This window comes from Chromohalobacter nigrandesensis, from assembly GCF_023061285.1.
Classification (GTDB): domain Bacteria; phylum Pseudomonadota; class Gammaproteobacteria; order Pseudomonadales; family Halomonadaceae; genus Chromohalobacter; species Chromohalobacter nigrandesensis.
The window spans coordinates 1-111,018 of sequence record NZ_JAKGAM010000010.1 but is presented as its reverse complement, the minus strand read 5'-3'; the positions used below and the strand labels follow the sequence as shown (position 1 = coordinate 111,018).

At 60.3% G+C, this 111,018-nt stretch carries 119 protein-coding genes (1 of these 119 only partly in view); 64 read left to right on the top strand and 55 right to left on the bottom strand.

All coding sequences use genetic code 11. The annotated features are described in order from the left end of the window. Positions 1 to 977, bottom strand: the 5' portion of a protein-coding gene (locus L1073_RS12650; RefSeq protein ID WP_246899779.1) for an aldehyde dehydrogenase. Its footprint begins 475 nt before the window's first position; only the first 977 of its 1,452 coding nucleotides appear in the window; the start codon lies at positions 975 to 977; its stop codon lies off the left edge, out of view. A gap of 359 nt (positions 978 to 1,336) precedes the next feature. Between L1073_RS12650 and L1073_RS12645 the strand changes: the two genes are divergently transcribed. The 7 genes from L1073_RS12645 (at position 1,337) to L1073_RS12615 (ending at position 7,003) form a co-directional block, all read left to right on the top strand. Next, positions 1,337 to 1,525 (top strand): ferredoxin, encoded by a 189-nt coding sequence (locus L1073_RS12645; protein ID WP_246899777.1) that lies wholly within the window; start codon positions 1,337 to 1,339, stop codon positions 1,523 to 1,525. 61 nt (positions 1,526 to 1,586) lie between these two features. Continuing rightward, positions 1,587 to 1,745, top strand: a complete 159-nt coding sequence (locus tag L1073_RS12640) for a hypothetical protein (RefSeq protein WP_246899775.1) — start codon at positions 1,587 to 1,589, stop codon at positions 1,743 to 1,745. A gap of 119 nt (positions 1,746 to 1,864) precedes the next feature. Next, positions 1,865 to 3,208: a cytosine permease gene (locus L1073_RS12635; RefSeq protein WP_246899774.1), complete on the top strand. Its 1,344-nt coding sequence runs from the start codon at positions 1,865 to 1,867 to the stop codon at positions 3,206 to 3,208. A gap of 27 nt (positions 3,209 to 3,235) precedes the next feature. Beyond that, positions 3,236 to 4,612 (top strand): glutamine synthetase family protein, encoded by a 1,377-nt coding sequence (locus L1073_RS12630; protein ID WP_246899772.1) that lies wholly within the window; start codon positions 3,236 to 3,238, stop codon positions 4,610 to 4,612. After that, complete coding sequence (locus tag L1073_RS12625) at positions 4,609 to 5,334, top strand: substrate-binding periplasmic protein (protein ID WP_246899770.1); 726 nt, start codon at positions 4,609 to 4,611, stop codon at positions 5,332 to 5,334. Before L1073_RS12630 ends, L1073_RS12625 begins: the two co-directional genes overlap by 4 nt. A 131-nt stretch (positions 5,335 to 5,465) precedes the next feature. Continuing rightward, the gene (locus tag L1073_RS12620; RefSeq protein ID WP_246899769.1) at positions 5,466 to 6,236 is read left to right on the top strand and encodes a FadR/GntR family transcriptional regulator; all 771 of its coding nucleotides are present in this window, start codon (positions 5,466 to 5,468) and stop codon (positions 6,234 to 6,236) included. Continuing rightward, entirely contained in the window at positions 6,233 to 7,003 is a 771-nt protein-coding gene (locus L1073_RS12615; RefSeq protein ID WP_246899767.1) for a cache domain-containing protein, read from the top strand. The genes L1073_RS12620 and L1073_RS12615 overlap by 4 nt, the downstream gene beginning before the upstream one ends. Before the next feature lie 57 nt (positions 7,004 to 7,060). Here L1073_RS12615 and L1073_RS17360 read toward each other — a convergent pair whose 3' ends face one another. The 3 genes from L1073_RS17360 to L1073_RS12600 form a co-directional block, all read right to left on the bottom strand. After that, complete coding sequence (locus L1073_RS17360) at positions 7,061 to 7,261, bottom strand: hypothetical protein (protein ID WP_425531586.1); 201 nt, start codon at positions 7,259 to 7,261, stop codon at positions 7,061 to 7,063. A gap of 70 nt (positions 7,262 to 7,331) precedes the next feature. Next, positions 7,332 to 8,654 (bottom strand): APC family permease, encoded by a 1,323-nt coding sequence (locus L1073_RS12605; RefSeq protein ID WP_246899766.1) that lies wholly within the window; start codon positions 8,652 to 8,654, stop codon positions 7,332 to 7,334. A 57-nt stretch (positions 8,655 to 8,711) separates the two neighbouring features. Beyond that, a complete protein-coding gene (locus tag L1073_RS12600; RefSeq protein WP_246899764.1) occupies positions 8,712 to 9,521 on the bottom strand; it encodes a carbon-nitrogen hydrolase family protein in 810 nt (269 codons plus the stop codon). A 122-nt stretch (positions 9,522 to 9,643) separates the two neighbouring features. On the opposite strand from L1073_RS12600, the gene L1073_RS12595 reads away from it, so the two are divergent. Continuing rightward, complete coding sequence (locus L1073_RS12595; RefSeq protein WP_246899762.1) at positions 9,644 to 10,471, top strand: helix-turn-helix transcriptional regulator; 828 nt, start codon at positions 9,644 to 9,646, stop codon at positions 10,469 to 10,471. 32 nt (positions 10,472 to 10,503) lie between these two features. Here L1073_RS12595 and pyrB read toward each other — a convergent pair whose 3' ends face one another. Continuing rightward, positions 10,504 to 11,535, bottom strand: coding sequence for an aspartate carbamoyltransferase (gene pyrB, locus L1073_RS12590; RefSeq protein WP_246899760.1), 1,032 nt, complete (start codon positions 11,533 to 11,535; stop codon positions 10,504 to 10,506). Positions 11,536 to 11,700: 165 nt separating this feature from the next. On the opposite strand from pyrB, the gene L1073_RS12585 reads away from it, so the two are divergent. Continuing rightward, entirely contained in the window at positions 11,701 to 12,555 is an 855-nt protein-coding gene (locus L1073_RS12585) for an SDR family oxidoreductase (RefSeq protein ID WP_246899758.1), read from the top strand. 3 nt (positions 12,556 to 12,558) lie between these two features. Here the strand turns inward: L1073_RS12585 and L1073_RS12580 are convergent, their stop codons facing one another. Continuing rightward, entirely contained in the window at positions 12,559 to 13,389 is an 831-nt protein-coding gene (locus L1073_RS12580) for an IclR family transcriptional regulator (protein ID WP_246899756.1), read from the bottom strand. A gap of 110 nt (positions 13,390 to 13,499) precedes the next feature. Next, complete coding sequence (uraD, locus tag L1073_RS12575; RefSeq protein ID WP_246899755.1) at positions 13,500 to 14,024, bottom strand: 2-oxo-4-hydroxy-4-carboxy-5-ureidoimidazoline decarboxylase; 525 nt, start codon at positions 14,022 to 14,024, stop codon at positions 13,500 to 13,502. A 127-nt stretch (positions 14,025 to 14,151) separates the two neighbouring features. Between uraD and uraH the strand changes: the two genes are divergently transcribed. Further along, the gene (gene uraH, locus L1073_RS12570) at positions 14,152 to 14,508 is read left to right on the top strand and encodes a hydroxyisourate hydrolase (protein WP_246899754.1); all 357 of its coding nucleotides are present in this window, start codon (positions 14,152 to 14,154) and stop codon (positions 14,506 to 14,508) included. Positions 14,509 to 14,558: 50 nt separating this feature from the next. Continuing rightward, positions 14,559 to 15,302: a GntR family transcriptional regulator gene (locus L1073_RS12565; protein WP_246899753.1), complete on the top strand. Its 744-nt coding sequence runs from the start codon at positions 14,559 to 14,561 to the stop codon at positions 15,300 to 15,302. Between the two features lie 47 nt (positions 15,303 to 15,349). Here the strand turns inward: L1073_RS12565 and hepT are convergent, their stop codons facing one another. From hepT to L1073_RS12540, 5 genes are all read right to left on the bottom strand, one after another. Beyond that, positions 15,350 to 15,757, bottom strand: a complete 408-nt coding sequence (hepT, locus tag L1073_RS12560; RefSeq protein WP_246899751.1) for a type VII toxin-antitoxin system HepT family RNase toxin — start codon at positions 15,755 to 15,757, stop codon at positions 15,350 to 15,352. A 49-nt stretch (positions 15,758 to 15,806) separates the two neighbouring features. Further along, positions 15,807 to 16,208, bottom strand: a complete 402-nt coding sequence (gene mntA, locus L1073_RS12555; protein WP_246899749.1) for a type VII toxin-antitoxin system MntA family adenylyltransferase antitoxin — start codon at positions 16,206 to 16,208, stop codon at positions 15,807 to 15,809. 97 nt (positions 16,209 to 16,305) lie between these two features. Further along, positions 16,306 to 17,760: an NCS1 family nucleobase:cation symporter-1 gene (locus L1073_RS12550; RefSeq protein ID WP_246899747.1), complete on the bottom strand. Its 1,455-nt coding sequence runs from the start codon at positions 17,758 to 17,760 to the stop codon at positions 16,306 to 16,308. A gap of 42 nt (positions 17,761 to 17,802) precedes the next feature. Then, a complete protein-coding gene (locus L1073_RS12545; protein ID WP_246899746.1) occupies positions 17,803 to 19,173 on the bottom strand; it encodes an NCS1 family transporter in 1,371 nt (456 codons plus the stop codon). Positions 19,174 to 19,337: 164 nt separating this feature from the next. Next, positions 19,338 to 20,069, bottom strand: a complete 732-nt coding sequence (locus L1073_RS12540; RefSeq protein ID WP_246899744.1) for an aspartate/glutamate racemase family protein — start codon at positions 20,067 to 20,069, stop codon at positions 19,338 to 19,340. Between the two features lie 278 nt (positions 20,070 to 20,347). Between L1073_RS12540 and puuE the strand changes: the two genes are divergently transcribed. From puuE to chrA, 9 genes are all read left to right on the top strand, one after another. Beyond that, a complete protein-coding gene (gene puuE / locus L1073_RS12535) occupies positions 20,348 to 21,286 on the top strand; it encodes an allantoinase PuuE (RefSeq protein WP_425531585.1) in 939 nt (312 codons plus the stop codon). Positions 21,287 to 21,576: 290 nt separating this feature from the next. After that, positions 21,577 to 22,392, top strand: coding sequence for a transporter substrate-binding domain-containing protein (locus L1073_RS12530; RefSeq protein WP_246899741.1), 816 nt, complete (start codon positions 21,577 to 21,579; stop codon positions 22,390 to 22,392). Between the two features lie 14 nt (positions 22,393 to 22,406). Then, positions 22,407 to 23,078 carry an amino acid ABC transporter permease gene (locus L1073_RS12525; protein WP_246899739.1) on the top strand — a complete coding sequence of 224 codons (672 nt, stop codon included), beginning with the start codon at positions 22,407 to 22,409 and terminating at the stop codon, positions 23,076 to 23,078. Then, entirely contained in the window at positions 23,075 to 23,731 is a 657-nt protein-coding gene (locus L1073_RS12520; RefSeq protein ID WP_246899737.1) for an amino acid ABC transporter permease, read from the top strand. The genes L1073_RS12525 and L1073_RS12520 overlap by 4 nt, the downstream gene beginning before the upstream one ends. Continuing rightward, complete coding sequence (locus tag L1073_RS12515; protein ID WP_246899736.1) at positions 23,712 to 24,440, top strand: amino acid ABC transporter ATP-binding protein; 729 nt, start codon at positions 23,712 to 23,714, stop codon at positions 24,438 to 24,440. Before L1073_RS12520 ends, L1073_RS12515 begins: the two co-directional genes overlap by 20 nt. A 43-nt stretch (positions 24,441 to 24,483) precedes the next feature. Continuing rightward, positions 24,484 to 25,326, top strand: a complete 843-nt coding sequence (locus L1073_RS12510) for a MurR/RpiR family transcriptional regulator (protein ID WP_246899735.1) — start codon at positions 24,484 to 24,486, stop codon at positions 25,324 to 25,326. Between the two features lie 87 nt (positions 25,327 to 25,413). Further along, positions 25,414 to 26,259 carry a bifunctional allantoicase/(S)-ureidoglycine aminohydrolase gene (locus L1073_RS12505; RefSeq protein WP_246899733.1) on the top strand — a complete coding sequence of 282 codons (846 nt, stop codon included), beginning with the start codon at positions 25,414 to 25,416 and terminating at the stop codon, positions 26,257 to 26,259. Positions 26,260 to 26,280: 21 nt separating this feature from the next. After that, positions 26,281 to 26,766 carry an ureidoglycolate lyase gene (locus L1073_RS12500; RefSeq protein WP_246899732.1) on the top strand — a complete coding sequence of 162 codons (486 nt, stop codon included), beginning with the start codon at positions 26,281 to 26,283 and terminating at the stop codon, positions 26,764 to 26,766. A 91-nt stretch (positions 26,767 to 26,857) separates the two neighbouring features. After that, on the top strand, positions 26,858 to 28,072 hold the full coding sequence (gene chrA / locus L1073_RS12495; protein WP_246899730.1) for a chromate efflux transporter: 1,215 nt from the start codon (positions 26,858 to 26,860) through the stop codon (positions 28,070 to 28,072). A 20-nt stretch (positions 28,073 to 28,092) separates the two neighbouring features. On the opposite strand, the gene L1073_RS12490 is transcribed toward chrA, so the two are convergent. Both L1073_RS12490 and trhO read right to left on the bottom strand, forming a co-directional pair. Then, a complete protein-coding gene (locus tag L1073_RS12490; RefSeq protein ID WP_246899813.1) occupies positions 28,093 to 29,250 on the bottom strand; it encodes an ATP-binding protein in 1,158 nt (385 codons plus the stop codon). 62 nt (positions 29,251 to 29,312) lie between these two features. After that, positions 29,313 to 30,275: an oxygen-dependent tRNA uridine(34) hydroxylase TrhO gene (gene trhO, locus L1073_RS12485; RefSeq protein ID WP_246899728.1), complete on the bottom strand. Its 963-nt coding sequence runs from the start codon at positions 30,273 to 30,275 to the stop codon at positions 29,313 to 29,315. Positions 30,276 to 30,751: 476 nt separating this feature from the next. Between trhO and L1073_RS12480 the strand changes: the two genes are divergently transcribed. From L1073_RS12480 to L1073_RS12470, 3 genes are all read left to right on the top strand, one after another. After that, complete coding sequence (locus tag L1073_RS12480) at positions 30,752 to 31,378, top strand: YdcF family protein (protein ID WP_246899727.1); 627 nt, start codon at positions 30,752 to 30,754, stop codon at positions 31,376 to 31,378. A 221-nt stretch (positions 31,379 to 31,599) separates the two neighbouring features. Then, positions 31,600 to 33,648, top strand: a complete 2,049-nt coding sequence (locus tag L1073_RS12475) for a TonB-dependent receptor family protein (RefSeq protein WP_246899725.1) — start codon at positions 31,600 to 31,602, stop codon at positions 33,646 to 33,648. Between the two features lie 35 nt (positions 33,649 to 33,683). After that, complete coding sequence (locus L1073_RS12470; RefSeq protein WP_246899724.1) at positions 33,684 to 33,851, top strand: hypothetical protein; 168 nt, start codon at positions 33,684 to 33,686, stop codon at positions 33,849 to 33,851. Between the two features lie 99 nt (positions 33,852 to 33,950). On the opposite strand, the gene serA is transcribed toward L1073_RS12470, so the two are convergent. Next, entirely contained in the window at positions 33,951 to 35,201 is a 1,251-nt protein-coding gene (gene serA / locus L1073_RS12465; RefSeq protein WP_246899722.1) for a phosphoglycerate dehydrogenase, read from the bottom strand. A 316-nt stretch (positions 35,202 to 35,517) separates the two neighbouring features. Between serA and L1073_RS12460 the strand changes: the two genes are divergently transcribed. The 5 genes from L1073_RS12460 (at position 35,518) to L1073_RS12440 (ending at position 40,146) form a co-directional block, all read left to right on the top strand. Then, complete coding sequence (locus tag L1073_RS12460) at positions 35,518 to 35,823, top strand: exodeoxyribonuclease VII small subunit (protein WP_246899721.1); 306 nt, start codon at positions 35,518 to 35,520, stop codon at positions 35,821 to 35,823. Then, positions 35,810 to 36,703, top strand: coding sequence for a (2E,6E)-farnesyl diphosphate synthase (gene ispA / locus L1073_RS12455; RefSeq protein ID WP_246899719.1), 894 nt, complete (start codon positions 35,810 to 35,812; stop codon positions 36,701 to 36,703). Before L1073_RS12460 ends, ispA begins: the two co-directional genes overlap by 14 nt. A 19-nt stretch (positions 36,704 to 36,722) precedes the next feature. Then, positions 36,723 to 38,675, top strand: coding sequence for a 1-deoxy-D-xylulose-5-phosphate synthase (gene dxs / locus L1073_RS12450; RefSeq protein ID WP_246899718.1), 1,953 nt, complete (start codon positions 36,723 to 36,725; stop codon positions 38,673 to 38,675). Then, on the top strand, positions 38,669 to 39,445 hold the full coding sequence (gene djlA / locus L1073_RS12445; protein ID WP_246899716.1) for a co-chaperone DjlA: 777 nt from the start codon (positions 38,669 to 38,671) through the stop codon (positions 39,443 to 39,445). The genes dxs and djlA overlap by 7 nt, the downstream gene beginning before the upstream one ends. A 98-nt stretch (positions 39,446 to 39,543) precedes the next feature. Further along, the gene (locus L1073_RS12440) at positions 39,544 to 40,146 is read left to right on the top strand and encodes a class I SAM-dependent methyltransferase (protein WP_246899714.1); all 603 of its coding nucleotides are present in this window, start codon (positions 39,544 to 39,546) and stop codon (positions 40,144 to 40,146) included. 19 nt (positions 40,147 to 40,165) lie between these two features. Here the strand turns inward: L1073_RS12440 and L1073_RS12435 are convergent, their stop codons facing one another. After that, positions 40,166 to 40,777 carry a TetR/AcrR family transcriptional regulator gene (locus L1073_RS12435; protein ID WP_246899713.1) on the bottom strand — a complete coding sequence of 204 codons (612 nt, stop codon included), beginning with the start codon at positions 40,775 to 40,777 and terminating at the stop codon, positions 40,166 to 40,168. Between the two features lie 135 nt (positions 40,778 to 40,912). Between L1073_RS12435 and L1073_RS12430 the strand changes: the two genes are divergently transcribed. From L1073_RS12430 to L1073_RS12420, 3 genes are all read left to right on the top strand, one after another. Then, positions 40,913 to 41,287: a DMT family transporter gene (locus L1073_RS12430; RefSeq protein WP_246899712.1), complete on the top strand. Its 375-nt coding sequence runs from the start codon at positions 40,913 to 40,915 to the stop codon at positions 41,285 to 41,287. Beyond that, a complete protein-coding gene (locus L1073_RS12425) occupies positions 41,284 to 41,604 on the top strand; it encodes a DMT family transporter (RefSeq protein ID WP_246899710.1) in 321 nt (106 codons plus the stop codon). The genes L1073_RS12430 and L1073_RS12425 overlap by 4 nt, the downstream gene beginning before the upstream one ends. Positions 41,605 to 41,753: 149 nt before the next feature. Next, the gene (locus L1073_RS12420; RefSeq protein ID WP_246899709.1) at positions 41,754 to 42,083 is read left to right on the top strand and encodes a hypothetical protein; all 330 of its coding nucleotides are present in this window, start codon (positions 41,754 to 41,756) and stop codon (positions 42,081 to 42,083) included. A 114-nt stretch (positions 42,084 to 42,197) separates the two neighbouring features. Here L1073_RS12420 and L1073_RS12415 read toward each other — a convergent pair whose 3' ends face one another. The 4 genes from L1073_RS12415 to ribA form a co-directional block, all read right to left on the bottom strand. Continuing rightward, a complete protein-coding gene (locus tag L1073_RS12415; RefSeq protein ID WP_246899707.1) occupies positions 42,198 to 43,052 on the bottom strand; it encodes an outer membrane protein OmpK in 855 nt (284 codons plus the stop codon). A 112-nt stretch (positions 43,053 to 43,164) separates the two neighbouring features. After that, the gene (locus tag L1073_RS12410; protein WP_246899706.1) at positions 43,165 to 44,427 is read right to left on the bottom strand and encodes a NupC/NupG family nucleoside CNT transporter; all 1,263 of its coding nucleotides are present in this window, start codon (positions 44,425 to 44,427) and stop codon (positions 43,165 to 43,167) included. Positions 44,428 to 44,683: 256 nt separating this feature from the next. Next, positions 44,684 to 45,367, bottom strand: coding sequence for a PAQR family membrane homeostasis protein TrhA (gene trhA / locus L1073_RS12405; RefSeq protein WP_246899704.1), 684 nt, complete (start codon positions 45,365 to 45,367; stop codon positions 44,684 to 44,686). Between the two features lie 77 nt (positions 45,368 to 45,444). Then, entirely contained in the window at positions 45,445 to 46,074 is a 630-nt protein-coding gene (gene ribA / locus L1073_RS12400) for a GTP cyclohydrolase II (RefSeq protein WP_246899703.1), read from the bottom strand. A gap of 225 nt (positions 46,075 to 46,299) precedes the next feature. Between ribA and hemE the strand changes: the two genes are divergently transcribed. The 7 genes from hemE (at position 46,300) to L1073_RS12365 (ending at position 52,736) form a co-directional block, all read left to right on the top strand. Continuing rightward, complete coding sequence (hemE, locus tag L1073_RS12395) at positions 46,300 to 47,361, top strand: uroporphyrinogen decarboxylase (RefSeq protein WP_246899702.1); 1,062 nt, start codon at positions 46,300 to 46,302, stop codon at positions 47,359 to 47,361. Next, positions 47,333 to 47,860, top strand: coding sequence for a thiol-disulfide oxidoreductase DCC family protein (locus L1073_RS12390; protein ID WP_246899700.1), 528 nt, complete (start codon positions 47,333 to 47,335; stop codon positions 47,858 to 47,860). The genes hemE and L1073_RS12390 overlap by 29 nt, the downstream gene beginning before the upstream one ends. Positions 47,861 to 47,863: 3 nt before the next feature. Next, positions 47,864 to 48,232, top strand: a complete 369-nt coding sequence (locus L1073_RS12385) for a VanZ family protein (protein WP_246899699.1) — start codon at positions 47,864 to 47,866, stop codon at positions 48,230 to 48,232. A 276-nt stretch (positions 48,233 to 48,508) separates the two neighbouring features. Beyond that, entirely contained in the window at positions 48,509 to 49,537 is a 1,029-nt protein-coding gene (locus L1073_RS12380) for an amino acid ABC transporter substrate-binding protein (protein ID WP_246899697.1), read from the top strand. A gap of 81 nt (positions 49,538 to 49,618) precedes the next feature. After that, positions 49,619 to 50,797 carry an amino acid ABC transporter permease gene (locus L1073_RS12375; RefSeq protein ID WP_246899696.1) on the top strand — a complete coding sequence of 393 codons (1,179 nt, stop codon included), beginning with the start codon at positions 49,619 to 49,621 and terminating at the stop codon, positions 50,795 to 50,797. Between the two features lies 1 nt (position 50,798). Next, positions 50,799 to 51,908, top strand: a complete 1,110-nt coding sequence (locus tag L1073_RS12370) for an amino acid ABC transporter permease (protein ID WP_246899695.1) — start codon at positions 50,799 to 50,801, stop codon at positions 51,906 to 51,908. Between the two features lie 99 nt (positions 51,909 to 52,007). Then, positions 52,008 to 52,736 carry an amino acid ABC transporter ATP-binding protein gene (locus L1073_RS12365; protein WP_246899812.1) on the top strand — a complete coding sequence of 243 codons (729 nt, stop codon included), beginning with the start codon at positions 52,008 to 52,010 and terminating at the stop codon, positions 52,734 to 52,736. Between the two features lie 17 nt (positions 52,737 to 52,753). Here the strand turns inward: L1073_RS12365 and L1073_RS12360 are convergent, their stop codons facing one another. Beyond that, positions 52,754 to 53,218 carry a hypothetical protein gene (locus L1073_RS12360; protein WP_246899693.1) on the bottom strand — a complete coding sequence of 155 codons (465 nt, stop codon included), beginning with the start codon at positions 53,216 to 53,218 and terminating at the stop codon, positions 52,754 to 52,756. 227 nt (positions 53,219 to 53,445) lie between these two features. On the opposite strand from L1073_RS12360, the gene L1073_RS12355 reads away from it, so the two are divergent. Further along, positions 53,446 to 55,287, top strand: coding sequence for a methyl-accepting chemotaxis protein (locus L1073_RS12355; protein WP_246899692.1), 1,842 nt, complete (start codon positions 53,446 to 53,448; stop codon positions 55,285 to 55,287). A gap of 80 nt (positions 55,288 to 55,367) precedes the next feature. Here L1073_RS12355 and L1073_RS12350 read toward each other — a convergent pair whose 3' ends face one another. Then, the gene (locus L1073_RS12350; protein ID WP_246899690.1) at positions 55,368 to 56,294 is read right to left on the bottom strand and encodes a LysR family transcriptional regulator; all 927 of its coding nucleotides are present in this window, start codon (positions 56,292 to 56,294) and stop codon (positions 55,368 to 55,370) included. Positions 56,295 to 56,453: 159 nt separating this feature from the next. Here L1073_RS12350 and L1073_RS12345 point away from each other — a divergent pair, with 159 nt between their 5' ends. Continuing rightward, on the top strand, positions 56,454 to 57,230 hold the full coding sequence (locus L1073_RS12345; RefSeq protein ID WP_246899688.1) for a ferredoxin--NADP reductase: 777 nt from the start codon (positions 56,454 to 56,456) through the stop codon (positions 57,228 to 57,230). Positions 57,231 to 57,301: 71 nt separating this feature from the next. Here the strand turns inward: L1073_RS12345 and L1073_RS12340 are convergent, their stop codons facing one another. Then, positions 57,302 to 57,700, bottom strand: a complete 399-nt coding sequence (locus L1073_RS12340) for a YkvA family protein (RefSeq protein ID WP_246899687.1) — start codon at positions 57,698 to 57,700, stop codon at positions 57,302 to 57,304. Positions 57,701 to 58,150: 450 nt separating this feature from the next. On the opposite strand from L1073_RS12340, the gene L1073_RS12335 reads away from it, so the two are divergent. Both L1073_RS12335 and L1073_RS12330 read left to right on the top strand, forming a co-directional pair. Then, a complete protein-coding gene (locus L1073_RS12335; protein ID WP_246899685.1) occupies positions 58,151 to 59,410 on the top strand; it encodes a D-alanyl-D-alanine carboxypeptidase family protein in 1,260 nt (419 codons plus the stop codon). Positions 59,411 to 59,491: 81 nt separating this feature from the next. Then, complete coding sequence (locus L1073_RS12330; RefSeq protein ID WP_246899683.1) at positions 59,492 to 59,761, top strand: amidase family protein; 270 nt, start codon at positions 59,492 to 59,494, stop codon at positions 59,759 to 59,761. Between the two features lie 31 nt (positions 59,762 to 59,792). On the opposite strand, the gene L1073_RS12325 is transcribed toward L1073_RS12330, so the two are convergent. The 7 genes from L1073_RS12325 to L1073_RS12295 all read right to left on the bottom strand — a co-directional run bounded on the left by L1073_RS12325 (position 59,793) and on the right by L1073_RS12295 (position 67,033). Beyond that, positions 59,793 to 60,581 (bottom strand): amino acid ABC transporter ATP-binding protein, encoded by a 789-nt coding sequence (locus L1073_RS12325; RefSeq protein ID WP_246899682.1) that lies wholly within the window; start codon positions 60,579 to 60,581, stop codon positions 59,793 to 59,795. Further along, positions 60,574 to 61,239, bottom strand: a complete 666-nt coding sequence (locus L1073_RS12320) for an amino acid ABC transporter permease (protein WP_246899681.1) — start codon at positions 61,237 to 61,239, stop codon at positions 60,574 to 60,576. The genes L1073_RS12325 and L1073_RS12320 overlap by 8 nt, the downstream gene beginning before the upstream one ends. Positions 61,240 to 61,263: 24 nt before the next feature. Further along, complete coding sequence (locus L1073_RS12315; protein WP_246899679.1) at positions 61,264 to 61,905, bottom strand: amino acid ABC transporter permease; 642 nt, start codon at positions 61,903 to 61,905, stop codon at positions 61,264 to 61,266. A gap of 80 nt (positions 61,906 to 61,985) precedes the next feature. After that, positions 61,986 to 62,909, bottom strand: a complete 924-nt coding sequence (locus L1073_RS12310; RefSeq protein ID WP_246899677.1) for a transporter substrate-binding domain-containing protein — start codon at positions 62,907 to 62,909, stop codon at positions 61,986 to 61,988. 185 nt (positions 62,910 to 63,094) lie between these two features. After that, positions 63,095 to 64,012, bottom strand: coding sequence for a CobW family GTP-binding protein (locus L1073_RS12305; RefSeq protein WP_246899676.1), 918 nt, complete (start codon positions 64,010 to 64,012; stop codon positions 63,095 to 63,097). Next, positions 64,005 to 65,633 (bottom strand): amidohydrolase, encoded by a 1,629-nt coding sequence (locus L1073_RS12300; RefSeq protein ID WP_246899674.1) that lies wholly within the window; start codon positions 65,631 to 65,633, stop codon positions 64,005 to 64,007. Before L1073_RS12300 ends, L1073_RS12305 begins: the two co-directional genes overlap by 8 nt. After that, positions 65,630 to 67,033, bottom strand: a complete 1,404-nt coding sequence (locus L1073_RS12295) for a sodium/glutamate symporter (RefSeq protein WP_246899673.1) — start codon at positions 67,031 to 67,033, stop codon at positions 65,630 to 65,632. Before L1073_RS12295 ends, L1073_RS12300 begins: the two co-directional genes overlap by 4 nt. Before the next feature lie 192 nt (positions 67,034 to 67,225). Between L1073_RS12295 and pdxR the strand changes: the two genes are divergently transcribed. Next, a complete protein-coding gene (pdxR, locus tag L1073_RS12290) occupies positions 67,226 to 68,686 on the top strand; it encodes a MocR-like pyridoxine biosynthesis transcription factor PdxR (protein ID WP_246899671.1) in 1,461 nt (486 codons plus the stop codon). Between the two features lie 83 nt (positions 68,687 to 68,769). Here the strand turns inward: pdxR and L1073_RS12285 are convergent, their stop codons facing one another. Continuing rightward, entirely contained in the window at positions 68,770 to 70,086 is a 1,317-nt protein-coding gene (locus L1073_RS12285; protein WP_246899670.1) for an aspartate aminotransferase family protein, read from the bottom strand. A 318-nt stretch (positions 70,087 to 70,404) separates the two neighbouring features. On the opposite strand from L1073_RS12285, the gene katG reads away from it, so the two are divergent. The 3 genes from katG (at position 70,405) to L1073_RS12270 (ending at position 74,448) form a co-directional block, all read left to right on the top strand. After that, complete coding sequence (gene katG, locus L1073_RS12280) at positions 70,405 to 72,558, top strand: catalase/peroxidase HPI (protein WP_246899669.1); 2,154 nt, start codon at positions 70,405 to 70,407, stop codon at positions 72,556 to 72,558. Between the two features lie 336 nt (positions 72,559 to 72,894). Continuing rightward, the gene (locus tag L1073_RS12275) at positions 72,895 to 73,647 is read left to right on the top strand and encodes a sulfite exporter TauE/SafE family protein (RefSeq protein WP_246899667.1); all 753 of its coding nucleotides are present in this window, start codon (positions 72,895 to 72,897) and stop codon (positions 73,645 to 73,647) included. Positions 73,648 to 73,686: 39 nt separating this feature from the next. After that, positions 73,687 to 74,448, top strand: coding sequence for an SDR family NAD(P)-dependent oxidoreductase (locus L1073_RS12270; RefSeq protein ID WP_246899666.1), 762 nt, complete (start codon positions 73,687 to 73,689; stop codon positions 74,446 to 74,448). A 117-nt stretch (positions 74,449 to 74,565) separates the two neighbouring features. Here the strand turns inward: L1073_RS12270 and L1073_RS12265 are convergent, their stop codons facing one another. Then, positions 74,566 to 75,648 carry a methyltransferase domain-containing protein gene (locus L1073_RS12265; protein WP_246899664.1) on the bottom strand — a complete coding sequence of 361 codons (1,083 nt, stop codon included), beginning with the start codon at positions 75,646 to 75,648 and terminating at the stop codon, positions 74,566 to 74,568. A 98-nt stretch (positions 75,649 to 75,746) separates the two neighbouring features. After that, positions 75,747 to 76,751, bottom strand: a complete 1,005-nt coding sequence (locus tag L1073_RS12260; RefSeq protein WP_246899662.1) for a permease — start codon at positions 76,749 to 76,751, stop codon at positions 75,747 to 75,749. 114 nt (positions 76,752 to 76,865) lie between these two features. Between L1073_RS12260 and L1073_RS12255 the strand changes: the two genes are divergently transcribed. Both L1073_RS12255 and L1073_RS12250 read left to right on the top strand, forming a co-directional pair. Further along, on the top strand, positions 76,866 to 77,180 hold the full coding sequence (locus tag L1073_RS12255) for an ArsR/SmtB family transcription factor (protein ID WP_246899660.1): 315 nt from the start codon (positions 76,866 to 76,868) through the stop codon (positions 77,178 to 77,180). 131 nt (positions 77,181 to 77,311) lie between these two features. Beyond that, the gene (locus tag L1073_RS12250; RefSeq protein ID WP_425531584.1) at positions 77,312 to 77,500 is read left to right on the top strand and encodes a Rossmann-fold NAD(P)-binding domain-containing protein; all 189 of its coding nucleotides are present in this window, start codon (positions 77,312 to 77,314) and stop codon (positions 77,498 to 77,500) included. A 52-nt stretch (positions 77,501 to 77,552) separates the two neighbouring features. Here the strand turns inward: L1073_RS12250 and L1073_RS12245 are convergent, their stop codons facing one another. The 6 genes from L1073_RS12245 to L1073_RS12220 all read right to left on the bottom strand — a co-directional run bounded on the left by L1073_RS12245 (position 77,553) and on the right by L1073_RS12220 (position 81,165). After that, positions 77,553 to 77,816, bottom strand: coding sequence for a Txe/YoeB family addiction module toxin (locus L1073_RS12245; RefSeq protein WP_343322509.1), 264 nt, complete (start codon positions 77,814 to 77,816; stop codon positions 77,553 to 77,555). Then, entirely contained in the window at positions 77,809 to 78,069 is a 261-nt protein-coding gene (locus tag L1073_RS12240) for a type II toxin-antitoxin system Phd/YefM family antitoxin (RefSeq protein WP_246899657.1), read from the bottom strand. Before L1073_RS12240 ends, L1073_RS12245 begins: the two co-directional genes overlap by 8 nt. 298 nt (positions 78,070 to 78,367) lie before the next feature. Continuing rightward, positions 78,368 to 79,369, bottom strand: coding sequence for a DUF2235 domain-containing protein (locus L1073_RS12235; protein WP_246899655.1), 1,002 nt, complete (start codon positions 79,367 to 79,369; stop codon positions 78,368 to 78,370). Positions 79,370 to 79,600: 231 nt separating this feature from the next. After that, positions 79,601 to 80,134 carry a 2,4'-dihydroxyacetophenone dioxygenase family protein gene (locus L1073_RS12230; protein ID WP_246899654.1) on the bottom strand — a complete coding sequence of 178 codons (534 nt, stop codon included), beginning with the start codon at positions 80,132 to 80,134 and terminating at the stop codon, positions 79,601 to 79,603. Between the two features lie 124 nt (positions 80,135 to 80,258). Further along, positions 80,259 to 80,945, bottom strand: a complete 687-nt coding sequence (locus L1073_RS12225) for a LysR substrate-binding domain-containing protein (RefSeq protein ID WP_246899653.1) — start codon at positions 80,943 to 80,945, stop codon at positions 80,259 to 80,261. Then, complete coding sequence (locus L1073_RS12220; protein ID WP_246899651.1) at positions 80,929 to 81,165, bottom strand: helix-turn-helix domain-containing protein; 237 nt, start codon at positions 81,163 to 81,165, stop codon at positions 80,929 to 80,931. The genes L1073_RS12225 and L1073_RS12220 overlap by 17 nt, the downstream gene beginning before the upstream one ends. Before the next feature lie 166 nt (positions 81,166 to 81,331). Between L1073_RS12220 and L1073_RS12215 the strand changes: the two genes are divergently transcribed. Then, positions 81,332 to 81,832, top strand: coding sequence for a hypothetical protein (locus L1073_RS12215; RefSeq protein WP_246899650.1), 501 nt, complete (start codon positions 81,332 to 81,334; stop codon positions 81,830 to 81,832). A gap of 107 nt (positions 81,833 to 81,939) precedes the next feature. Here L1073_RS12215 and L1073_RS12210 read toward each other — a convergent pair whose 3' ends face one another. Continuing rightward, complete coding sequence (locus L1073_RS12210; protein ID WP_246899649.1) at positions 81,940 to 82,437, bottom strand: TspO/MBR family protein; 498 nt, start codon at positions 82,435 to 82,437, stop codon at positions 81,940 to 81,942. Positions 82,438 to 82,779: 342 nt separating this feature from the next. Here L1073_RS12210 and L1073_RS12205 point away from each other — a divergent pair, with 342 nt between their 5' ends. Continuing rightward, the gene (locus L1073_RS12205) at positions 82,780 to 83,370 is read left to right on the top strand and encodes a manganese efflux pump MntP (protein ID WP_246899647.1); all 591 of its coding nucleotides are present in this window, start codon (positions 82,780 to 82,782) and stop codon (positions 83,368 to 83,370) included. A 150-nt stretch (positions 83,371 to 83,520) separates the two neighbouring features. On the opposite strand, the gene L1073_RS12200 is transcribed toward L1073_RS12205, so the two are convergent. Both L1073_RS12200 and L1073_RS12195 read right to left on the bottom strand, forming a co-directional pair. Further along, the gene (locus L1073_RS12200) at positions 83,521 to 85,548 is read right to left on the bottom strand and encodes a pyrroloquinoline quinone-dependent dehydrogenase (protein ID WP_246899646.1); all 2,028 of its coding nucleotides are present in this window, start codon (positions 85,546 to 85,548) and stop codon (positions 83,521 to 83,523) included. 11 nt (positions 85,549 to 85,559) lie between these two features. Continuing rightward, complete coding sequence (locus tag L1073_RS12195; RefSeq protein WP_246899644.1) at positions 85,560 to 85,925, bottom strand: hypothetical protein; 366 nt, start codon at positions 85,923 to 85,925, stop codon at positions 85,560 to 85,562. A 339-nt stretch (positions 85,926 to 86,264) separates the two neighbouring features. On the opposite strand from L1073_RS12195, the gene L1073_RS12190 reads away from it, so the two are divergent. Then, on the top strand, positions 86,265 to 86,438 hold the full coding sequence (locus L1073_RS12190) for a hypothetical protein (protein ID WP_246899643.1): 174 nt from the start codon (positions 86,265 to 86,267) through the stop codon (positions 86,436 to 86,438). 92 nt (positions 86,439 to 86,530) lie between these two features. Then, the gene (gene arfB / locus L1073_RS12185) at positions 86,531 to 86,944 is read left to right on the top strand and encodes an alternative ribosome rescue aminoacyl-tRNA hydrolase ArfB (protein WP_246899641.1); all 414 of its coding nucleotides are present in this window, start codon (positions 86,531 to 86,533) and stop codon (positions 86,942 to 86,944) included. A 25-nt stretch (positions 86,945 to 86,969) separates the two neighbouring features. Here arfB and L1073_RS12180 read toward each other — a convergent pair whose 3' ends face one another. Then, a complete protein-coding gene (locus L1073_RS12180) occupies positions 86,970 to 87,554 on the bottom strand; it encodes a gamma-glutamylcyclotransferase (RefSeq protein WP_246899639.1) in 585 nt (194 codons plus the stop codon). Between the two features lie 211 nt (positions 87,555 to 87,765). Here L1073_RS12180 and L1073_RS12175 point away from each other — a divergent pair, with 211 nt between their 5' ends. The 5 genes from L1073_RS12175 (at position 87,766) to mmuM (ending at position 93,738) form a co-directional block, all read left to right on the top strand. Further along, on the top strand, positions 87,766 to 88,641 hold the full coding sequence (locus L1073_RS12175) for a DMT family transporter (protein WP_246899638.1): 876 nt from the start codon (positions 87,766 to 87,768) through the stop codon (positions 88,639 to 88,641). Between the two features lie 110 nt (positions 88,642 to 88,751). Beyond that, positions 88,752 to 90,047, top strand: a complete 1,296-nt coding sequence (locus L1073_RS12170) for a methyl-accepting chemotaxis protein (RefSeq protein ID WP_246899636.1) — start codon at positions 88,752 to 88,754, stop codon at positions 90,045 to 90,047. Positions 90,048 to 90,132: 85 nt separating this feature from the next. Then, a complete protein-coding gene (locus L1073_RS12165) occupies positions 90,133 to 91,155 on the top strand; it encodes a histone deacetylase family protein (protein ID WP_246899634.1) in 1,023 nt (340 codons plus the stop codon). Between the two features lie 160 nt (positions 91,156 to 91,315). Further along, a complete protein-coding gene (locus L1073_RS12160; protein WP_246899632.1) occupies positions 91,316 to 92,758 on the top strand; it encodes an amino acid permease in 1,443 nt (480 codons plus the stop codon). Next, positions 92,755 to 93,738, top strand: a complete 984-nt coding sequence (mmuM, locus tag L1073_RS12155) for a homocysteine S-methyltransferase (RefSeq protein WP_246899630.1) — start codon at positions 92,755 to 92,757, stop codon at positions 93,736 to 93,738. Before L1073_RS12160 ends, mmuM begins: the two co-directional genes overlap by 4 nt. A gap of 490 nt (positions 93,739 to 94,228) precedes the next feature. Here mmuM and L1073_RS12150 read toward each other — a convergent pair whose 3' ends face one another. The 3 genes from L1073_RS12150 to L1073_RS12140 form a co-directional block, all read right to left on the bottom strand. Continuing rightward, entirely contained in the window at positions 94,229 to 94,861 is a 633-nt protein-coding gene (locus tag L1073_RS12150) for a peroxiredoxin (RefSeq protein ID WP_246899628.1), read from the bottom strand. A gap of 197 nt (positions 94,862 to 95,058) precedes the next feature. Then, positions 95,059 to 95,589: an NlpC/P60 family protein gene (locus L1073_RS12145; RefSeq protein ID WP_246899626.1), complete on the bottom strand. Its 531-nt coding sequence runs from the start codon at positions 95,587 to 95,589 to the stop codon at positions 95,059 to 95,061. 81 nt (positions 95,590 to 95,670) lie between these two features. Next, complete coding sequence (locus L1073_RS12140) at positions 95,671 to 96,567, bottom strand: LysR substrate-binding domain-containing protein (RefSeq protein ID WP_246899624.1); 897 nt, start codon at positions 96,565 to 96,567, stop codon at positions 95,671 to 95,673. A gap of 121 nt (positions 96,568 to 96,688) precedes the next feature. Here L1073_RS12140 and L1073_RS12135 point away from each other — a divergent pair, with 121 nt between their 5' ends. After that, the gene (locus L1073_RS12135) at positions 96,689 to 97,567 is read left to right on the top strand and encodes a DMT family transporter (RefSeq protein WP_246899622.1); all 879 of its coding nucleotides are present in this window, start codon (positions 96,689 to 96,691) and stop codon (positions 97,565 to 97,567) included. Positions 97,568 to 97,633: 66 nt separating this feature from the next. On the opposite strand, the gene L1073_RS12130 is transcribed toward L1073_RS12135, so the two are convergent. Both L1073_RS12130 and L1073_RS12125 read right to left on the bottom strand, forming a co-directional pair. After that, positions 97,634 to 98,338, bottom strand: coding sequence for a ZinT family metal-binding protein (locus L1073_RS12130; protein WP_246899620.1), 705 nt, complete (start codon positions 98,336 to 98,338; stop codon positions 97,634 to 97,636). 111 nt (positions 98,339 to 98,449) lie between these two features. After that, positions 98,450 to 99,439: a zinc ABC transporter substrate-binding protein gene (locus L1073_RS12125; RefSeq protein ID WP_246899619.1), complete on the bottom strand. Its 990-nt coding sequence runs from the start codon at positions 99,437 to 99,439 to the stop codon at positions 98,450 to 98,452. A gap of 146 nt (positions 99,440 to 99,585) precedes the next feature. Between L1073_RS12125 and L1073_RS12120 the strand changes: the two genes are divergently transcribed. Together L1073_RS12120 and L1073_RS12115 are read left to right on the top strand one after the other, a co-directional pair. After that, entirely contained in the window at positions 99,586 to 100,308 is a 723-nt protein-coding gene (locus L1073_RS12120) for a metal ABC transporter ATP-binding protein (RefSeq protein WP_246899618.1), read from the top strand. Then, on the top strand, positions 100,305 to 101,138 hold the full coding sequence (locus tag L1073_RS12115) for a metal ABC transporter permease (protein ID WP_246899616.1): 834 nt from the start codon (positions 100,305 to 100,307) through the stop codon (positions 101,136 to 101,138). The genes L1073_RS12120 and L1073_RS12115 overlap by 4 nt, the downstream gene beginning before the upstream one ends. 68 nt (positions 101,139 to 101,206) lie before the next feature. Here L1073_RS12115 and folE2 read toward each other — a convergent pair whose 3' ends face one another. Then, a complete protein-coding gene (gene folE2 / locus L1073_RS12110) occupies positions 101,207 to 102,115 on the bottom strand; it encodes a GTP cyclohydrolase FolE2 (protein ID WP_425531583.1) in 909 nt (302 codons plus the stop codon). A 3-nt stretch (positions 102,116 to 102,118) separates the two neighbouring features. Next, the gene (gene zigA, locus L1073_RS12105; RefSeq protein WP_246899615.1) at positions 102,119 to 103,351 is read right to left on the bottom strand and encodes a zinc metallochaperone GTPase ZigA; all 1,233 of its coding nucleotides are present in this window, start codon (positions 103,349 to 103,351) and stop codon (positions 102,119 to 102,121) included. A gap of 219 nt (positions 103,352 to 103,570) precedes the next feature. On the opposite strand from zigA, the gene ampC reads away from it, so the two are divergent. Further along, positions 103,571 to 104,737, top strand: a complete 1,167-nt coding sequence (gene ampC / locus L1073_RS12100) for a class C beta-lactamase (protein ID WP_246899613.1) — start codon at positions 103,571 to 103,573, stop codon at positions 104,735 to 104,737. Positions 104,738 to 104,788: 51 nt separating this feature from the next. On the opposite strand, the gene rhtA is transcribed toward ampC, so the two are convergent. The 3 genes from rhtA to L1073_RS12085 form a co-directional block, all read right to left on the bottom strand. Further along, the gene (rhtA, locus tag L1073_RS12095) at positions 104,789 to 105,682 is read right to left on the bottom strand and encodes a threonine/homoserine exporter RhtA (RefSeq protein WP_246899612.1); all 894 of its coding nucleotides are present in this window, start codon (positions 105,680 to 105,682) and stop codon (positions 104,789 to 104,791) included. Positions 105,683 to 105,777: 95 nt separating this feature from the next. Next, positions 105,778 to 106,128, bottom strand: coding sequence for a DUF427 domain-containing protein (locus tag L1073_RS12090; RefSeq protein WP_246899610.1), 351 nt, complete (start codon positions 106,126 to 106,128; stop codon positions 105,778 to 105,780). A gap of 13 nt (positions 106,129 to 106,141) precedes the next feature. Then, positions 106,142 to 106,861, bottom strand: coding sequence for an aspartate/glutamate racemase family protein (locus tag L1073_RS12085; RefSeq protein ID WP_246899609.1), 720 nt, complete (start codon positions 106,859 to 106,861; stop codon positions 106,142 to 106,144). A gap of 256 nt (positions 106,862 to 107,117) precedes the next feature. Between L1073_RS12085 and L1073_RS12080 the strand changes: the two genes are divergently transcribed. Together L1073_RS12080 and L1073_RS12075 are read left to right on the top strand one after the other, a co-directional pair. Further along, positions 107,118 to 107,510 (top strand): DUF2946 domain-containing protein, encoded by a 393-nt coding sequence (locus tag L1073_RS12080; protein WP_246899608.1) that lies wholly within the window; start codon positions 107,118 to 107,120, stop codon positions 107,508 to 107,510. Positions 107,511 to 107,621: 111 nt separating this feature from the next. Beyond that, positions 107,622 to 108,965 carry a PepSY-associated TM helix domain-containing protein gene (locus L1073_RS12075; protein WP_246899606.1) on the top strand — a complete coding sequence of 448 codons (1,344 nt, stop codon included), beginning with the start codon at positions 107,622 to 107,624 and terminating at the stop codon, positions 108,963 to 108,965. A 33-nt stretch (positions 108,966 to 108,998) separates the two neighbouring features. Here L1073_RS12075 and L1073_RS12070 read toward each other — a convergent pair whose 3' ends face one another. Continuing rightward, positions 108,999 to 109,301, bottom strand: a complete 303-nt coding sequence (locus tag L1073_RS12070; RefSeq protein ID WP_246899605.1) for a CopG family antitoxin — start codon at positions 109,299 to 109,301, stop codon at positions 108,999 to 109,001. Continuing rightward, positions 109,294 to 109,578: a BrnT family toxin gene (locus L1073_RS12065; RefSeq protein WP_246899604.1), complete on the bottom strand. Its 285-nt coding sequence runs from the start codon at positions 109,576 to 109,578 to the stop codon at positions 109,294 to 109,296. The genes L1073_RS12070 and L1073_RS12065 overlap by 8 nt, the downstream gene beginning before the upstream one ends. 681 nt (positions 109,579 to 110,259) lie before the next feature. Between L1073_RS12065 and L1073_RS12060 the strand changes: the two genes are divergently transcribed. Beyond that, positions 110,260 to 111,018: type VI secretion system Vgr family protein (locus L1073_RS12060; protein WP_246899602.1), on the top strand; the 759-nt coding region annotated here is incomplete at its 3' end.

Genomic DNA, 111,018 nt, shown 5'->3' with positions numbered 1-111,018 from the left:
GTCGAATCGTCCATCGGGTCGCCGAGCTGCCAGCGGTCGACATGGGCCAGGACCCGCTGCATGAAATCATCCGCGATCGAGCGCTGTAACAGCAGGCGGGAGCCGGCGCTGCAGACCTGCCCCTGGTTGTAACAGATTCCCTGGGCGACGGCCGCCGCGACCTCGTCGAGATTCTCGGCGTCGTCGAACACGATCTGCGGGCTCTTGCCCCCGCACTCCACAAAGACAGCCTTCATGTTGGAGTCGGAGGCATAGCGTTGAAACAGGCGGCCGACGCCCCCCGAGCCCGTGAAACTGATGGCATCGACATCGGGATGCAGACCCAGCGCCGCGCCGGCGGTTTCGCCATAACCGGGCACCACATTCAGGACGCCATCCGGCAGGCCGGCCTCGGTGGCCAGTTCCGCCAGCCGTATGGCCGTCAACGGGGATTGTTCCGCCGGTTTGAGAACGACCGTATTGCCGACGGCCAGGGCAGGGGCCAGTTTCCAGCAGGCAATCATCAACGGGAAGTTCCACGGCACGACGGCACCGACCACGCCCAGTGGTTCGCGACGAATCGTGGCCAGCACATCGGACGCCGTAGGGGCGATCTGGTCATAACACTTGTCGATGGCCTCGGCGTAAAAGCGCACGCAGCGAATGGCGAGCGGAATATCATCACGGCGCGCATGGGTGATCGGCTTGCCGGTATCGCGACTCTCCAGTTGGGCGAGTTCCTCGTGGTGGGACTCCATGAGGTCGACCAGGCGCAACAAGTGTTGCCGGCGCTCCTGAGGGCTACGGCGTGACCAGTTGTCCGCTGCGGCTCGTGCGGCAGTGACGGCGAGATCGATATCGGCCTTTTCGCCTGCAGCTATCGTGGCGAGGAGAGTGCCATCACGTGGCGAGAGACACTCGAATTGTCGTCCCGAACTCGCTTGGCAGGCGCGGCCGTTGATCCACAGATGATTGCTTAACGCATTGTTATTAAACATGTTTTTAAATCCTGGATGTGGTTGTCCTTGTGATTCAGGAAAGGCCGGTCCGGGTGGGCCGGATCTGTCAATGAACCATATGATTTAAAACATTCTATGTCAAATGTATGATTGAACAGCTCGAAAAAGTAATATAAATATATTGATTTAAATATATTTTATTTTTGAATCTTGGGTGGTTTTCAGATGAGCCATACGGTCATTGTCGATGGTGGCCGCGATTGTAGTGGCTAGTGGTGGGTTTTTTCAGGAATGTTTGACAGTAAAAATATGGTGACATATGTTTCAAGCGACACCGGGGCCGATGTTTCTGACACACGAGGCTCCGGTCCATGCCCCAAGCCGTAAGGAGAATGGCGATGAAAGTCTGCGTGGATAGAGGCAAGTGCCAGGATCACGGGCAGTGCGTCATTGCGGCGCCCGAAATCTTTCGCTTCGACGACAACGGCACGCTGCAGTATGAGGAACTTCCCGACGACAGTTTACGCGATGTCGCGGAAGAAGCGGCCGACGTGTGTCCCGAGCAGGCGATCACGATTGTCGAATAACGCCGTGACACCACGGTACTGCCGCAACAAAAACGATTAACAACAACCGCAGGTGTGTGACATGAATACCAACCTAGATGACAAGACCCAACAAGACCTGATGAACCGCATTTCCCGCATTGAAGGTGGGGAGCGACCTGAAGAAATGACAACAGGAGACTGGCTCATGCCGATCGGCGCCTGTGCGTTGATAACCGTGCTGTTACTGCTAAGTCTGTAGCTCTTAGTCTCCGGACCTTTTCCACAACAACAAATGTTTAGAGGTCAACAATGAACACGAGTCCCAAGACCCAACCCTCCCAAGACGAGGCGGCGTCCCATTTCGGGATATTGCCGGCAATGTCCAATGAACGCCCCTTTGGATTGACGGATTACGTCATGATGATGGTGGGGTTCGGTATCGCGGCATGGAGTTTCCTGATCGGTGGCTATACTGGCAGTGTCCTGCCGGCCAGTCAGGCGATTCCCGTCATTCTCTTCGGTAATGCGATGCCGGTTCTGATGTTGCTTGGATTGGCCAAATTCTTCTGTCGATATGGGGTAGATACCTTTATCGGTGCACGTGCTGTTCTCGGTTGGCTGGGCAGCAATATATTTATGTTTATATTTATAGTCATAAACTTAGGGTTTATGACAATGGCAACATTTATGCTCGGCGAATCCTTCACAACGCTGTTCGCTGAGTTCAACATGCCTGCCTGGATGACTGATCGCTCGATTGGGGCGCCGATCTTTGCGATAAGTGCTTTTGTGGTTGCTTGGATGATCGCTTACAAAGGTCCCATAGCCATTAAAATTTTCAATCGCGTCGGTGTGCCAACGATTTTTGCGATTATCGCCGGACTGATTTTCTACATTCTGTGGGTAGAAGGATTGGATAAAGCCTTTAATGCCGTGCCTGCCTCTCCCTATGATGACCCACAGCGTGGCCTAATGTCGGCAATCGAATGGAACGTTGGTTTGGGATTCTCTTGGGCAGCCTATTTTGGCCAGTGGTGTCGGCTAGCTAAAACCGAGAAGATAGCTGTATGGGGTAGCTTCATTGGTTGGGGTGTTCTGCTTAATATCGCGGCTATACTGGGAGCACTTACAGCACTACTGGTCGGCGTGTATGATCCGGCTAAGTGGATGATCTCCGCTGGTGGTCCCATCTTCGGTATATTGGGTCTGATACTGCTGATCCTGGCGAACCTGACTTCGGCGACAATTTTGGTCTACTCGCAGGGAATCAGTATTAAGACGATGTTCCCTCAGTGGCCATGGGCTAGGGCGATTGCCACGACGTTGCCTGCCATACTACTGATGCTGACACCTACATTCTACGACGGCTACACCACTTTCCTCTCGTATATCTCGTTCATCATGGCTGCTTTTGGGGCAGTGCTGGTTACCGAGCTTGTTATCATCCGACGTTACAAGATTGATATGGTTGGTATGTATGACCAGTCGTCACTGATTTATCGGTATCAGAGTGGCATCAATTATGCGGCTTGTGTTGCCATAATTCTAGGCGGAATTTTTTACTTTTGGTCCTACAACCCCGTAGCCGATTCACCAGGTCCGCTGTTTCTATATATCAGTGCAGGCCTGCCCACCTTCTTAGTGACTGCACTTTTCTATTGGATCGTACGACTTTGGCAGATCGGTAGCAAAAAGCATCCCGGCGCGTCCGAAGCGTCATAACATCAACAACAGTATAGGAAGTTACACATGACCGCCCTGAATTCGCATATCGAAAAGAACATGGATGACGTGAAGATCCAGGAGATCCGTGCACGCATCCAGGAAGCTGGGGTCAAGTATATCTATTACCAGGTTGTCACCCTGGGAGGGAAACTGCTGGCCAAGGTCGTACCGGCGACTCAGTTGGAGAGGAATCTGGCCAAGGGCATTCAGTTCCATCGTACCGCCATCAGCAATATGCAATGTAACCGCTATGGTGAGTTGCTGGGTGGTGGTACGCAGGCGGCTGAATTTACCGCTATGCCGGATCTGGATACGTTCCGAGTCCTGCCCTGGGATCGCTCCGTCGGGGCGTTTCTTTGCCGGGTCTACGAGCCTGGTCATCGACTTGAGGTTGGCGGGCAGCCCCTATCGACCGATCCGCGTGGTCTGCTGATCCGTGCCCATGAAGGGTTCACGGAGCGCCAGGGCATGCAGCTCAAATCCGGATGCGAACCGGAAATGTCCTGGTTGGGTGATTCCATGAAGATCCATCCGCGACCGGATGCCAGCCCGGCTTACCAGCTCAGCAACCTGGAGCTCATGCGTCCCATCTACCAGAAGGTCATCGACTACGCGACCGAGATGGGTTTCGACATGATCGAAGGGGACTACGAGGACCCGTATCAGCTCGAACTCAACTGGATGTTCGATACCTGTGAACTGACGGCGGATCGCCTGGTGCTGTATCGCCAGATCTGCCGTCAGGTCGCCAAGGAGTTCGGCGTCACGGCCAGCTTCATGCCCAAACCCTATACCGGCGGCATGGGCAACGGCTGTCACCACAACCTCAGCCTGTGGCGGGGCGATACCAACGCCTTCCAGGAAGAGGGGCGTACTGAACTGCATCTGAGCGATGTCGCTCGCTACTCGCTGGGCGGCATGCTGAAACATACTCCGGCGTCCATGCTGATCATGGCCTCGACCGTCAACTCCTACAAGCGCTTTTGGGATGTCGGCCAGTTCGCCCCCGCTCAGGTGAACTGGGGCATGGACAACAAGACCTGCAGCGTCAGGCTCTCGGCGGTCGGCCGTCTGGAATACAAGATGCCGGATGCTAGCGTGAACCCTTACTTGTCGCATACCGCGCTGTTGGCAGCGATCGAGCACGGGTTGGAAAACCAGCTCGATCCCGGCCAGAGCAGCGACGCCAGCAGTTATGGGCGCGATATCGATGCCAGCGTCCGTATCCCGCTCACCTTGGGTGAAGCGGTCGAGGCGTTCGACAAGGACCCGGTCATCAAGGGCGCGTTCCCGGAGACCCTGGCCACACTCTACGCTGAACTGAAACACGACGAGTGGGCACGCTACTGCGCCGCCGTCACCGAGTGGGAGCTCGATATGTACAAGGAGTATCTACCATGACGGCGTCTCACACGCTTAAGGTTATCTGTGCCGATCTGCCGGCACCGCCGCTGTTCGAACGCGATGAACGGGGCGAGCGGCATGGCTACGAAGCCGATGTCGCCCGCCTGATCGCCGAACGACTGGATCGGCAAGTCGAATGGGTCTACCGGCAATGGAGCGATTTCTATCCGGCACTCGACGCTGGGGAGGGCGACCTCCTCCTGTGTGGGCAAGGGATTTCCGACTATCGCAAGACGCTGGGTGATTTCACCCAGCCCTATGCCATCTTCGACGAGTCGGTGATGGTCAGGTCGGGTAGCGGGATCACTTCGTCTCAGCATCTGGAAGGTCGTCGTGTCGGGGCGATCGCCAACAGCCTCAACATGGCGCTGGCCGAGACCTTCAGCGGCGCGGTACCGGTGCCCTTTGACGGGGCCAGTGACGATGTCTTCGGCGACATGGTCGCCGCCTTGCGTTCAGGTGATATCGATGCCTTGGTAGATGATGATGTCGCGCTCGTACCGCTGGAAGCCGATGACTTGACGATTGCCTTCACCGTGCCGACGCGCAATGTCTGGGGCGCGGTGGTAGCGAAAAATCAGTCCGACTGGCTGGTCAGGGTAAACTGGGCGCTCGACGAAATTATTGCAAATGGCTCACTGGAATCTGCCTGGGAGCGATGGATGCCGACACTAGCTTATCCGTTTGATGATCAGTGCCAATTGCTTGATCGTCACTGATACTTTTAGGGGCTCCGGCAATGTACGTACACCACTGTATGTTGCTGGACATTTTTTATAGTGGTGATGATGGTCATAGCATGGTGTATTCTCTCACGTAGTAAAATGGAATTTACCATCGGACTGTCTAGATGAATCACCTATCTTCCCAACAAGATGTCTCTTTTCTCCGCATTCCCTCCACGGGTAAGGCCGAAGAGGTGGTGCGTCGGTTGATTGAAGCCATTGACCTGGGTATTTTCAGCGAGGGGGGCCAGCTACCCAGTGAAGCCGGTCTGGCCTCCCAGTTCGGTGTTGCGACGGTCACGGTCAGAGAAGCATTGTCACTGCTACGGGCACAAGGCTTCGTCGAAACCCGTCGGGGCCGCAAAGGCGGCAGTTTCGTCACAGCGAACTTCAATATCGCTCATGCCAGGTTGCTGCAAGAATTTCGCCGCTACAGTGTCTTCGATCTGCGAGACTATGGCGATGAGCGTGCAGCCATCAGTGGACATGCCGCTCGATTGGCAGCAGAACGAGCCACTGCCGATGATCTCGATCAAATCGCTAAGCAAATCCGCATTATGGAAAAAGCCATGGATCGCTCCGACCAGCGTCGTGCCGATATGCGTTTTCATGTCAATGTTGCCATGGTCTCCCAGTCTGTACGGTTAACGCAGGCCGAGATGCAGCTCCAGTCGGAACTCGGTATGTTCCTGTGGATCGACCCACTGGATGCCAAGGCTCTCAATGCTTACGTGGATAGGCTTAAGGCAATTGAGGATGCCATCGCTAGAGGCGACGGAATATTGTCCAGTGCATTATCGACTGATTTGTGTAAAAAGAATATGGAACGCGTGATTGATGCTCGTCTGAGGCTGGAAACATCCGACGATGCGATGGGGACGGGAGACAGCTCATGACTCGGAACGATTTTTTTTATAGCGGGGTGGAAGATCGTAACGATAAAGTTCGTGCTTGTGCTAAGAATATCGAAGAGTCAGTATACGTTATTGTCAATACGGCCGAGAAGGTTCGGGATGATATCATCCGCCTATGGGGGTTGGCTGAACGGCAACGTCAACAGGTACTGAAGAAAGACCTCGCCGAATTGCAAGGTACCGTCAAACGGTTGCTTTCTGAGACGAACGTGCAGATTAATGGCGCCGGTTTCGTCGTTGCGCCGAATGTTCTAGCGGATACTCGTTTGCATCTCGAATGGTGGCGGGATGGAGTCAAGCCTGGTCACGTTATACCATTGAGAGTCAATCTTGATGAAGGTGGCGATACCTTCTACGATTACCCTAATATGCCTTGGTTCTATAAGCCGAGGTGTGAAGGAGTAGGGCATGTTATCGGCCCCTACGTCGACATGATGGGGGTCGATATGTATATCTGTACCTTCTCGTTACCAATCGTATATGATGGTCAATTTCTCGGAATTGCCGGTGCGGATGTACCCCTTAATAACCTCGAAGCTGTCGTAACACCTCACTTGGTCGAGCAGAACCAGCCACTCATTCTTGTCAACGACGACTTACGCGTCATCGCTTCGAACTCATCACGTTACCTAGTGGGCGAGTTCTTCAAACCTTTCTCCCACTCAAGCTCCCAATCATATTACTACATTACACTTGGGCACTCCGTAGAAAGCTGGCGTTTAGTTTGCTTAAATCACTATATTTCCTGAGGTTAATTTGTTATTGCCCAGCATCAGTGCTAGCAAGCTAGCCGGTTATTATATGTCTCAGTCTTTATGAGATCTGTGACCAGTGCTAAATACCAGTAGGTAGCCGTCATCACAACATGGTGCTGCCTTGTCAGGCGCGCCGCCAAGCGCATCGCCCGCGATGCCGGTCACCGTGGCAACTACCGTGACGATGGCGTGGATGGCATCGCCGCGCAGTTGATCTTGTAAAGCTTCTTCGCCGACGACACCTTCCTGCAACGCATGCCGTAAACGCCCGCGACCGGCCTGGGCGGGTCGCGGGGTGCGCTTAGCTATTAACCCTGAATGATCAACTCTCCAGGTTCAGCTCCGGTGTCGGCCGGCTGAAGCCACGCGTCAGCCAGGTCAACCACGCCAGGCCGCACAACAGCCACGCACTGCCCAGCATGATCGCCAGGTGGTCCAGGCTCATCATCAGCCACAGGATCGCGCCCAGGCCGATCAACGGGCAGATCAGGAACCACAGCGTATCCAGCCCGCTGCGGCGGCGCTCCTTCAGGTAGTAGTGGAAGATCACTGAGAGATTGACCAGGGCGAAGGCCAGGAAGGCGCCGAAGTTGATGAAGGACGCCGCCGAGAGCACGTCCATGGTCAGCGCCAGCAAGGCGACCAAACCGCTGAATACTAGCCCGCCCAGCGGCGTGCCGAAGCGGCTCAATTTGCCCAGCCAGCGCTTTGGCAGCACATCGTCGCGGCCCATGGCGTAGAGCAGGCGCGCGCCGCTGGCCTGCGCGGCGATGCCCGAGGCGAACTGGCCAACTACCAACCCGATCAGGAATATCGAGACGAAGATATCGCCGCCAATGTTGCGCGCGATCTCATAAGCCGCGGCATCGGGATTGGCGAAGTCATGCCCCGGTGCGGCGAGTTGTACGAAATACGACACCACAACGAAGATCAGCCCGCCGATCAGGGTGATCAAGAGGATGGCACGCGGCAGAGTGCGTTGTGGGTCCTTGGTTTCTTCGGTCAGCGTGGTGACGGCATCGAACCCCAAGAAGGAGTAGCACGCCACGGCGGCACCCGCCATCAGTACCGGCAGGATCGCGGCGGAGTCGGCTCCCAGGAACGGTGTCAGACTCCAGAAGGGTTGGGTGGGATCGCCTAGTACGTAATGCATGCTCAGGCCGACGAAGGCGATCAACACCAGGAGCTGCACCAGCATCATCACGCTATTGATCGCGCTCGCCAGTTTGAGGCCGAGGATGTTGATCGTGGTAGTGACGGCAATGAAGGCCAGAAGCCATAACGGCGTGGGAATCGCCGGGAAGGCCGAGTTCAGATAGGCGGCACCGATCAGCCAGATCACCATGGGCAGGAACAGATAATCGAGCAGGATCGCCCAGCCAGCGATGAAACCCAGGCGGTCGTCGATGGCGTGGCGCACATAGGCATAGGCCGAGCCGGCCACCGGGTAAGCGCTGGCCATGCGCCCGTAGCTGTGCGCCGTGAACAGCATGGCGATCAGCGCCGCCAGGTAAGCACCCGAGACGGCGCCCTGCGTGGTAACGGCGAGCACGCCGAAGGTGCCCAGCACGATGATGGGCGTCATGTAGGCCAAGCCGAACAGCACGACCTGGCTCAGTGAGAGGGTCTTCTTCATTTGGTTCATCGTCGCCTCCTGTTGTGGTTGTTGCGACTGTTTAGTGGTTGTTGCGAGTGCTTGAAATCAGAAGTGCCAGTAGCGGCCTCCCTCGGTGTCCTCGCGCTGGCCTTGCAGGCCGATACGGCAGTCTTTGAGGTAGTCGTAATCGCGCCGCGCGTCCGGCAAGCGCTGGGGATCGAGTTGCAGCGTGGTGACGCTTTCCTCGCGGCCGGCGCGGAACAGCGCCTCGCCGTCCGGGGCGACCAGTGAGCTCTCGCCGGCGAAGGTCAGTCCCGCACCTTCACCCGCGCGATTGGTCATGGCGACGAAGTAATGATTGTCCTGGGCACGCGTTTGGGCGGCGCGGGCATGCATGGGGCCATAGGGGTCCATGTTGCCGTTGGTGACCAGCAGCAGATCGCAGCCGAGTTGCCCCAACGCGCGTGCGGGCTCAGGGAATTCCAGGTCGTAGCAGATCAACAAGCCAACCTGCAGGCCGCGCCATTCGACGCAACCCACGCGATCGCCGGGGGCGACGAGGTCGCGCTCATCGGGCCATAGATGCGCCTTGCGGTAGCGCAGCGCGATGCCATCCTCCGGCGTGATCAAGACGGTGGTGTTGAAAACGCGCTCGCCATCGCGCTCGAGAAGGCCCAGGGCGAGCGCGGTGTCGTGCTCGCGGCTGGTGGCAATAAGCGTGGCGAGTTCGTCGCCGTCGAGGGTCAGCGTGCGGTCGTCGACGTGGCCGGGTTCGGCAAAGCCGGTGAGGTGAGTTTCGGGAAAGACGATCAGCGACGTCTCGGGGGCGGCGTCGCGTAGACAGGCCAGGGTGCGCGAGAGATTGTAGGCGATGTCGCCCTCGCGGCCGGCCAGTTGTGCCAAAGCTATCTGCATGAAAGACTCCGAAGCGTCATTGTGGCTGTGCGGTCATTCGGATGCCCTTCAGTATCCGCGATCACACGGGCATGACCATTCCCCGGTGGGGTTACCCCATCAGGGTGAGCGAGGAGAGCGAGATGACGAGCGATGCAGACGATAGCGGGCAGGCGCCGGCACCCAGCGCCCTGGAAAGCGTGGCCTGGCATCGTGCCTTCGGGACCCTGGCGGACAAGCTGGATGGCGCCAATTTCTGGCTGGCTACGGTGCGTACCCTGGGGCGTCACGTCGGCTTCGATACCTGGGTGGTGCTGATCTTCCATCATCGCCAGCCGCCGCACATCCTCGCGGAAAGCGACGAGGACGATGGTGCCGATGAGGCGTTGTTCCAGGATTATCAGCGCGGTCTGTATCTGCTCGACCCGTTCTATATCGATGCCCGAGACCGCGCGCGTGCCGGGTTGTACACGTTGGCTGACGTGGCGCCGCAGTGCTTCCAGCATACCGAGTACTATCAGCGTTACTTCCAGCGCAACATCGTCGCCGATGAGATCCAATTCAACTGCCCGCTCGATGCCGAGCGCACGCTATGCCTGTCGCTGGGCTCGACCCGTGCATACTCGCCCGAGGCGCTCGGCCTGCTGAGCCTGGTGCAGCCATGGATGCTGGCGCTGATGCGCCAGCGCATGCATTTCGAATTCGAGCACGAAGATGGCACGCCGCCGGGGCCGCATCCATGGCATCCCTCTCCCCAGGCGCCGCGTGAGCTGGAATCCCACCAGACGCTGACCGAACGCGAGCGCGAAGTCAGCCAGCTCATGCTTGGCGGCAGCTCGACCAAGGAGATCGCCCGGCGCATGGCGATCTCGGTGGAAACCGTGCGCGCCCACAAGAAGCATCTTTACGCCAAGCTGGGCATCAACTCGCAGTCGGAGCTATTTGCGTTGTTCTGGCAGGCGCGCCGCTGAGCTGCGCACGCTACGGGCAGACGCTCCCAGTCTTATAGCGTGCGGTCGTCCACCCCATAGGTCGGCGGCACGAACCAGCGCACGTCTTGAGCATCACGATCGATATAGTCCTCGACTTGCAGCAGGTTGGCGAAGATCGCCATGCGCACCGGAATGCCATTGTCGGCCTGGCGGAAGATGGCCAGGCGCGGGTCGCCGTTGAGATCGACATTGAGGTCGTTGGCGCCGGGGCGGCTGTCACGCGGCAGAGGATGCATGACGATGGTGGTCGGCGAGCAGCGCTGATCGAGGAAGGCGCGGTCGACGATGAAGTCCTGGGACATCCCCGCGAAGGCTTCCGACATCTCCTCGGTGAAGCGTTCCTTCTGGATGCGCGTGGTGTAAATCACGTCGAGATCGCTGAAGTCGTTGGCCAGGCTTTCGCGTTGCTCGACGCGATGTCCGCGCGAGGTGACCAGGTCGATCAAATGACGCGGCATCTCAAGGCCCGGCGGCGAGACCAGCGTGATGCGCAGCGGCCTGAAAAGCGATAGCAGCTTGATCAACGAGTGCACGGTGCGGCCGTGCTTGAGATCGCCGGTGAGCAGGAAGTGCGCGCCTTCCAGGCGTTTGCCCAGACGCGCGAATTCCTTCTCGATGGTGTACAGATCGAGCAGCGCCTGACTGGGATGCTCGCCGGGACCGTCGCCGCCGTTGATCACCGGCACGCGGGTGGCTTCGGCGAATTCTGCCACCGCGCCCTGGTCGGGATGGCGCAGCACGATGGCATCGACATAGCCGCCCATCACGCGGCTGGTGTCGTAGAGGGATTCACCCTTGGCCATCGAGGAGAAGGTGAAGCCGGTGGTGTCGCAGACGCTGCCGCCGAGACGCGAGAACGCCGCGTGAAAGCTGATGCGGGTACGCGTACTGGCTTCGAAGAATAGATTGCCGAGTACCGCGCCTTCGAGCACGCGGGTCACCTTGCGCCGCTGGGCGAAGGGCTCCATGCGGCCGGCGAGCTGCATCAGGTGCTCGACGTAATCGCGGGACAGGGAATCGACGGAAAGCAGGTGGGAACTCATCGGTAAGCCTCGCAAGTGGCGCAGGGGGTCGCTGTGCGTAGTGTACGCATACGCGTCGCTGGCTTCATCCGCTGCTTGCGTCGATCGGTGCGCTTCGCTTGGCCTGGGTGGGAACGACTTCTATGGTAATGAATGCCATATCCCACCATTCAAGGAGCGAATGTCATGGGCGAGCAACATTTCCCCGCACAGGAACAGTCCGACCAACCCGGCGACGAGCACGCCATGCGTCCCGAGCCCGAGTATATCCGTGATAGCTATCGCGGCACCGGCAAGCTCGACGGCAAGGTAGCCATCATCACCGGGGGCGACAGCGGTATCGGCCGCGCCGTAGCGGTGCATTACGCCCGCGAGGGCGCCGATTGCGTCGTCGTCTATCTCAATGAAACGCGTGATGCCGAAGACACCCGCGCACTGGTCGAAGCCGAGGGACGAGAGTGCGTCCTGATACAAGGCGATGTCGGTGATCCGATGCTGTGTCGTCACGTGGTCGATACGACGCTGGCGACCTTCGGCAAGCTCAATATCCTGATCAATAACGCAGCCGAGCAGCATGACTGGGAAGACGTCACGCAGATTCCCGACGACCAGTTGCAGCGGACCTTCCAGACCAACGTGTTCAGCCATTTCTACATGGCCAAGCACGCGCTGCCGCACATGCACGAAGGCGATACCATTATCGCCACCTCGTCGATCAATGCCTTCAAGGGCAACGACACGCTGATCGATTACACGGCGACCAAGGGCGCCATTCAGGGCCTGGTGCGCTCGCTGGCGATGTCACTGGTGGAGCGTGGCATTCGTGTTAACGCCGTGGCTCCCGGCCCGGTGTGGACGCCGCTGATTCCCGCCAGTTTCGACGCGGACAAAGTCTCCGGCTTCGGCGGCCAGGTGCCCATGAACCGCGCCGGGCAGCCCAGCGAAATGGGCCCCGCCTACGTCTACCTAGCCAGCGAAGAATCCTCCTACATGAACGGTCAGACGCTGCATCTCAACGGTGGCGTGATCCTCAATACCTGAGTTTCAGGCGAGCTCCTGCGGTAGCCGCCCGCCCAGTTGCGCCGTGATCTTGCGGGCGGCGCGGCTGACCAGGCCGCCGAGTTCGGCGAGGCGTGCCTCGGGAATCCGCGCGGCGGGGCCGGAGACCGAGATGGCGGCGAGCGGCAGGCCGTTTTCGTCGTGCAGCGTCGCTGCCACGCAGTTGAGGCCGATGGCGTGTTCCTCGCGGTCGCAGGCGTAGCCCTGACGGCGGATCTCGCCCAGGGCGTCGCGCAGGCGGGCCGGGGTGTCGAGGGTGTTGGGCGTGACCTTGTCGAGCCCGCGCGTGTGGAGAATGCGCTCGACCTCGTTACGCGGCAGCCAGGCGAGTAGCGCCTTGCCGACGCCCGAGGCATGCAGCGGGGCGCGTGATCCCAGCCGCGTGATCATGCGCATCATCTGCGGTGACTCGCTCTGCGCGAGGAATACCGCCATGCCGTGATCGCGAATGCCCAGGTTGGCGGTTTCCTCGGTCTCTGCCGTCAATTGATGCAGGAAAGGCCGGGCGGTGGCGACAAAATCGCGCGCCTCGAGGAAGGCGTTACCCACGCGGAACGTCTTGGCGTCGATGTGCCACACGCCCATCTCTGCATCCTGAGCGATGAAGCCCTGTTGATGCAGCGCCTGCAGCAGGCGGTGCGTGGTTGACGGCGCCAGGCCCACGACTTGGGCGATATCGGAAAGGGCGAGCCCGCCGGGCGCGGCGGCGAGGCCTTCGAGAATACTCAAACCCCGCACCAACGATTGACTGTGGCCGCTGGTGGCTTTGCCATTACCGGCGGGGCGTCCGACCGACTTGCGTTTGCTTTCCGTCACGCCAGGCTCTCTCTCATGGAATATTCATGGAAAATTCTTCCATGAATTCCAAGGCCTCGCTAGCCCACCAAAGGCGCACGCCTAGACTCACCACAGACGTATGCCTGAACTCAGGCGGTATGGGCGTCCAGACGTAGCAGGGCGATACGGTGGATCTGCGCGATGGCGATGCGGCGTTCCTCGTCGGGCGTATGCGCGAGCCGGGCCTCGAAGGCATCGAGAATCTCGCGGCGATGATAGCCTTTGACGGCCATGACGAAGGGAAAACCGAAACGTGCCTTGTAGGCGGCGTTCAAACGCTCGAAGCGGGTGAGTTCTTCCGGTGAGCACTGATCGAGCCCCGCGCCGGCCTGCTCGTTAGTCGAAGCATCGGTCAGACCGCCATCCAACGCGACCTTGCCGGCCAGGTCGGGATGCGCGCGAATAACCCCGAGTTGGTCCTCGGGCGCTGCCGCGTCGAGCATCGCCGCCATGGCCTCGGCAAGGCCCTCGGGAGTGTCGTGATGGGTCGCGAGGCCGCTATCCCATACCGCCTCGGCGATCCACGGTGAATGTTCGTAAATACCGCCGTATGCTTCCACGAAAGCCGCGCGGTCGAGCGTCGTGGGGCGCGGCGAGAGCAAGGGTTGGCGCATGCGCGTCTCCTGATGCTATGTTGTTCGCAGTTGTTGTATACAAAATCAGGGTAAGGGGTAACGGCGCATGCGTCCATCTTGCCGCGTTGCCCGCCCCTTGGAGTCATGTCGACCGCAAGGAGACATCATGGGCTATCTCACCACGCACGTACTGGATACCGCGCGGGGCTGTCCCGCCAATGGCCTGCGCCTGACGCTGTACCGGCTCGATGCCGATGCCCGCCAGACGCTAGGCGAGTTCGTGACCAATGACGATGGCCGCTGCGAGGGTCCGCTTCTCGAAGGCGAGGCATTTCGTGTCGGCGAGTACGAGCTGGTCTTCGAGGCTGGTGCGTATCTCGATCGCCAGGAGGGCGCTGCCGCCTCCGGTCCGCGTTTCCTGGATAGTATCCCGATACGTTTCGGCATCGACGATGCGGATGCTCACTACCATGTGCCGCTGTTGTTATCACCGTTTGGCTATTCCACCTACCGTGGTAGCTGAGCCGTGGCCGGCAATGCGATGATCGGCGCAAACGTATTCGGGAGCCGTGAATGAGCGAGTTACCTCGGGCGCATCCTGCCAAGCAAACGCGTCGCAACGAGGGCAAGGCCGGCGATGGGGCGCAGCGTCATGACGCCATCTACCGCGCGATCAGCGATGCCATCATCGAGCACCGCCTGCAGCCCGGTGCGCGGCTGCGCGAGGATGCCTTGTCGGAGGTGTTTGGCGTGAGCCGCACCGGCATCCGCAAGATCCTGCAGCGCCTGGCGCTGGAGCACCTCGTCACTTTGACGCCACGGCGTGGCGCGAGTGTCTCCCGGCCCACCGCCGAGGAGGCACGCGATGTCTTCGCGGCCCGCCAATTGGTGGAATGCGAACTGATGGCGCAAATCGCTTCACGCGTCACCGAGAGCGACCTCAAGGCACTGCGGGACTGCGCCAACCGCGAGCGTCAGGCGCTCAAGGCTGGCAAGCAGAGCGAGGCGATCAAGCTTTCGGCGGCTTTTCACAACCAACTGGCCGCGCTGGCGGGCAACGCCACGCTCAGCGAATTCGTCGGCCGCCTGTGTTCGCGCTCGTCGCTGATCCTCGCCGTCTACGGCAACACCGGCCATCTCGGCTGCGAATCCCACGATCACGACGAACTGATCCGGCATCTGGAAAGCGGCAACGCCGAGCGCGCCCGCGCCTTCATGCAGCGCCACCTCAAGGCCATCGAAGCCTCGCTCTCCATCGCCGAAGCCCCCGAAGAAACGCCGGATTTGTACGCTATCTTTGGCGCCACTCCAGCGTAAGCCCTCGCAGGGTTTAATCTTGCAGCTCCCATCGTGCGCCGGCACCTTTACGGTGCCGAGAGCTGTGTCTCGGCGAAGTCGAGCAGGTTCCGGTAGTCACGCTGACGAATGATGTGCTCGACGATTCCGGCGTCCAGGTTCAGATAGTTGTGCACCAGCGCGTTACGCAGGCCAATCACCTTTCTCCAGGGCGTGCCGCTATCGTCATGTCCCAGGCTGTGTAGCTTGGTGAAGGTCTGTCGCGCATCGCTGGGCACCACGATACCGAGTGACTTCAAACGTTGCTTGGCGATGCCGATGCAGGCTTCGGTAAGCAACTGGAGGTTGCGCTCAGTAGCGCGATAGAGAAGCGCGCTCAAGCCTTCGGGCGTTGTTGCGGCCTGATGCAGCTGCTCCAACTCCTCGGCGAGAGTGGCGAGATGCTCGCGCATGGCGTCGATGTATTCGATTTCCACGTAATGATTCCCGTCGATTCAAGCCGTCGATTCAAGCCAAGTCATCGGTTCAAGCGTAGTGCTGCTGATGATACTGATGATCGATCTCCCACATCGAAGTGATGCGATTCTCCTCGCGGATCAGTCGCAAGCGATCGTTGGCTTGCAAGACCTGGCCAGTGCGGATCACGGCGTGGGCGAGGGGCAGCGGCGCCAGGTTGATATCGACGATGGAGAGCTGATCATTGGTCAGCGCCACTGCCTCCTGCCAGGCTTGTGCCAATAGCTCGGGGCGCAGGCGCCGCTCCAGGGCGTCTTCTTCGAAGTTGCGAAAGGCCACGGCAAGATCGTAATCGCTCTCCTCGGTTGCCGTGCCCTTGGCGCGTGAGCCATAGAGCCACAGCACGGCGATGTCATCGTCATGGGCTGCCAGCTCGGCGAGGCGCGGCAGAATGGCTGTCTGGTCGGGCATTTCGGCTCTCTTGTAAAGCGGCGGTGGATGCCAGCGATAGTGTAGCACCGGCAGTGGTTTGCCGAGGAACTGGCGCCGTCGCGTCAGGGGTATGTGCTCAGTGCGCTACCTCGGCGGGCGTCGAGACCTGCCCGCGCATCAGCACGTAGTAGCACGCTCCGCCCAGGCCGGCGCCGAGTAGCCATGCGAAGCCTTCCAGCGCGGCGAGGGCCGGCACCCATACCGAGGCCAGCGAGAACAGCGCGCCGATGGCGAAGGCTGCCAGGCCGCGACGGTTCCAGCCGTTGGTGTAGTAATAGGGACTGCCGGGTGCAGCCGAGAAAAGCGCCTGCACGTCCAGTTGGCCACGGCGAACGACATAGTAGTCGATCACGATAATGCCGTAGAACGGGGCGATGATGGCGCCGATGGCGTTGACGAAGCCGGGAATGCCGATCTGGCTGATCACGCTGACCCATAACGCGCCGATGAAGAAGGCGATGATCGCCGTGATCAGCCCGCCGAGGCGGAAGCTGATACGACGCGGAAACAGGTTGGCGAGGTCATAAGCGGGTGGAATGAAGTTGGCCACCAGGTTGATGCCCACCGTCGCGGCGAAGAAGGTCAGCGCGGCGACGATCGTCAGTGGCAGGCTATCGACGCGTTCGACGATGTCCGAGGGGTTGGTCAGTGCCTCGCCGAACAGCGCCAGCGTGCCAGCGGTGATGATCAACGCGATGAACGAGAACACCGCCACGTTGAGCGGTAACCCGAGCCAGTTGCCAAGCCGCATGGCGCGTTCGTTCTTCACGAAGCGCGCGAAGTCGCCGAAGTTGATCACCACGGCGGCGAAGTACGCGATCATGGTGCCGAGCACGGTGAAGAAGGCGCCGACGGCGCTGCTCGTTGCCTCGCTGCTGCCGCTGAAGATGTCATCCACCGCAGGCAGTAGCGAGGCCCCGGCCTGCCACCAGACCACGCCCATCAGCACGATCATCACCGCGTAGACCAGCGGTCCCGCCCAGTTGAGGAAGCGCTTGATGCGCTCGATGCCCGCCCAGAACATGGCCAGTTGAAAGACCCAGACGATGACGAAGGCCAGCCAGGCTACGCTCGATAGCCCCAGGAACTGGCCGCTCTCCGGTACGCCCAGCGCGGTCAACAGCAGCGTGACGGCGGTGGAGGCGAAGTAGGTCTGTACGCCGTACCAGAAGATGCCGATCACCGCGCGCAGCATAGCTGGCAGGTTGGCCCCGTGCACGCCGAGGCTGGCGCGTACCACCACCGGAAATGGAATGCCGTATTTGACGCTGGGTCGCCCAGTCAGGTTGACCAGCGCCATGACCACCAGGCCGGCGAGGATGATGGCGGCCATCACCGCCCAGCCGTTGAGGCCGTAACTCAGGAATAGCGAGGCGGCCAGGGTGTAGCCGAACAGGCTCTGGATGTCGTTGGCCCAGACATTGAAGATTTCGAAGGCGCCCCAGCGTCGCTGGTGATAGGGCAATGGCGCCAGGTCGGCGTTGTAGAGGCTTGCGTCGGGCGCCGTAAGGCGCAGGTCGTTATCGTTCATGGCGGCGCTCTGTGTCGGGATGCAGATTCGTGGATGACGGTGTCATTGGCAAAAGCGCTGGCAGGCCGGCCAGTAGCGCATCATCAGGTAATACGCCAGACCGGCGGGCACGAGGCTCGCGTACCACGAAATCGCCGAGACATTGAGCGCCACCAGCGCCCCGATCAGCGTGGCGATAAAGGCGGCGTAATTGATGCCGCGATAGGGGCCCTGCGTGTCATAGAGTTTGTCGATATCCAGCGTGCGCCGACGGATGAGGTAATAGTCCACCGCCATGATCGCGAAGATCGGCCCCAGAAACGCCGAATAAGTCTGCACGAACAGTTGCAGCCCGGCAGCGGAGTCGTCCTTGACCAGCTCCCAGGGGAAGGTGGCGAAGGCCAGCAAGCCGACGATCACTGTGGCGCTACGGAACTTCAGCTTGAACACATCCATCAGCACATAGGTCGGCGGCACCACGTTGTTGAGCACGTTGGTGGTGACCTGGGCGAAGGCGATGAACAACAGGGTGGTGATCAAAAGCGGCGGGTTGTCGACGGCGTTGGCGAAGACATCGATGGGATCGGCGACGCCAGTGGCGCCGGAGACCATCAGCCCGATCAAGCCCATGAACAGCGTGCAGGGCAGGATCGACATGGCATAAAGCGTGGTCAGAAGCCCCGGCCCGCTGCCGTGCTTGAGTTCACGGGAGTAGTCGCTGGCGTTGAGGATCATGGTGCTGTAGATGCCCAGAAACAGCATCGTCGCCCCCCAGAAGGGCAGCCCCCAGGTACCGTCGATGTCGACCAGTTGTTCGCCGATCACGTCGCCGTACTTGTTCAGCACGCTGAAGAACATGTACACCAGCGAGGCCAGAATGAAGCCGCTGCCGATGTTCTCCAGCCACTTGATGCCCTGGAAGCCGAACACCGACAGGGCGATCTGCAACAACTGGAAGGCGATGAAGTAGAACACCAGATTGTCGAAGCCCAGCAGGGTCGCCGACACGGCATTGAGGGCGCCGGCGCCGATCCAGCTCTGAAAGCCGTACCAGACGATGGCCGGCACCGCGCGTATCAGGCCGGGTAGTCGCGTGCCGGTGAAGCCGAAGGCGCTGCGTGCTTGCACCATGAAGGGAATGCCGTACTTGTAGCCGGCCGCGCCGTTGATCGCTAGCGCCACGCCGATCACGAAGCAGCCGATGGCGATGGCCAGTGACGCCTGCAGTAGATTGAGCGTGCCGACGATGCTCGAGCCCATGGCGAAGGTACCGATGGATACGCAGCCGCCGAACCAGGCCAGCAGATAGGACGTGCGCCCCATGATGCGTGTTTGCTGGGGCGCCAGGGATTCCTCCCCCGGCGCCTTGCCGGGAGATTGGGCGTTACCAGGCGCTTCCGCTTTCGCGCCCGGCGAGGTGGGTTCGCTTGTCATGCCGCTTTCCTCGGGCGGGGCAGCCCCCGCGATTTGTTGTTGTGCGCTCCCGATGATGGGAACGTCCGAGTGGCGTAGCGTGCTGTCTTTTGATTTATCTGTCGGGTGTTGTGGTTATCGGTGCGGTGCGGTAAAGCGATTCCCTCCATAGGCGGGCGTTAACATTAGCGTGATAGATGCGCGAACTGGCCGGTAAACGCCTTGGGGCGTGGAAAATCCAGATCGCCATGCTTGCTGGTGCCGAGGCCCAGGCCGACCAGCGCCTCGGCCAGCTTCACGGCGGCGGTGACGCCTTCGACGATGGGAATGCCCACTGCCTCTTCGATGGTGGCGCGCAAATCGGCCATGCCGCCGCAGCCGAGCACGATGGCGCCGATGCCGTCTTCATCGCGAGCGCGGCGACAAGTCTCGATTACCCGCGTGAGTGCCGCATCGCCATCGTCTTCCAGGTCGAGCACGGGGATCTCCGCCGCGCGCACGCGGCGGCAGTGATGCGTGAAGCCGTAGGCTTGCAGTAGATGTTCGGCAATGATGCCGGTGCGCCCCAATGTCGTGACCACCGAGAAGCGTGTGCTGATCAGGCTGGCCATATGGAAACCGGCCTCGGCGATGCCCAGCACCGGGGCGCGAGTCAGCTCGCGGGCCGCCATCAGGCCGGGATCGCCGAAGCAGGCGATGATGTAGGCGTCGCTGCCCTCGCGCTCGCCCTTGGCGATTTCCTCGGTCACGCCCACGGCGCTGATCGCCTCGTCGAAATGTCCTTCGATGGACACCGGGCCGCTTTCCGGCTGCGTGGCGACGATCCGTGTGCCCGGCGCCGCGATGCGGCTGGCGGATTCACCGATGCGTGTGGTCATGCCGGTACTGGTGTTGGGATTGATGAGATGCAGGCGCATGAAAGTCCTTGAGCGCGAGGTCGAACCTCGGACGCGGTATTTTTTGTCTACAAAATTTCTAGTATTGAATACAAAATAAGTCAATGCCTGAACGTTGTCGCGCCAAGCAGGCACCAAGCCACCGGCGCCTTAGATCACCGGTTGACGTTGGGTTCACGGTTATCTTGTAGGCGAGCAAACGCCGCGATAGGGATTTCCGGCGATCCGCCAATGGATTGATTTTTTGTATACATCAACGCACGCTAATCGTGTGACACAACAATAAACTGGGAGTGTTTATGGGCATGACATCCGATTCGTCCGCCGTTTATCCGCGCGATCTCATCGGCTATGGCCGCACGCCACCGCAAGCGAACTGGCCGGGTGGGGCGCGCATCGCCGTGCAGTTCGTCCTCAATTACGAAGAAGGCAGCGAAAACAGCGTGCTGCACGGCGACAGCCACTCCGAACAGTTCCTCTCCGAGATCGCCGGCGCCGAGGCCTATCCGGATCGCCACCTGAGCATGGAGTCGATCTATGAGTACGGCTCGCGGGCGGGGGTGTGGCGCGTGCTGCGCGAGTTCGAACGACGCGGGCTGCCGCTGACCGTGTTCGGTGTCGCCATGGCGCTGGAACGTCATCCCGAGGCGGCGCATGCCTTCAAGGAACTCGGCCACGAGGTCGCCTGCCACGGCTATCGCTGGATTCACTATCAGAATGTGCCGGAAGCCGTCGAGCGCGAGCATATGCAGCGCGCCGTCGAGATATTCCGCACGCTCTACGGCGAAGCCCCGCTGGGGTGGTATACCGGCCGCGACAGCCCCAACACCCGGCGCCTGCTGCTCGATCAGGGCGGCTTTCTCTACGACAGTGACTACTACGGCGACGACCTGCCGTTCTGGACCGATGCATCGGACAGCGAGGGCCAGACGCACCGCCACCTGATCGTGCCGTATACGCTGGACACCAACGACATGCGCTTCGCCTCGCCCACCGGGTTCGATCACGGCGAACCGTTCTTCCAGTATCTGCGCGACGCCTTCGACGTGCTCTATGAAGAAGGTGCCGAGACGCCGAAGATGCTGTCGATCGGGCTGCACTGCCGACTGATCGGGCGCCCCGGACGCTTCCGCGCGCTACAGCGCTTCCTCGATCATATCGAAGCCCACGACCGGGTGTGGATAACTCGGCGTGTGGATATCGCCCGGCACTGGGCGGCAGAGCATTTGGCCGAGTAGCCAACCGAGTGTTCCGCACCCCCGAATCTAGCGTCAATCACGCTCTTTTATGGTGCGTGCGAGTGGTTTCGTGTCCCTGATCCGGTCATTTGCTCCGTTGTCTGAATTCCTGATAAGACGAACTTCGGCCGGTGCTGTCGGCTAACTCCCTGAATCGACAACAATCGGAGCTGGGTTGGCGCCAAGCTTGCTATGTCGGGATGTGAAACAAACGTTTCCTATCCGGTAGAGAAGTCGCCAATCGTTTCTCTGCCATGACCACAACGCATGCTCCCTTCAGGAGATTCAGCATGTTCGCCTTCGCCAAGAACCGTTTCTGCCGCCAGCTCGTACTGGCACTCAGTTGCGTCGTCGTGACGAGTCTGGCCGCCGTCGCGGTACAGGCCAGCGACCTGGACACCATCGAACAGCGCGGCACCCTGCGCGTGGCCGTGCCACAGGATTTTCCGCCGTTCGGCTCAGTGGGTACCGATCTGCAACCGCAGGGCTATGACATCGATATGGCCCAGTACCTGGCCGATCAAATGGATGTCGATCTGAAGCTCGTGACGGTCACCAGTGCCAACCGCATACCGTTTCTGCAGACGGACAAGGTCGACCTGGTGATTTCCAGCCTGGGCAAAAATCCCGAGCGCGCCGCAGTGATCGACTTCACCGATGCCTACGCGCCGTTCTTCCTAGGCATTTTCGGCACGCCCGAGGCTGAACCGATAGAGTTGGCGGCGGGCCTTGCCGGCAAGACCATCGGCGTGACCCGCGGTTCGGTCGAGGACATGGAGCTTTCCGATCTGGCACCTGGCGATACCACCATTCAGCGCTTCGAGGACAACGCCACCACCATATCCGCCTTCCTTTCCGGCCAGGTCGACTACATCGCCACCGGCAACGTGGTGGCGGCACAGATCGCCGAGCGCAACGCCGAGCGCGCGCCGACCATGGTCTTCCGGATCAAGAACTCGCCCTGTTACATCGGCCTGAACCAAGACAACACGGCGCTCAAGACCCGGGTCAACGAACTGATCGAACGAGCCAAACAAGATGGCATGCTGGAAGCGATGTCGCAGAAGTGGTTCCACACTGCACTGCCTGATGATCTTTCCTCCTGAGTGGATGATTCGCCATGACTCTGGATTTCTCCACGTTGTTGCCGTACCTGGACGAGATCCTCGAGGGGTTGGTGACGACGGTATGGCTCACCGTCGCCACCACCTTCGTCGGGATCGCGCTGGCGATTGTCGTTGCCTACGTTCGTGATGGTGCGCCGGGTATCGCCAGCAGCTTGCTGGGTGCTTATGTCGAGGTGACTCGCAACACACCGTTCATCGTTCAGCTGTTCTTCCTGTTTTTCGGGCTGCCGGCACTGGGTGTGCCAATCAGTGCCACGGTAGCGGCTCTGTTGGCGATGGTGCTGAATCTCGGCGCATACACAGCCGAAATTTTGCGCGCGGGCATCGATTCGACGGCCCGCGGCCAGCACGAAGCAGCCCGTGCACTGGGGCTGTCGCGGCTGCAGAGTTTTCGTCATGTGGTGCTGGTGCCGGCATTTTCACGGGTTTATCCATCACTGATCAGCCAGTGCATCATCGTGATGCTGGGCTCCGCGGTGGTGTCCCAGATTTCGGTGTTCGATCTGACCTACGCCGCCAACTTCATCCAGTCGCGCAACTTCCGCGGCTTTGAAGTGTATCTGGTGGTCACGCTGATTTACCTGCTGCTGGCGGTGGGTCTGCGGCTGGGGTTCGAGTTCGTCGGGCGGCGGCTGTTCGCATTCCGTCAGGGAGGATCATCATGACCGACTTCACGCTGTGGGACATCGTCCGCAACCTGCTGCTGGCAGGGCGCTGGACCGTGGTGCTGTCGCTGATTGCCTTCGCTGGTGGCGCCTTCGTCGGTTTGATGTTGACGCTGCTACGCATGGGCGGCTTATGGCCGATCCGCTGGTTGGTTCGACTCTACGTCGACCTGTTTCAGGGCACGCCGCTGCTGATGCAGTTATTCCTGGCCTACTTCGGCGCTGCCGTGCTGGGCTTCGACATCTCTGCCTGGACTGCGGCCAGCGTGGCGCTAACGCTCTTCACTAGTGCCTTCCTTTGCGACATTTGGCGCGGTTGTGTCGAGGCGGTTCCCAGCGGGCAGTGGCAGGCTGCGCGCGTGCTCGGCCTCAATTATCTGCAGTCGATGCGCCACGTCATCCTGCCGCAGGCGCTGCGCCTGGCCGTGCCGCCGACCGTCGGCTTTTCCGTACAGGTCATCAAGGGCACCGCGCTGGCATCGGTGATCGGCTTCGTCGAACTGACCAAGGCCGGCACCATGCTCAACAACGCGGCCTTCGCCCCCTTCACCATTTTCGCACTGGTGGCGCTCGGATACTTTATCCTTTGCTATCCGCTGTCCCGCTATGCCCGTTACCTGGAGAGAAAGCTCTATGGCGCTGGTAGTCGTTAACGACCTGCATAAATCCTTCGGTGACCTGGAAGTGCTCAAGGGCATCGACCTGGAGATCGAAGCCGGTGAGGTGGTCTCGATCATCGGACGCAGTGGCTCGGGCAAGAGTACTTTCCTGCGTTGCCTCAACCAGCTCGAGCATCACGATTGGGGTACCATTCATCTAGCCGATCAACGTCTCGATGGTGGCGCGATGTCGCCGGGAGAGCTGAGCCAGAATGTCGGTATGGTGTTTCAGAGCTTCAACCTGTTCCCGCACAAGACGGTGATCGAGAACGTCATGCTGGCACCGGTGGTGGTCAAGCAGACGCCCCGCGCCGAGGCGCGTCAGGTCGCCGAGCAGATGCTCGACAAGGTCGGCATGCTGGAAAAGATCGATGCCTATCCGGGGCAGCTTTCCGGTGGTCAACAACAACGCGTTGCCATTGCCCGCGCCTTGGCGATGCAGCCCAAGGTACTACTGTGCGATGAGGTAACCTCAGCGCTCGATCCTGAGCTGGTGGGTGAGGTGCTGCACGTGCTGGAAAGCCTGGCAGCGGAGGGCATGACGTTGATTTTGGTGACGCATGAAATGAAGTTCGCCCGCGATGTCAGTCATCGCGTGGTCTTCATGCATCATGGGCACATCCATGAGGCGGGTGACCCGCAGACGCTGTTCACCCAGCCCAAGACATCGGAACTCAGCCAGTTTATCGCGTCGATCCTGTAGCGGCGACTATTCCATTTCAGTGTTTACGATAAGGAACGTCAGTATGCAGGCGCATATCGGTCGTCGACTACAACAGCAATTTTCGGAATTGGGCCCTCAGGAACGCCGGGTGGCGGACTTCATCCTGGCGCACCTGGAGGACTTGGCGGTCTACAGCGCTACCGATCTGTCGCGTCTCAGTGGTGTCTCCAAGGCGACCGTGACGCGATTGTTCAAGCGCCTGGGATTTGATGACTTCAAGGCGGTCAAGGCGCATGCCCGGCAACTGCGCCATTATGGTGTGCCGTTGGCCTCCAACACTGAAACGCTGGAAAACGGCATCGAACGTTTTCGGCGTCATGCCGATCGCGAGCAGAATAATCTACGCCAGTGTCTGGAAGGCCTTACCCCGGCGCTTTTCGATGCGGTGGTCAGTGCGCTGGATGAAGCACCAGAAGTGGCCGTAGTGGGTTACCGCAACAGTTATCCCGTCGCCCTGCATTTTCGCCAGCAGTTGATTCAAGCACGAGCGAACGTGCGGTTATTGCCGGCGCCCAATCAGTCGCTTGCCGAGGAGCTGGTTGAACTCGAGCCGGGTACGCTGATCGTGCTGATCGGTTTTCGCCGCCGTCCGCGATTGTTCGAGACGCTGATCGATGCACTCGCCCAGCGCGAAGAGCGCTTGTTGCTGATCGGTGATCCGACGACGGCAAAGTATGATGATCGGGTCACCTGGCGGCTGGAGTGTGCGCTGGAAACGATCTCGGCCTTCGACAGCTATGCCAGTGCCATGAGCCTGGTGAGTTTGCTGGCCAATGCCATGCTGCATCGTCGGCTCGCGCAGGGGCGGGCGCGAATCGGCGATGTCACGGAGCTTTATCAGGAGTTGGAGGAGTTAGCCCCCTGAGATATCCCGGTGCCAAAATGATAAGCAAAAAAAGAACGTGTGACGCCGGTGCTCTGCCGGGTCGCGAGGTTTGATTGAGGAGAAAGCATGCCACAGCGTACCGACACATCTCAGAACACCTACTACGCTCCCCATGGCGGCTTGCCGCCGCAGAGCCAGTTGATTCATGGTCGAGCGGTGTTCACCGAGGCGTATGCGGTGATCCCGAAAGGCGTGATGAGCGATATCGTCACCAGTTTTCTACCGCATTGGGAAAAGACGCGGTTGTGGATACTTTCGCGACCGCTTTCCGGCTTCGCGGAGACGTTTTCGCAGTACATCATGGAGGTCTTGCCCGGGGGCGGCAGCGAGCGACCGGAGCCGGATGAAGGCGCCGAGGGCGTGCTGTTCGTGGTCGAGGGCGAGATGATGTTGATCCTAGATGGTCAGGCGCATGCGATGGCGCCGGGCGGTTACGCCTTTCTGCCGCCGGGCGCCGATTGGCAATTGCGCAACGACAGCGATGCGCCGGTGCGCTTCCACTGGATTCGCAAGGCTTACGAGCATGTCGAGGGATTGGACATGCCCGAGGCGTTCGTCACCAACGAGAACGATATAGCGCCGATCGCCATGCCGGACACCGATGGCAAATGGGCCACGACGCGTTTTGTCGATCCGCAGGATGTGCGCTACGATATGCACGTCAATATCGTCACCTTCCAGCCGGGTGGGGTGATCCCCTTTGACGAGACTCACGTCATGGAGCATGGCCTCTACGTATTGGAGGGCCGCGCGATCTACCATCTCAATCAGGATTGGGTCGAGGTCGAGGCCGGCGACTACATGTGGCTGCGCGCGTTCTGTCCGCAATCCTGCTACGCCGCCGGGCCGGGGCCGTTTCGCTATCTGCTCTACAAGGACGTGAATCGGCACATGAAGCTGCGCTTGAGCTGAGACATCCTCTGAGGAGAACGCATGCTCGAACTTACCGCCCAACCGCTGACCGACGAGGCGTTCGCGCCGTTCGGCGATGTCATCGAGCGTCATAATGCCGATAGCTTTCCCATCAATAATGGCCGCACGCAGCGTTATCACGATCTGGCGCGGATCGAGACGCTCGGCGAGGGCGCACGGCCGATCATCAGCGTTTTCGTCAGCCAACCCGTGGCACTGCCGCTGACCCTCACGTTGCTGGAGCGTCACCCGCTCGGCAGCCAGGCGTTCATGCCGTTGCACGGCGAGCGCTTCATCGTCGTCGTCGCGCCGCCAGGGGAGCGCATCGAGCTTGGAGATGTGCACGCGTTCGTCACCGACGGTCGCCAGGGCGTCAACTATCGCGCCGGGACCTGGCACGCCATTCACTCGGTGCTCGATGTGGAAGGCGAGTTCCTGGTGGTGGATCGTGCCGGCGAGGGCAACAACTGCGAGGAATACCCGCTGGACGCGCGGGTGAGTTTATAAGCAGGTATCCACACTGTGGTGGTGTTCAACGGTACGGCCATGCACGGTGATCGCTTATTGTGTTCATAAAGCCCGACCAGGGGACTCGCTGATGCCGGACGCGCGCCATTCCGTTGAGCGTCTCAAGGAAGTCTTTTCCGCCTTTCTGATACTGGGCCTGACGTCCTTCGGTGGGCCGATTGCCCACCTGGGCTATTTCCGTGCCGAATTCGTCACGCGGCGCCGCTGGTTGTCGGAGGAGGACTACGCGGACCTGGTGGCGCTGTGTCAGTTTCTTCCGGGCCCGGCCAGCAGCCAGGTCGGCTTCGCCTTGGGGCTATTGCGAGGCGGGGGCTGGGGAGCCGCTGCTGCCTGGACGGCCTTTACGTTGCCCTCGGCCATCGTGCTGGTGCTTTTCGCGTCGGGTGCCGCGGTCCTCGATGGCCCGATCAGCGAGGGCATCCTGCATGGGCTCAAGGTGGCAGCCGTGGCGATCGTCGCTCACGCTGTCTGGGGCATGGCGCGCAAGCTTTGCCCCGACCAGCGGCGCGCCGGCATCGCCTTGGCGGCCGTGCTATTAGTGGTGCTGATCGGCGGGCCGGTGGGGATGGTAACGGCCATCGTGATCGGTGCGGTGGCCGGTATGCTGTTTTGTGGAGACTCAGTGTATCGAGATCAGGGCGGCCCCGTGTCGCGTGAGTTGCACTTTCCGGTGTCGCGGCGTGTCGGCCAGGTCGCTGCCGCATTTTTCGTCGCGTTGCTGATCGGGCTGCCCTGGCTGGCCTGGGTGTCGTCGTCTACGGTCCTGGCAATGATCGACGCCTTCTACCGCGCCGGCGCCTTGGTGTTCGGGGGCGGGCATGTGGTGCTCCCGCTGCTGGAAAGCGAAGTCGTCCAGTCAGGCTGGGTGACACCCGATAGCTTTCTCGCGGGCTATGGCGCTGCCCAGGCGATTCCCGGACCGCTATTCACCTTTGCGGCGTATCTTGGTGCCGAGATGGGGACGTTGTCCGTGCCGCTTGTCGGCGCGGCGTTGGCGCTCATCATGATCTTCTTACCGGGACTCTTGCTGCTGGTGGCCGTGCTGCCTTACTGGAACCGCTTCCGGCGTCTGGAGCGCGCGCAATCACTGATGCGTGGCGCGAATGCCGCAGTGGTGGGGATCCTGGGGGCTGCGCTCTATCAGCCGGTCTGGACCAGCGTGGTGGTCGGCTCTGCCGAGTTTGCCCTGGCATTGACGGGCTTTCTGCTGTTGAGCGTCTGGAAGCTACCGGCCTGGGCGGTGGTAGTGATCCTGGCGGCCGGGGGCATCGTCATTACGCTGTAGGGGGTGTGCGTGTGTAGTCCTTATGGGTCAGGGCTTGTGTAATCATCCTGCCTTCCTTGAGCATGCGTCGAGATATAGGCCTGATCGGGATGGTTAGGGTCGTCCAGGTAGAGATAAGTCAGTAAGCCTTCTCGACGCAGCGAGTTAAGATACTGTTTCTGAAGATACTCCGGGTTGCGCTGTAACAAGAGGGCGAGTTCACTGACCCGATAGGGCCGAAGAGCACAAAGCGAGACAAGCATGTTCCTAATACGTGAGGTGTCGCGAGTTCTTTGTCCCAACTCGCTCAGCTGCTGGGCCAGCGGCCCCGGGAGCTCTGCTAGAAGCTCTGTCCGCAGCGTGATAGAACCGCCGCCGGACTCCGGATATAAGTCGCCGGACTCCGGAGATAAGCCGCTGGACTCCGGAGATAAGCCGCCGGACTCCGGAGATAAGCTGAAAAGATCGTCGGTAAGGCTCGTCTCATTCGGAAAGCGCTCGCCTGGAACGTAGTAGGTTGCCGAGCCTCTGGGAATCTGAGTCAACAGACCAAAATCACGCAACCGCACCAAATGCTGACTGGCTGTCAGGGTGTCGACACGACTCTGGGCACGGTAGTCGGCGTTGGTGATACGGCCGGTTTCACGTACCAGCAGAAGAGCATGGCACTCTTCTTCTGTAAGCTGTAGGTGGCGGAAATGCGTTAACCACTCGAGGGCTTCTTCGTCCAGGAAGTGCACAAATAGCAGAGTAGTCATGAAGCGATCTTCATGGCGCTGAGACTCAAAGAACGGCGGTGTCAGCCCGGCCTGCTCCATATGGCGACGCATGACGCGAATGCCGCTGCCTTTGGTTTCAGCATAGCGTGTCTCGTGCAGTACGGCGGCTAGTGTCGGGTTGCGCCAAGCACTACCCGGCTGGCCCAACTGTTCCTCGGGCTTGAGTGAATAGCCTGGGTTATGGATCTCGATACGGTTGCTGTAACGGATAATCTGCACTGGCTCGTGGCGGCGATAGTTGCGGTGCATCAACGCATTGACAATGGCCTCGCGGATTACCTTGGTCGGAATCAGCGGCGTATCGCTGCGCTGCTGGCTGCCTTGCGGGAGATGAAAGGCGGTGGGCAAGTCATCCATGACCGCTGCTGCGGCACGATTAATCAGGCGCGAGAGCGCGTTTTTGAGGGTTCCAGTGTGCATCAAGGTCACATGACCCGCCATGAACGACAAGGCCCCATTTTGAGGGGCCTTGTCGTTCTGGTTCAGGTCTGTTCGACAGTCTTGTCACGACGCGGATCGCGTCCCAGCGGGTGCGGTTCGCCGCGTTGCTTGGCAAGCTCGATCTGGCGTTGACGCTCGCGGGCGCTGGTCCGGGTTTTCTCCGGCAGGTTGTCCCAGCAGTGCGGGCAGCTTACGCCGGGTTCGTATTTCGCGGAGGCCATGTCGTCTTCGGAGATCGGCCGGCGACAGGCGTGGCACTGTTCGAAATCGCCCTCGGCGAGGTCGTGGCGCACGGTCACGCGGTTGTCGAACACGAAGCATTCGCCCTGCCAGCGTGACTGCTCTTCAGGCACTTTTTCCAGGTAGCTCAGAATCCCCCCCTTGAGGTGATATACCTCCTCGAAGCCTTCATTGAGCATGAAGCTCGAGGCCTTCTCGCAGCGGATGCCGCCGGTGCAGAACATCGCCACCTTCTTGTGCTTGGCGGGGTCGTAATGCGCTTTGACGTAATCCGGAAACTCGCGGAACGTCTTGGTCTGCGGGTCGATGGCGCCCTCGAACGAGCCGATTTCCACTTCGTAATCGTTGCGCGTGTCGATGACCAGCACTTCCGGGTCGGCGATGACATCGTTCCAGTCCTCGGGCTCGACATAGGTGCCGACCGTCTGATTGGGATCCACCCCGTCGACGCCGAGGGTCACGATCTCGCGCTTGAGCTTGACCTTGGTGCGATAGAACGGATGCGCGTCGCAGTAGGATTCCTTGTGGGCGACCGCGGCCAGGCGCGGGTCGGCTCGCAGCCACGCCAGCAAGGCGTCGATGCCCTCGCGGGTGCCGGAGACGGTGCCGTTGATGCCTTCCTGGGCGAGCAGCAGCGTGCCCTTCACATCGTGAGCGCGCATTGTCTCGAGCAACGGTTCGCGCAGGGCTTCGTAGTCATCTAACGTGACGAACTGATAGAGCGCCGCGACCACGATGGCCGGCGCGTCGTGCGGTTGGGTCATGTCTGTCTCCTGGTAATCGTCCCCGTAAAGGACGGACCGGGTGAATCGTTGGCGAGTGCCAAGGGAGACGCATTTTACGCAATGCCATGCGGTGATGCATCTGCGGCAGGATGCCGCCCCGTTTGGGCGGGGCGGCGTCATTGGCGTCAGTGCATAGCTAACGTGATCGAGATACAGCGTCTATATGAGTTTTCTGCGTTATCGTGGGTCGCGATGACGTTGCGACAAAGGGTAAAACGAACCTTCAAAGTTATGGTGTATCATCTGCGCGTATTCAGTAAGTGGCGTAACAGCTGGTGCCACCTGTCTCGGGATTGGGGGATGCAACGATCTCTCAGAGACACGGGAGTTTCAGCACGTTTCGCCGACTTCGATCGTGTGGCTGAGCATCTGACCCTCGTCGAGGGGCGAACTCTCCGCTTCGAACACGATAAGACAACCTTCTTGCTGCAAGGGGCTTGGCAGTGACACCAACAATGAACCATGCGCTGGTCTTGTGGCATTATCTTACCGCGTCTCCTGACCATCATCAGGAAGGGCTACTGGTCGTATGTGGATCTTACGATCTGCGTGTATGTGATTATGCCTGCGATCTTTTCAAGCGTGGTCAGTTCAATCGGCTTTTGATTACCGGACGAACTGGAAACTGGACCCATCACCTGTGGAGCGAGACCGAAGCACAGGTTTTTGCAGAGCGGGCTCGCCAACATGGCCTTTCAGACAGGTCGATGATCTTGGAGACGGAGGCGACGAACTTCGCCGAGAATATTCGAAATGCGCGTCTTCTCGTCCCCTCGGCCAGGAAAGTGACCTTTATAACGAAGCTGAATTCTATCCGACGTATCATGGTGACCGCGCCGATCCAGTGGCCCTGCGCCAATGTGCGGACCGATGGACCCCCAATCCGCTTCCCTGACGAAGTGTCGAACGTCGTCGGAGTTTTTGGGCTGATCGCAGAAATGGTTGGGGACATCGACAGGCTCATCAAATATCCCGATGCTGGGTTCCAGGTAATAAGTGACGTGCCGGATGATGTTCAGACGTCGTACCGATATTTGGCCGAACATGGCTTCGGCAGTCATATGATTTCGTCAACTGCATGACACTTCGACAAGTGGCGTCGCATGCTGATTGTCGATGAGGCGCTGGAAGTGACAGAGGTGATGACGACGCACTTTTGAATGGCGCCAAGCATGCGGCTTATAAAATGGCGATTAGACTTAAGGCGGATATGCGTGCGATATGCTAATATGTTGCCCCGCTTAATGAATCCGTCCGCCGGCGGCGCCTCGTCATCCGGCAGACCCGACCTGTCGATATCGCCATGACGCATCGTTACCTCAATACCTCCTTGTTGCTGGGCGCCCTGGGCGTTTCCGGCGTTGCCTTCGCCCAACCCTCCGCGCCGGAGGTGATGGAAGTCACGGCACCGCGCCTCGACCGCGAGCTGTACACCACCCCTGCCGCAGTGTCCGTGATCGAACACGATGACATCGCCGCAGGGCAACAGCGCGTGCGTCTCGATGAGTCGCTGGTACGTGTGCCGGGCGTGTTTTTGCAAAATCGTGACAACTTCGCCCAGGGCGAGCGCCTGGCGATTCGTGGCTTCGGCGCGCGGGCGCCGTTCGGGGTGCGCGGGATCACGGTGATGACCGATGGCATTCCCTATACACTGCCCGATGGACAGGCACAGCTCGATGCCATCGACCTCGACAGCGCCGAGCGCATCGAGGTGATTCGCGGTCCGTCGTCGGTGCTTTACGGCAACGCGGCAGGGGGCGTTCTCAGCGTGACCACGGCGGATGGTCGCGACGATCAGAAAACGCGCCTGGGCGCCGAGATCGGTAGCGACGGTTACCAGAAGTATCGCTTCAGCGACGGTGGCGTGAATGGCCCCTGGTCGCATCATGTGAGTGTGTCGGCGCTTAATTTCGACGGTTATCGCGATCAGAGTCAGGTCGAAAAGTATCACCTCAACGCCAAGGTGCGTCGTGAGCTAGGCAACGACCGCGCGCTGACGGCCATCGTCAACTTGCTGGACAATCCGCGCTCCGAGGATCCAGGGGCGCTGAAAGAATCGGAAGTGGATGAAGATCGCCAAGGGGCTGCTCCAAACTCGCTCGCCTTGGATGCAGGGCAGGAAGTCGATCAGCAGGTGCTGGGGTTACAGTACGAGGATCTATCCGCGGGGCCGGGCGAGCTGTACGTCAAAGGCTTCTATTTGCAGCGTGACTTCGAACAGCAACTGCCTTACAAGGGTGACAGCCGCATCAACTATCAGCGTGACTATTACGGTGCCAGCGCCGAATATCATCAGGATCTGCTTCTCGGCGAGTTGCCGTTGCGTTATGTGATTGGCGTCGATGCCGCGCGTCAGGAGGACGATCGGGACCGCCATAATGTAGATGCCGTCAATGGAGTCACTGATCGGGCGGGCGATGAAATGCAAACGGCGACTTCGTTGGGTGTGTTTGCCCAGGGTGATCTGGATCTCACCGACAAGCTGACGCTGTCGCTAGGGGCGCGCTACGATCGCGTCGATTTCGATATCGACGATGATTTTGATAGTGACGGCGACCAGAGCGGTGATCGTGCTTTCCGGGAGTGGAGCGGTTCGGCGGGCTTGAGCTACCGATATCTGCCGACACATCAGGTCTACGCCAATACCGGTACTTCTTTTGAAACACCGACGTTCTCTGAATTCGCCAACCCCAGTGGCGTGGGCGGTTTCAATCCGGCCATCGAGCCACAGAAGGCGTGGAATCGCGAAATCGGGCTACGCGGCAACTTCGCCAATGGCGTGGATTACGATCTGGCGCTGTTCTCGGTACGCGTGCGTGACGAGCTAGTGCCCTACAACGAGAACGGTCGGGACTTCTACCGCAACGCCGGAGACTCCTCGCGCGATGGCGTCGAGCTGGCGCTGGGCTGGCAGATGACGCCGAGCTGGCGTCTTGATAGTGCCTTGACGTTGGCCAAGTACGAGTTCGATGAATATAAGGTCAAGAGTAATAACGAGAGTAATAGCTACGGCGGCAATCGTATCCCCGGCTTGCCGGAGCAGACCTGGAACACTCAACTCTCCTGGCAAGGCCTCGACGAGCGCTTTGCGACGCTCGAGACGCAATACATCGGCGACATGGTGGCGGATGATGCCAATGACGTGGACGTCGATGACTACTGGTTGGTCAATCTACGCGTCGGTGATGGCTGGCACCTGGGCGGCGACACCTTGCTCAAGGGCTACGTGGGCATGCGCAATCTCTTCGATCGCGAGCATTTCGCCAATGTGCGCCTCAATGGTAGTTATGGGCGCTATTATGAGCCGGCGCCGGGACGGACCGTCTACGCTGGTATGGAAGTCGCGTTCTAGGCGTATCGATCAATAACCAGAGAAGAGGGAACCTAATGCGCTATCTATTTGCGGTGATGGGAACCGCGTTGCTGCTGGCGGGGCTCGCTGGCTGCACGGTCAATACCTATGATGACGGCGAGCGAGAAGTCAATACAGGCGTGCCCAATAGCGGACCGACCAGCAACCCGGCGGATGTATCGCGTTCCGACGGGACGCCTTGACGCCGTGATAGGAACCCCGCCGAATCTAGCAGGCCACAAACGCCACGGCCCCTCCATGGAGGGGCCGTATTGCGTTGGGCCGGTCAGTGCGCCGTAGTGTTACGCTTCGAAGTTGCTCTCGGAGTAGAGCACGCGCAGGCGCAACGTGTGGTTGACGCGCTTGAGCGCTTCCAGTGCCTTGGGGCCGTAGGCCTTGTCGACATCGATGACCACGTAGCCGACGCCGCTGTTGGTCTGCAGGTACTGCGCCGAGATGTTGATGCCTTCGTCGCCGAGCACCTTGTTGATCTCGGACATCACGCCCGGCACGTTCTCGTGGATGTGCAACAGGCGGTGCTTGTCCGGATGGGCGGGCAGCGCGACCTCGGGGAAGTTGACCGAGGTGATGGTGGTGCCGTTGTCGGAGTAAGTGATCAGCTTCTCGGAGACCTCGATGCCGATGTTCTCCTGAGCTTCCAGGGTCGAGCCGCCGATGTGCGGGGTGAGGATGACGTTGTCCTTGCCGCGCAACGGGGAGACGAATTCCTCGTTGGTACCCTTGGGCTCGACGGGGAAGACATCGATGGCTGCGCCGAGCAGCTTGCCGCTCTCGAGCACTTCAGCCAGCGCCTCGATATCCACCACGGTGCCGCGCGAGGCGTTGATGAAGATGGCGTTCTGTTTCATCAACGCCAACTGGTCGCGACCGATCATCCAGCGCGTGGAGGGTTCGTCCGGCACGTGCAGGCTGATGACGTCGGCGCGTGCCAGCAGTTCCTCGAGCGAGCCCACCTGGCGGGCATTGCCCATGGCCAGTTTGGTGATCACGTCGTAATAAAGGACATCGAAGCCCAGCGATTCGGCAAGCACCGAGAGCTGGGCGCCGATGCTGCCGTAGCCGACGATCCCCAGCGTCTTGCCGCGCGCTTCATGGGAATTCTTGGCCGACTTCAACCAGCCGCCCTGGTGGGCACGGGTGGATTTCTCGGGAATGCCGCGCAGCAGCATGATGGCTTCGGCGAGGACCAGCTCGGCCACCGAGCGGGTATTGGAATACGGTGCGTTGAAGACCGGAATACCACGTTCGAGGGCTGCATTGAGATCGACCTGGTTGGTGCCGATGCAGAAGCAACCCACGGCGGTGAGCCGCTCGGCGGCGGCGAACACGCGCTCGGTGAGCTGCGTGCGCGAGCGCAGGCCGATGAAGTGAACGTCACGGATCTTCTCGACCAGCTCGTCCTCGGACAAGGAGGTAGAGAGCGTTTCGATGTTGGTGTAACCGGCATTCAGGAGGTTGTCCACGGCGGACTGATGAATGCCCTCGAGCAGCAGAATCTTGATCTTGCTCTTGTCCAGAGACGTCTTGGCCATTGTCGGTTCAACCCTTTCGTCGACTGATGCGACGTTTATCTATCGGTATGATGGTGGCCTGTCCAGACGGGCGATCCGAGGCCCCGAGGCAAGAAAAAAAGGGGAGGAAGCCGCCCAGCGACAGGGCCCATATCGTAGCACAGACGGCCTGTTTGAGGATGAATTCGCTGCACCTTGTGCATGAACGCGCTTGGTTCGCAGCGCTTGCTGACCACGCCGGGGCAGACGCGTCCCCGGGGCTTGGGTGTATACTGTGGGGCCAAATCTTGGCAAGCCGGGCCGTGGCATCGGTCCGCACGGATGAGCGAGAAGCGCCATGGTGGAAAAGGATGCATCGGTTGGCGATGTCGACCAGCTCGACGGAACGGATGTTCAGAACGCCGCCCCGGAGGATTTTGCGGCGACGCTGGCGCGTCTGGAATCGCTGGTGGCCCAACTGGAGTCAGGCGAGCTGTCTCTGGAAGCGTCGTTGGTGGCGTTCGAGCGCGGTGTGCATCTGACCCGCGACGCCCAGCAACGCCTGGAAAACGCCGAGTTGCGCGTCAAGGCGTTGCTGGAACAGCCCGACGGCAGCTTCCACGCGACGCCTTTCGATGCCGGGGAGGCCGATGGTGAGCGTTGAACCCCTGGCCGAGCGCGACATCATCACGACGGCGCGGGCGCGTACCGAGCAAGTGCTGGCGCAGGTCTTCGAGCGCACCACGCCGGTCGCTGGCGAGCTCGATGCCGCCATGCGCTATGGCGTATTGGGCGGTGGCAAGCGCCTGCGCCCGGTGCTGGTGTACGCCGCTGGACGTGCGTTGGGTGCCGAGGACACCGCACTGGATGCCCCCGCAGCCGCCATCGAGCTGATCCACGCTTACTCACTGATCCACGATGACTTGCCTGCCATGGACGACGACGACATGCGTCGTGGGCGCCCCACCGTGCATCGTGTCTATAACGAGGCGATGGCCATCCTGACCGGCGACGCGCTGCAAACGCTGGCCTTCGAGGTGCTCGCCGAGGCGCGCCCACCGCATCTGGGCGCGATGGTGGGGGTGCTGGCCCAGGCCTCGGGACGTGACGGCATGGCCGCCGGGCAGGCGCTGGACCTGTGCGCGGTGGGCGGTCAACTGGATGTCGATGCCCTGGCGACCATGCATCGTTACAAGACCGGCGCCCTGATTCGCGCTGCCGTGCGGCTCGGCGCCCTGGCAGCCGTCGATGAAGACGACCCGCGTGTGGCGGCGCTGGATGTCTACGCCGCTGCTATTGGCTTGGCGTTCCAGATTCAGGATGACATCCTCGATGTCACCGGCGACGCCGCGACCCTGGGCAAGGCCACCGGCGCCGACGCGGCGCGTGCCAAACCTACTTATCCGGCTTTGCTCGGCCTGGAAGGCGCCCGTGCCAAGGCGCACGGCCTGCTCGACGAGGCGCTGGACGCCTTGGCGCCCTTGGGCGAGCGAGCCTTTCCTCTGGCCGACTTGGCCCGCCATATGATCGACCGCGATCACTGATCGGTTGTAGACAACGCTTATGAAGCTGTTCGACGAGATTCCTGCCGAACGTCCGGCCACGCCATTGCTCGATACTCTCGAGTCTCCTGCGGCGTTACACGATTTCAATGCGTCACAGTTGCGCGAACTGGCCGACGAGCTGCGTGCTTACCTGCTCTATAGTGTCGGCTGTACCGGCGGCCACTTCGGCGCGGGGCTGGGCGTGGTCGAGTTGACCGTCGCCTTGCACCATATTTTCGACACACCGCATGATCGCCTGGTCTGGGACGTCGGCCATCAGGCCTATCCCCACAAGATCCTCACCGGGCGCCGCGAGCAGATGTCGACCATTCGCCAGCTAGGCGGGCTGGCGGCGTTTCCCAAGCGCGACGAGTCGCCCTACGACACCTTCGGTGTCGGCCATTCGAGCACCTCGATCTCGGCGGCGCTGGGCATGGCCCTGGCGGCGCGAACCAAAGGTGAGAAGCGCCGCGTCTGCGCGGTCATCGGCGACGGTGCCTTGAGCGCTGGCATGTCGTTCGAAGCGTTGGCGCATGCCGGGCATGTCGATGCCAATATGCTGGTGATTCTCAACGACAATGAGATGTCGATCTCCGAGAACGTCGGCGGCATGGCCAGTTACCTGGCACGCATCCTGGTCAGCAAGCCCTACACGGTAATGCGCGAGAACAGCAAACGCGTACTTTCGCATCTACCGGGCGCGCTGGAACTGGCGCGCCGTACCGAGGAGCACGTCAAAGGCATGGTCAGTCCGGCGACGCTGTTCGAGGAAATGGGCTTCAATTACATCGGCCCCATCGACGGCCATGACGTGCCGAGCCTGGTTCAGGCGCTCGGCAGCATGGCGAACCTCGAGGGGCCGCAGTTTCTGCATATCAAGACCTGCAAGGGACGCGGCTTTCGCCCCGCCGAGGCCGATCCCATCGGCTATCATGCCATCACCAAGCTCGAGAAAACCGCCAGCGAGCCGCCGCCCAAGGTGGAGCCGCGTTCGCCCAACGAGGCTATGGCCGAGCCCAAGGCCAAACCGCGCAAGTATTGCAACGTCTTCGGCGAGTGGCTCTGCGACATGGCGGCGGCGGATACGCGCTTGATCGGCATCACGCCGGCGATGCGCGAAGGTTCCGACCTGATTCGCTTCTCGCGCGAGTATCCCGAGCGTTACTACGATGTGGCAATCGCCGAGCAGCATGCGGTGACGCTGGCGGCGGGCATGGCGTGCGAGGGCATGAAGCCCGTGGTGGCGATCTACTCGACCTTTCTGCAGCGCGGCTATGACCAGTTGATCCACGACGTGTCGGTGCAGGCGCTCGATGTCACCTTCGCCATCGATCGTGCGGGCGTGGTCGGCGAAGATGGCCCCACGCACCATGGGGCGCTTGATCTCGCGTACCTGCGCTGCATTCCGGGCATGGTGGTGCTGGCGCCCGCCGATGAAGCCGAGTGTCGCGCCATGTTGAGTGCCGCCTATCACCACCAAGGCCCGGCGGCGGTGCGGTACCCACGCGGTACCGGGCCGGGGACGACGCTCGCGCCCGGTCTCGAAGCGCTTCCCATCGGCGAAGCCGAGACACGGCGTACCGGCGCGCAGGATGGCGTGGCGCTGCTGGCATTCGGCAGCATGAACGGCCCCGCCGCCGAGGTTGCCGAAAATCTCGACGCCACGCACCTCAACATGCGCAGCGTGAAACCGCTGGATCGTGACGCCATACTCGTGGCGGCGCGCCGGCATCGGCTGCTGGTGACGCTTGAGGAGAATGTCGTCGCCGGTGGTGCGGGAAGTGGCGTCAATGAACTCCTGGCCGCCGAGGGTGTCCAGGTCGAGGTATTGAATCTTGGCCTGCCGGATGCCTTCGTCGAGCATGGCAAGCCCGCCGAATTACTGACGGTGTGCGGTCTCGACGCCGAAGGCATCGAAGCCTCGGTACGCCAGCGCCTAACACTTAGCAACAAGACGGAAAACTCATGCTGATCGCCATCTTGATTGGGGCCGGGCTCGGCTTCATGTTCGGTAAATTGCCGGGACTGATTATCGGTGCCTTTTTGGGGTATTGGGTCGCGCGGCGCCTGATACGCCGTGTGGTCGTCTCCAAGCTGTCGCAAATGCAGGGGCAGTTCCTCGACTCGACGTTCGCGGTTATGGGGTGTGTCTGCAAGGCGGACGGCCATGTCAGCGGTGACGAGCTGCGTGTCGTCGAGGCGCTTTTCGAGCGCCTACGCCTGAGCGAGGCGCAGCGCGAAAGTGCAAAAGCGGCCTTCGAACGCGGCAAGGCCGATGACTTCGACCTCGACGCCGAATTGGCCACGGTGCGGCGAGTGACCGGTGGGCAACGTGCGCTGTTGCAGGTGTTCCTGCAAGTCCAACTCTCGGCCATCGCCGCCGATGGCGAATTGCATCCTGCCGAGCATGACATGCTGCTGCGCGTGGCGCGCGGGCTGGGATGCAGCGAGGCCGAGATCGAACAGATCGAGGCCATGCTGCGTGGCGGTCAACAGCAGGCGAGTGGCGGCGCGACATCGCAGCAGGCGCTGACCGATGCCTATCGAGTGCTGGGCGTCGAATCTGATGCCAGCGATGCCGAACTCAAGCGCGCCTATCGCCGCCTGATGAGCCAGAATCACCCGGACAAGCTCGCCGGCAAGGGGCTGCCCGAGAGCATGCGCGAAATGGCCGAGGCGCGTACTCAGGAAATCTCCAACGCCTACGACCTGATCAAGAAGTCCCGCGAAGCGAACGCCTGATCAGCGTGTCGGCTTGGCGATGCGTTGACGGATGTACCGATCGTTGGCAACGCTAAAGGTGGCAGCGCCCCCGTGTGGTGCGACACTAGGAGAAGTGAATGCCCGCGAGATTGCAAACGTATCGCGCCATGGCACGCGTGCTAGGGGCATTCGACGCCTTGGGATGGCGTGTGGGCTACCGCTATGGTGATCGCCAGTTACTGGAGAAGGTGATCCTCCCGGCGCTGGCCACGGAAGTCGGCGCCGGCCATGTGCTGCTCGTCGGCTGCGCCTGGTACACGCGCGATTATCCCGATCTCTTCCCCAGGAGTCGCGTGACCACCCTGGATATCGACCCGGCCAAGTCGCCCTTCGGCGCCGAGCGCCATATCGTCGCTGACATGGCCGCTTTGGCGGCGCATTTACCACCCCAAAGTCTGGACGCCGTGGTCTGCAACGGCGTGCTGGGCTGGGGGTTGGATGCTCCCGGCGATATCGAGACGGCCTTTGCCTCGACGGTGGCCTGCCTGCGGCCCGGCGGACAACTCTTGCTGGGCTGGAACGATATCCCGCCCTATAACGCCGTACCGCCCGATGCCGTGACGGCACTCGAGGACTTGTGCCCGCGCGCGATTCCCGGGCTCGGTCAGCACAGCCTGATCGCGCTGGAGCGCAATCAGCACTGCTACCAGGCTTTTCAGAAGGCGGAGGCGAAAGCCTGACGCCCCGAGAGGAGGCCGCTCAGGCTTCCACTCCTGCCCAAAAGACGGCCCAGGCCCCCTCCAGACGTCGTTCGAAGGTATCGGCGTCGTAGTAGAAATTCTCGGCGAACAGACCATCCATCAGACAGTAGAAGGCGGCGATGAACTGCGCCTCGGGCAGTGCGCGCAGCTCACCAGCTTGGCGGCCGTCCTCGAAGAGTGCGTGCAGATGGGCGTTGATGCGCCGCTCGTTGTCATTCGAAATGGCGGCGACCTGGGTGGCTACGTCCGTCGGCGGAAAGAGCAGGTAGCGCTTGTAGAACACGCCCTGGTGCTCGCGGCGGATGAAGGTAGCGCACGCGCGAATGAGTCGCTCGAGGCGTTCACGCGTGGGCAAGTCGTGGGAACGTGTCAGGCTGTCGTCGACGAGCGTGACGATGCCGCTTTCGACTTCTTCGAAGATCGCCAGGAACAGTGCCGCCTTATTGGGAAAATGATTGTAGATCGACGGCTTCTTGATACCGATCTCGGTGGCGATATGCGCAAGCGAGGTGCCTTCGTAGCCATGCTGGGCGAATAGGGCGAGACCGGTGTGTTTGAGTTTGTCGCGGGTATGCACTGAACGTCCCTGGGCCTGCGTGAATCTGCTCATGATCGCGGCTCGTGCGCACGATTGCCAAGTCGTGTCGTCAACTTTATACTAACGACCGTTAGTTAGTTTAAACGCTTCTGGCGTGATAAGCACTGTTGTGAAAAGTGCGACACGCAAGTGATCGAGGAGGCCGTGATGGCAATGCGTTGGCTGATTCTACCGCTGGCGGCGGTGGCTGAGGTCGGTTGGGCGACCGGCTTGAAACTCGCCGATGGCCCCGGCGGCTGGGTGGCGACATTGGTCATGGCGACGTTGAGCTTGCTGCTGGCGGTGCAAGCTGTGCGTTTCTTGCCGGCGAGTACCGTGTACACGGTCTTCGTGGGGCTCGGCGCTGCGGGCACGGTAGCGGCCGATGCCTGGCTGTTCGGCACGCATTTCTCGTGGCCATCGCTGGCGTGTATCGGGTTGATCCTGATCGGTGTCATCGGCTTGCAGCAGTTTGCCGGCGAGCCCACGGCCGGTCGGGTGTCTCACGACGCTGATCGCCAGCGCGAAGGAGTGTCCTCATGACGTGGCATTGGTTGGCGTTACTCGGAGCGGGGGTTTTTGAGGTGCTCGGCGTGGTGGGGTTTGCCCGCGTCAGCCAGGGGCGAGCGCTGGCCGGCGGTGTGCTAATGACGCTGGGATTCGGCACGGCGCTCGGCTTTCTGGCACTGGCCATGCGCGGCATCGACCTGGGCGTTGCCTATGCCGTGTTCACGGGTATCGGCACTGTATGTGCCACTCTGCTGGGCATGCTGTGCTGGGGCGAGTCGCGTCATCCGTTGCGGATCGCCTTCACTGCGTTGATCGTGATCGGTGTGCTGGGGCTCAAGTTTTTGAATTGAAACGCTTAGGCAGGCGAAGTCGGCGTATTAACCCTGCCACTATCTAGCCGATAGTGAGGGGCTATCAAAGTGATAGGATGACTTTAGTTTGTAAATACTTAGCGTGCTAATAAAATGCGTCTTGTACACCACATACAAGAGGTTCTCATATGAAACGCGCATTAGCCGTTACCGCATTTCTTATTGCCGCCACACCGCTGGTTGCCCAAGCAAGCACTGCCTCGCAGCAAGCTGCCGCCGTCAATCATGAGTCGCTTCAAGTGAGCTCGCAAGCGGCGGATGCTTCGGCGTCACGAACCTTCGATAACGATGCTTTCCGCTATTCCGGCATGAGCGTCGCCATGGCCGACAGTCAGCGTGCCATCAATGACGACGAGCAGACTGCCACACCGTCCTCTGCGTCAACGCAGGATGACAAGAGCTGGTTGGAGACACTGTCCGACAATAATCGCTATCTGGGCGCGCCCGCTGGCTGGTAAGCGTGAACCCTGTGATGCCGACTGGTCGTTGCAGGAATGGTCACACGCTCGGCGCGTGCCGGGGCAGTGTCGGTAGGAGGAGCGTGCCCGCTGGGCGGCGGACACGCAAGCGGGTCAGAACTTGTAGTTGATGCTGAAGTAATGGCCCGGGCCGGAGGTGTCCTGGCGGACGCCGGAGGCATCGGTATCGTCGCGGTAGAAGGCCATGTTGTTGTAGATCTTCAGGCCATAGCCGATGGCGAAGCGGTCGGTATGATAGTAAAGGCCGTTGAACCACTCCAGGCTGTTGCTGCTGCTCCCCGGCCGTTCGGCGACGGTGTCCGCGCCGAACTTGTAGTCCAGATACCCTTGGTAGGCGAGAAAGTTGCCATTGCCGAAGGTGTAGAATGGCTTGAACCAGTCGGTGGAAGCCATGAAGCCATCCCAGGAACTCTCGTCCGGCCCGCCATAGTTCTCGCGCACGTAGCGTGCGGTGAGGTTGAGGCCGATCTCGCCGAACCAGGGCACTTCGACGTCCGAACCGAGGCCCACGTAATGCTCCCATAAGCCACCGCTGGGGCCGTTGTCACCGATGTTGGTCACGGTGGCGATGTACCATTCCTTGACCGGGCCCACGGAGAGGTCGCGACCGCTCATGGCGTCCAGCGAGAAGCGCGGCGCGAGCTTGATGAACATGTTATCGCCGCCGTTCTGATCGTCGCTGCTGTCGTCGAGAGCATCGAACATGTCGACATACCCGTAAAGATCGACGATGCCGGAGCGCCCGCCGAACTCCATTTCTACGTAGGTATCCTGGGCGTTACGAAACGGCAGGCGGTTGTCCTCGCTATGCATCAGATTGAAGGTCAACCAAAGGTTGTCATCTTCGTGAATCCCCTCCGAATAATCCGCCGCCATGGCCGGAGTAGCGCAGACCGTCGTGGCAAAGCACGAAGCCCCAACCCACTTGCTTATTGTCTTCATTGTCATGGTGACTATTCCCATCTTTATGTTGTCACGTTGCAGTCGAAGTACCTTCCAGGCCCGCTGATGTATCGCGGTCCACGTTTGCCTCGTCTTGTCGCGAGGTCTCCGCTGGCGGTTATGCCAAGCTGATGAAGAAGCCTGCGATGGTGGCCGACATCAGGTTGGAGAGTGTGCCGGCAAGCACGGCCTTGAGGCCGTAGCGGGCGATTTCCTGGCGCCGGTTGGGCGCCATGAGTCCGAGCCCGCCGAGCAGAATGGCGATCGAGGAGAGGTTAGCGAAACCGCATAGCGCGAAGGACAGCACGGCAGCGGTGTGCTTGGACATGGCCTCGCCGGTGGCGGCCACGACGGTATCGCCGGAGATATACGGTGCCAGGTTGATGAAGGCGACGAATTCGTTGACGACGATCTTCTGGCCGATGAACGAGCCGGCCAGTGTGGCCTCGCCCCAGGGAATGCCCAGTAGAAAGGCGAGCGGCGCAAAGAGCCAGCCGAGGATCATCTCCAGGCTCAACGACTCCATGCCGAACCAGCCACCCACGCCGCCGAGAATACCGTTGAGCAGCGCGATCAAGCCGATGAATGCCAGCAGCATGGCGCCGACGTTGGCTGCCAGCATCATGCCCGAGGTGGCCCCGGTGGCGGCGGCATCGAGTACGTTGGCAGGTTTGTCGTCTTCTTCGATCTTCTCTTCGGCCTGCGAGATGCTGTCATTGGGCGTTTCGGTTTCTGGCATCAACAGTTTGGCGAAGAGCAGCCCGCCGGGCGCGGCCATGAAGGAGGCCGCGATCAGGTATTCCATGGGAATGCCCAGACTCGCGTAACCGGCGAGCACCGAACCCGCCACCGAGGCCAAGCCCCCACACATCACCGCGAACAGTTCCGAGCGTGTCATCGAGGCGATGAAGGGGCGCACCACCAGCGGTGCCTCGGTTTGCCCCACGAAGATATTCGCCGTGGCCGACATCGACTCGCTGCGTGACGTGCCCAACACGCGCTGGAGTGCGCCACCTAACAGGCGGATGACCCACTGCATGATCTTCAGGTGGTAGAGCACGGCGATCAATGACGAGAAGAAGATGATGATCGGCAAGACCTTGAAAGCGAAGACAAAGCCCACGCTTTCAGGGTTGGCCAGATCGCCGAACAGGAAGTCGATGCCATCGTCGGCATAGACGATGACCTGGCTGACGCCCTCGGATATCGTCTCGAGAACGGCCTGCCCGAAGGGAGTGTAGAGGACGAAGGCGCCGATGGCAGCTTGAATGGCGAAGGCGCCGCCGACCGTACGGAAGCGAATCGACTTGCGATTGGAGGAAAACAGCACAGCGATAAGGATCAGTGTCGCCATCCCTACCAGGCTCATGATAGCGGTCATAACAGCATCCTGATGACATTCGTTTGTGGATTGTTATACAGGGAACGGCATATGCCAGCATGTGGCGCGTCGTTTTGTTATTAGAGTCACATTGATGTGCTATTAGAATAACATGCGCTGGATGGTGTCAACTTCCTGGGGAGATTTTGGGGTCTGATAAACAAGATTTTCGGCGATTTGTTTTACGCTTTACATGCTGTGTAAACGTACTCAAAAGCGGAAAGACAGCCCAGAAGCCAGAAGGGGCCGCCGCGCTTTATGCCTGAAACGGCAGCACGGCGGTGTAGACGGCGAAGTAGTGGCACACGCTGCCACCCAGGACGAACAGGTGCCAGATGGCGTGATGGTATGGAATCGCGGGAATCGCGTAGAACACCACGCCTAGTGTGTAGATGATACCGCCGGCGACCAGCAGCGCGAGACCCGGGGTATTGAGGCGGGCGTCGAGTTCGCCGGCGGCGAGCACGATCATCCAGCCCATCAATAAATAGACGCCCACGCGCAGCATGCCGAAGCGATGTGGCCAGATGATCTTCAGTGCAATGCCGCCCAGTGCCAGGCTCCAGATCGCCGCGAACAGAGCCCACCCCAAGGGGCCGCGCAGGTTGACCAGCAAGAATGGCGTATAGGTGCCGGCGATCAGCAGGTAGATCGCGCAATGATCGAATACCTGGAAGAGACGCTTGAGGCGCGCGCTGCGCAGGCCGTGATAGAACGTCGAGGCCGTATACAGCAGCAGCAGACAGACGCCGTAGAGGCTGATACTGGCGATCTTCCAAGGGTCGACCTTGGAAGCTAGGCTAGCTGCGACGATAAGTACCACCACGCCGACGAGACTCAGTACGGCGCCGATTCCATGGCTAATGCTATGCAGTGCTTCTTCGAGCCTGGAAAAGGAAGCGTCTTGCTGCGACGAGACGGATGGGGACTTATGCGGCATGGCGAACTCCTGAACGTGATACGACGCGCTGACATCGAGACAACATGGGCATCAGTATAGTTCGTCGAATAGCGGCGTCAGCGCTCCCGGTCGCCCTTGCGGGGGGACGAGAAGTCGCCCAGTGCCATCATGTGCCCGAGCTTGCCGACCTTGGTGGCCAGGTACTGCTCGTTGTGGGGGTTGCGCCCTGCGGTGATCGCCAGGCGTGCGGCGACACGCACGCCATCGCGCGTCAAAGCGTCGACCTTGCGCGGATTGTTGGTCATCAGCTTGAGCGCTTGCACGCCCAGGTGGTCGAGCATGGGGACGCAGAGGTCATAGCGGCGCATATCCGCACCGAAGCCTAGATGCTCGTTGGCCTCCACGGTATCGAAGCCCTGATCCTGCAGGTGATAGGCGCGGATCTTGTTGAGCAGGCCGATGCCACGACCTTCCTGACGCATATAGAGCAGCACACCGCGCCCTTCGTCGGCGATGCGTTTGAGCGCTTCCTGCAATTGGTAGCCGCAGTCGCAGCGCATCGAGAACAGGGCGTCTCCGGTCAGGCACTCCGAATGCACGCGTCCCAGCACGGGTTCGGACGTCGAGACATCGCCCAGGGTCAAGGCAATATGTTCTTTGCCGGTGGCCTCGTCCTCGAAACCATGCATGGTGAAGGTGGCCCAAGGGGTCGGCAGTTGAGAGGCGGCGATGAAGCGAATCGTCACGATAGACCTCGGTGGTGCACATTACGGTGCGCAAAGGGGAAGCGTCGGGGCAAGTATTCTAGCAGCCCGTGACGCAGGGCTCATCCCGGGAGTGCCGCACATGTGGTCAAGGCGGCGGAATACGTTGCAAACAAGCTGCTACTAAATGGGGATGCGTCAGCGTGAATCAAGTCGTGGCGCTCGGCATTCGTTACAATGAGGGCAAAATCGATGTATGGAGCTGTCATGCCTTTGCAAAACGACCGTCTACTGCGTGCCCTGGCACGCCAGCCGGTAGACCGCACGCCGGTGTGGATGATGCGCCAGGCGGGCCGTTATCTCCCTGAGTATCGCGAAACGCGTGGCCAGGCCGGTAGCTTCATGGACCTGTGTCGCAACGCCGAGTTGGCGTGCGAGGTGACCATGCAACCGCTGGAGCGCTACTCGCTCGATGCGGCGATCCTGTTTTCCGATATCCTGACGATCCCGGATGCCATGGATCTGGGGCTTTATTTCGAGACGGGAGAAGGCCCCAAGTTTCGCAAGACGGTGCGCAGCGCCGAGGACGTCGCCGCGCTGCGCGTGCCGGATGCCGAACGCGATCTCGACTACGTGATGAACGCGGTGCGCACCATCCGCCACGAGCTGGCAGGCAGCGTGCCGCTGATCGGCTTCACGGGCAGCCCTTGGACGCTGGCGACCTATATGATCGAGGGGGGCTCGAGCAAGGATTTCCGCCATGCCAAGGCGCTGATGTACGGCGACCCGGCGGCGATGCATGCGCTGCTCGACAAGCTGGCGCGTGCGGTGACCGACTATCTCAACGCCCAGATTCGCGCCGGCGCCCAGGTCGTGCAGATCTTCGATACCTGGGGCGGCGTGCTGTCGACGCCGGCGTATCGCGAATTCTCGCTGGCTTACATGGCGCGCATCGTCGAAGGTCTGATCCGCGAGCATGATGGACGTCACGTGCCGGTGATTCTGTTCACCAAGCAGGGCGGCCAGTGGCTGGAAACCATCGCCGACAGCGGCGCCGATGCTGTGGGCCTGGATTGGACCACCGAACTGAGCGACGCGCGGACTCGCGTGGGCGATCGCGTGGCGCTGCAGGGCAATCTCGACCCCAACGTGCTGTTCGCCTCGCCCCAGGCGATTCGCGATGAAGTGGCGCGGATCCTCGCCAGCTACGGCAGTGGGCCGGGGCATATCTTCAACCTGGGCCACGGCGTTAGCCAATTCACTGACCCCGATCATGTCGCTGCGTTCATCGAGGCGTTGCATGAGTTCAGTCCGCGTTATCATGGCTGAACGTGCCATGCTGCTGGTGCTCGACGCCGAGTGCCCGTTGTGTCGGCGCGCGGCGCATTTCGTGCTGCACCACGCACGGGCGCCGGTGTACCTGGCCAGCCTGCATGATGCGCTGGCGCAGCGCCTGGGCGAGTACTTTGGGGCTGATCCGCAGCAGCTCGACAGCGTCTGGTTGGTGCGCGGGGGCGAGCTGCATCGCGACAGCTCGGCATTGTGGCGTCTGGCGCAGGGGCTGCAATGGCCCTGGCGTGGCTTGGCAGCGTTGCGCTGGTTGCCACGTGCTTGGCGCGATGGTGTCTACCATCTCGTCGGACGCTGGCGCCATCGGCTGGCACCGGCGACCGATTGGTCGCCACAAGCACGTGCGAGCTGGATATCGCACCTGGACGAAGCGACCTGTCGGCGGTTGGACTTGCCCTTCGCCTTGGTGAACGACGACGCTGACACTGCCGTCCATGACATTCCCCCACAACATGATGACCCGCCACAAGGAGCGTGAGCCATGCCTGTTTCTCTTCGCCATCTGCGCTGGTTGTGCCTGGCACTAGCCGGCATCAGTGCCGCCGTGATCGCCTGGGGCAGCCTGACGCCCGGCGCGGAGATGCCCCAGGATCTGCCCTGGGACAAGTTCAACCATTTCATCGCCTATGCGGGGCTGGCGGCACTCATGCGACTGGGCGGTCTGCGTGCGCTGACGGCGCTGGGTCTGGCCATCGGCTACGGCATTCTCATCGAGGGCTTGCAGTTAGGCGTACCCGGACGTAGCGGCGCCGATTGGGCCGATGCGCTGGCCAATACACTGGGGGCGCTGGCCGCCGTTGGAGCTTGCCATTGGCTGTTGCCCCGGCGCTTTCTTGTCGCGCGCGGATAGGCTATGTTGCGCGGCTTTTCATGAATGCGATTCCGGCCTCTCGAAGGGGCTTTGACGATAGCGATTACGGGGCAGCATGACCTAGCGTGTCGAGACCCATCGTGGTGCATTGGCGCTGCCGCCGTTCATGCGTCGTGCATTATCGACGTGATCCCCAGCGTGTAAATGACGTTAAAGGTACGTGACTTAGGTATATTGGCTGGGATGGCAAGCTCTTTGCTAATGTTGTACGTGGCTCGCGAATAAGCCATCACAATAACGCAAGGAGCTTTTTGCATGCTGTACAAAAACAAATTAGCTGTTGTCGTTCCCGCCGCCTTGCTGCTAGGAGGGCTCGCGACATCCTCCCAAGCGGCGACGCTCGATGATGTCAAGGAACGTGGCTCCCTCAACTGTGGGGTGAACGTCGGGCTGGCGGGGTTCTCGGCACCGGATTCCGACGGCAATTGGCAAGGGCTCGATGTAGAAACCTGCCGGGGGATCGCCGCCGCGATCTTTGGCGATCCCGAAAAAGTCGAATTTACCCCTTTGACCGCGAAGGAGCGCTTTACCGCACTTCAATCGGGCGAGATCGACGTCCTCTCGCGCAACACGACCTGGACGGCGACCCGTGACAACACACTGGGCTTGAACTTCACCGTCACGACCTTTTATGACGGCCAAGGGTTCATGGTGAACAAAGACCTGGGCATTGAAAGCCTGGAGGATCTTGACGGCGCTTCCATCTGCATTCAATCCGGCACCACCCACGAACTGAACCTGGCCGACTACTTCCCCTCGCGTGATATCGACATCAATACCGTCACCTTCGACACACCCGATCAGACCGCCCAAGGATTTGCTCACGGGCGTTGCGACGTGCTGACCTCCGATACCTCCCAACTGAGTGCACTGCGTCTGCAGCTTCCCGACCCGGATAGCGTCGAGATCCTCGAGACGTTGATTTCCAAGGAACCGCTGGGTCCGGTGGTCCGTCAAGGTGACGATCAATGGCTGGATATCGTGCAGTGGAGCATCTTCGCCATGATCAACGCTGAAGAAATGGGCGTTAACAGCGACAACGTCGACGAGATGCGTGATAACCCACCCAACCCGGGCGTGGCACGCCTGCTGGGCGACGACGGCAACTACGGCGAGCAGTTGGGGCTTTCCGATGACTGGGCCTACAACATCATCAAGGATGTCGGCAACTACGGAGAAGTCTTCACGGCCACCGTGGGCGAAGACTCGCCTCTCGGTATCAAGCGTGGCCTGAATACCCTATGGAACGAAGGGGGCATTCTCTACGCGCCGCCGATCCGCTGATACGGTTCGTCAAGTACTCGGTTGCAGCACCCCGCATGCTTTGCGGGGTGCCTTCTTGTGCCAGCGTATTAGAGGATCGATATGTCGCGTTCTCCTTCCGGCGATCGGGTTGCGTTGTGGCGTAATCCGACGTTTCGTGCCTATGTATTACAAGGTGTGTTATTAGCGGCGTTAGCAGCGTTAATTGGTTTTATCGTCGCCAACACGATGGCCAACCTCGAAGCACGAGGTATCTCCACGGGGTTCGGTTTCCTCGATGAGCGTGCGGGCTTCTCCATTCCGCAGACGTTGATCGAGTATTCCGGCGACAGTACCTATGGGCGTACTTTTTTCGTCGGGCTGCTCAATACCTTGCTGGTCTCGGCGTTGGGCATCGTGGTGGCGACGATCATCGGTTTCGCGGTGGGGATTGCGAGGTTGTCGCCGAATTGGTTATTGGCCCGCCTGGCGGGCGCCTATGTGGAAATCTTCCGTAACATCCCCCTGCTGGTCCAGATCCTGTTCTGGTATTTCGCGGTGCTGCAGGCATTACCCAGCCCTCGCCAAAGCCTCAGTTTTCTAGAAATAATATTTATCAATGTACGCGGCTTGGTCATTCCCGACCCGCAGCCACTCAGCGGTTTCGCGGCGACGCCCTGGGCCTTGCTCGTGGGTATCGTTGCAGCGATTGCACTGGGTATTTATGCGAAGCGTCGCCAGGTCCGCACCGGCAAGGCGTTGCCGATCTATTGGCTGGGCGCGGGCTTGATCATCGGCACACCGCTAGTGGTGTTCCTGCTCACGGGGGCGCCGCTCGAGTGGTCCATCCCTGAACTGACGGGATTCAACTTCAGCGGTGGCGTAAGGGTGCTGCCTGAGCTGGTGGCTTTGTGGTTGGCGCTATCGATCTATACGGCTGCCTTCATCGCCGAGATCGTGCGTTCGGGAATTCAATCGGTTCCCCAAGGCCAGGTCGAGGCGGCCAATGCCCTGAGCCTGCCGGGCGGCATTACCTTGCGCAAGGTGGTGATTCCCCAGGCAATGCGCGTCATCGTGCCGCAATTGACGAGCCAGTATCTGAATCTCATCAAGAACTCTTCGCTTGCCACGGCGATCGGTTATCCCGACCTGGTGGCCGTCTTCTCGGGCACGACCCTCAATCAGACAGGGCAGGCCATCGAGATCGTGGCCATGACCATGGCCGTGTATCTGACGATCAGTCTGGTGGTATCGGCGCTGATGAATGTTTATAACGCGCGTACGTTGCTCAAGGAGCGTTGAGATGGCCGGTGAATCCATGCGTGATGAGATGATTGAAGCGCGGCGTCCACCGAATGCGCATCGGGGCGTCTTGAAGTGGCTACAGCGCAACTTGTTCAACGGTCCGATCAATAGCGTGGTCTCGGTAATCACCATCGGTGTGTTGATCTGGGCATTGTGGCCGTTCGTGCAATGGGCCTTGATCCAGGCCGACTGGCTCGGCGATTCGCGTCAGGCGTGCAGTGGTGAAGGTGCCTGCTGGGTGTTCATAAGCGCCCGGTTCGAGTCGATCATCTATGGCTTTTATCCCGAGGCGGCGCGTTGGCGGGTGGATATCGTCTTCGCGTTGATGGCGGGGTTGCTTGCCTGGTTGGCGATTCCCAAGGTACCGGGCAAGCGTTGGGCCGCGATTATCGCGGTGATCGGCTTTCCGATCGCGGCTTATATCCTCCTGTTGGGTGGCCATTTCGGCTTGATGCATGTCTCGACCCGCAACTGGGGCGGGTTGATGCTGACCCTGACCGTGGCCACGATCGGCATTGTCGGTTCGTTGCCGATCGGGATCGTGCTGGCCTTGGGGCGACGTTCGAAAATGCCGCTGGTCAGGGCGGTGAGCGTCGTCTTCATCGAGTTCTGGCGCGGCGTCCCCTTGATTACCGTGCTGTTCATGGCCTCGGTGATGCTGCCGCTGTTCGTGCCTACCGAGGTCGAGTTCGACAAGCTCCTGCGTGCGCTGGTGGGCATCATGTTGTTCTGGAGCGCCTACATGGCGGAAGTCGTCAGGGGCGGGCTTCAGGCGATTCCCGGCGGGCAGGAAGAAGCCGGCAAGGCCCTCGGCCTCAACTACTGGCAGCGCATGGGGCTGATCGTGCTGCCGCAGGCCTTGAAGCTGGTCATCCCGGGGATCGTCAACACCTTCATTGCCCTGTTCAAGGACACCTCGCTGGTCTTGATCATCGGATTGTTCGATCTGCTGGCGATCATCCGCGCGGGCCTGACCGACAGTGATTGGCTGGGCTTTGCCACCGAGGGGTACGTATTTGCCGCGCTGGTGTTCTGGGTGTTCTGTTTCAGCATGTCGCGTTATAGCCAGTACATCGAGAAACGCCTGCAGACCGGCCACACGAACTGAACCACGACAAGTGGACTAACTACGACTGACCCAATAACGATAACGTCGAGGAACTGCATCATGAGCCAAGCGACTGCTACCTCTCACGGCGATACGCCGATGATCGAGATGAAGGGTCTCAACAAGTGGTACGGCGATTTTCACGTTCTGCGCGATATCGACCTGACGGTAAAGCGCGGCGAGCGCATCGTTGTGTGCGGCCCGTCGGGGTCGGGAAAATCGACCCTGATCCGCTGCATCAACCATCTCGAAAGCCATCAGCAAGGTGAGATCGTGGTCAACGGTGTGCCCATGACCCAGGACGTTAAACGCATTGAACAGATTCGTCGCAACGTGGGCATGGTGTTTCAGCACTTCAATTTGTTTCCGCACCTTAGCGTGCTGGAGAACTGCTGCCTGTCGCAGATCTGGGTGCAGAAAAAGCCGCGTGCCGAGGTCGAAAAGACCGCAATGGAGTATCTGGAGCGCGTTCAGATCGCCGATCAGGCGTACAAGTATCCGGGGCAGTTATCGGGCGGGCAGCAGCAGCGTGTGGCGATTGCGCGGGCGCTGTGCATGCGCCCCGAGGTGATGTTGTTCGACGAGCCGACCTCGGCGCTCGACCCGGAAATGATCAAGGAAGTGCTTGATGTCATGGTCGAGCTGGCCCGTGAAGGCATGACCATGCTCTGCGTTACGCACGAGATGGGCTTCGCCAAGACCGTGGCCGACCGCGTCATCTTCATGGATCAGGGGCAGATCATTGAAGAAGCGCCGCCGGAGACGTTCTTCAACAACCCGCGCTCCGAGCGCACCAAGCTGTTTCTCAGCCAGATTCTCGGCCACTAGCGCGGCGACCATCAGAGCTAGAGGCTGGGTTCCTGACGTTGAGAAGGAGTGGCTGGCTGGCGTTTTGCGGCGGCTGGTTGGCGGGGCTGCGTCACGCGTGCCTGGCCCATCACGCCTTCATCGGGGTCGAGCGGCTTTGCCGTGCTGATCCAGGCCTGTTCTGGGTCGTGCATGGCCGGGCGCCGGTCGATGGCGCGGGTCATTACGTCGCCCGGGGCAAAGCCCTCGCGCCGTGCCAGCATATGGTGCGGCGCCATCCACAGCTCGGCGAACAGGCGCACCAACGCCATGGCGAGCAGCAGCGCGCCCCCACCGAGCGCCAGCATCGGCCAGCTTGCCTGCCACGGGAGCCCGCTTGCCGTCGGTGAATGGCGCCATAGCCAGGCACCGCCGATCAACAGCAGGCCGATTTGCAGCATACAATGAGAAAAGATCAACGTCCGTCGCGGTAGTGGGCGACGCATCAAGATAAAGTCGCGCATGTCGCTCTCCCTGGCAGATAGCGCTTGTAGCCGGTGATTCCTGTCCAGTGCCGCGATATTAGCAGGTTTGCGTCAAGCGTGAACCTGTCGGTGCCATGCCACTTGGCTGTCGCGATGCCGGTCATCCCCCGATCAAGGAGCCAGACATGAACAAGCATCTCGCTTAAAGTTTTTTCCATGAGTGCCGTTAATCAAAGGAGGCATCCCCCAACGATAGGCACTCATTAATGTTTACATCGCTTCAAACCCGGATCATGGTGGCCTGCGTCGCCATGATCCTGGTCGCCTTGGCCGCAATGGGCGGCGTCAATTACTGGCTGGTGAGCCAGCATCAGCGCGCTATCAATACCGATATGCTCGATGGCGTGGCACGTGGCCATGTCGAGTCCATCGAAAATTGGGCCGTGAGCAAGAAGCGCCTGATCGAAGCGCTGCCACCGGCGCTCGACAATGACGATTTCGTTCCGGCCTTGCAGCAGACCGCCGTGGCCGGCGACTTCAGCCAGGTATACGTCGGCTTGCCGGACAAGCGCCTGATTACCAACGACAACTGGCAACCACCGGAAGATTACGACCCTACCCAACGCCCCTGGTACCAGTCGGCCGTCGAGGCCGGTAAGAGCATTGCCAGCCCGCCCTATCTGGACATGGTCACCGACAGCCTGGTGGTAGCGTTCGCCACGCCGGTCATCGAGGATGGCGACACTCGAGCCGTGATCGGCGCCGATGTCAGCCTGGCCGATGTCACCGACAACGTGACATCGATCCGTCCGAGCCAAAGCAGCTTCGCGTTCCTCGTCAATCAGGACAGCGATATTGTTGCCTATCGGGACACCAGTCTGGCCTTGGAACCTTCGACGGCGCTTGACGATAGCCTGACGCCGGCATGGCTTGACACGCTGGCGCGCGAAGGGACCCCCAAAGAAGCCATCATCGATGGCCGCGATGTCCTCTTATATGCTGTGGAGGTGCCGGAAACCGACTGGCGCCTGGTCATCGCGCTGGACCTCACCGAAGCCAACGCTGGCGTGCAAGGCGTACTGCACTCCACGCTCATCGCAATGGTCGTGTCCGGTCTGATTGCTGCCTTGCTGCTGTGGGTGCTGTTGTCGCCGATCTTCCGCCGTCTGCGCCAGGCACGCGATGCCATGTTCGATATCGCTTCCGGTGAAGGCGATCTGACGCGCCGGCTCGAGATCGACGGTCGCGACGAAGTAGCGCAAATCGCCGAGGGCTTCAATGGCTTTGCCGATGCCGTCAACGAGGTCCTCCTCGAAGTACGTGCCAGCAGTACCTCGGTGAGCGAGGCCTCCAGCGAAATCGCCCATGGTAGCCAGGACCTCTCGCGGCGTACCGAGCAGGCCGCTTCCAGCTTGCAGGAAACCTCTACCGCCATGGAACAGATCGCCAGCACGGTGGAAAATACCGCAAACTCTGCCAGCCAGGCCGACCAGCTCTCCCGGGAGGCGACCACGGCGGCCAATCATGGTGGTGATATCGCGCGCAAGGCGGTCAACACCATGGAAGAGGTCAATGCCCAGACGACGCAGATTTCCGATATCGTGCGCTTGATCGACGAAATCGCCTTCCAGACCAACCTGCTGGCGCTCAATGCCTCGGTTGAGGCGGCGCGCGCCGGTGAGCAGGGTCGTGGTTTCGCGGTGGTCGCCAATGAAGTGCGTCAACTGGCGAGCCGCTCGGCCTCGGCAGCCGATGACATCAAGAAGCTGATCGATGCCTCGGTGACCCAGACCCGTGAGGGGACCGATATGGTGCGCCTGGCGGGTGACAGCATGCAGGAAATCGTCACCGCCGTGGCGCGGGTCTCCGATGTTCTCGCCGAGATCAACGCCGCCACGCAGGAACAAAGCCAAGGCGTGACTCAGGTCAACCAGGCCGTCAACGACCTGGATCAAATGACCCAGCACAACGCCTCGATGGTCGAGGAATCCACCGTCGCCGCCGAGCAGATGCGTGACCAGGCTGCGCGTCTAGCCGAGGTCGTGGGCCGCTTCAGTCTGCGCGAAGACGGACAAACGCAAACGCGCCCCGCGTTGACCAAGACCTAGTCGGGATTTCCCCGCGCCACCACGGCCCACCGGCATACGCCGGTGGGCCGTTTTGGTTGGCCGTTTCTACAACGGCGACCCTAGGGAACGGCCGGCAGGTCGATGTCGTCGCTGCGCTGGACGCCGGCAGTCATCTCGCGGCATAGACGCAGGAATTCGCGCATGGCGGTGGTCAGGTACTTGTGCCGGTGCCAGATGAAGGCGAACTGGCGTGTCAGGTCGAGCGCCGGCGTGGCGATGGGCACCAGGCTGCCGCGCCGAAAGGCGTCGCGCAGGGCCAGGTGCGAGACGCAGCCGATGCCAAGCCCTGATTCCACCGCGCGCTTGATGGCCTCGGTGTGCTCCAGCTCGAGCAGCACATTGAGCCGTCCACGCCGGTGGCGCATCGCCTGGTCCAGCGTACGGCGCGTGCCCGAGCCCTCCTCGCGCATGATCCAGTCCTCGCGCATCAGCGCTTCCAGATCCGCCTCACCGGCACTGGCCAATGGATGACGTGGCGAGCAGAAGACCGTGAGTTCGTCCTCGACCCAGGGTTGCATGACGATGTCATCATGCTGACAGTCCCCCTCGATCAGACCGAGATCCAGCTCGTGATGGGCGATGCGCTCGACGATGGAGGCGGTGTTGCGCACATGCAGACGCACGCGACTGCCCGGGTGGTGACGCATGAAGTCGCTGATCAGCAGCGTCGCCAGATAGTTGCCGATAGTCAGCGTCGCACCGACATCCAACGAGCCGATGCCGCGCTGGCCTTTGAGCAGTTCTTCGATTTCCTCGCCGCGGTCGAGCAGCGCCACGGCCTTGGGCAGCAGCTGAAAGCCCAGCGCATTGAGCTTGAGCCGCTTGCCGATGCGGTCGAGCAACTGGCAGTCGAACTGCCGTTCCAGCTCCGCGAGGGCAGTGCTGGTGGCGGACTGCGACATCGCCAGGCGCTGCGCCGCGCGGGACACGCTTTCATGCTGCGCGATGGCGACGAAGACTTCGAGCTGGCGCAGGGTGTAGCGCATGATGATCTCCTGGCGATCTCATCGACCGTTCTATATCGGCTAGATAGATAACCGATATCCATACAATTCATTTAACAGATATATTGGTTAAGTCTTATAATTCGTGCAACTTCAATTTAAGCAGATAATGCTTTCCGGTTATAAGGTAAGGAGTGATTCGTGAGTAAACTGGCACTTGAAGAAGTTCTCAGCGTTCATCACTGGAACGATACCCTGTTCAGCTTCCGCACCACGCGCGAGCGTAGCCTGCGCTTCAAGAACGGCCAGTTCGTGATGATCGGTCTGGAAGCCGATGGCAAGCCGCTGCTGCGGGCCTACTCGGTGGCCAGCCCCAACTATGAGGATCACCTCGAGTTCTTCAGCATCAAGGTGCAGGATGGTCCGCTGACCTCTCGGCTGCAGCATCTCAAGGTCGGCGATCAGATCATGGTCAGCCGCAAGCCGACCGGCACGCTGGTCGTCGATGACCTGCTACCGGGCCGTAACTTGTACCTGCTATCCACCGGTACCGGCCTGGCGCCGTTCCTGAGCCTGATCCAGGACCCGGAAGTCTACGAGCGCTTCGAAAAGATCGTGCTGGTCCACGGCGTGCGCACGGTCAGCGAGCTGGCCTATGCCGACTTCATCACCCAGGAGCTGCCGGCTCATGAGTACCTGGGCGAGGAGATCAGCGAGAAGCTGGTCTACTATCCCACCGTGACGCGTGAAGACTTCCACACCATGGGGCGCCTGACCGATCATATCCGTAGCGGCAAGCTATTCACCGATACCGGCCTTCCCGAGCTCGATCCCAAGCAGGACCGCGCGATGATCTGCGGCAGCCCGGCGATGCTCGACGACACTAGCGCCATGCTTGACGAGCTAGGCTTCAACATTTCCCCGCGCATGGGTGAGCCCGGCGACTACGTCATCGAGCGCGCCTTTGTGGAGAAGTGATCGACGGCGGCGTTACGGCGTGATTCAAGAGGCCTCTGACATCGTCAGGGGCTTTTGTGGTTCAGGCTGACTCACAACCACTTGGGCATGGCATTGTCGGCGCGAGCCTTGACGTCATCGTCGATGTAGACCGATACCGCAATCAGCGCGGCGCCGAGCACACTGGCGTCGTCGACATAACCGCCGACGGGGATCAGGTCGGGAATGGCATCCAACGGCGAGATGAAATACCCCAGCGCGCCGAGGATCGTGGTTTTCGCCCACATCGGGACATCGGGACGTTGCAATACGAAATAGCGCTGAAGCGCGCGGCGGATGACTTCGCGCCCGGCACGGCGTCCGTAGTGGGTGATCTTGTGCCAGAAACGCTGCTCCTGGAACGTATCTGCGTAATCGACCGTTTCTCCCGGTACCACATCGGTGGTATCGGGCAGCGGCGTCTCGTCGATGGGGTCATGGCGTGGCGTCATACACGCTCCTTGTCGTGAATAACGCGCGACACCTCTATGTGTCACGCGTTTTCAAGATAGTAGGCGCCATATTGGGGGGCGCTCAAGCGCAAATGTCTCACCACGCGATGAACATGAGCACCGAGCATGACGGCTCACCGCATTTGCCGAGCAGGTTCTAGCCGGCATGGAATACTGTGCAGATACGATGATCAAGGCGATGGCGAGAGCGCTCGTAACGGTGGCGTGAGGCTCATACAAGAGTGGTGCACGAGGAGCTGTCAGTCGTCATGGCATGACAAAAGTTTGCGAAATGTCACGAATGGTGCCCAAAATGCCCATAGGGGCTGTATAGAGCGCGTCTCTCGCTCATAATCTCCATGTCATTGCTTTGTGGCGTCGCCATAATAAATGTTGCGGCCAATGTTACGAGTAGACCCACGAGGGATTCCTCCTTCAAGGACATAACAAATGACGTCCCCGCTTTCTCATCATCACGCGCGCGCGTTGCCTGTGTTGCTCACGCTGATCGTTTTCGTGATGGCATTGTGTATGCTTCCTGCGGCTCAGGCGGCGCCCAACCCGCGTTATGCGTCCATCGTCATCGACACTGAGAGCGGCGCCGTCCTGCATGCCGCCAACGCCGATGCGACGCGCTATCCTGCGTCGTTGACCAAGATGATGACGCTCTACTTGCTTTTCGAGGCGCTCGAGGACGACTCGCTGAGTATGGAGTCGCGCTTGCCGGTATCAACATATGCCGCCTCGAAACCGCCGTCCAAGATGGGCGTGAAACCTGGGGAAACGGTGAAGGTGGAAGATGCCATCAATATCCTGGTGGTCAAATCCGCCAACGATGTGGCGGCGGTGGTGGCCGAGGGGCTGGCCGGTAGCGAGTCTACCTTTGCCGGTCAGATGACCGACAAGGCGCGCGCCCTCGGCATGGCGCACACAACGTTTCGCAATGCCTCGGGGCTGCCCGATGACCGCCAAGTCACCACCGCGCGTGACATGGCGATTCTCGCGCTGCGTCTGATGCAGGACTTCCCGAGCTACTACCCGATATTCGCCAAGACTGAATTCACCTGGCATGGCAAGCGCTACCAAGGCCACAACCGACTGCTCGATAACTATGCAGGTACCGATGGCCTCAAGACGGGGTACATTCGCGCCTCGGGCTTCAATGTGGCGACTTCCGCTGTGCATGATGGACGGCGTCTGCTCTCCGTAGTCATGGGCGGGTTTACCGCTCAGTCACGCGATGCCCATATGAGCGAACTGCTCGATCGTGGCTTCGCCCGCGCCGAATCGGTCGCGCATGGTGACTGGATCGCGGAGGCAGACATTTACGGGGATAGTTTGCAGGCCACCCCAACGAGTGACTCAGCGCCTACGCCTGCCGATGACCCCATTCGTGACTTGATCGCCCAGGCGGAATACGAGGACGGCGATGCAGGCGGGGCTCGTTCGGCCGTCGCCAACGGTGCCTGGGCCGTGCAGGTGGGCGCGTTCAGCGACCGTACCCGGGCGCGTCGGCAGGCCGCTCAAGCCGCCGACTTCCTGCCCGCCGATCTCGACGGCCGCGTGGCGGTATCACCGGTGCAAGGCGATGGCGGCGTTTTTCGGGCACAGTTGGTGGATCTCGAGGAAACCCAGGCGCGCCGTGGGTGCCGGCAACTGGCACGCGAGGGTGTGGACTGCGTCGTGGTCGCCATGGGGGCCGGCCAATAGGTTCTTGGTGGGTCTCAGGTACTTCCACTTTCAATCCCCGCGCTCAGGAGATTGTCGAAATGCCGACTCCCCTCGGTTTCGGTGTCACCGTTCGCGGTCAATCACGAAGTACCGCCCCGCAGCGGTATGCGCGACTGGGAAGAATGGGCACCGTTCTCGTATCCCTTCAACCTCAGCCAGCAGCCCGCCGCCTCCGTGCCGTGCGGCTTCACCGACACGGGCATGCCGGTAGGTTTCCAGCTTGCGGGTGGCAAGTTCGACGATATCCGCGTCCTGCGTGCCTGTAATGCCTTCATGCAGGCGTATCCACCGCGCTTCCCGACCGTGCCTGACCCCGCTCGGACAGGCTGAACGAGGTCAGTCGGCCATCGCCCTCGTCCGTTCAGGCGGACGAGGGCGTATCGTGGTTTTCGAGGAACTTGCGCACACGATCAGTCTTGGGAGTGGTGAAGAAGGTCTCCGGATCGGCGCGTTCGATGATCAGGCCTTTTTCCAGGAAGACCACCTGATCGGACACCGCGCGGGCGAAGGCCATCTCGTGCGTCACCATGACCATGGTGTATCCCTCGGCGGAAAGGTCCTTGATCACCGCCAGCACTTCGCCCACCAGCTCCGGGTCGAGCGCCGAAGTAGGCTCGTCGAAGAGCATCACTGCTGGTTGCATGGCCAGCGCCCGGGCGATGGCCACGCGCTGTTTCTGGCCGCCCGAGAGCGTATTGGGATAGCTATCATGCTTTTGCGACATGCCCACCTTCTCGAGCAATGCCGTGGCGAGTTCCTCGGCTTCGCGCTTGGACTTGCCCTGCACGTGGATGGGCGCCTCGGTGACGTTGTGCAGCACGTTGAGATGCGGCCATAGATTGAAGCCTTGGAATACCATACCGGTTTGCGCGCGTACTTTGGCCAGCTCACGCACGGGCATGGGACGACCGTCATCGTGGACCCCGATGCGCTGCCCGGCGATATGAATGCTGCCCCGGTCGGGTTTTTCCAGCCAATTGATACAACGCAATAGCGTCGACTTGCCCGAGCCGGACGAGCCGATGATCGTCACTACCTCGCCGGTTTTTACTTCCAGCTCGACATCGCGTAACACTTCGACGTCATCGAAGCTTTTCGAAAGATGGCGGATCGAAACCGCAGCCGTCTCAGACGTGTTTGCTTCAGACATTGTCGAATCCCCGTTTGGCGCTGAAACGCCCGCATTGTTTGATGATGATTTCCATCGTCACGCTGATCGCCCAGTAGAAACCGATCACGACGATGAATGCCTCGGTGGGAATGAAATAGGTACTCGATAAGCTGTTGGCGGCGGCAGTCAACTCACCCACGGTGATGATGACGAGAAAGGCCGTGTCCTTGAGCGCATAGATTAGCTGGTTGCCCAGCAATGGGCGGGTTTGCATGATGATCTGCGGCAGCAGCAGGCGAAAGAATAATTTGCCCTTGGTGAAGCCATGCGCCTGGGCGGCTTCGATCTGCCCCGGCGGAAAGGTCAAGCGATTGCCGCGGAAGATTTCGGCAAAGTAGCAGCCGTGATAGACCGCCAAAGCGCCGACCCCTGCTCCCCAGGCATCAAGGCGAATACCGACGCTTGGTAAGCCGTAATACAGCAGATAGGCAAGGATCAAAAACGGCAGCATGCGCATACCGTCGATAAAAATGCGCAGTGGCGTGGTCAGCCGCTTGCGGCTACCTTCGAGTAAATACAGCAAGCCGCAGCCGATCACAAAGGCACCCATGATCGATAGGCCAAATATTTCCAGGGTGCTCAGAAAACCACTCCAGAACTGTGCGCGCTCATCCCAAAGAATTTCCCAATTGCTCATGGTTGTCTCCTCACCGTTTTATCCTCACATGGCCAGCCGGTTGGCACGGCGTTCGGCGAGACGCTGTAGCCATACCAGGCAACCGATTATCGCCATGTAGAGCGCGCCGGCGACGAGAATGGGCGGCAGTGGCTCATAGGTCACCGCCGAAATGCGATTGGTCACGCGGGTCAGGTCGACGATGCCGATCACTGCGATGGCGGGACTGCCCTTGATCAGAAAGGACATCTCGTTGACTAGCCCCGGCAGGCTGGTAATCACCATCTGCGGCAGCATGATGCGGCGAAAGGTGACCCATGGCGTCATACCTATCGCCATGGCCGCTTCGCTTTGCTCGCGGGAGAAATTGCGAAATGCGCTGCGCCAGATCTCGGCATTGAAGGCGGTGGTATTGAGCGTCAACGCCAGGATGCCGGCGACGCTGCGATTGAGGTCGAGCCCCAGATCGGGGGCGCTGAGAAAGATGAACAGTGCCAGGGTCACCAATGGTGTGGCGCGGGCCACGCTGATGTAGAGCACTAGCAGTTGATCGATGATGGGAATTCGTGCGAGGCGAATCAGGGCGATCACCAAGCCTGCCACGACCCCGATAGCAATCGAGACAGCGGAAATCCAGACGGTGGTCCAGGCCCCTTCCAGCAACATGTTCCAGGCGCTGGCATTCATGACAGAGTCCCCGAGTTAAGGAATGAGTGCGGCGCCATGGCCAGGCCACAGCGCCGCAGTACACAGGGATGGGCAAGCACTCAGTCGTCGAGGCCGGCCAGTTCGTGGAATTGCTCGACGCTGGTCAGCGGCTTCTCGGGAAGATCCGTGAAGCTTTCCCCGAACCATTTTTCCTGCAGCTCGGCGAGGCGGCCGTTTTCCTTGAGGTGCTCCAGGAAGCCGGTCATGTACTCCAGCAGTTCCGGACTATCCTTGGGAATCGGCCAGGAGACATAGCCCGCCCCGGATACCGCCGGGCCCTTGGCGAAGACATCCGGTTTGGAGTCAACCAGTGTATTCACTGGCACCGCCGAATCGATAACGTAATCCAGGCGCCCATTGGCCAGATCGGCAAAGGCTTCGGGATAAGATTCGTACTCCACGACCTCGCCGAGTTCGCCGCCGTCGTCCTCGAGCATCGTCTCCAGCTCCGGCAGGCGCGAGAGCAGTACGCTGCCGGCTTGAACGCCGACTTGCTTATCGCTGAGATCATCGACATCGCTGATGCTGTCATCGTCGGCGCGCTTGATGGCGAAATGCTGAGCAGAGGCGTAGGGCGGGGTGTAGTTGAATACGCGTAAGCGTTCATCGGAGACGGACGCGCCGGTCAAGGCCATGTCGTACTGGTCGTTGGAGACCGCCGCCAAAAGGCCGGTCCACGGCAGGATTTCCTGACGAATCTCGAAGTCGGCGTAATCGCGCAGCTCTTCGAGCATATCGGCGTTGAAGCCCTTGGCATCGCCGCCTTCGATGAAGTTGAAGGGCGCGTAATTATCCTCGGTGGCCACCTCCATGTAACCGCGCTCCTGGATTTCCTCCAGGTCCGCCGCCAGGGCGGGTAACGACAGTGACATCAAGGTGCCGGCCAGGGTAGCGGCAATGGTCTTGGAGAAACGGACCTTGGGGAAGCGGTAGTGGGGAGTCGAACCTGTAGTGCGACTTGCGTTGCGAGTCGTGGAAAGCATCATAATCACCTTCGCTGTTGCTGTTGTTGTTGAGATCATTGGCTGAGACCGAAGACGGCTCGCCATGCGGAGCAATCTCGAACGTGGTGATTCCACCCTAAAGAATTCGACGTTGGTCGCTATAGAGCCAGTTGGGAGACGTCGGTTGGCCAGATGTTTCGACGCCTAATGATGCCGCTAGCAAGTCAGGTCAGTGCCTTTAGCGCCGAGATCAGTGCGTCGAAGGAATTGCCGATAAAGCCGATGCCTACAAGCTGGCTTGCGCCTGAGCGTGGTGCGGTCGGGGTCCACTCGGCCCGTCCGCCGCTCCACTGAAAGACGTAGTGCCGGCCGTCGGCTTGAATGAATCCCTTGGCCCGCGCCAGGCCGTCCGCATGCTCGGTCAGCAGCGCTTCCAGCGTTTGCCGTGTCAGCGAGGGTGGAAGGGCGATCGCGAAGCGCTGCCACTCGGGGTCGCGATCTTTGGCGGTGGGATGCAGTGTCAGCGGTCGAGCCGGGGCGGGTTTCGGTGTCCTCTCGTCGCTGGAGTCAACGCCGGCACCGGTGAGTACGACATGAGCCGTGGGGTTGAGCGACTGCAACTGACGGATCAGGTGTTCGCGCTCGGCCGGGTCGAGATCGTCGCCGCGATTTAGGGAGAGCCGGTCGGCACTGGCGATCTGAGCCGCCACCAGCTCGCCGACGCGGCTGTCATTCAGACGCTGCGCGAGACTGGCCAGATCGACCAGGGTGACGATCCGGTCCAGACGGAAGCGGCGTGCCACGCGGATCAGGTCGGCGATGCGTTGCGGCCGGGCGATGCCGCTGGTCTCGATGATTAGCGCTGCCGGCGGTTCCGGCCAGCGGCCGATGCGCGAGAGCTGCGTGCCCAGCTCGTCGCTCAGCGAGCAGCACAGGCAGCCGCTGCTGAGCTTGAGCAGACGTTCCCCGGCATAGTCGATCAGCTCGGCATCGACATTGATGGTGCCGAAGTCGTTGACCAGCACCAGCGTATCCGGCGCCACGCCGTCTCGCAGATGGGCGTTGAGCCAGGTGGTCTTGCCGGCGCCGAGATAACCGGCCACCAGGGTCACGGGTATCGCGCCGTCGATGGGTTTAGACATTGCTGAAGACTTGCCCGCCGATGACCGTGGCGACAACGCCGATCGAGGCCAGCCGCTCCAACGGCACGTCGCGCGGGTCCTCGTCGAGCACCGCCATGTCGGCGAACTTGCCGATCTCCAGGCTGCCGACGCGATCGTCGAGCTTCAGGGTATAGGCTGCATCCAGCGTGATCAGGCGCAGCGCGCGTTCCACGCTCAGTGCCTCTTGCGGGCCCAGTACCTCGCCGCTGGCGGTCTGACGGGCGACCGCGCACCACGCCGTGAACAGCGGCGCCAGCGGGGTGACCGGGGCATCGCAGTGAGCGGCGATCGGAATGCCCAGCCGATCCGCCGAGGCCAGCGGTTCGAGGCGCTGGCAGCGTTCGAAACCCAGCGTGCGCGAGCGGTGAATGTCGCCCCAGTAGTAGAGATGATTGGCGAACATGTTGAGACATACCCCCAGCCGTGCGGCGCGCTTCAACTGGGCATGATCAATGATCTGGCAGTGCTGCAGGGTGTGGCGATGATCGGCGCGGGGCCATAGTTCCAGCGCCGATTCGATGGCGTCCAGCATCAGCTCGACGGCTTCGTCGCCGTTGGTGTGGATATGCAGCTGCAGCCCGGCCTGATGATAGCGGTGGACGACCTCGGTCAGACGTTCGGGTTCGGCGTTCCACATGCCGTTGGGCGAGCCGTCGTGATAGCCCGGCCACTTGAGGCGCGCGGTATAGCCCTGGATCGAGCCGTCGGTCATCAGTTTGACCAGCCCGAAATGCAGCTTGTCGCTGCTCTTTTCACCACAGCCGAGCACCCGGTCGATGCCGTCCTCCGGCGTATAGGTCAGTGCGCTCATGGCCGGCGCCAGGCGCATCGGCACGTCGTTCCGGTTGCAGGTGCGCTGCATACTCTCGACGCCGTCGTCGCTGAGCGGATTGTAGAGATCGGTGAGCGTGGTCACGCCGTGGCGCTGGGCGATGCGGGCGTAGCGTTCGAGCGTGGTCTCCTCGCTGCCGCGCTCGAAGAGATCGAGATTCAGGGTATCGAAAATCGCGAACATCGCCGCCATCTCGCGCAGCTCACCGTTGGGTCGGCCGTCGTCGAAGGTCACCACGCCTTCGATGTCGGCCTGTGACTCGAGATCCGAGAGACGCAGCATGGCGCCGTTGACCGTCATCATGTGCAGGTTGGCGTGGATGACAACGATCGGGCGTTCGGCGTCGACGGCGTCGAGGTCGTTGCGATCCAGGCGGCGATCGGGGAAGTAGATCGGATCGAAGCCCCAGGCTATCAGCGGCGTGTCCGTCGGCAGATCGGCCGCCTGCTCGCCGAGATGGCGCTGCAGCGATTCGATGTCCGTCAAGCCTGGCCAGGTTTGGCCTTCGGGGTCCTGGCGCGGGAAGAAGCCGGCGTAGGGGTACTCCCACAGCACGCCCTCGAGCGCGTGGCTGTGACCCTCGACGAAGCCGGGCAGAATGACCTTGTCGGCGAAGCGCTCGTCGAGTTCGAAGTCCCCCAGATCCATCAGCGTTTCCAGTGCGCCGACGCCGAGGATCCGGCCGTCGCGGATCGCGATGTGGGTAGCCTCCGGCTGCGAGGGGTTCATGGTCAGGATGCGTCGGGCGGAGAAAATGCGATGACTCATGAGGGGGTCGGCTCCTGAACGGAAGATGTCTCACCACCCCGACGGCGCTGCCATTTTAGTAGCAGCGGGATGCACACCAGCATCAGTACCACGTAGCCACTGAAGATCGCCAGGTAGCTCCAGGTGCCGAGGGAAGGCGCAATCGGGGCGACGAAGAATAGTGTCGGAATATTGACCACGATGATCGCGATATTGAAGAACGCCAGCTCCTTGGGCACCGAGGTGCTGAAGTCGGCATCCAGCATGCGCAGCAACAGCAGGCCGGTACCGGTGGAGCCGCAGCAGCAGCCGAAGGCAGTGACGGCGCGCTCCGGCCCGAGCCGGCCGCTGAGACGCCCGATCGCCATCGCACCCAGGAAGGTGACCAGCGTGACCGCGACCGCGATGAGCAGGATCGGCACCAGCAAGGCCGAGAGTACGGCGATCTGGATACTCATCAGGGTGGCGACGACCATGAAGTCCACCGAGCCACTGGTGATGCGCTTGAGCGTGTCGTCGTCGACCTTGTCGGCCCAGCCGAAGCGGTCGATCGCCATGCGCATCAGCACGCAGACCGTCAGGCCGTGAATGAAGAACAGGTTATAGCTGAAGAATACCGACAGCACCTGATTGCCGGCTACCAATGGCTGCATGGCTGTAAGCCACACGTAGGTGATGACGTAGGCCACGCCCAGCAGGCCAATGTGCCAGGCCAGCGAGTCGACGGTGCCGGAGTGGGACACCTGCTTACCGGCAGAGGGTTGGGCCTCGGGGGCATGAAAGCCGTGAACGAAATCGTCGTCCAGGGTCGAGTTGCGGTTGGCGTTGAGCCCTCGCTTGAGGAAGTAGCGTGCGGCCGGTACACCGACGACGAAGGCGGCCACGAAGCCCAGCGAGGCGAAGATCACGCCCACCTGTGCGGCGTTGGCGATACCGTAATCGTTCTCCCAGATCGTGCCGTAGGTCAGCGCCTGCCCCGGCCCTTGAGTAAAGCCGTGAGTGACAATGGCGCCGAGCAGCGAGCTGAGATCGCTGCCGCTGATCAGATCGTAGCCCGCCATCAGACCGAAACCGATCACTGCCTGGGCGCCGAGACTGAGGGTCCAGATCAGGGTCAGCCACAGCCCGCCACCGACGATTCCCTGGCGCTGTTCACCGGCCACCGGCTTGGGGCTGCCGGTCAGGCATAGCGACATGAAACTCAATGTAAAGAAGTGAAAAGACAGCGCGGTGAAATCGGAAGGGCCGTAGCCGGGAATCAATCCCGAGGAGAGCAGAATGAAGCCGATGACACCCGCAACGATGCTGCCTGGGACCAAGCTTGCACGCAGCCAGCCAAGACGACTGCGTAACAGACTGCCGATAACCAGCAGACCGGCTATCAATGCAAAGGAAATGACGCCATGAAAGGTGCTTCCCATGGTGGAGCCCTCATAATTGAAGTTGTTATAGAGTCGCCATCTTTGGCAACGCTCGATTGATACTAAAGTGGGTTCATTAGGGCACCACAGGACAGTTGACCATTTTGACTGAGACAGTTAATAGCGCAGCTTGGCTACTGATGGCCTGACCCTTGCATCTATTCCGGTGTGATGCCTCATCGGGAGAGAACGATGCTCGACCATTATTTCCATCTCGATTTCGATACTCAGCGCGGACTGCAGGAACAACTGCGCGAGTCGCTGCTCGATGCTATCCACACCGGGACCATTCCCGCCGACGAGGCGTTGCCGTCATGCCGCCGTTTGTCCCTGCAATTGGGTATCTCGCGCAATACCGTGGCGTTGGTGTACGAAGGCCTGGTTGAGGACGGCTATCTGGTCAGCCGGCCGCGTAGCGGTTACTACCTGCACGACGCTTATCACGACAGCGATACCCTGGCGCTGGCTCAAGCGACGCGCCAGACGACAGTGGATGCACCATCCTGGAGCAAACGCTTCACGCATCGCCCCAGCCACTTGCAGGGCGTGCTGCGTCCCAGCAACTGGATGCATTACGAGTTCCCCTTCGTGTATGGGCAACTGGATACGCGGCTGTTTCCCCTCGAACAATGGCGCGAGACCTCGCGACGCCTGCTGGGCGCGAACCGCGAGCGTCACTGGCTCAGCGACCGCTACGATCAGGACGACCCGATGCTGGTCGAGCAGTTGCGCACGCGGGTGCTGCCCAAGCGTGGCATTCATGCGCAGAGCGATGAGATTCTGGTGACGCTGGGCTCACAAAACGCCTTGTTCTTGATCGCGCAGTTGTTGTTCGACCAGAAAACGCGTGTCGCCGTCGAGAATCCCGGGTATCGCGAGGCGGTCAATGTCTTCCTGCGCCAGGGCGCCCAACTTCACTACCAGCACGTGGACGGCGAAGGCATGCAGCTCGATGCCGAGACGCCACGCTGCGACTATCTCTACGTGACGCCCAGCCATCAGGGGCCGACCGGCGTTACCATGAGTCGCGTGCGTCGCGAGCGGTTGATTCAGCAGGTCCAGCGTTTCGATCAGGTCGTGCTCGAGGACGATTACGACGCGGAAGTGAATTTCGACCACCAGGCCCAGCCGGCCCTGAAAGCCAGCCGTGTCGGCGATCGGGTGATCTACATGAGTAGCCTGTCCAAACCGCTTTCGCCGGGACTACGACTGGGCTATCTGGTGGCCGATGCCGAGCTGATCGATGAACTACGCGCGCTGCGGCGGCTGATGTATCGTCACCCGCCCTCGGGGCTACAACAGCAAATGGCGCAATTTCTCGCTCAGGGACATTACGATCGATATCTGCGGTTATTCGCTGACGAGATGCGCCTGCGCTGGGAAACGATGAACGAGGCCATCAAGACGCATATGCCCAGCTGCCGGCGTGTCGGCGGCGACCATGCCAGCGTGTTCTGGTTGGAAGCCCCGCCAGACGTGGATACCCAGCGCCTGGCCTGGCAGGCGGCGCAAGATGGCGTACTCATCGAACCGGGTTTTCAGCACTTCTTCGAGCGCGTGCCGCCGCGTAACTTCATGCGCCTGGGGTTCGGCGCCATCGATGCCGAGCGCATCGAACCGGGGATCGAACGCCTGGCGCGCACGCTGGAGTAACGGCGTACTCACGACAACGCCGGGCACAAGGCCCGGCGCATGCTATCCAGCATTGGCGACGGCGATGCCCCCACCCTGGCTGGTCAAGCGGCGTGCTTGGTCGACATCTCGCCCAGCACTTGATCCAGAATCGCCAGCCCTCGCTGGGCCTCCGCCTCGCTGACGATGCATGGCGGTACCACATGAATGCGGTTCTCGGCCACGAACGGCAGCATGCCCTCGGCGAGCAGGGCGTGCTTGATCTCGCCCATCGCACTCGCTGAAAGCGGCGTGCGATGTTCGCGGTCGCTGACCAGTTCCAGAGCATGGAAGACGCCCAGCCCGCGTGTCTCGCCGACGATGGCATGCTCGCGCGCCAAGCGTTCGAGGCCCTGGCCGAGCGTGCCCTTACCGATGCTGGCGGCGTTCTCTACCACACCTTCCTCGTGCATGGCGTCCAGGGTCGCGACGATGGAGGCCATCGCCAGCGGATGTCCGGAATAGGTGAGCCCGCCGAAGAACATGTGCTCGTCGAAATGCCGACTGATGGCCTCCGAGATCACCACGCCGCCGGCCGGCACATACCCGGAGTTGACGCCTTTGGCGAACACGATCAGATCCGGCGAGACCCCGTAATGCTCGAAGGCGAACCAGCGCCCGGTGCGTCCGAACCCGGCCATCACTTCATCGAAGATCAACAGGATACCGAACTCGTCGGCCAGCGCCCGCACGCCCTTCAAGTAATCCGCCGGAGGCGTCAGCACGCCGGCTGTGCCGGGGATCGGCTCGAGCAGAATGGCGGCGATGGCGCCGGGGCCCTCGCACTCGATGACCCGGCGCAGGTGCTGCAAGGCACGCTGGCATTCCTCTTGCTCGTTGCTGGCCCAGAAGTCGCTGCGATACAGGTAGGGATTGAAGAAGTGCGCATGGCCCCGTGCGAATTCATTGGGTACACGGCGCGGATCGCCCGTGGCGACGATGGCCGACCCGGTATTGCCGTGATAGGAGCGGTAGGCCGAGAGGATCTTGTCGCGCCCGGTGAAGCTTCGCGCCATGCGGATGGCGTTCTCGTTGGCGTCTGCCCCCGCGTTGGTAAAAAATACCTTGGAAAAGCCCTGTGGTGCGCGCTCCACGATGCGCTTGGCGGCCTCGCCTCGAGCCAGGTTGGCGTGCGCCGGCGCCACCGTGGTGAGTGTCTCGGCCTGCTCCTTGATTGCGGCGATGACCTTGGGGTGCTGATGGCCGATGTTGGTATTCACCAATTGGCTGCTGAAATCCAGATATTCCTTGCCCGCGTAATCCCAGAGACGGCAGCCTTCGCCGCCGGCGATCACCAGCGGATCGAGCTGGCCCTGTTGGGACCAGGAATGGAACACATGCTGGCGGTCGAGTTGGCGAACGAGGTCGTTGGTCGAGGTCATGAGCGAAACCCTGTCGGTCGGCGAAGAACGGTGTTGGTTATCACACAAGCTTAGGCAGCGTTCCCCATGCCTAGATAGAGCCAGAAACACGCCGACCTCGTGACAGTGACATGCCACATCGAACACCGCCCTGCCATGCGATAATTTATTGCTATTGGGTGAGTATATAAATACAAATTTTTACTATCGCGAGAATGCTTTAAAAATAGCTAAGTCAATAACGCATGGCTGTCACGTAAAAGTGAGCACGATAATCAAGGCACGGACCGTAAGTTCCTTGAGCATCGCCAAGGCCAAAAGCACGAAGGGGAAAGAAATATGAGCGGCAAATGTCCGGTAATGCATGGTGGTCATACCTCCACAGGCACCTCCAATAAGGATTGGTGGCCGGAAGGTATTAACCTGGATATCTTGCACCAGCATGATCGCAAGTCTAATCCGATGGATCCTGACTTCGATTACCGTGAGGAAGTCAGAAAGCTCGATTTCGACGCGCTCAAGCAAGACGTTCACGCGCTGATGACCGACAGCCAAGCCTGGTGGCCGGCCGACTGGGGCCACTATGGCGGCCTGATGATCCGCATGGCATGGCACTCTGCGGGTACCTACCGTCTCGCTGATGGGCGTGGCGGTGGCGGCACCGGCAGCCAGCGTTTCGCCCCGCTCAACTCCTGGCCAGATAACGCGAGCCTTGATAAGGCGCGTCGTTTGCTGTGGCCGATCAAGAAGAAATACGGCAACAAGATTAGCTGGGCCGACCTGATGATCCTGGCCGGCACTGTTGCTTATGAATCCATGGGGCTGCCGTCCTACGGGTTCTCTTTCGGCCGTGAAGATGTCTGGGAGCCGGAAAAAGACATTTACTGGGGTGATGAGAAAGAGTGGTTGGCGCCTTCCGACGAGCGTTATGAAGACGTCGATACTCCAGAAACCATGGAAAACCCGTTGGCCGCCGTGCAAATGGGGCTTATCTACGTTAACCCCGAAGGCGTCAATGGTCAGCCCGATCCGCTGAAAACCGCTCAGCAGGTACGTGAAACCTTCGCCCGCATGGCGATGAACGACGAAGAAACCGCCGCGCTGACGGCGGGTGGTCATACCGTGGGTAAATGTCACGGTAATGGCGATGCCTCTGCGCTAGATGCCGAACCCGAAGCGTCCGATATTGAAAATCAGGGCTTTGGCTGGAGCAACCCGAGCATGGGCGGCAAGGCGAGCAACGCCATCACATCGGGCATTGAAGGCGCTTGGACCACTAATCCCACTCAGTTCGACATGGGCTACTTTGAGCTGCTCTTCGGCTACGAATGGGAACTCAGGAAGAGCCCCGCTGGCGCTAATCAGTGGGAGCCGGTGAACATCAAGGAAGAAGACAAGCCGGTCGATGCCAGCGACCCGTCGATCCGTCATAACCCGATCATGACCGATGCGGATATGGCGATGAAGATGGACCCGACTTACCGGGCGCTCTGCGAAAAATTCATGGCCGATCCGGAATACTTCAAGCAGACCTTCGCCAAGGCATGGTTCAAGCTGACCCACCGTGACCTGGGGCCCAAACCGCGTTACATCGGCCCGGAAGTGCCGGCTGAAGACTTGGTTTGGCAGGACCCGATTCCGGCTGGTAATACCGACTACAGCGAAGAAGTCGTTAAGCAGAAGATCGCTGAAAGCGGCCTGAGTATTAGCGAGATGGTCAGCACCGCCTGGGACAGTGCTCGCACGTATCGTGGTTCCGACATGCGTGGTGGTGCTAACGGTGCTCGCATTCGCCTGGCGCCTCAGAAAGAGTGGCAAGGGAACGAGCCAGAGCGTCTCGCTAAAGTACTCAGTGTTTATGAGAAGATCTCTGCTGATACCGGTGCCAGCATTGCCGATGTGATCGTGTTGGCGGGTAGCGTGGGTATCGAAAAAGCGGCGAAGGCGGCGGGCTATGATGTGCGCGTACCGTTCTTGAAAGGCCGTGGCGATGCCACTGATGAGATGACCGATGCCGATTCCTTCGCATCGTTGGAGCCGCTGGCCGATGGCTTCCGTAATTGGCAGAAGAAAGATTACGTGGTCAAGCCGGAAGAAATGCTGCTCGACCGTGCCCAGTTGATGGGGCTGACCGGGCCGGAAATGACCGTGCTACTCGGCGGTATGCGAGTACTGGGCACCAACCATGACGGTACCCAGCACGGTGTCTTCACCGACCGTGAAGGCCAGTTGACCAATGATTTCTTCGTCAATCTGACCGACATGGGCAATGCCTGGAAGCCAGCGGGTAACGGCCTTTACACGATCCGCGACCGGCAAACGGACACCGTCAAGTGGACAGCGTCACGCGTTGACTTGGTCTTTGGTTCCAACTCGCTGCTGCGTTCTTACGCGGAAGTCTATGCCCAGGACGATAATGACGAGAAGTTCGTCAAAGACTTCGTCGCTGCCTGGACGAAAGTGATGAACGCCGACCGCTTCGACGTCGCGTAACACCTCCTTCCTATAGCGTGCATCGCACGCCGGGAACGCGACACGGACGCTTCAAAACGCAGCGTTCGTGTCGCGATACCGTAAGCCCTCCGCTTGATGAACTCGATCCTATCCATGCCTTCCTGGTATTGGCCTTTCAGCACACTTGTGTTCTTCGGTTAGCGACGTACCAACGTCAATGCCATGCATGTGTCCGATGTTTACGGCGCCCACAGCCGACCTCGTGACAGCGGCATGTCTCATTGGCGCGTTGGAACTGGCTCTACCGTGACTTGGGCGGGCTGGCTAAGGTCGCCGCAACGTTCGTCTATTCCCGTCCCGGATTCAGGAGTCGCCGTGCCGCCTACCTTTCCCATACTTGCCGCTGCGATGAGCCTGGCGCTGCTGGCGGGCATGGTGCGCGGTTATTGCGGCTTCGGCTTTGCCATGCTGATGGCGCTGGGACTGATGCTGTTCATGGCGCCAATTCAGGCCGTGCCGCTGGCGCTGGTGCTGGATCTCGTCGCGAGCATGGGATTGTGGCGCCGGGCTTTGCGGCATGCCGACTGGCCGTGCCTGCGCTATCTGCTGCTGGGTATGGCGGCGACGACCTTGATCGGCGTGTGGCTCCTGGCCAGTGTGCCGGCCTCGCCGATGCGCATCGTCGTCGCGCTATTGGCGATGAGTGGTGCCGTGGCGCTGCTGTGCCAGCGTGAAACCGCCTCGGCCGTGCCCAGGACGCATCATCCGGGTGTGACGCTCGGCGCGGGCGGCCTTTCGGGGCTATGCATGACGCTGGCCTCCGCCGGCGGGCCGCCGCTAATGCTGTACCTGCTGTATCGCCGCATGCCGCCGCTGGTAATACGCGCTACGGCTATCGTCTTCTTTGCCGCGAGCAGCAGTGCCTCTTTGCTTGGCCTGGGGCTGGCCGGCGCCTTGCACGCGAGTACCTGGCACTGGGCGGCGTGGCTGCTGTTGCCAGCGCTGCTGGGTAATGCCCTTGGGCAGTGGCGCTTCGAACGCACGCCGCCGCGCTCGCTCAAGATCAGCATCGCACCGCTGTTGATCGGGCTTTCGCTGTGGGTGCTGATCCGCGAAGCGCTTGCCTGACCCCCAACATTACTTATTTCCATAACGGAGGAAACCCGCATGACGGATTGTGTCTTCATCACCGGCGCCACCTCGGGCTTTGGCCGCGCTGCCGCGCATCGCTTTGCCGCCGCAGGCTGGTCGTTGGTACTCACCGGGCGCCGCCTGGAACGTTTGGAAGCCTTGAAGGAGGAGCTTCAAGGCCAGGTTCCAGTGCATATCGTCGCGCTCGACGTGCGTGACAGCGATGCCGTGGACGCCGCCGTGGCCGCGTTGCCGGAAGGTTTCAAGCGCGTGCGCACGCTGCTCAACAATGCCGGTCTCGCGCTGGCGCCGCAGCCCGCGCAAAACGTCGACCGGCGCGACTGGCACACCATGATCGATACCAACGTCACTGGGTTGGTCAATGTCACCCATGCGTTGCTGCCGACGCTGATCGACGTCGGCGCCGGCGCGACTATCGTCAATGTCGGCTCCATCGCCGGCCAATGGCCGTACCCCGGTAGCCATGTCTACGGCGCTTCCAAGGCCTTCGTTCAACAGTTCAGCTACAACCTGCGCTGCGACTTGCTCGGCACCGGCGTGCGCGTGACCGACCTCGCCCCCGGCATCGCCGAAACCGAATTCACCCTCGTGCGCACCGGCGGCGACCAGGCCGCCTCCGACGCCCTGTATAGCGGCACTACCGCCCTCACCGCCGAGGACATCGCCGAGCAGATGTTCTACATCGCCACGCTGCCGGCGCACATCAACTTCAACCGCCTGGAAGTCATGCCCACGCGCCAAGCCTGGTCCGCGTTCGCAATCGATCGCGATGCGTGAGGGGAGGAGCGCAAAGGAAACACGCCCCGGTCGTACGGTCGGGGCTAGAATCGGCCTCGAACGAATGTGGGCTCCAGTCCGAAGAACTACTGATTGCTTTTCTTGGTCTGCTATTGTCTAACACCCGCAGCCAGTGGAACCGCAAACGCCTGTGTCGGTCGATAGCGTGTGATCGGTCTGCAGTGCATCGCATTGGAACAGACCATAATGCCGGCGGTTATCGCCAACCACATCGAACAAGGCGTGATAGCGGCTCTTGCTGATCATATCGGCCGTATTGCGGCATACCGGCACTGCCCGGCCAGTGTCGAAAGCATGACCATGGTCTAGCACGAATCGGTCGGGAGCTTCTGGTAGGTTGCCCTTGTAAATGGCGACTTGACCGTAGTCCTCGCAATGGTCTTCCAAATCCATTTTGAATAGCCGCAAGGTGATCGAGTACAGTTTTGCACCCCCGAGTTTGGCTTCAATGGCGGGATTGGCAATGGTTTTCGGGGTCTTAGCGGTAACCCGTGGATCAAGGAACCCGGCAGTCCGCGCCAAGCGCACGAAGTCCTCGAAATACAGGGCATCGCCGATGCACTCGCCGATAATGAGTGGATCGTCTTTCAGCTCAGGCGATAGCCTGCGATCTGAATAGATATCGGCGAAGTAAATTTCCCCACCCGGCTTGAGCAGCTTGGCCATGCCTGCTAGTACATCGGCCTTGGCCATGGACAGGTTAATTACGCAGTTGGAAACGATGACATCGACGCTCTCGGGTGCAAGGTCGAGTTTGTCTATGGCTTCAATCTCACCTTGCAGGAATTGGATGTTGCTTTTGACGTGCCCGAAGACCTTACGGTGGTACTCCACATAGTTCTGGGCGAAGGCGACCTGTTCGGCCGTGGCATCTACGCCGATCACCTTGCCTTGCTCGCCGACCAGGCTGGACAGGACGAAACAATCGCGTCCACTACCGCAACCCAGATCCAGCACGGTGGCGCCCTCCAGCAGCGGTGGAAACGGAGCCCCGCAACCGTAAAAGCGCATTTGTACATCGTCATGGACGTTCGCCAAGATGGCTTTGGTAGCATTAGAGGGCTGTTCGTCCACTGTGCAGACATTGGTGGTCAGATCTTTCTTGTCGGCCAAGGTATTACCGTAGTAATGCTGAATTTCCTTGATGCGCCGTTCCTGTGTGTGGGCTTGATTATTCATGGTCTTCTTCCTTTGGGTTAATAAATATTTCTGCTTGTTTCTGTTGGGCGCGCGGTGGCGCACGCCGACAGAAATTTGGATGGCATGTAGTGCTCCGATTAAAACAATAGGAAGGTGGCGTAACCTGCAATTATCGCCATGGCAAAGATGACTGCCACAAACGCTGCTAAAAGCTTCAACGTGAACAAAGAGCGCAACAAAATCAGCTCGGTTAGACTGGCTCCGGCACTGCCGATGATCAACGCCAGTACCGTTCCGGCACCCACGCCTTTAGCCATCAGCGCCGCTGCCAGCGGTATGACAGCTTCAGCGCGAATATACAGCGGCACACCAATGACAGCGGCAACCGGGATGGAGAAGGGATTATCCGGGCCGGCATACTGCTCTAGAAGCCCCGTGGGCATGAAACCATAGATTACGCTGCCAATCGCAATACCGATGAGCAGATACGGCAACACGTCGACAAAGTCCGACCAGGCTTCCCGCCACAAGCCGCTGTACCTGCTTGTTTTTGGAGTAGGCGTGGAGGGTTGCCCATCACAGCAACTGCTGAGCGGAGCACTAATCGTTCCATCAGTACCGCAATTACTGCTTTCGCAACCAGATACCGCCGGCGCTGCACTGCACTGGTTTTTTGAAGTGCTACATCCGGTCGTCTCTTGAGCCTCTGCCCGACGCACATAACGTTCAAAGCCGAGCGTGTGCAGCAACCATCCGGCAGATACTGAGACCACAAAAGCTGCGAGCACATAAATGGCGGTGAGGGTCAGTCCGAAGGTAGCAACAAGCAGAGCAACAATGATGGGGTTCAACAACGGAGAGGCGAAAAGAAATACCATCATTGGCCCAAATCCGGCACGTGCACGAATCAAGCCTTTCAGCATGGGGATGGTCGAGCAGCTACAAAAAGGCGTAATAGCCCCCAGAGCAGCGGCGAGAAAATAGCCCCGGCGCCGGTTGGAGCTCAGCAACGCTTCCACTTTGGATGGCGGGATATGGCGTTGAAGAACCCCGACTAGCAGGCTGATACCAATGAATAAGACCGATAGCTCGACAGCGAGAAAGGCGAACATGCCTAGGGTATCTTGCAGTTGAGGTGACATTGCAGACTCCTATATTTCTAGATTTATCGAAATATTGAGAAGAGGATAGGTTGTCGCCTTCGGTGTTGTCAACTATGATTCTAGAATCATAGAATTATTGGTCTGGAGGACGTTATGGATCACGAAAAGGTCGCAGCCAGCTTAGCTGAGCTAGGGAATAGTCACCGACTGTCGGTGTTTCGCTTTTTGGTCAAGGCTGGCCATGATGGGGCTTCGGTCGGGGAGATTCAGAAAGCGCTAGGTATTCCAGCTTCGACACTATCGCACCACCTTGCACGTATGGCCAAGGTGGGGCTGATCCGACAGGAGAAACATACCCGCACCATTGTCTGCATACCTGAGTATGAACATCTAGAGAACTTGATTGGCTTCTTACGGGAAGAATGTTGTGTGGGCGTCCAGGCTGGGCATGCTCTAGAGCCGCTGTGACGCTCGCCTCGTTCGTTGCCATATTGACTCGGCAGCGCTATTGAATATTCTCAGACTCCAAGACGCACTGGCACCATTAGTGTGTCTTTGGCACCGTCCTGCCAGCATCAAATTGCAGAGATTGAGTTTTTGTGCGCACCGGCGGCGACCAAGCCGCCTCCGACGCCCTGTATAGCGGCACTACCGCCCTCTCCGCCGAGGATATCGCCGAGCAGATGTTCTACATCTCGACCCTGCCGGCACACATCAACTTCAACCGCCTGGAAGTCATGCCCACGCGCCAAGCCTGGTCCGCGTTCGCCGTCGATTACGACGAGTGATGGGAGGAAGCAGAGGCGCCACGCCCCGGCCGTGAGGCCGGGGGCAGCTCGTTCAATAGTGGTATCTGCAGGATATGATCGTAATGGACGCATCTTCCACGGCATACACCAAGCGGTTAGTCTCATCGATTCGGCGTGACCAGAAGCCCGCCAGGTTTTCCTTGAGAGCTTCTGGTTTCCCGATACCTTCGAACGGAGATCTCTTCACATCAGCTATTAGCTTGTTGATGCGCTTGAGAGTCTTCTTGTCCTGACTTTGCCAATAAATGTAGTCGTCCCATGCCTCTTCAGTCCAACAAAGCAACCGACTACTCAGCTTCATCTACCAACCCACGTGTTGTTGCCTTTCCTGCCTTGTATTGCGCGATTGATTTACTCAGGTGTTCAGCATTAGCAGGGGAGCGCAATAGATGTACTGTCTCCATAAGGCTGTTGTAGTAATCCAGCGACATGACGACGGCATCTTCGGAATCACGGCGTGTAATCACAGTGGTGTCGGCGTCGTTGACCACGCCATCCAGCACTGCCTTGAGACCGTTGCGTGCGTCAGTGAAAGAAATAATTTTCATGGAACTTTTCCTATACATGATAAAGTACAATTATAGAGTGAAGGACACTCCTGTACAAGATACTGCACATCGTCTCTTGCTGTTAACAGGCATCGGATAGAACGCGCATTCCCCCACGTGAACGAGCGCGCGTATTGAGTCGGGGGGTATGGAACGACAAGAGGGCGGGTGAGCGTCGTCTAGGAGACCCATAGCCTCGTCACCCGACGCTCTGCATCACAAGCGGCTAGCCCTGCTTTTGGAAAAGGCTCTGTAAACGAGACCTCCTTGGGAACAGCGCCGTTATCTCAGCACTCGATCAGTGTTCTCCTTTGGCGACATGGAGCAGGTGGGAGGCCGGGAGGTTGCTTGGGTCGTAGTTACGAACCGAATTGCGTCGCTCATCCACACTCCAATGCACGCTGGAATCGGCCGGAATGTTACGAGCACGCGACCCTCTTAATGTGTAGAGGAGGCCCTTAAGAGATTCGTGTAGCGTGCCGTCCGGATCGGCCTGGAATTCCGCAACGCGTTTGGACCTGAACTGTACACCATGCTGCTCAGCTTGTTGGATCATCCAATGCAACGCGTTATTAGCCAACCCGTCTTCAGTATAGCCGCCGCCAACGTCAGCATGTACACCGGAAAACCATACTTGCTCAAGGTTCCCACGGTCGGTTTCCCAGACGCTTGGGTAGAAATCCTTGCGGTGCTCGTCGATGGAAAGTGCCTGACGCCCGACATTGCAGTTGTCGGCGGCAGTCCCGTAGAAATAGTTATCCTGATGATGCGGCCCCAAGCTTTTTACGGTATCCCATACTCCGATGAACTTGGGTCTGCAGGGGCGGCACATGGTGTTCTTGAAGTCGGTTGCGATATCGTCGTTGTTACGTTTTAGGTAGATGTCTGTAACGTATGGGATAAGATTATCATTATGGCGATAGAGCAAACCGCACTTGTTGAGCATTCCTGCCACCGCTTGCGCGGTGAACGCGCCTCGGCTGAAGCCGAACAGATAGATATCGTCGCCATCGACGTAATTCTGCATAAGAAAGCGGTATACATCTAAGATATTGTGTACGATACCTCGACCAAAGCCTTTCCCTCCGATTAGTCTGGCTAACTTAGGCCATAGGTTGCCGAGCCATCCTGCGTCGTAGTTCAACGGTGTGTTCGGAGCGAACGTGCCGACACCCGGGTCGTAGAAAGAGATCTGGCTGTCGTCGTTATGCAGACAATAGTGCAGGCGCAGCGGATTAGACTTGTTGTTCTGGAACTTCTGTCCGGTACCGTCGCAGCAGAGCACGATGTTCTTGCCCATAAGCTTTCCCCCATAATTTCGCATGCTTCCTTTACAAAATTTGATACGTAGTAGCCATCAAGACCACGAGCAGATTTCGTTTAGCTGACGTTGGCTATGAACCGCTAGTTGTCATTAACCTTTCAACACTTAACGATACCTAACGCTACATTCACTGTAGCAAAGACGTGTGAAAAAACCACGCCGCTGGATGAGCAGCGGCGTGATAACGGTGAGTTTAAAAACCGGCAACTAACGGAAAAGACTGTCGACCAGGTCGGCGCCGAGGCCGACTTTGGCGTAGTGGTCGCGGCAGAGGGCGATGTAGTCGTGTACGTCGAAGTGGCCGCAGGAGTCGCCGTTTTCGTCGAGCCAGATCAGCGGGCCGGTGACGATGAAAAATACGCGCATGGGGTCGGGGTGGTCGTAGGCGACTAGAGTGTGGCCTTCGCCGGGCGTTTCGTAGATGAAGTCGCCAGCGGTGGCGACCCAGTCGTGCTCCAGGTAACCCCATTTGCCGGAGATGGTGTAGGCGAAGACTTCATGCGGGTGGTAGTGGCGATTGACCAGCCCGGCGCCCTTGGCCATGAGGACGTCACACCAGCGGTTTTGCGAGGGCGAGATCCATAGCGGTCGAGAGGAAACGGTCTCGGAAAACGGCACGTAGTAGCGTTCGTCGTCGGTGGGTGCGTTGGCGATGTGAACTTCAGGCCGTGCATCGGGCTTGAAGCTTTCGGCGATGGGGGCGAGGTCCTTCCAGAATTCGGTGGAGGCGTGGCTGGGCATGTCAGGCTCCTGTGCGTGGTCGGCGATCATGCACAGTGATGCCTGGTTCTGAGCGGGAGATAAAGTAGGCTTTCGCATGAGGCCGTGAACGCGAACGGCCCCTGACAGCCCGCTTCGGCGGATATCAGGATTCGACGTGCTGCTGTTCGGGCACGTCTACGGCCTGGTGCAAGGTGTCGACGAAGCGGGCCAGGGCGGGTGTCCAGGTGGCGGGTTCTGGCGCGGCAAAGTAGGTGTCGATTTCCGCGAGGGGCTTTGGCAGGGCCAGGTAGTGAATTCCAAAGCGATGCTGATGAGCGTTGATAGTGCTCAAGGGAAGCACGGTATAGCCCATCCCGGCGGCGACGCAGCCGAGCATGGCATCCAGGCTCCCGAACTCGAAGATGCGTGCTGCATTGACGCCATGGGAAGCCAGCAGCAGCTCGATGCGCTGGCGATAGCTGCAGCCTTGGCGAAACGCGAGGAAGGCGGCGCTCATCAGTTCTTCCGAGGTGGGCATCGCGGCCATGGGGTGGGGGCCGACCAGTACGAGGCGTTCGCTGAAAGCCTTGAGCAGATGATAATGGCGATGTTCGAGGCCTCCCGCGATGAATACGCCATCGACTTGGCCTGCCATCAGCATCTCGATGAGTGCCGCCGTGGCGCCTGTGTGTAGCGTGATGTCGACCTCGGGATGGGCGGCATGGTACGCCGTGAGGATCGGGGGGAGCCGTAACGCGGTCGTGGTTTCCATGGCGCCGAGCCGCAGTTGGCCATGCGTCTTGTCGCTGCCCTTGAAGTGCGATAGCGCTTCATCATGCGCGGACAGCATGCGCGGACAGCATGCGCTCGGCATACGCCACCAGCGCTCGCCCGGCAGAGGTCAGGCGCGTTTTACCAGCCCGGTGGACGAGCTGGGCGTCGAGTTCTTCCTCGAGCTTCTTGAGATGGGCCGTCACGTTGGATTGCACCGTATGCATCCTCTCGGCGGCGGCCACGAAGCTGCCGGTTTCGGCCACGGCCATGAATAAACGTAACGATTTGAGTTGCATGCCGTGTCTCTCCGCCAGAAACGAAACTATCTCTAAATACGATAACAAATATCAAGATAAATCGCTTTCAGGAAAGTAGCCGTAGTGCGTACGCTGTCTTATGCGCAAGGACACGACGCCTCAGGGCGCACCATGGCCATGGAACCATCCAACCTGGGAGACAGTGATGAACGACATCGACTTAGCCACTCGAGCCGCCGGCATTCTTGATAACAGCCTTTATTCCAACATAGCGACGTCGAAAAACGACGTGCCATGGAATACGCCTGTCACCGCATTGCCGGACATGGTTTTAAACTTTTACTGGTCGTCCTGGGTTCAGGCGGAACATTCCAAGAATATCGTTTTCAATAGCTCGGTCTTCATGACCTTCTATGACTCGACGCGCGCGAGGGGGACCAACAATCTCATGTGTCTCTACCTGAAGTGCCTGGCGAGAGAGGTGTCGGATGCCAGTGAGGCAGAAAAGGCATTTGCGCTACTCTATCCCGATGACCATGTTGATCTTACAAACTTCTTGGGCGATGGAATAAAGCGGTTCTTCTGTGCCGAACCTCAACAGGCCTGGCTGAACTGCCTGTCTGAAAAAGAGCTTGAGCCGACGACGCTAAAAATGAGAACCGAAGTTTCTATCGAAAGCATCAAGCGCGCCATGGCCCAAAATTGAGCCATGGCGCTGCTCGTGACATTCAATGGCCAATCCGACTTCGAGAGGATTGGCTGATGCACGAGGCAGGACGCAAGGCCCTGCGCGATGACAATGCCTGCCTCCGCTCATCCCAACAGCTGTGGGTTGAGCTGCCAGACGGTGTAGGTCAGCGCCGTGGCCAGCGATACCCAGGCCAGATAAGGCACTAACAGTAGGCCGGCCAGCGGTCGCACGCGCCAGAAGGCGATGAGGGTGGCGAGGATCATGCCCCACAGCAGGATGACCTCGACGAAAGCCAGCGCCCCCTGGTGCCAGACGAAGAACAGCCAGCTCCAGAGTGCATTGATGGCGAGATGCACAATGAACAGCGTCAGTACGCCCTGGTGCCGCTTCCAGCCACCTTCCCGCCAGACCAGCCATGCGGCGATCCCCATCAAGGCAAAGAGCGTCGTCCACACCGGGCCGAAGGCGCCGGCGGGCGGTGCCCAAGGGGGCTGTGTGAGTTCGGCGTAGAACTGCGTGGCATCGATTGATGCGATGGCGCCAATCCCGGCGGTAATGAAGCTGACCACCAGCCAGCCGATTAGGCCGAGGACCTGGTGGCGAGTCGAAAACGCATGCATGGCGATATCCCTTTGCTCGTCGAAACGTTCCTTAGCGTGTGCGATATGGCAATGATATGCCAAGCGTTTTTCCTGATATCGCGCGCAAACGTCGCAGCGTGTTTGCCTTTCCCTATAAATCGCAAGGGATTGTTAAACCCTGGTTATTCATTCGAAGCATGCTCGCAGAGTATTAACCGCCACGATACTGATCAATCATGGTTAATTTTTGCTTTATTTTCAGGTAGTTATTGTTATTCGGGAGTGTCGGGTATAGGCTGTCCGAAAAGTTGACAAAAATAATGGGGTTTTAAAAGTGAAGCCGGATTAGTGGCTTCGCCTGGCGCGTACCATGGAGAACACATGAATCCTGCATCGTTGATTCTATTGGCATTCGCCATGTCGACCGATGCCTTTGCCGCTTCCATCGGCCGAGGCGCCGAGCTGAGCAAGGTGCGCTTCATCAGCGCCCTCCGTATCGGCATCGTGTTCGGCGTGGTGGAGGCAATCATGCCGCTGGCAGGATGGGCGCTCGGCCATGTCGCGATGCAATTCGTCTCCGGAATCGACCACTGGATTGCCTTTGCCATGCTGGCGTTGCTGGGCGGGCATATGATTCGGGCAGGGTTGAAGAAGGATGATACCCGGTCGCCGGCGGATACGGACGCCCAGCCGGGAGACAAGTCCATATGGCTGATCGCCTTCACGGCGCTTGCCACCAGCATCGATGCCATGGCCGTGGGGATTACGCTAGCGCTGACGGATATCAATATTATCGTGGCGTCCCTGGCCATCGGCCTGGCGACGACCTTGATGGTCACCTTCGGCACGCTCCTCGGTCGTGCCATAGGCACCATCGTCGGCAAGTGGGCTGAGGTGCTGGGGGGCTTGATCCTCATCGCCATCGGCGTTGCCGTGCTCTATGAACATCTGGTCGGCGTTGTATCGGCGTGAACCTTTCATAGCCTCTTGGTCGGGGCTACAAGATCCGAAAGCAAAGACGTGAACCAACAAAAACGGGGTGGGCCTATTGGGCCCACCCCGTCTGCTTTCTAAGTTGCTTCTGTCTTGCCTTCTACCGTCTATACGGCTGGCCGTCAGACGTTACTCGTCTTCGTCTTCCGGCAGGGCGTAGACGACGACCTGGTCGCCGACCTGATCTTTCAGGATCGAGTTGCCGCCGGCGATGAAGGCGACATATTCGCGGCCTTCATATTCGTAGACGGCGGGGTTGGCGACGGCAGGCGCTTCGGCTTGGTCTTCCCACAGTTCTTCACCGCTGTCGAGCGAGTAGGCGCGCAGCTTTGCGTCCATCGAGGCACCGATGAAGACCAGGTTGCCGGCTGTGACCGCCGGGCCACCGATAGTGGGCGAGCCCCAGCTTTCGGGCATGAAGAAGCCGTACTGCTGCGAGGAGCCGATCGGACGACGCCATTTCACGTCACCGGTTTTCATGTCGAGCGCAACGACTTCGCCGAAGGGCGGCTCCCAGCACGGCATGCCGAGCCAGTTGCGTGCCACTTCGAGACGCATGCCGTAGGGCGAGCCCGTCTGCGGTGAAAAGCCGCTTTCGTTGCCCGAGCCGCTATCGGCTTTCTCGTAGGCCTCGCGGTCATAGAGCTTGATGGTCTGCACGATGTGCGAGGTATTGACGATAGCCGTCTGGCTGACAGGGTCGAATGCGACGCCACCCCATTGCACGCCACCGGCGCTGTCCGGGTAGGCCAAGGCGCCTTCGCCCTTGGTGGTGGGCGGCGTGTACATACCTTCATACGTCAGCTCGTCCCACAGCTTGGAGCACTGACCACCGCCAACCGCATCGGCAAGACCCCAGACCTTGGGTTTCTCGGACTGGTCGAGCAGGGGGGCAGGCTTGGTCGGGAAGGGTTGCGTGGCCGCATATTCCTCGCCCTCGACGGAGCCATCGCCCTGCGGAACCGGACGCTCTTCGATCGGCCAGACGTCTTCACCGGTCAGGCGGTTGACGACGAACAGGAAGCCTTGCTTGGTGGCCTGGATCAATGCCGGGATTTCCTCGCCATCCACGGTGATATCCATCAGTGTCGGCGCGGCGTTGATGTCGTAGTCCCAGACATCGTGGTGGACCCACTGGCGTGACCAGACGACTTCGCCGGTATCGACGTCAAGTGCGGTGGTCGAGGTTGCGAGGGGCGCTTCCTCGGTGCGGTTGCCGCCCCAATAGTTGGGTGACGGCGAGGAGATCGGCAGGTACACGAGGCCGTTTTCCTCGTCGGCGGACATGTGCGTCCACACGTTGGCGGTACCGCTCTTCTCACGCATCTCTTCGGAAAGAGCTTCGAAGCTCCATTCACGCTCGCCGGTGCGGGCATTGATGGAGAACACGGTGCCGGGAGGCGCCTGCTCGAATTCCCAGTCCTTGCCGGCCCAGCCGAGGATCAGGTGATCGTCCACCACGGTCGGTGGCTGCAGCAGCGACAGCGGCCACTTGGCGTGGGTGTCGTTCCACTGGTTGACGTCGAGTACGCCGTTATCGGCGAAGCTGGTGCACTTCTCGCCAGTGTCGGCATCGACGGCAAAGAGTTGCGCATCCATCGTGCCCAGATAGACGATCTTCTGGCAGGACTCACCCTCGACCGGGTCTTCCGCCTCCCAGTAAGCGACGCCGCGGCTCTTGAGCGCGGGCTGGGTCAGCGCTTCCAGCTTGGACTCGGTGTCGAAGCTCCACTTCTGCTCGCCGGTGGCGGGGTCCAGCGCGAGGATGCGATAGAACGGCGTGCCGATGTAAAGCGTGTCGTTGGCGAAGACCGGTGTCGCGGACCACACGGTGGGCGGTAGATCGCCCGAGCCATCGGATACATCGCCGGTGTGAACTTCCCAGGCTTTTTCCAGATCACCGACGTTGTCGGCATTGATCTGGTCGAGGGGGCTGTATTTCTGCGCGTTGAGCTGGCCGTGAAAGCTATCCCAGGTCGGTGTGCCGGGGACCAGCGGCACCGATTCGGATGAAGCTTGGGATGACGCGCTATCTTCTGCGTTCGAGGCGTCCTGATCAGCGTCCTGGTCCTGTGCCAAAAGCGGCAGCGGCGTCAGGAAAAGCGCCAGCGCCGTGGCCGTGCCCAGGCGTTGCGCGGTGGTTCTCAATGTCGGCATGGGGCGGCTCCTCATGAATGGGCGGGACGGGCGGTGCGGTTGGCAAGGGCCATATCGAGAATCAGCCCGATCAGGCCGACTACCATGGCCACGCAGATCCACCATTGGTGCAGGAGGAGCGCCGCGAAGAAGGTACCGGCAAGGGCTAGCAAGATAAGCACGCGCCATACGTTGCGTGCAGCGTTCCCTTTCAGTGCGGGCAAGATGAGCGCCATGACGGCCAGGATGATGGTGGCCAGAATGGCGACAAGCGCGCCAAGTGAGCCATTGACCCCGGTCAGCGGGGTGAAATAGGCATAGAGTGCGATGGCAAGCCCGACGATCGAGGCTACCAGCAGCACAATGGCGCCCAATCTTGGCGTACGAGATTGTGGCATGACGTTGTTGTCTCCTTGTGGGACAGGAATGATCACCTGGCTCTTATTTCGTCGTTAGTAAGCTGGCATTGCGCCAGGCTCAAAGGTTATGAGCGAAATGGTGAGCCGTGGCTACGTCTTTGGTCGTAGCTCTCGGCCCCATTTTAGTCAAAAACGTAAGACTTTTGTGGTCTTGTTTTAAAAATTCTTTTTCTGCTAACGAATTTGAATGGCAATGCGCCTCAGGCGGCACATGGGGCCTTGAAAATCGAGGAGGGCTTGACGCGCACTGATTCTTTTAGCATGCTAATCGAGTGATGCGACAAAACGCCGCATCACCACCACAATCCAGGAGTGGTCATGAAAGTGCTCAACAAGCTGTTCTCGATGCTGGCAACCATCGTCGTCTCTGCATTGCTGCCGTTCTCAATGGTGGCGGAAAGCGAGGCCAATCAAAACGTTAGTGTCCATAATGACACGGCGAACGTCTCCACCCTGAACGCTAAACAGCGCCAGGATGACGAATCCCTGTAAGTTGCGACGATCCCGAGACACCGCCAATAGTGTAGTCTGTCGCGCATCATTCACGCGTCGTGCTCGGCGCGTCATGCTACGAGGGCTACACCATGCTGAGAATCTCCAATGCGGTGACGCTCGCCGATTGGGAAATCGATATCAGCCAGATTCGGGCGCAGGGCGCCGGCGGCCAGAACGTCAACAAGGTCGCCTCGGCGGTGCATCTACGTTTCGATATTCCCCACTCGTCATTGCCACCGTTCTACAAGGAACGCCTGATGGCGCTGTCCGATCAGCGCATCAGCAAGGATGGCGTGATCATCCTCAAGGCGCAGCGTTATCGCACGCTGGAAGCCAATAAGGAAGAGGCACTGGCGCGTCTTAAGGCGCTTATCCAGGAGGCGGTCAAGCAGCACAAGGCGCGCCGCCCCACTCAGCCTTCCAAGGGCGCGAAGCGCCGTCGCGTCGACAAGAAAACTCGCAAGGGCAAGACCAAAGCCCTGCGCGGCAAAGTAGAGACATAACCCCGCCGTCGGCCGGCGGGGCGTGTCACGCCGGCTGAGGAGGGAGCGCGAGCAATTCACGCTCCAGGGCGAAGATGTGCGGGTCGTCGTGGCCCATCTCGCGCAGCGCCTGGGCCAAGTTGAGCAGGTAATCGCGATTGGGGCCGCTCGGGCCGTGTGACTCGGCGATCTGTCGGGCGATGGCGGTATCTGGCGCTGGCCCCAGGAAGGCGGCGTTATCCTCGCTGGCGAGATAGACCAACCCCTCAACGCTTTCCTCGCCCTCGACATCATCGAAGTGCAGTGGCGTGGCCACCCGCAGGTAGCCATTTTTCTCGCGCACATCCAGCGGGCCGAGTACGTCCTGGGTGATACGGTAGGCCATGCCGTGGCAGACCGCGTCGGGGCGCTCGGTCAGCGTGGCGACGCGGCCTGGCGCCTGCGGTGTGCCGCGATGGTCGTGCGAGCCCTGCCAGAAGCGCCGTTCCCAGCCGATGATATGCGCAGGCCGGCTCTCCAGAAACGAGAAATCCGCCTTCCAGATCAACGAGCCATAGCCGAACAACCAGATCGCCTCATGGTCGTTGAAATGCGTCATTTGCTGGTTGATCGCGGTGGTATCGAGCGTCATGACTCTCTATGCGTACGTCGAGTGAGTGAACGGGATTCTGTCCCCGATTATGCACGTTTTGGCATCGATATGCGGCCTCCCTTCTCCTTGCACCATCGCGGTGCGCTTGCGATTCGGCTATGCTCAAGAGCCGATTCTTCGGCCGTTTCCATTACACGTAGCGTGGCGCATTGCGATAGGCGCCGCGTGCTTTTGCTTCATGGAGGTGGGTATGTCGTCGTCACTACTGGGAATCTTGATCATGTGCGCCGGGGTGTTGTGCCTCGCGCTGGGCGATGCGATTTCCAAGTGGCTGGGCGCCACCTACGACCCGATTCAGATCATCTTCTTTCGCACCTTGATTTCGCTGCCGCTGATCGCGCTGTTGGCGCGCTTCAACGGCGGTTGGCAAAAGCTCAAGACTCGGCGCCCGGGGGTGCATCTCCTGCGCGGGTTGATCTTCGCCGGCACGATGTTCTGCTTCGTCACCGGCCTGACCTTGCTGCCGCTGGCGGAAACCACTGCCATCGCTTTTGCTGCGCCATTGTTCGTGACGCTGCTCTCCGGTCCGCTGCTCAAGGAGCGCGTCGCACGTTTGCCGTTCATTGCCTCATTGGTGGGCTTCGCCGGTGTGCTGATCGTGGTGCGCCCCGGTGCGTCGGGCTTCCAGTGGGGAGCGCTGATCGTCGTCGGGGCAGCGGTGTGCTACGCACTGATGATGATCACCGCGCGGCGCTATGGGGGTAAGGAAAGCCTGTGGGCGATGGTCTTTTACGCCACCCTAGTGCCGCTGATCGTCAGCGCGGTGTTGTTGCCCAGCGTCTGGCGGATGCCCGAGGGCGTGGCATGGCTCGGCTTTATCGGCTCCGGCGTTGTCGGCGTCGGCGCGGTGTCGTGCATCACGCTGGCGTTTCGTTACGCCCCGGCGGCGCTGGCGGCGCCGTTCGATTACACCGCCATGGTCTGGGCCGTACTGCTGGGCTGGTGGTTGTGGGATGAAGTGCCGGATGTCTGGGTCTTCATCGGTGCACTGGTGATCATCGGTAGCGGTGTCGCCATCGCCTTGTACGAACGAAAGGTGACCATCAAGGCACGTCCCACGACATAACGCGCGATCGGAGAACGAATCTACATCCACTTGATGTATATCAATATTCACTGAAGCGACTGCGTCACAGTGATGGGAAATATTCCGATCATTGCAGAGGCAGGGCCATCATGTTGATGTCGATCATGCGCCGTTTTTCGGTGCGCGTGCGTATGCTGGGGGCGATCGTCGTCGTGCTGGCGCTTTTGGGAGTGTTGGGGGGCACTGGCATGTGGGGCATTTTTCGGCTCTACGATGCCAGTCTGGGCTTGCTCGATCAGGGGCTCGTGGAAGAGGCGCAGGCCGGTATCATGGCCGCGCGCTTGAGTGAGGTAGCGCAGGGCTCGGTGTTGTGGTTCGGCGTCATGGGGGGCTTGACGGTATTGATCGTTGCGCCCCTGACCTGGCTCAACATGCGCGCGATCTGTACGCCGGTGCGCGAGGCTAAGGCCTACGCCGAGGCGATTGCCGAGGGTGATCTGACCCGCCCCATGGCAGGGGTCGGCCAGGATGAACTCAGCGAGCTGCAGACGGCGTTGGGTGGCATGCGCGATGGACTTGGCGGCATGGTCGCGCAGGTACGCGATGCCAGCGACAGTGTGGCGATTGCCAGCGAGGAGATTGCCTTGGGCAATCAGGATCTGGCCTCGCGTACCGAGCATTCGCTGGGCCATTTGCAGCAAAGCGTAACTTCGATCACCCAGCTGACCTCGAGCGTGCAGCAGACCGCCTACGCCGCGCAACGTTCTGAGGAGCTGGCCACACACACCGCCGAGGCCGCCGTGCGTGGCGGCGACGCGGTCAAGGATGTGGTGACGCGCATGCGCGCCATCGCCGAGGCGGAACAACGTATCGGCGATATCGTCGGGCTGATCGATGACATTGCCTTCCAGACCAACTTGCTGGCTCTGAATGCCTCGGTCGAGGCAGCACGTGCAGGCGGGCAGGGGCGCGGCTTTGCCGTCGTCGCCAGTGAGGTGCGGAATCTTGCCGGGCGTTCTGCTACGGCTGCCAGCGAGATCAAGACGCTGATTCACGACAGCCGCGAAACGGTTGAATCCGGGGTGCAACAAGCCGAGGCCACGGGCGCGACCATTGAAGAAATCGTTACCGGAGTGCAGCGTGTCAGCGAAGCGATCAGCGAGATCAGCGCGGCTACGAGGGAGCAGTCCCAGGGCATCGAGCAGGTTAGCCAGTCGGTAGAGCGCATCGACCGGATGATTCAGCAAAACGCCGCCCTGGTGGAAGAGTCTGCGGCGGCGGCATCATCGTTGCATGACCAATCGACGCGCCTGGCCAGTGTGGTGCATCGCTTCCAGCTCATGGAGGTGCGACAGGACACTTCCACGCCGACGCCAGATAGCGATGCGGTCTGCCAGGCTTTGCCGGCGCCTCGCGAGACCCAGGCCCACGCCGCTTGGGCATGAGTACGTGCCATCCGGAAGGGTGTCGAGGCGTCTCTCGGCGCGTATCTTGCAGCGTTATCGAGACTGACCCGGAGGAGGCATGATCATGAAGACCTTCTTTCACGCCGAGCAGCGGCGCCATCATCCTCGGCTCTACTTTTCACTCGGCAAGCTGCGCGAACCTCAGGAGATCCCCGCACGCCTCGAGGGGTTGCTGGGCGCCGTTCAGCGGCTGGGGTTCGAAGTGCGGATGCCGCCTGACAATGGACTGACGGCGATCCGCGCTGTGCATCATCTGCCGTATCTGCGCTTTCTGGAAAGCGCCCACCGGCGCTGGACCGCGCTTGGGGACGACTGGGGCGACGAGGTCATGTCCAATGTCTTCGTACGTTCGCCCAATGCCTTGCGCGGTGTGCTGGCCGAGGCGGGCCGTTACCTGGCGGATGGTAGTGCGCCGATAGGAGAGGCGACCTGGGGTTCCGCTTATTGGTCGGCGCAAAGCGCGATTGCCGCAGCCGACGCGCTGAACCATGGGGAGCGCTGGGCCTATGCACTGTCGCGGCCGCCGGGGCACCACGCCCGCGCCGATGCCGCCGGCGGCTTCTGCTTTCTCAATAATACCGCCATCGCCGCGCAGCGGCTGACCGCACGTTATCCGCGTGTCGTGGTGCTGGATACCGACATGCACCACGGCCAGGGGGTGCAGGAAATCTTTTATGACCGAGATGACGTGATGTACATCTCGATCCATGGCGACACCACCAACTTCTATCCGGCGGTGACGGGGTTCGAAGATGAGCGCGGACACGGCGTAGGGGTAGGCTACAATCTCAACCTGCCGATGCCGCACGGCTCCCCGGAAGCGGTTTTCTTCGAACGTCTGGACGAGGCTTGTCAGGCCATTCGGTTGTTCGAACCGGACGCGCTGGTGCTGGCGCTGGGCTTCGACATCCATGAACGGGACCCGCAGGCCAAGGTGGCGGTCTCTACGCCAGGGTTTGGCAGACTGGGACGCGTGGTGGCCGACCTCGACCTGCCGACGTTGGTGGTGCAGGAAGGCGGCTATTATCTCGAGGGGTTGGAAGCCAATGCCGTGAGCTTTTTCGAGGGGACGGGGCGAGTACCATAAGGAACAGTGGCATTTTTTCAGGCTTCTATATTTTTAAGAAGAATATAGGAGCCTTTTTTTATGCTTTTTTGAATGGGCTGGATGCACTAAAATAGCGCTCCTTTTGAGCCGGGCCACGGGGTCGCCGCCGCCTCGTTAGGCCAACGATAGGGATGTCATCATGAGTGGGCAAGCAAGTGATCAAGAGAGTGCGCACTTCAAACGCAGCATGCAGACCCGTCACCTGGTAATGTTGTCTTTGGGAGGTGTGATTGGCACCGGACTGTTTCTGAGTTCCGGTTATACGGTGCAGCAGGCCGGGCCTATCGGCGCGGTGTTGGCCTATCTGGTAGGCGGTATTGTCGCCTGGTTGGTGATGATGTGCCTGGGCGAGCTGGCGGTGCATATGCCGGATTCAGGTGCCTTCAGCGCCCATGCCAGCCGTTATATCGGCCCGGGAACCGGCTACATGGTGGCTTGGATGTACTGGCTTACCTGGACGGTGGCGCTAGGCTCCGAGTTTACCGCGGCGGCGGTCTTTATGGGGCGCTGGTTTCCCGACATCCCCGGCTGGTACTGGAGTGGCTTGTTTGCGGCGATCGTCTTTGGCGTCAATGCGTTTACCTCGCGCTTCTTTGCCGAGTCTGAATTCTGGCTCTCATTGATCAAGGTGATCGCGGTGGTGGTGTTTGTGCTGGTGGGCGCCGTGGCGATCATTGGCTGGGTGCCGCTGCATGATGCCGCTGGCGCCAAAGTCGCCTCACCGGGCCTTTCGGCGCTATGGGGAGAAGGCGCCATGCCGCCCAGCCTGCTGGCCATTGGCACCACCTTGCTGGCGGTGATGTTTGCGTTTTCCGGTACCGAGTTGATCGGGATTGCCGCCGGAGAAACGGTGGACCCCGCCCGCAATGTGCCCAAGGCGATTCGCGCGACCCTGTGGCGGTTGATCCTGTTTTTTGTCGGCACCATCGTCGTGATCGCGGCGCTGTTACCTCAGGATCAGGCCGGGCTCACTGAGAGCCCCTTTGTGGCCGTCTTCCAGCGACTTGGGGTGCCGGGCGCGGCCGATATCATGAATTTTGTGATCATCATTGCGTTGCTGTCGGCGGCTAACTCCGGGCTTTATGCCTCGGCACGCATGCTGTGGACACTCTCGGATCAGGGTACCTTGCCCCCGTCGCTTGGCCGCCTCAACAAGCGAGGCATCCCGATGAACGCCTTGTTGCTCAGCATGGTCGGCGGTCTGGGGGCGCTGTTCTCCAGTGTTTATGCCCCTGAAACCGTCTATCTGGTGCTGGTTTCGATTTCCGGCCTGGCCGTGGTGGTGGTCTGGATGGCGATTGCACTCAGCCAGTTCAACTTCCGGCGCCAATACCTGCGTGAAGGAGGGCGAGTGAATGATTTAGTCTATCGCACGCCGTTCTACCCCTGGGTACCGCTCATCGCGTTTGCGGCCTGTCTGGCGGCGTGCATTGGCATTGCCTTTGACCCGCAACAACGGGTGGCGCTCTATTTCGGTGTACCTTTCATTGGCCTGTGCTACCTGATCCACTTTGTGCGTCACGGTAGGATTGCTCAAAACCCCGTAAATGCGGACAACGTCGTTGAGAAAAAGCCTGTATGAGTGAGTTGAATCCGATCAGGGCCTTGTTGGCCGACGTGCCTTTTATGGTCATCGACGGTGCCTTGGCCACCGAGCTTGAAGCGCTAGGCTGCGACCTCAATGACAACCTCTGGTCGGCGCGCTTGCTGGCGCAGGCCCCGGAGAAGATCCGTCAGGTGCATCAGGCTTATTTTGAAGCCGGGGCCGACTGCGCGATTACCGCCAGCTACCAGGCCACGGTACCTGGTTTCATGCAGGCAGGGCTGACGGCAGACAAGGCGCGGGCGTTGATTCAGCTATCGGTCACGCTGGCGCAGCAGGCGCGGGATGCGGTGTGGCAGCCGGGGCAAACCGACCGGCCCAAACCGCTGGTGGCGGCATCCGTCGGCCCTTATGGTGCTTATCTGGCGGATGGCAGTGAATACCGCGGCAACTATGACCTGGATCGCGCCGGGCTGGTTGAGTTTCACCGCGAGCGTTTTGAGCTGCTGCTGACCGCAGGCGCGGATCTATTGGCCGCCGAAACATTGCCTTCCCTGGAAGAGGCGCTGGCGATCACCGATTTATTGGCCGAGCACCCAGATACCCATGCCTGGATTACTTTCTCGGCGAAGGATGGCCAACACATCAGCGACGGTACGCCGATCGCGGTATGTGCGAGAGCCCTGGCCGACTGCCCCGGTGTGGCGGCGATCGGTGTGAACTGCACGGCGTTGGCCCATATCGAATCGCTGATTGAGGAAATCCGCCGCGAGTGTGATCTGCCGGTGTTGGTCTACCCCAACTCAGGGGAGGTGTACGACCCAGCGACCAAAACCTGGCATCCGGCGGCCTGCGACTATACCGCTGTCGGTCCTTTCGGTCTGGCACAAGGGGTTGAGCACTGGCTGACGGCAGGCGCATCAGGCATCGGCGGTTGCTGCCGGACGACACCGGCGGATATTCAGGCACTGGCCGATTGGCGGTCGCAACGCCAAGCATCACCAGTCCAGGGCATATAGTGGCCGACCTCGACCTGCCGACGCTGGTGGTGCAGGAAGGCGGCTATTATCTCGAGGGGCTGGAAGCCAACGCCGTGAGCTTTTTCGAAGGCTTGACCCAAAGCTGATTAGGGTTTGATTTTATCGATAGCTCCTGAATAAGTATTTTTTTATTAAAAAGAGGCATTCACGCTCAAGTCTGCTTGCGTGATGTCGATATTGGGTGCAGTCGCCTACCTCGGCGCTAACATCATTCCTTAACATTCCTCTGATTAACTCGTCGTACTCCTTCCCCATGAGACGCCGAGCCGGGTACGACGATGCGCATCAAGGTCACGTTCAAGATAGCTATCCTGCTATTATTCGTTGCTTATCGAGCAGCGTGTTTGGTGCGTGTGATTCGCACGGCGCGGCGTGTGGCGGCCAAACGACGATCGCCCGTGGCCTAGGCCACGGGCGATAGAGTCATTGCACCGGACGGCGCCTGACGAGGCGGATCATTGCCAGGGGGTCATTTCTGCAGCTTGACCATGCGCAGGTACGGCTTCTTCTCGTCCCAGCCTTGCGGGAAGAGTTCCTTGGCCTTCTCGTTGTCGATCGAGGGCACGATGATGCAGTCGTCGCCTTCGGTCCAGTTCACCGGTGTGGCGACTTTCTGGCTGTCGGTCAACTGCAGGCTATCCAGCACGCGCAGGATTTCCGCGAAGTTGCGACCGGTGCTTGCCGGATAGGTCAGCGTCAGGCGTACCTTCTTGTTGGGATCGATGATGAAGACGCTACGCACCGTCAAGGTGTCGTTGGCGTTGGGATGAATCATCCCGTACAGCGAGCTGACCTTGCGGTCGGCATCCGCCAGCAGCGGGAAATTCAGGCCGTGGCCCTGGGTTTCCTTGATGTCGCCTTCCCACGCCTTGTGATCGTCCACCGGGTCGACGGAGAGACCCATGGCCTTGGCGTTGCGCTTTTCGAATTCCGGCTTCAGGCGCGACACTTCACCGAGCTCGGTGGTGCATACCGGCGTGAAATCCTTGGGATGCGAGAACAGGATGACCCAGTTGTCGCCGGCCCATTCGTGGAAGTTGATCGTTCCGTCGGTGCTGTCCTGGGTGAAATCCGGGGCAATATCGCCGAGTTGAAGTGCCATGGCGTCCTCCTTTCACTAATTGGCGCGAAGCATCGAGCATCGCATCACGAACGGGGAATGGGAAACAATGAATGTCGCTAAGCAAATGCATCTTGGATATTTGCCCATGCGGCGCTTCCCGCACCCCTCTCCTCAACATATGGTGACGCGTGGCGGCCAACACAAGGGGCCAGCGCACCGTAATGGCCTGTTGACGCTCACGGCGCCGGGCCGGCCGCCCCCAGGTAGTGTTTACGCCAGTAGCGGATATCCAGCGAGGACACCGTCACCTCGCGGCCGCTGCCGGGGGCGTGAATCATCTCGCGCTTGCCCAGATAGATGCCGACATGGGTGGCGCGATCTCCCGCGCCGAAGAACAGCAGATCGCCCGGGCGTGCCTGGTCGCGATGCTCAAGCGTCTGGTACTGCTGATTGGAGGTGCGCGGCACGTCGATACCCGCCGCACGATATGCCACTTGCACCAGCCCGGAACAATCCACCCCACTCTCCAGCGAATTGCCGCCCCACTTATAAGGCGTGCCCATCGCTTGCTTGGCGCTGGAAATGATCAACGCCCTCTCCATGGAAAGGTTCTCCGCCGTGGTCGGGCCAGGATCGTGTGTCTCGATGCGTTGGCTCGACGAACATCCGGCGAGGACGAACAGGCACACGAGTAGCGCCAACGCTGCTCGGACACGCGGCGCAAGCCTCTCGATAGAGACTAAATAGATGGCAGGGTAACGCCCCATGCGAGCTCCTTCAGGCGGTATGCGACGAGCGACAAGAATGCCAGCAGTGTAGCTAATGATGCTATGGGTGCGAGAGGCGGCTCATGCTGGCGCTGCTTTGTTCAGGCCGACCGTTGAGCGGGCCTGAATGTGGGCTTGCAGGCTCAATGCGAGCTGACGCGTCGCTTCTTTGGGGCGCCCCGGGCTGCGATGCAGGGCGATTTCGGTCATGGGCAGCTCGGGGAGGCCTTCGGCGCTGTCGATGATGCGCAGGTCCGAACTCAGCATGGAGGGCGTGAGCACCGTGATCGCCAGGCCCGCGCGCACCGCCGCCGTGAGGCCGGACAGACTGGCGCTGGTATACGCGATCCGCCAGGGAAGGCCCACGGCGTCGAGTGCTGCCAGCGCGCGCTCCCTGAAGATGCAGACCCCGTCCTTGGAAACCGCCAGCGGCAGTGGCGAGCGGCGTTGTGTATCATGTCCGGGCGCGCCGGCCCATACCGTAGGCTCTTGGCACAACACCTCCCCGCCGGGGCTCTTGGGCTGGCGCGTGGTGATTGCTAGATCCAGGCTGCCTGCGCGAACGCTCTGCACCAGGTCCACGCTGAGCCCGCAGTCTACTTGCAATTCGACCCCCGGATACTGGGACTCGAACTCGGAAAGCGCCTCGGGCAGATAGATCACGTAATCGTCGGGAATGCCTAGGCGCACCACACCATCCAGCCGTTGATCGCTGACATCCTGCCAGGCGAGCGCGTTTTGGCGCAGCATCTGCCGCGCGTGAGAGAGCAAGCGCTCCCCTGCCGGCGTAGGGATCGGCGTTTTTCGCCCGCGCTGCAGCAAGGGCTGACCGAAGGTTTCCTCCAGGCGCTTCATGTGCGCACTGATCGTCGATTGCGCCAGATGCAAGGTATCTCCCGCCGCTGTAAATCCGCCTCTATCCACCACGGTGACGAAGGTCTGGAGCACTACCAGATCCAAGGGACGAATATGAGTCATACAACACCATCACGAATCATGATCGAAATATCGGAAGTCTTCGTTTCCATGATAATTCATTCGGCACCAGACTGCTCGCGACACATACCTAATGCCTATTTGTTACGCACAGGAGCGGGTCATGGGCAAAACACGTACATCAGCCGGGTTATTGGCAGGACTCTTGACGGTAACGCTCTGGGCGAGTCTCCCGGTATTGCGCGATTTGATCAATCTACCGCCGATGTTGACGGCCGCAGTCGCCATGGGCGCGGCGGCGCTAATGGCACAAGGCGTCGGGCAGCGAGGCGGCTCGGCAAGCGGGACGTCGTCGTATCGTGACTGGAAGTTCTGGCTGATGGGAATCGGTGGCCTGACGGGCGCGCTGTATTTCTACTTCTCGGCGCTGGGGAAGGGCGATCCGGCGAAGATCACTCTCGTGACCTATCTTTGGCCATTGGGTTTCATGCTCGTCGCGGACGTACTGGCGGGGCGTGGACTCAGGGTGCGTACCTTGCTGGGGTCGGCCGTGGCTTTTTCAGGCCTGATCCCACTGGTGCTCTCGAACGGCCAGGGAGAACCGACTTCGGCGCTCGGCTATGTGGAAGGGATTGCTTCAGGTATCTCCTGGATCATGTTTTCCCTTTATCTGCGAGGGCGCGCCGCATTGTCCTGGGTCGAATACAAATACTTGTTTGCCGGCGCCGCCGTTGCCTCCTGGGGGCTGCATTGCCTATTCGAAGTCACCCCCGAACACACGACCGCCATGGACTGGAGCGTCGCGGCGCTCATCGGTGTCGGCCCTTATGGGCTGGCCTTTATTACCTGGGGCTACGCCTTGCTACGCAGTTCCTCCACGTTGCTGGGGGTGCTGACCTATTTCGTGCCCATCATTTCTTCCTTGTTTCTGATTCTGGTGGGACGCGCCGCCTTTAGCGTGCCGCTGGTCATTGCCTTTATCGGCGTACTGGGAAGCGCGGCTATTACACAGATGAAAAGTCGTAGAGAAGAGGTGGCCTAGCGGGATGGTCAAACGCAGCCGCCCTTTCATGAAGGGCGGCGTTGCATGCGTTGTTGGGTGTCAGCGTCAATGCGCCAGCATTTCCTGGGCGATAGCATCGCCATCCAGGTCCGAAGGGTAGTACGTCGGCCAGTTCGTGACTTCATCCAGCAGAGCGGCGCGATCATCGCCCCAGTAAAGATGATAGTGGCTGGCATCGGTGGGGTAGATGGCATGATCGCTGAACTGGATGTAGCGAGGCGCATCCGCGTTGCCGCCGTCGCGCTCGAAGATATAGCGCACGCCGCGATTGCCGGCCTCGTACGTGAGGATTTCATAACCGTCGTAGGTGTATTCCCCGGTGCGCTTGTTGCCATCTGCGTAGAATGAGACCTGGTCACCCTCGATCACGATGCGATCGACATCCGTGCGATAACCGGTCGTGTAGTACTGCTTATAGTCGGCAGCCGTCTTGTCATCGCTATGCGCGGCCTTGTGCGCGAATACTTCATCGAGCGTGCCGTCCTCGAGGTAGGGATACACTGACTGCCAGTCACCTTCCCAATCCGATAACGCGCGATCCTCTACCTGGCTGTCATCGAAGTAGCCGGCGTAAATATCACTGTCATGATCATGGGAGTGGTCATGCGCATGATCGTGGCTATGGCCGTGTTCGTGCGCGTGGTCATGCTCATGGTGGTCGTGGGCGTCCTGCTGGGCGACGGCAAGCGGAACGCTCGCCAGCGATAGCAGGCCTAGCGCGAGGGCGGCATGGGCTGAAGAGTGACGCATGATGATCTCCTGGCGTGAATCAATGAGGCGAGTGTAAATCGTTTTGTATGTTATAACATACCTAAAAATGATGCTGCATAGGGTAGCTCGATGCAAATGACCGCTATCCCATCAGTCATCCTGGGTGCACTGCGAGACGGCATCGGCAAGTTGATGCAGTAGTTGCGAGTAAAGCTCGCTCCCCAGCGTGAGGTCGGTGCCGAGCGGGTCGATGACGATGGAAGTATTCACCCCGGTATCGCCGAATACGCTTTTCACCAGTTCCGGATTGTATTGAGGCTCGCTGAACACGCAGTCGATGTCGTGCTTCTCGACGAGGGTGTGGAGTGCCTGGATACGAGACGGGCTGGGTTTGCGTGCATCCCCGAGTGAAATCGCCCCCGCTGCCGCCACATCGAAACGGTTCTCGAAATACTGATAGGCATCGTGAAAGACGATGAAATCGGCATCGTGAGCGTTGGCGAGCTGCTGTTGCAGCGCTTTTGTCAGTGTTGCCAGCTCATCTTCACCGAGGCGTGCGTTTTCCTGATAAGTGGACGCATGTGCCGGATCGAGCTGGGCCAAGGAGTCGGCAATGATACCTAGCCAGGCCTGTGCATTTTCGGGATCGAGCCAGACATGGGGATTCAATCCGTCGTGAGCGTGATCATGCTGATGGTCGTGGTCGTGGTCGTGGTCGTGGTCGTGGTCGTGGTCGTGGTTATGCCCATGATCGTGTCCGGCATGACCATGATGATGCGCTTCGAAGGTGGCCCCCTGGCGGTATTCGAGTGTCTGCGTTTCGGGCAAGTCCATCAGTTCGACGCTGAGGGCGTCGTCACCCAGGGTATCCAGCGAATGCGTCAGCCAAGGGGTCAGGTCTTCGCCGATCCAAAAGACGGCATCGGCGTTCTCGAGCGCTTCGGCTTCCGAGGGGCGCATGGCATAGCGATGAGGGGATGCACCCTGCTGGATCAGTAGGTGCGGGGAGCCTAGATCTCCCATCACACGATCGACCAGCGAATAGACCGGGGGGATATCCACCGCAACCGAAGGGACGGCGGCGTAGGCGGCAGCCGGCGACATGAGTAGTGCGGCCAGGTAGGGGCTGAAACGATGCATCGGACGGTTCTCCAGGCGTGTGTGAGCGAGTATTGAACACCAATATGTTATGTTATAACATATTTTATAGTGCAAGGAGCAACCCTTCCTTTTCATCTGTGAGGTCATCCCTTCGTGGAGCAGCGACTTATGTATCCGGATTCCCCATGAGACTACTGTCGATAGCTGAACTGGATCTCGCCCTCGGTGGTCATCTCGTGTTGGAAGATATCCACCTTGATCTCGAGCGGGGCGAAATCGTCACCATCGTGGGACCCAACGGCTCGGGCAAGACGACCTTGCTGAAAAGCATTATCGGCGCTTTGGTGCCGCAACGCGGCTGTATCGACAAGTCGCCGGGCATGGTCATTGGCTATGTGCCGCAACGTTTACACCTCGATGCGACGTTGCCGATGACGGTATCGCGCTTGATGCGTCTTCCGCGGCGACGACCGAGGCATGAGATCGATACAGCGCTCGAACGTGCGGGCGTCACTCAGCAGGCCAGTAGCCAGATTAGCGACCTCTCGGGCGGGCAGTTTCAGCGCGTTCTGCTGGCGCGTGCGTTGCTTTCGTCTCCCGATCTATTGATTCTCGACGAGGCGACGCAGGGGCTCGATCAGCAGGGGATGGCCGACTTCTATCGCCAGATCGAACGGGTACGCCAAGAATTGGGATGCGCCGTCCTGATGGTCAGCCACGAACTGCATGTCGTGATGCGGGCCTCGGATCGCGTAGTGTGTCTGAACCGTTCCATCTGCTGTGCGGGAACGCCTGAGCGGGTTGCCGCCTCACCGGAATATCGCGCCATGTTCGGCCTCGATGACGAAGACGCCTTGGCGCTATACCGTCACCGCCATGCTCGTCCCTCCTTGGAGATTGCCCCGTGATACTCGATGACTTCCTGGTACGCGCCACCCTGGCCGGCCTGGGCGTTGCCTTGGCGGCCGCGCCGCTGGGTTGTTTGGTCGTGTGGCGGCGCATGGCCTTTTTCGGTGATGCGACCGCACATGCGGCTATCCTGGGCGTGGCGCTGGCTCTGTTGCTGTCGACGTCGATTTTCGCCGGCGTGCTGGTGGTGTCGTTGCTCATGGCGACGATCGTGTCGCTGCTGAGCGGCAAGGGGTACGCCATGGATACGCTATTGGGAGTCATGGCACATTCGTCGCTGGCGTTGGGCCTGGTGGCGGTCTCCTTCGTTTCCGGCGTACGCATCGATCTGATGGCCTACCTGTTCGGCGATATTCTTGCCGTCGGCAAGGCCGATCTTGCCGTCATCTGGGGAGGCGCGGCCCTGGTCATGGCCTTGATGGGATGGCGCTGGTCGCGCCTTTTGACCGCAACACTCAATGCGGAGCTGGCGCATGCCAGTGGTATTGACCCGCAACGCGAACAGCTCATCCTTACGTTGTCGCTGGCCATCGTGGTGGCCGTTGCCTTGAAGGTCGTCGGCGTATTGCTGATCGCTGCCTTGTTGATCATTCCCGCAGCGGCGGCACGTACGCTTAGCCGCACGCCGGAAAGCATGGTGGTGGTCGCGGCGATGATCGGTGTGGCGGCTGCCGTCGGTGGTTTGCAAACGGCCTACTGGTTCGACACACCGACGGGGCCCACCATCGTGAGTCTCGCCGCCGCGCTGTTTGCCTTGGCGAGTGTGCTCGCGTATGTCTGGCGTACGGCGTTACGCATCATGGCAGCGCGCCCGGAGCGGTCCGCGTAAAGACATCGAATCCGCCATCCAGGCGATGGCGGATGCGAAGCATTGCGAGTCGTTGCAAGGCGCGATGCTCAGGCCGGTGTCCAATGCCATTCCGTGTGCGCGACCGCGTCATGGGCATGCAGACTTTCGGCATGCACGATGCGAGCCTTGAAGCCGCGGACGTTGGCGTCTCCGCGCAGGGCATGCTGCACGCGGCGTGCCGCATCCTCGCAGAACATCAAGTTCTGGCCGTTAGCCAGAGCGAAGGCCTGTTCGTCGACGCGCTTGACCGCCGTCTGCAAGGCCGTGCCCAGCGCATTCTCGACGTTATCGATCAGTGCCTCGATGGGGAGTGTATCGAGGCCGTCGACCAGACGTAGCGACAGGTGCGCCTGGCTGCGTTGGCTGTGCGGCGTGGCCAGGATGCCTTGCTCGCTACCCAGCCACGTCCTGACGGCGTCGTGGCTGATCGGCATATCGGTAAAATCCTCGTCGAAGGCCTGCTGGATCGACTGTCGCGCCAAGGCCGCCGAGCAGGGGCAGGTCGAAGAATAGCCGATCGTGATCTCGAGAGTCGCCTGCATGCCGTATGCATCTTGGCGACAGCGCAGCGTAAAGGGGTATGCCTTCCAGCCTGATCGCGGGCTGATCAGCGCGGGGCGCTTGATCAGGACGTCACCGCTCAGATCGAGAAACGCCGTGCTGGATAAGTCGTCATGGCTATCCAGGAAGCGCTGCAATACCGTGCTCACGCGCGATAGCGTTACCTCCTGGTGCTCCAGGGCATCCAATGCCAGATAGAGACGCGACATATGGATGCCACGCGCGTCGGCAGCATCCAGTGAAACCCCGGCCGACACGCTGGCATTGAGCGGCTGGCCCGTTAGACGCACAGGCAAGGCAATATCCTCCATGCCGACCCATGCAAGCGTGCCATCCTGTGATGCCAAGCCGCTGGCCACATCGCTTAATTCAGACTCATTCATAGTAGGTTGCATGTATCAGTCCCAGGCTGGAAAAGGATCGGGCAATGTCTGCCAGTGCGCATTGCCGGCGAGCATTTCCTCTTCGCTCAACAAGCAGGCATCGAGCGCTTGGCGCATTTGTGACTGATTCAGGCGTTGACCGATGAAGACCAATTCCTGGCGCATGTCGCCGAAGGGTTCCTGCCATTTATCCATGATCGCCTCCCGATACTCGGGGTCGTCGGGCCAGTGCGCTTTGGGTACGGCTTTCCAGAACATCCCCGCGAAACCGTAATGCGCGATGCCGCCGGCCTGGCTCCACTGCCCAACGTATTGAGGCCGTGTGGCCAGCCAGAAGAAGCCCTTGGAGCGCAGCAGCGTGGCGTCGAAGCCATCGCCATGAATTAGCTCGTAGAATTTCTGTGGATGAAAAGGACGCCGGGCATGGTAAGTGAAGCTCGAAATGCCGTATTCCTCGGTTTCCGGCACGTGTTCGCCGCGCATTTCCTTCAACCATCCCGGTGCCTGCTGGGCGCGCTCGAAACTGAAACGTCCGGTATCCAGAACCTTGTCCAGCGGCACCTGGCCATGCGCCATGGGGATCAAGTCGGCCTCGGGATTGAGCGAGCGCAGCACTGCCGTCAGCTCATTTAGCTGTTCGGTTTCGAGCAGATCCGTCTTGCTGATCAGCAAGACATCGCAGAACTCGACTTGGTCGACCAGCAGGTCGGCGACATTGCGTTCATCGTCTTCGCCGAGGCTTTCTCCGGCCTCGGACAACGACTGGGCCTCGTGATATTGGGAAAGGAAATTGGCGCCATCCACCACGGTGACCAGCGTATCCAGCCGGGCGACCTGAGAGAGGCTCTGGCCGCCTTCGTCCGTAAAGGTAAAGGTCTCAGCTACCGGCAATGGTTCGGAAATGCCCGTGGATTCGATCACCAGATGGTCGAAGCGTTCCTCGGCGGCTAGACGCCGCACCTCGACCAGCAAGTCCTCGCGCAAGGTGCAGCAGATGCAGCCATTGCTCATCTCGACGAGGCGCTCTTCGGCTCGGTTGAGCGTCACCGTGTCGTCGGGCGCCTGTTCTTCGGTGGCCGCGCCGCGGATCAGTGAGGCGTCGATATTGACCTCGCTCATATCGTTGACGATCACTGCCACGCGCCGTCCTTCACGGTTGGCGAGAATGTGGTTGAGCAATGTGGTCTTGCCGGCCCCTAGAAAGCCGGACAGTACGGTGACCGGGAGTGTTTTCTGCGATGACGCCATGATGTTTCTCCTCTTACCTAGTATGCGCAGCGCTGTGATGTACTCGACGCCCACTTACGACGTGGCGGCACTAAATAATATGTTATATCATAACAAATTGGCAATTACTGAGATAGCCATCATGGCGATGACGTGGCCTGAGCCCGTTCCAGCGGTCACTTTTTTGGCGCATGATACCGGTTCAGGGTTTTGGTTTATCGACGTGCAAAAGGAAGCGCCATGAAAGGTTGGATACTGGGGGTGCCGTTGACGCTGTTGTGGGGGATGAACGTGGCCCTAGCGCAAACGGATGACGGGGAGTCGCAAGCGCGCGAGGTGCTCGACCCCATCGTCGAGTCGCTGATGGCCGACCAGCAGATTTCTGGCATGGCAGTCGCCATCGTGCGTCCGGATGGCACACAGATCTTCAATTACGGCGTTGCCGACCGTGAGACCGACTCAGCGGTCGACGATGCCACGCTGTTCGAGATCGGTTCGCTCAGCAAGACGTTCACCGCGACACTCGCCTCCCAGGCCTCCGTTCAGGGCAAGCTCGATCTCGATGCCCCGATCAGCCGTTATCTGCCCGCGCTCGAGGGCAGCGCCTTCGATGAGATCAGCGGCCTCAATCTGGGTACCCACACCACCGGCGGGCTGCCGCTTTTCGTGCCGGATGAGGTGACCGACCGCGCATCACTGATGAGCTGGTTCCGCCAGTGGCAGCCGCCGGAAACGATTGGCGACGTCCGCACCTACTCCAATCTCGGTATCGGGCTACTCGGCGTGGAGACGGCGGCGAGTCTGGATAGCGAGTTCGTTCCCGCGATGCATGCGCACGTGCTGGAGCCGCTGGGATTGCAGCACACTTGGTACGACGTTCCCGATGATCATATGGCTGATTACGCCATGGGCGAGAACAAGGACGGCCAGCCGATTCGCGTGGCGCCGGGCGTGCTCGACGACGAGGCCTACGGTATCAAGACGACCGCCGGCGATATGGCCAGGCTGGTGCAGGCCAACCTGCATCTCGCGGAGATCGGCGCCGAGCTACAGCAGGCCATCGACGCTACTCGCCAGGGGTATTACCGAGTCGGCGACATGACGCAGGATCTGATCTGGGAGCAGTACCCACTCCCCGTCGCGCTCGATACGCTGCTGACCGGTAACGGCTATGACATGATCCTCGACCCCAACGCCGCCAAGGCGATCGAACCGCTACAAGCGCCGCGTGACGATGTCTGGATCAACAAGACCGGCTCCACCAACGGCTTCGGCGGCTATGTCGTGATGCTGCCCGGCGAGCAGACGGGGCTGGTGATGCTGGCCAACAAGAACTATCCCAATGACGCTCGCGTTGAGGCGGCTTATCGCATCCTGTCCGGCCTTGGCGTGATCGACGTGCCGTAGCGCATGAGGGTACAGTTCGGCTCTGTCTCCACGCTCAAGCGGCTGGGCGCTTCAGTCCGGCGCCGGGGTCTCGAAGGTATCGCGTCGGCGCACCGTCAGCGTGGTGCCGATCGAGGCGACGATGATCAGGCCGATGGCTAGCCACTGCAGGCCACTCAGGAGTTGGCTCAGGAACAGCAGGCCGGAGAGCGCACCGATCGCGGGTTCCAAGCTCATCAAGGTACCGAAGGTCTGGGTCTGTAGGCGCGGCAGCGCTACCATTTCGAGCGTGTAGGGCAGGGCCGTGGACAGCACGGCGACGGCAAGCGCGAGCGGTAGTACTTCCGGAGCGAAAATCGCTGGTCCGACGTCAATCAGACCGACAGGGGCGATCACCACCGCCGCGATGGTGATGCCCAGCGTGGCGCTTTGGGCGCCGTTGACCGAGCCTGCCTTCTGGCCGAACAAAATATAGAGTGCCCAGCAAGCCCCGGCCCCCAGCGCGCAAGCCGCACCGTAAGGGTCTATCGGACCATTACGGTCGTCACCCAGCAGCAGAAGGAACGCCAGGCCGAGCACGGCAAATGCCACCCATAGCAGATCCAGCCAGCGTCGCGAGGAGAGCATCGCCACCGTCAGCGGCCCGGTGAACTCCAACGCCACCGCGATACCCAGCGGCACGGTCTGCAGCGCCTGGTAGAAGAGCAGATTCATGACGCCGAGGGCGACGCCGTAGATCAAGGTCGACTTCCAGGCGCGGCGGCTGAATCGCTGGCGCCAGGGCCGCATCACGATCAGTAGTATAAGCGCGGCGAGAATCAAGCGGATCGAGGTCGTGCCGGTGGCGCCGATGATCGGAAACAGGGTCTTGGCGATGGAGGCACCGGTCTGGATCGAGCACATCGCCACGATCAGCATGGCCACCGGCCACACTCTGGCCACGAATTCGCGCACGGCGACTGACATGACATCTCCCTTGTGCTGGAACATGGTACTTCCCTGATGGCGCCAGGCCCGCCCTCACATGCCTAGAACACACATTCAAAATGAAAGCGCCTAGACTACGCCGTCTCTACGCGGACATCTAACGCCGTGTCATCGAACGCCAGACGGCCGGCAATCGCTGCCATCTTCGCCAGCGGGGTGGCGTATTGCCAGGCGATATCGTGGTGCTCGCCAGTGCTGTAGTAGGTGGCGTCTCCCTTGAAGGGACAGTGCGTCATGGTCTCGGAGCGGGTTAAGTGGCCTATGCGCACGTCGCTTTGGGGCAGATACTGGCGTGGCGGATAACCGCGCTCGCGAAGCTCGATGGCGCGAGTGCTATCGGCGATCAATGTGTCGCCGTCCCATACCTGAATGCGCCGGGCGTGCGAATGCAGAGTAATACGGTCTTGTGTGGGGGCCTCTGACATGGGGTCTCCCGGGCTATTGAGTGTCTGCCGACAAGGGGGATTCAGTGAGCGCGTGTTTCACGGCGGCCTCGGCATGCAGTGCCGTGGTGTCGTAGAGCGTCACATAGGTGTCGGTTGCCTTGATCAGCATGGCGATTTCGGTGCAGCCGAGGATTACCGCCTGCGCGCCCCGGGCATGCAGCGAGTCGATCACGTCTAGAAAAGCCTCCCGCGAGGCGGATTCGATGCGCCCGAGGCACAGCTCCTCGAAGATCACTCGGTGCACTTGGTCGCGCTGGGTGTCCTCCGGCACGATGACCTCGATGCCGAAGCGCTCGGTCAGGCGTTGCTTGTAGAAGTCCTGCTCCATGGTGAAACGTGTGCCGAGCAGTCCGACCCGTGTGATGCCGTCGGCGACCAGGCGTTCGGCCGTGGTATCGGCGATGTGCAGCAGCGGGATATCGATGGCCGCTTCCACCTGCGGCGCTACCTTGTGCATGGTGTTCGTGGCGATCAGCAGGAAATCCGCCCCGGCGTGCTCGATCTGGCGCGCGGCGGTGGCCAGTGCTTCACCTGCCGCGTCCCAGTGCCCTTCGCGTTGCAAGGTCTCGATCTCGGCGAAGTCGACGCTCACCATCGCCACCTTCGCCGAATGCAAGCCGCCCAGTGCCTGCTTCACGCCCTCGTTCAGCGCGCGATAGTAGCTCTCGGTGGACTCCCAGCTCATACCGCCGAGCAAACCGATGGTGTGCATAGTGACTAGCTCCTTGCATGGAGAAAGGAATAACGTCGTGGCGTCATCGAGTTCATCATAACCTGCCGCCGCGCTTGGTCGATCCGCGAGACGGATTGTCGCACCCTGCCTTGCATCATAGCGCCGCAGGCCGCCTCTGACCCGGGGTACGTGCGCATGGCATCGCATGCACCATGAGCACGCGCGATCATCTGGCTGTGTTTGGCACAGGGCTGCGCTAGTATGGCATGCGTCTGACTATCTCCCGGCCGATTCCATGTTCTTTTTCTCGCGCACATCCACGCGTCGTCTCACTGCTTGGCTGAGTCTGTTCGCCATGCTGCTGGTCATCTGCGGCCCGGTGATAGGCCAGGCCAGCGCGTCCCTGCGGGATGATTCGATGCCCGCGCACAGGATGATGCACGTTGACGCTGGGCAGGGTGCGCCGTCCAGCGGCCATATCGAGTCGGTCGGGCTTCACGATCAGTGTGCTTATTGCTCGTTATTCGGCCATTTCCCGGTCATCGAAGGGGCTTCCAGTGCCCCCGTACCGGATAATACCGCTGTCATTGCGCCGCGCGTGCCGAGGGTGCTTGCATCCCAGGCCGTGGCGACCACCTTCCCCAATGCACTGACCCGCGCCCCACCTCCCGCTTTTCGTCACGTCTAAGCGGTCTCGATCCCAGCCAGGTGTGTGTATGTCGACGCATGCTCAGGGTCGTCGACCAACAATGGATTCGGCTACCTGTCGGTAGCCAACGGCACGCTATGCGGGGGCTTCATGTCTCGTTCTTCACGTGACGCCAGCGACCTTTATCGGGCGGTCTGGCGTTGGCATTTCTACGCGGGTCTCATCGCGATTCCCTTTCTGATCTCGCTGGCGGTGACCGGTGGGCTGTATCTCTTCAAGGATGAGATCGACCAGTGGCTCAGCGCGGACATCGTGCGCGTCGAGGCACAGTCGTCGCCGACGGTAGCGCCGCAGCAACAGCTCGATGCCGCCGTGGCGGCGCATCCTGGTGAGGCATTCCGCTACGTGCCGCCGGCGGCGCCCAATCTTGCGTCGGAGGTCGACATCACCACCGCCGACGGCAAGCAAGCCGTCTACGTCGACCCTTATACCGGTGAAGTTACCGGCACGACGGCTTATCGCGGCAGCGTGATGTGGATCGTGCGGTCTATCCACAGCCTCAGCTACTTCGGCGAGACGGCCAGCATGATCATCGAGATCGTCGGCGGCTGGTCGATCCTGCTGGTGCTGACCGGGCTTTACTTGTGGTGGCCACGCGGACGGCGCGGAGGCGTGATGACGGTACGCGCGACCCCGGCGAAGCGGCTCTTCTGGCGGGATCTTCACGCCGTTACCGGACTCTTCGTGGCTGGTTTCATTCTCTTTCTCGCCGTGACCGGGATGCCCTGGACCACGGTCTGGGGTAGCAAGGTCAATGAGCTCGCCAACGGTCACAATTTCGGTTATCCGGACGGGGTGCGTGTCAACGTGCCGCTCTCCGACGAACGGCTGGCGGAGCGGGAGAAGACGACCTGGTCGCTGGAGCAGGCGCAGTTGCCGGAATCGACGCCCGGGGGCGCGGACGCGCAGAGCATCGGCCTGAACGGCGCAGTACGGACGTTCGACGATCTGGGGCTCGCGCCCGGCTATGCCGTCAGCCTGCCGAGCGACCCTAGCGGGGTCTATACCGGCTCGATCTACCCCGACGATTTGTCACGGCAGCGCGTCGTGCATCTGGATCAGTACAGCGGCGAGCCGCTTCTGGATATGAACTATGCCGACTACGGCCCGCTGGGCAAGTCGCTGGAGTGGGGCATCAACGTCCATATGGGCCAGCAGTACGGGCTCGCCAATCAGCTGATTCTAGCGCTGGCCTGCGCGGGGATCGTGCTGCTGTGCGTCTCGTCGGGCGTGATGTGGTGGAAGCGCCGACCCAGCGGCAAGCTGGGAATTCCCCCTGAACCCAAGGACCCCCGTCGACTGCGCGGCGTGCTGGCGTTGCTCGCCATCGGTGGCGTCATCTTCCCGCTGGTGGGCGCCTCGATGATCGTCATGGCGGTGGTGGATGCACTGGTGCGTCGGTTCAGTGTCCGGCGTGGGGTGGCGGCCGTCTAGTCCGGGCGGCCGCGACCGCGTAGGCCGTGAGCGTTAACGCTTTCGGTGGTTGGGTTTGCTAGCCGAGATATCCTTGAGCCCGCCGGAGACGTATTTGTGTAGCACGCTCGATACCAGCGACTGATAGGGGAGCCCCTCTTCTAAGGCACGTCGTTGAAGTGCTTCCAAGTCACGCTGGGAAATGCGGATATTGATGCGCTTGTCTTTTTTGAACGCGTCCGCCGCCGTTTGGGCAAGATATTCTCGGCGTTCGTTGTCTAGCTCAGATACGAATTCATCAGCATCGTAGTCGTCGAGCAGTGCTTGCTCTTCGTTATTTAGCTTGGTTTTACTCACCATTCTGCTCCTGTAAATACTTTCTGGAGGCCTTGCGGCTGGGAATGATCGTCTTTAAGAAAAGCGCCTTTTCATCCTCAACGTAGGGGACCAGCCAAGCGTAGTCGTCAATTCTGACCACGAATATGCGCTGGTTCGGGTACTTTTCTTTATTGGGATGAACCATATCATCGAGCAAGCCATCTGCTTGCAAAGCGAATACGACATCTTCGAAGGAGACGCCCCTCTCATCCATTAAGAGCTGGTTCTTGTCAGCATTCCAATCGATTGGTTTCATGCGGGTAGTGTAGCAGTATGTGTGCCTATTGGCATCGCAGTGTCATAAACCTCAGCTTGGCGTGCGCCAGCGTGTTTTCAGCAGTAACTCGACGTCTGACTTGTGTCTTCGTCTGTATGAAGGCGTCATGGAGTTGGTCAACCGCTCCTCGTATGTGCCTCGCCAGGGCGGGGGATTATCCTGAAGGGCAGTATGTTCTCTCACCGACCAGGATCGATGCGATGAAGGCTGCGGCCGCCCGCCCGACCACATTGTCTGCTGCCTGGAGCCTGCGCACGCTGTATCGGCTCTCGCCGTTGGGTACGGTGGGCTGTTTCATGACCGGCATCACCAATGGCGCGGTCTTCGGCATGGGTGCCGTATTCGCTACCCGCTGGGCACGGCCTGGACGGAAGAAGCTGCGTAGGAAGAAGGGCAACTGGAACTGGCGCTGGAAATGGAAGCGGAAGCCGAGGCCGATGATGAAGTGTCGAGGGTGTAACACGGTAATGTGTGCACAGTGCCTGACCCAGCCCCTTCGTCAGAAACAAATCCTCACAGAACGCCGGTGTCGCTGGGGTACGTTTCACTTTTATCCATGTTAAATTAGCTCTCTTCCACATAAACGTGGCACGAGCGTGGCAAGCGACGATCGTTTGAGCGCGTGCGTTCTTGCCATGCATGACATTCAGGGACGATGCCATGTCAGAGGCGCTTTTCGACACCTTCGATATCGATCTGTCGCCGTCGCAGCGGCTGCTGACACTGGACATTGCCGGGGCGTCGCTGCTGCCGCACCGGCTGGTGGGCGAGGAGCGGGTCAGTGAACCCTTCAGCTATACGCTCGACTGCATCTCCCAGCAGAATGATCTCGAACTCAAGACGCTGATGGCGCAGCCGGCGAAGCTGTCGATCCTGCAGGCCGACGGTAGCTACCGCCAGTTGCATGGCCTGGTTGCCGAGGCCGCGCTGCTGGGCGAAGACGGCGGCGTCACCTACTACCAGCTTACCCTGGTGCCGTGGCTGGCGATGCTGAAGCTCGGCCGCGACAGCCGGATCTTCCAGGACCATTCTGTGGTGGAGGTGCTGACCCAGGTGTTCGACGGCCATGAACTGGCCCGGGGCCGCTACCGTTTCGACCTGCGCCGCGACTATCCCGCGCGCAGCTACTGCGTGCAGTACCGCGAGAGCGACTTCAACTTCATCAGTCGCCTCTGCGAGGAAGAAGGCCTTTGGTATTATTTTGAATATCAATCGTCCGAATCCGCCGACAACGACGGGGAGACCGAGGGCGACAGCCAATCTTTCGACGGCCACCGTCTGGTCATTACCGACGACGTCGATACCACCCGCCCCGTCAGCCCCCAGGCGATTCGCTTCCACCGCCAGGATGCCACCGAGCGCGAGGATGCCCTCAATCAGTGGGGCGGCGTACGCAGCCAGCAGCCTACCCGCGTCAGC

Bases quoted from the DNA above. Each gene is read 5' to 3' on its own strand.
- L1073_RS12545 (WP_246899746.1), bottom strand. From the start codon at position 19,173: ATGACAAGCGAACCCACCTCGCCGGGCGCGAAAGCGGAAGCGCCTGGT.
- L1073_RS12305 (WP_246899676.1), bottom strand. From the start codon at position 64,012: ATGTCTAAACCCATCGACGGCGCGATACCCGTGACCCTGGTGGCCGGT.
- trhO (WP_246899728.1), bottom strand. From the start codon at position 30,275: ATGACCCAACCGCACGACGCGCCGGCCATCGTGGTCGCGGCGCTCTAT.
- djlA (WP_246899716.1), top strand. From the start codon at position 38,669: ATGCTGATCGCCATCTTGATTGGGGCCGGGCTCGGCTTCATGTTCGGT.
- L1073_RS12190 (WP_246899643.1), top strand. From the start codon at position 86,265: ATGAAAGTGCTCAACAAGCTGTTCTCGATGCTGGCAACCATCGTCGTC.
- L1073_RS12065 (WP_246899604.1), bottom strand. From the start codon at position 109,578: ATGAAACCAATCGATTGGAATGCTGACAAGAACCAGCTCTTAATGGAT.
- ampC (WP_246899613.1), top strand. From the start codon at position 103,571: ATGAAAGGTTGGATACTGGGGGTGCCGTTGACGCTGTTGTGGGGGATG.
- L1073_RS12125 (WP_246899619.1), bottom strand. From the start codon at position 99,439: ATGCATCGTTTCAGCCCCTACCTGGCCGCACTACTCATGTCGCCGGCT.
- L1073_RS12130 (WP_246899620.1), bottom strand. From the start codon at position 98,338: ATGCGTCACTCTTCAGCCCATGCCGCCCTCGCGCTAGGCCTGCTATCG.
- L1073_RS12425 (WP_246899710.1), top strand. From the start codon at position 41,284: ATGACGTGGCATTGGTTGGCGTTACTCGGAGCGGGGGTTTTTGAGGTG.
- L1073_RS12325 (WP_246899682.1), bottom strand. From the start codon at position 60,581: ATGTCTGAAGCAAACACGTCTGAGACGGCTGCGGTTTCGATCCGCCAT.
- L1073_RS12415 (WP_246899707.1), bottom strand. From the start codon at position 43,052: ATGACAATGAAGACAATAAGCAAGTGGGTTGGGGCTTCGTGCTTTGCC.
- L1073_RS12230 (WP_246899654.1), bottom strand. From the start codon at position 80,134: ATGCCCAGCCACGCCTCCACCGAATTCTGGAAGGACCTCGCCCCCATC.
- L1073_RS12205 (WP_246899647.1), top strand. From the start codon at position 82,780: ATGAATCCTGCATCGTTGATTCTATTGGCATTCGCCATGTCGACCGAT.
- L1073_RS12370 (WP_246899695.1), top strand. From the start codon at position 50,799: ATGGCCGGTGAATCCATGCGTGATGAGATGATTGAAGCGCGGCGTCCA.
- hemE (WP_246899702.1), top strand. From the start codon at position 46,300: ATGCCTTTGCAAAACGACCGTCTACTGCGTGCCCTGGCACGCCAGCCG.
- L1073_RS12605 (WP_246899766.1), bottom strand. From the start codon at position 8,654: ATGAACCAAATGAAGAAGACCCTCTCACTGAGCCAGGTCGTGCTGTTC.
- L1073_RS12090 (WP_246899610.1), bottom strand. From the start codon at position 106,128: ATGTCAGAGGCCCCCACACAAGACCGTATTACTCTGCATTCGCACGCC.
- L1073_RS12520 (WP_246899737.1), top strand. From the start codon at position 23,075: ATGACCGACTTCACGCTGTGGGACATCGTCCGCAACCTGCTGCTGGCA.
- L1073_RS12320 (WP_246899681.1), bottom strand. From the start codon at position 61,239: ATGAGCAATTGGGAAATTCTTTGGGATGAGCGCGCACAGTTCTGGAGT.
- L1073_RS12260 (WP_246899662.1), bottom strand. From the start codon at position 76,751: ATGTCACCTCAACTGCAAGATACCCTAGGCATGTTCGCCTTTCTCGCT.
- L1073_RS12225 (WP_246899653.1), bottom strand. From the start codon at position 80,945: ATGCTGTCCGCGCATGATGAAGCGCTATCGCACTTCAAGGGCAGCGAC.
- L1073_RS12120 (WP_246899618.1), top strand. From the start codon at position 99,586: ATGAGACTACTGTCGATAGCTGAACTGGATCTCGCCCTCGGTGGTCAT.
- L1073_RS12235 (WP_246899655.1), bottom strand. From the start codon at position 79,369: ATGGGCAAGAACATCGTGCTCTGCTGCGACGGTACCGGACAGAAGTTC.
- L1073_RS12500 (WP_246899732.1), top strand. From the start codon at position 26,281: ATGCTCGAACTTACCGCCCAACCGCTGACCGACGAGGCGTTCGCGCCG.
- pdxR (WP_246899671.1), top strand. From the start codon at position 67,226: ATGCTCGACCATTATTTCCATCTCGATTTCGATACTCAGCGCGGACTG.
- L1073_RS12435 (WP_246899713.1), bottom strand. From the start codon at position 40,777: ATGAGCAGATTCACGCAGGCCCAGGGACGTTCAGTGCATACCCGCGAC.
- L1073_RS12170 (WP_246899636.1), top strand. From the start codon at position 88,752: ATGTTGATGTCGATCATGCGCCGTTTTTCGGTGCGCGTGCGTATGCTG.
- L1073_RS12265 (WP_246899664.1), bottom strand. From the start codon at position 75,648: ATGAATAATCAAGCCCACACACAGGAACGGCGCATCAAGGAAATTCAG.
- L1073_RS12430 (WP_246899712.1), top strand. From the start codon at position 40,913: ATGGCAATGCGTTGGCTGATTCTACCGCTGGCGGCGGTGGCTGAGGTC.
- L1073_RS12595 (WP_246899762.1), top strand. From the start codon at position 9,644: ATGACGAGCGATGCAGACGATAGCGGGCAGGCGCCGGCACCCAGCGCC.
- L1073_RS12515 (WP_246899736.1), top strand. From the start codon at position 23,712: ATGGCGCTGGTAGTCGTTAACGACCTGCATAAATCCTTCGGTGACCTG.
- L1073_RS12390 (WP_246899700.1), top strand. From the start codon at position 47,333: ATGAGTTCAGTCCGCGTTATCATGGCTGAACGTGCCATGCTGCTGGTG.
- L1073_RS12160 (WP_246899632.1), top strand. From the start codon at position 91,316: ATGAGTGGGCAAGCAAGTGATCAAGAGAGTGCGCACTTCAAACGCAGC.
- L1073_RS12410 (WP_246899706.1), bottom strand. From the start codon at position 44,427: ATGACCGCTATCATGAGCCTGGTAGGGATGGCGACACTGATCCTTATC.
- L1073_RS12540 (WP_246899744.1), bottom strand. From the start codon at position 20,069: ATGCGCCTGCATCTCATCAATCCCAACACCAGTACCGGCATGACCACA.
- L1073_RS12475 (WP_246899725.1), top strand. From the start codon at position 31,600: ATGACGCATCGTTACCTCAATACCTCCTTGTTGCTGGGCGCCCTGGGC.
- L1073_RS12505 (WP_246899733.1), top strand. From the start codon at position 25,414: ATGCCACAGCGTACCGACACATCTCAGAACACCTACTACGCTCCCCAT.
- L1073_RS12470 (WP_246899724.1), top strand. From the start codon at position 33,684: ATGCGCTATCTATTTGCGGTGATGGGAACCGCGTTGCTGCTGGCGGGG.
- L1073_RS12175 (WP_246899638.1), top strand. From the start codon at position 87,766: ATGTCGTCGTCACTACTGGGAATCTTGATCATGTGCGCCGGGGTGTTG.
- L1073_RS12525 (WP_246899739.1), top strand. From the start codon at position 22,407: ATGACTCTGGATTTCTCCACGTTGTTGCCGTACCTGGACGAGATCCTC.
- L1073_RS12300 (WP_246899674.1), bottom strand. From the start codon at position 65,633: ATGAGTCATCGCATTTTCTCCGCCCGACGCATCCTGACCATGAACCCC.
- L1073_RS12145 (WP_246899626.1), bottom strand. From the start codon at position 95,589: ATGGGGCGTTACCCTGCCATCTATTTAGTCTCTATCGAGAGGCTTGCG.
- L1073_RS12600 (WP_246899764.1), bottom strand. From the start codon at position 9,521: ATGCAGATAGCTTTGGCACAACTGGCCGGCCGCGAGGGCGACATCGCC.
- chrA (WP_246899730.1), top strand. From the start codon at position 26,858: ATGCCGGACGCGCGCCATTCCGTTGAGCGTCTCAAGGAAGTCTTTTCC.
- L1073_RS12585 (WP_246899758.1), top strand. From the start codon at position 11,701: ATGGGCGAGCAACATTTCCCCGCACAGGAACAGTCCGACCAACCCGGC.
- L1073_RS12460 (WP_246899721.1), top strand. From the start codon at position 35,518: ATGGTGGAAAAGGATGCATCGGTTGGCGATGTCGACCAGCTCGACGGA.
- dxs (WP_246899718.1), top strand. From the start codon at position 36,723: ATGAAGCTGTTCGACGAGATTCCTGCCGAACGTCCGGCCACGCCATTG.
- L1073_RS12510 (WP_246899735.1), top strand. From the start codon at position 24,484: ATGCAGGCGCATATCGGTCGTCGACTACAACAGCAATTTTCGGAATTG.
- puuE (WP_425531585.1), top strand. From the start codon at position 20,348: ATGGGCATGACATCCGATTCGTCCGCCGTTTATCCGCGCGATCTCATC.
- L1073_RS12625 (WP_246899770.1), top strand. From the start codon at position 4,609: ATGACGGCGTCTCACACGCTTAAGGTTATCTGTGCCGATCTGCCGGCA.
- pyrB (WP_246899760.1), bottom strand. From the start codon at position 11,535: ATGAGTTCCCACCTGCTTTCCGTCGATTCCCTGTCCCGCGATTACGTC.
- folE2 (WP_425531583.1), bottom strand. From the start codon at position 102,115: ATGCAACCTACTATGAATGAGTCTGAATTAAGCGATGTGGCCAGCGGC.
- mntA (WP_246899749.1), bottom strand. From the start codon at position 16,208: ATGCCCGACCAGACAGCCATTCTGCCGCGCCTCGCCGAGCTGGCAGCC.
- L1073_RS12340 (WP_246899687.1), bottom strand. From the start codon at position 57,700: ATGACGCCACGCCATGACCCCATCGACGAGACGCCGCTGCCCGATACC.
- L1073_RS12285 (WP_246899670.1), bottom strand. From the start codon at position 70,086: ATGACCTCGACCAACGACCTCGTTCGCCAACTCGACCGCCAGCATGTG.
- L1073_RS12420 (WP_246899709.1), top strand. From the start codon at position 41,754: ATGAAACGCGCATTAGCCGTTACCGCATTTCTTATTGCCGCCACACCG.
- L1073_RS12080 (WP_246899608.1), top strand. From the start codon at position 107,118: ATGTTCTTTTTCTCGCGCACATCCACGCGTCGTCTCACTGCTTGGCTG.
- L1073_RS12385 (WP_246899699.1), top strand. From the start codon at position 47,864: ATGCCTGTTTCTCTTCGCCATCTGCGCTGGTTGTGCCTGGCACTAGCC.
- L1073_RS12365 (WP_246899812.1), top strand. From the start codon at position 52,008: ATGATCGAGATGAAGGGTCTCAACAAGTGGTACGGCGATTTTCACGTT.
- L1073_RS12240 (WP_246899657.1), bottom strand. From the start codon at position 78,069: ATGAAAATTATTTCTTTCACTGACGCACGCAACGGTCTCAAGGCAGTG.
- L1073_RS12150 (WP_246899628.1), bottom strand. From the start codon at position 94,861: ATGGCACTTCAACTCGGCGATATTGCCCCGGATTTCACCCAGGACAGC.
- L1073_RS12380 (WP_246899697.1), top strand. From the start codon at position 48,509: ATGCTGTACAAAAACAAATTAGCTGTTGTCGTTCCCGCCGCCTTGCTG.
- L1073_RS12620 (WP_246899769.1), top strand. From the start codon at position 5,466: ATGAATCACCTATCTTCCCAACAAGATGTCTCTTTTCTCCGCATTCCC.
- L1073_RS12135 (WP_246899622.1), top strand. From the start codon at position 96,689: ATGGGCAAAACACGTACATCAGCCGGGTTATTGGCAGGACTCTTGACG.
- L1073_RS12490 (WP_246899813.1), bottom strand. From the start codon at position 29,250: ATGCACACTGGAACCCTCAAAAACGCGCTCTCGCGCCTGATTAATCGT.
- uraH (WP_246899754.1), top strand. From the start codon at position 14,152: ATGGGCTATCTCACCACGCACGTACTGGATACCGCGCGGGGCTGTCCC.
- uraD (WP_246899755.1), bottom strand. From the start codon at position 14,024: ATGCGCCAACCCTTGCTCTCGCCGCGCCCCACGACGCTCGACCGCGCG.
- L1073_RS12220 (WP_246899651.1), bottom strand. From the start codon at position 81,165: ATGCAACTCAAATCGTTACGTTTATTCATGGCCGTGGCCGAAACCGGC.
- L1073_RS12310 (WP_246899677.1), bottom strand. From the start codon at position 62,909: ATGCTTTCCACGACTCGCAACGCAAGTCGCACTACAGGTTCGACTCCC.
- L1073_RS12350 (WP_246899690.1), bottom strand. From the start codon at position 56,294: ATGCGCTACACCCTGCGCCAGCTCGAAGTCTTCGTCGCCATCGCGCAG.
- L1073_RS12635 (WP_246899774.1), top strand. From the start codon at position 1,865: ATGTCCAATGAACGCCCCTTTGGATTGACGGATTACGTCATGATGATG.
- L1073_RS12270 (WP_246899666.1), top strand. From the start codon at position 73,687: ATGACGGATTGTGTCTTCATCACCGGCGCCACCTCGGGCTTTGGCCGC.
- trhA (WP_246899704.1), bottom strand. From the start codon at position 45,367: ATGCCGCATAAGTCCCCATCCGTCTCGTCGCAGCAAGACGCTTCCTTT.
- L1073_RS12550 (WP_246899747.1), bottom strand. From the start codon at position 17,760: ATGAACGATAACGACCTGCGCCTTACGGCGCCCGACGCAAGCCTCTAC.
- L1073_RS12210 (WP_246899649.1), bottom strand. From the start codon at position 82,437: ATGCATGCGTTTTCGACTCGCCACCAGGTCCTCGGCCTAATCGGCTGG.
- L1073_RS12640 (WP_246899775.1), top strand. From the start codon at position 1,587: ATGAATACCAACCTAGATGACAAGACCCAACAAGACCTGATGAACCGC.
- katG (WP_246899669.1), top strand. From the start codon at position 70,405: ATGAGCGGCAAATGTCCGGTAATGCATGGTGGTCATACCTCCACAGGC.
- L1073_RS12360 (WP_246899693.1), bottom strand. From the start codon at position 53,218: ATGCGCGACTTTATCTTGATGCGTCGCCCACTACCGCGACGGACGTTG.
- L1073_RS12195 (WP_246899644.1), bottom strand. From the start codon at position 85,925: ATGCCACAATCTCGTACGCCAAGATTGGGCGCCATTGTGCTGCTGGTA.
- L1073_RS12645 (WP_246899777.1), top strand. From the start codon at position 1,337: ATGAAAGTCTGCGTGGATAGAGGCAAGTGCCAGGATCACGGGCAGTGC.
- L1073_RS12530 (WP_246899741.1), top strand. From the start codon at position 21,577: ATGTTCGCCTTCGCCAAGAACCGTTTCTGCCGCCAGCTCGTACTGGCA.
- L1073_RS12140 (WP_246899624.1), bottom strand. From the start codon at position 96,567: ATGACTCATATTCGTCCCTTGGATCTGGTAGTGCTCCAGACCTTCGTC.
- L1073_RS12295 (WP_246899673.1), bottom strand. From the start codon at position 67,033: ATGGGAAGCACCTTTCATGGCGTCATTTCCTTTGCATTGATAGCCGGT.
- L1073_RS12335 (WP_246899685.1), top strand. From the start codon at position 58,151: ATGACGTCCCCGCTTTCTCATCATCACGCGCGCGCGTTGCCTGTGTTG.
- L1073_RS12255 (WP_246899660.1), top strand. From the start codon at position 76,866: ATGGATCACGAAAAGGTCGCAGCCAGCTTAGCTGAGCTAGGGAATAGT.
- L1073_RS12480 (WP_246899727.1), top strand. From the start codon at position 30,752: ATGAACCATGCGCTGGTCTTGTGGCATTATCTTACCGCGTCTCCTGAC.
- ispA (WP_246899719.1), top strand. From the start codon at position 35,810: ATGGTGAGCGTTGAACCCCTGGCCGAGCGCGACATCATCACGACGGCG.
- L1073_RS12075 (WP_246899606.1), top strand. From the start codon at position 107,622: ATGTCTCGTTCTTCACGTGACGCCAGCGACCTTTATCGGGCGGTCTGG.
- L1073_RS12565 (WP_246899753.1), top strand. From the start codon at position 14,559: ATGAGCGAGTTACCTCGGGCGCATCCTGCCAAGCAAACGCGTCGCAAC.
- L1073_RS12200 (WP_246899646.1), bottom strand. From the start codon at position 85,548: ATGCCGACATTGAGAACCACCGCGCAACGCCTGGGCACGGCCACGGCG.
- L1073_RS12355 (WP_246899692.1), top strand. From the start codon at position 53,446: ATGTTTACATCGCTTCAAACCCGGATCATGGTGGCCTGCGTCGCCATG.
- L1073_RS12615 (WP_246899767.1), top strand. From the start codon at position 6,233: ATGACTCGGAACGATTTTTTTTATAGCGGGGTGGAAGATCGTAACGAT.
- L1073_RS12180 (WP_246899639.1), bottom strand. From the start codon at position 87,554: ATGACGCTCGATACCACCGCGATCAACCAGCAAATGACGCATTTCAAC.
- rhtA (WP_246899612.1), bottom strand. From the start codon at position 105,682: ATGTCAGTCGCCGTGCGCGAATTCGTGGCCAGAGTGTGGCCGGTGGCC.
- arfB (WP_246899641.1), top strand. From the start codon at position 86,531: ATGCTGAGAATCTCCAATGCGGTGACGCTCGCCGATTGGGAAATCGAT.
- L1073_RS12630 (WP_246899772.1), top strand. From the start codon at position 3,236: ATGACCGCCCTGAATTCGCATATCGAAAAGAACATGGATGACGTGAAG.
- zigA (WP_246899615.1), bottom strand. From the start codon at position 103,351: ATGGCGTCATCGCAGAAAACACTCCCGGTCACCGTACTGTCCGGCTTT.
- mmuM (WP_246899630.1), top strand. From the start codon at position 92,755: ATGAGTGAGTTGAATCCGATCAGGGCCTTGTTGGCCGACGTGCCTTTT.
- L1073_RS12315 (WP_246899679.1), bottom strand. From the start codon at position 61,905: ATGAATGCCAGCGCCTGGAACATGTTGCTGGAAGGGGCCTGGACCACC.
- L1073_RS12375 (WP_246899696.1), top strand. From the start codon at position 49,619: ATGTCGCGTTCTCCTTCCGGCGATCGGGTTGCGTTGTGGCGTAATCCG.
- L1073_RS12440 (WP_246899714.1), top strand. From the start codon at position 39,544: ATGCCCGCGAGATTGCAAACGTATCGCGCCATGGCACGCGTGCTAGGG.
- serA (WP_246899722.1), bottom strand. From the start codon at position 35,201: ATGGCCAAGACGTCTCTGGACAAGAGCAAGATCAAGATTCTGCTGCTC.
- L1073_RS12085 (WP_246899609.1), bottom strand. From the start codon at position 106,861: ATGCACACCATCGGTTTGCTCGGCGGTATGAGCTGGGAGTCCACCGAG.
- L1073_RS12165 (WP_246899634.1), top strand. From the start codon at position 90,133: ATGAAGACCTTCTTTCACGCCGAGCAGCGGCGCCATCATCCTCGGCTC.
- L1073_RS12215 (WP_246899650.1), top strand. From the start codon at position 81,332: ATGAACGACATCGACTTAGCCACTCGAGCCGCCGGCATTCTTGATAAC.